This is a genomic window from Planctopirus sp. SH287 (assembly GCF_056500625.1).
In genome coordinates this window covers 2,529,379-2,644,721 of record NZ_CM151403.1, presented here as the reverse complement: position 1 = coordinate 2,644,721, position 115,343 = coordinate 2,529,379, and the positions used below count along the sequence as shown (strand labels likewise).

Genomic DNA, 115,343 nt, shown 5'->3' with positions numbered 1-115,343 from the left:
ACCGAACGGCCTCCGTTTCATTGAGTGGAAATATCGCCTGGGGCAGCGTCTGCAATTGAAAATTCCTGTGGAGAAATGGGAACAGCAGATTGTCCTGCCTGTTGATGCCATTGCACAAGAAGGGGCCGAAGCCTTTGTCTTTCAGCAGAATGGAAATCACTTTGACCGTGTTCCGGTTCATGTGATCTATCGTGACTCGGCCTATGCCGTGATTAAGAACGATGGTTCAATTTTTCCTGGTGATGTGGTCGCACGGCGTGGTGCGCATCAGTTGCAGATGGCCCTCAAGAATAAGTCCGGCGGCGGAGTTGATCCGCATGCCGGGCATAATCACTAAACAGGAGGGCCATCATGCTTAATGCGATTATTCGTTTTGCACTTCGCCAGCAGATGATCGTCATGGCTTTAGCCGTGTTCCTGATGGGATATGGGACATGGCAAGCCTTGCACGCGACGATTGACGTCTTTCCTGATCTCAATCGACCACGTGTGGTCATCATGACCGAAGCTCCGGGGCTGGCTCCTGAGGAAGTTGAAACGCTCGTCACATTTCCCATTGAAACCGCGATTAACGGGGCGAATGGAGTTCAAGCCGTTCGCAGCTCTTCAGGGATTGGAATCTCTGTCATTTACGTAGAGTTCGATTGGGGAACCGATATCTACACCGACCGTCAGATCGTGATGGAACGGCTGCAACTGGTTCAAGACCGGATGCCCGCTGGAGTGATGCCCACGCTGGCTCCCATCTCGTCTGTGATGGGTCAGATCCTCATGCTCGGAATGTGGAGCGATGATGGTTCCACAGATCCTGTCGAACTCCGCACGCTGGCCGACTGGGTCGTCCGCCAGCGTCTGCTGACAGTCCCCGGCGTCTCTCAAGTCTTCACCATGGGAGGAGGGCGCAAGCAGTTTCAGGTACTTGTCGATCCCGATTCCCTGTTGCGATATGGGGTCACCTTAAAACAGGTCAAACAGGCCGTCGTCAATAGCAATGAAAACGCCACGGGGGGATATCTCGATCAACAGGGGCCGAATGAGTTGCTGGTGCGTGCGTTAGGACGCATCCAGACGATTGAGGATTTGAAAAAAGTCGTGATCACGATTCGGAACGACCAGCCCATCGCGCTGGCTCAAGTGGCCAAAGTCATGGAAGGGCCGCAGGTCAAGCGGGGAGACAGCAGTGTCTTTGTTCGTCGCAAGGAACATCTCGCTTCCCGCGCACCAGGCCAGCCTCAGGCAAATGGAGAACCAAACGAATTTTCCGGCGGGCCAGCTGTTGTCCTCACCATCAACAAGCAGCCGGGAGCCGACACTCGACTCATCACCGAAAATATTATGAAGGCCATTGAAGAGCTTAAACCCGGGCTTCCATCGGATATTCGGATTCAACCGACATATTCACAGAAGGAATTCATTGACCGAGCCATCGAAAATGTGATTGAAGCTCTCCGTGACGGAGGGATTCTTGTCGTGATCGTCCTGTTTCTTTTCTTGATGAATATTCGCACGACGTTCATCACATTTACCGCCATCCCCCTTTCGCTGGCACTGACAGCGGTCGTCTTTTCGATCTTTGGATTATCCATCAACACAATGACGCTGGGAGGCTTGGCCATTGCCATTGGCGAACTGGTCGATGATGCCATTGTGGATGTCGAAAACATCTTCCGCCGGTTAAAAGAAAACAGGCACGCGGCTCATCCCAAACATCCGCTGCAAGTGGTGTATCAGGCAAGTACCGAAGTCAGGAACTCGGTGGTATTCGCCACGATTGTGGTTTGCCTGGTGTTTGTTCCGCTGTTCGCCTTGTCGGGGATGGAAGGAAAGCTGTTCACTCCTCTCGGGGTGGCCTACATCGTGTCGATCATGGCGTCGTTGCTTGTCTCACTGACAGTGACCCCGATCCTTTCCTACTGGCTTCTGGGAAATGCCCGCTTGATGGATCACGGGCAAGACGGCTTCGTTCTGCGAGGCCTCAAATGGATAGCCGACAAGGTGATTCGATTCAGTCTGACCTTTCCCTGGCTGAACCTCAGCGTGACCGTCGCCCTGGTGGCTATTGCCGGGTTGTTTGTGGTGAATCTGGAAAAGGATTTTCTCCCGCCATTCAACGAGGGGACGATCCAGTTGAACGTCGTTCTGCCACCGGGAACCTCGTTGGCCACTTCCAATGAGATCAATCGCAAAGTGGAACAGCGTTTACAGGCGGTTGAAGACATTGACTCATTTGTCCGCCGGACTGGTCGAGCGGAACTCGATGAACACGCGGAAGGGGTCAATATGAGTGAATACCTCATTGAACTCGACCCTCAATCGCCCCGCAGCCGCGAAGAGTTGCTCAACGAAATTCGTGAAGCCATGGCCGATATTCCCGGAATTGTCACAGCGGCTGAACAACCCATTGCCCATTTAATTTCCCACATGATTTCCGGTGTGAAAGCTCAAGTGGGGATCAAGATCTACGGCGATGATCTCGATGTCCTTCGTCGCAAGGCCGAAGAGATGCTGGGAGCGATGAAATCGATTCCCGGCGTGAAAGATCCTCTGGTGGAGCCACAGGTCATTATTCCTCAACTCCGGATCGAAGTGGATCGCGACAAATTGTTGCTCTATGGGCTGTCAGTCAGCGACATTAACGAATTCATCTCAACGGCCATGAATGGCGATGTTGTCTCAGAAATCCTGATTGGACAGCGCCAATTCGATTTGCTGGTGCGTCTGGATGAGAACACCCGCGAAGATTTGAACGCCCTGAAAAGATTGACAATCGACTTGCCGGAAGGGGGACAGATCCCTTTGGAATCGGTCGCCAAAATTTATCAATCGGGCGGCCCCAATGCCGTAAATCGTGAAAACGTCCGCCGTCGCGTTGTGTTGCAGTGCAATGTCTCCGATCGTGGAGTTGTGGATGTCGTCGAAGACATTCAGCAGAAAATCGCTCCCGTCATTGCCAGCCTTCCGGAAGGTTATTTTGTGGAATACAGCGGCCAGTTTGAAAGTCAGCAGTCGGCCAGCCGCTTAATTGCAGTCCTCTTTGCGATTTCGCTCATGGGTGTTTTTCTGGCTCTGTATTCCATGTTCCAGTCCGTCAATTTATCTCTTCAGGTCATGACGGCTCTGCCCATGGCGTTCATCGGTTCTGTGGTCGCGCTGGTAATCACCGGACAGACACTCACGATTGCCGCCATGGTGGGTTTCATTTCGCTCACGGGGATTGCTTCACGCAACGGAATTCTTCTTCTCAACCATTACCTCCATCTGGTGAGGTATGAAGGGGAAGATTGGACAAAAGACATGATTGTCCGTGCCGGCCTGGAACGGTTGGCTCCCGTCCTGATGACGGCTCTCACTGCTGGAATTGGCCTTGTTCCTTTAGTGCTGGCGGCAGATGAACCAGGTAAAGAAATTCTCTACCCCGTCGCGACGGTCATTCTGGGAGGCATTATCAGTTCAACACTGCTGGACTTCTTTGTTCATCCGGCCCTGTTCTGGTTATTCGGCTTGAAATCAGCCGCCCGTGTGGTGGGCGCATCCCACAAGGAAATCCCGCTGATTGAACACGATCCTGATGATGAAACATGACGAAACGCCCCCATCACAATCTCCCTGACCGGCACGATCTCTCGAAAGCGATCTGTCATGTGGTTCCAGTTCTTCAACTCGATAAGGAATATCGAATGCTTGTTCGTTCTCGCACTTTTCAACGATCCTCTGTTAAAACTCTCCCCGCGATCTGTCTTGTCGCACTCATGATGTCAGGCTGTGGAACGGCTCCCGACTCCGGCAAAGCGTCTCCGTCATCTTCCTCCAACGCTGAAGTTCACGACGACCACAGTCATGCCCACCCGGAGGAAGGGCCGCACCATGGCCACCTCGTGGAATTGGGCAACGAGGAATACCATGCAGAGGTGGTTCATGATGAACAGTCAGGAACTGTGACGATTTATCTTCTGGACGGAAGTGCCAAAAACGCAGTCCCTGTTGAAGCGACGGACGTGACCATCAATTTGTTTCATGAAGGAAAGGCCGAGCAGTTCAAACTCTCTTCTTCTCCTGATGCCAGTGACCCACAGGGAAAATCATCACGGTTTGTTTCGCAGGAGAAGCCCCTTGCCAAGGGACTGGATGCGAAAGGAAGTGCCGCCAGACTGGTGGTGATGGTCAACGGCAAACAATACACAGGGAAGATCGACCACGATCATGACCACAAGCATTAGCAGCCATTTCATTGATTCCATCATCTCGTTGGAGTCAATGGTGTTACCGTCGTTTGCCCAAGCTTGCAGTTTCAGTCAGGCTTGGGCAAACATTTCAATATATCTCGATACAAAATTCATCCTGTAACACCCCGCAAACAACTCGGAAGCACAGATCTTTCGCTGACAGGAGGACTCAAAGTTTTTTTTTTGATCGGCATAGATCGCTTTGACCTCACACTCCTGGTCAAGGGTTGAGAAAAGCTGGGTGGCCTGGCAGTTTTCAAAACACTTCTTGGAGAGGATGAGAAATCGTCCCATCGCATGCTGGACAACCTTGCAAAAATTCCAGAGAATAAATAATATACAACCAGATTGGCGATAATTGTTTTGGAGATAAACACACATGCTGAAAGATGATGCAGCGGAAGTCATTTTGGGATCGTTGAATGCCAACAGCACTGTGTCAGCGAACCACACAGGAAATATAAGTTTGCCGGGATCGGGAATACTGGCAAAAAAACGCTTTTCCTCTTTGAACGAGAGCATGCTATTTGAAGGATGTGTCGGCTCCAGCCCCGTCATGCGAGCGGTCTTTGATCATGTCCGCAGAATCGCCAATAGCTCAGCGACGGTGCTGGTCTTTGGGGAAACGGGTGTGGGAAAGGAACTCATCACCAAAGCCATTCATCGTCTAAGCCGCTGTTCTACCGGCCCATTTGTGAGAGTCAACTGCGGGGCATTGAGTGAAAGTCTTCTGGAAAGCGAACTTTTTGGCCATGTCAAAGGGGCATTCACCGATGCGGTTGAAAACCGTGTCGGCCGATTTGAAGCCGCACACGGAGGAACGATCTTTCTGGATGAGATTAACTCCATCAGTCTTACATTACAGATTAAGCTGTTGAGAGTACTACAGGAACAGCAGTTTGAACGTGTTGGTGATACGCGCACAATGAGCGTCGATTGCCGGATCGTTGCTGCCACCAACAGAGATCTCGAAGAAATGGTTGACGAGGGGACATTTCGCGAAGACCTTTACTACCGCCTAAATGTGCTTCCCATCCATGTCCCTGCTCTTCGTGAAAGGCCAGAGGATATTCCAGAATTATCACGCTATTTCATACAGCGGTACGCTGTGCAGAATGAAAAATCAGTGCGGAAGATTTCCGCAGAAGCTCAAGCCTTTCTCAACACTTATTCCTGGCCCGGCAACGTTCGTGAGCTGGGAAATTATCTGGAAAGGGCGGTCGTGTTGACAGACGGGCCCGAGATCACAGCGGATCTGCTTCCTCCTCATGTGAGGGGGGAAACTCCCATGCGATTTGGACGAGCCAGGAAAAATTCGCTGCAAGCCTTGTGCGCGGAATTGATTGAACGCGGCATTAATGAAGTGGGTGAAGGTCCCCACTGCCATGAGCGTCTGATGGCATTCGTCGACCGGGAATTGATTTCTCAAATCCTGCGAACCAGCCGATCTCAATCAAAAGCCGCCATCAGGCTGGGTATCAACCGGGGTACCCTCAAGAAGAAGATTGAAGAATTCGACCTGGAAAGCGAATTTGCCTGAGAATGTGAGGAGACCTCATCAGGCAGGTTGGCATGATCACGATTCAGAACTCTCCATGCCTGTTCATCGCTTTGGGGCTGACTTTTATACATAACTTTTTCCAGCTGGGTAGCACAGGTTGCCCGTCGCGGGCTACCTGTGTGCTGGAAGCACCGGAGGTTGATTTCAGATAAAAACGAGGCATGTTGGCTGGCTGGGTGCCCAGACGTGGCTTTGCACGCTTGGGTGACGCAGTCACAAGAAACGCGGTATGGCACAGGTAGCCCGAAGACGAGCAACCTGTGCGCCCCAGGGAGAAAAGTTACGGCACTGGACAGCGAGCCCCTTAAATAAGGCTGGATCAGAACCGCCGTCGACCGGAGAAGAAACCTTTTATGGCTTCACCACCCGGTAGAAATCAGAATTTCACGGGGGCCAACCTGCGAGAGCCGAGTGAAGTCATGAATAAGGAATTACGAAAGTATCTATCGAGATCTGTAGCAATTACTGTGTTGCGCGGGCGAGAGTTCTGGCAAGCACAAAATTGGAAACGTCAGTCAATAAAAAAAGAGGGAGCGAGCTGAAAACTCTCACTCCCTCTTTTCGTGATTTCTGCATGATCGTCAGAGTGACCTGACAATCGGGTTTCGCCTGATTCTCAGGGGAAACTCCTCATGAGAAACTGCTACCTGTTCAACTCCAAGATAACGCCGTGACACGGCACTACTGAGCCTTTTCTTCTTTATCAGCGGACTGTTCTGGCAGCTTGCCAAAGATCTTTTCCAGTTCGACTTCCAGAGCCTTGCCACGTGCGTTGATGGAAATAACTTTACCATCAGCACCGATCAGGATGCAGCAGGGGATGGAATACACGCCATAGTGAGAAGAAATGGGATTCTCCCAGCCAGCGCTGGTCTTGGCTTCTTCTTCAGAGGGGAAGAGGTTAATCCAGGGAAGTTCCTTCTTTTCAATGTAAGCCTTCAATGGCTCGATGGTGCGGTCGAGGCTAATGCCCACGACCTCAAATCCCTGGTCATGATAGCCTTTATAAAGAGACTTCACGCGTGGGAATTCCGCTACGCAAGGTCCGCACCAGGTCGCCCAGAAGTCGACGAGCACAACTTTGCCCTTGAGCGAAGCCAGGTCAAACTTCTCGCCGGAAATCGTGGTGCCAATAATTGGCATTTCGTTGCCAACCAGGCCTAAACGGCGAGCCTGACCGCGGTAACGTGCGGATAAGGTTTCGGCTCTCTCTCCGTCAATCTTTTCGACAGCTTCGGCCAGCTTGGTGAAGAAGGCCGCCGCCTTGCCTGCGCCATTGGCGGAATGTTCAAGAGCCTTGCCAGCGGCACTGACCTGCTGCAGCGAAACAGGGGAGAACCCGGATGAGCGGACGTTTTCAATGACTTCAGCCAGCAAAGCTTCGGTTGCTTCTGGTGACAACTGAGGCAGTGAATTCAATTTAAACGTGAACAGTGCGTCAGCAGCTGGTTTGGAAACGGCTGCCCGCTCGTCCTTACCGAGCTTCGTAATCAGAGCCATGGAAGATTCTGAAAACGTGTCGCTATCAATACGCATCAGTATCAACTGAGAAGTCACCAGCAGGGTGGCTGCAGTGGTCAGTTGCTGCTCAGTGGCGTCTTTGTCAGCCAGCACCTTACTGGTGGCTTCAGCGATCGTCTTGGCAGCCTTCATTTGCAACGCAGTCATTTCTGCGGTAGAGGACGCTTTCTGCTTGGCAAGCACGATGGGTGATCTCAAGCGGCGAGCCACTGCGATCAGTTCATCATTACCGCCGGCTGGAATTTCAAAAATGTCTTCGGGGAGCTTGAGGTCTAATTCCTTGACAGTCAGCCCGCGACTGGCTGCTTCGCGAGCTTTTTCCAGAGCAGCGTTCTTGTCTTTATCTGACTGCTTGGCTGCAGGTTCCGCCTGAGCCACAACAACTGCAGGCTGATCATCTGCATGAACAGTGGCCATCATTCCCAAAGGGGCGAATGCTGCGCTGCAAGTCAATGCACACATCCAAAGTGGAGCCGTCCAACGAGACTTTGCAAAAACAGATGCAATTCGCATTCAAGAAATTCCTTGCCCAACCAGAAAACGTTGTTTTGTACACGCACCAGGCCAGCGAGTCAGTGGCCACGCATCAGTAAACACCGGGAAACCTGAAACGGAACTGATGTTTTTTATCAATCCTGATTTCAAATTGCACGGAGAAAATTCACAAAAATGCTGAGTGGCATACTTGAGGTTTACAACGCCCCGTCCCATGCTCACAATTTTGGTCTGTCTTTGTGTGCACAACTTGTCCGCCTTCTGAACTTCACCACGAAAGGGCGACGGCCCAATCGACGAATTGTGAGCTGTCATCTCAGCTGGGTAGCACAGGTTGCCCGTTGCGGGCTACCTGTGTGCTGGAAGCACCGGAGGTTGATTGCCGGTAAAAACGAGGCATGTTGCTGCCAATGAGTGCCCTTGCCCAGACCGTGAGCCAAGGCTGAAAAAGGCTTCTGCTAGCCCATTCTCAAATAAGCTGACCTCTTGTGGCTTTGCCACCCAGGTAGACTGAGTACAGTCAACCTGGGCCACCCCGCGAAGACACAGTCGTGACATCGCTGGGCCACATTTTCAAGTGGCCTCAGGCCTCAAACTGAATTCCCATATCAGAGGGGGCATCGTTCATTCTCTGCCGACACAACATCATTTGTGGTAGGTCTATTTGGGTTCAGCTTCCTGGCTCATCGAAGCAGGGCTGTGTTGATCGACCGAGGACACAAAATTGTTCACCGGATTTGATGACTGAAAAAGAGGCTCAGAACGTGTCGCGCTTCCAAGGTCTTCAACAGAGGGCTGCTCGAACCCGAGATGCTGATCTTTTAAGCAGGTCAGTAGCCGTTGCAGATTGGGTTCTGCAACGCGATAGAACGTGTAACGCCCTTCTTTGTCGCTTCCCAACAGGCCGCAGTGCTGCATGAGGCGGAGGTGTTCTGAGGCCATGTGGCTGGGAATTGAACAGGACTCAGCCAATTCACCTACGGAATACTTACCCGCCAGCAACATCTCCACCATCCGTAAGCGATGGGGGTGGGCAAGAATGCGAAGCCGCTCGGCAATCCGGTCAAAAACTTCCGGATTGGTCCAACAGGGAGAAGAGGTTCCCTCATTGGGCAAAGAGTACGACATGCTGGGGCCTTTCCTGATCCATCACGGATGTGGTCAACTCTGATCCTGGCCCTAGGATCCCTGGCTGCATCATATCAAATCTGATGTCTGTTAAAACGATTAACCTTGCGAATCATGCCCCGTTTTGAAGAACGTCCTCGAAGCTTCCCTACGACCTGCAAAAAAAAGAGATGAGCAGCCAATTTTCCTATTACAAAAGATTGACAAATGTCCGAACCAGTCAGCACAGAAATCCCATGAGCTTTCAATGGCTATTTCCTCTGAATTTGAACAATCGGGGGGAGTCATTTTTCTTCGGTCGTTTTGGTAACGATCACGCTGGTTGCCAAAAGTCCCCAACCGAGCAGGAATGCCACACCGCCGAGTGGTGTGATGGCTCCCAGCATGCGCACTCCTGTCATGGTCAGTGCATACAGGCTGCCCGAGAATAAGATCACCCCGATGAGGAAAAAACCTCCCGCAAGATGTAATAACCGCTGCTTCCTCTCTCCTGCCTGCCATTGAAGCTGGCCATAAATCCCGACAGCAATCAGGGCCAGGCCATGAGACATCTGATAAGTGGCCCCTGTCGTGAAGTCTTGAAGATACTTCCTCCCCAGAGGAATCACTTCACCGGCCACCTCCCTCGTCTGACCGGCGTACATCTGACCGAAAAGATCCGTCAAAGAATGGGCCGCAAATGCCCCCGTCACAACACTCAACCCAGCCACAACGGCTCCAATTGCAATCCACCATTTCATGATGACGGAGACCTTCTCGAGTGACATAATTTTCAGATATTGTTTTTGCACGACAGTAATATCAGCCACATGAGAAACTGTTTGACACAACCCAAACGGTTTCTCCCGCGATGACAACATTACGAAGCCGCGTGGATGATCTGGATTCCCAGCAGATCGGCAAACTCCCGCATCAGATTCGCATGAGCCGGCCAGGCGGGGGCTGTCACCAGATTTCCCTCCACATAGGCTTCGTCAACTGGCGTGGCCACATATTGCCCACGAGCCAACGTGATCTCTGGCCCACAAGCGGGATAAGCCGTGCAGCGACGTCCTTCCACAACACCAGCGGCCGTCAGCAATTGAATGCCATGACAAATGGCGGCCACAGGCTTGGCCGCATGAAAGAAGGCACGGACAGCTTCCAGCACCCGTTGATCCAGCCGCAAGTATTCAGGAGCACGACCACCAGGGACATAAAGCCCGTCGTACTCGCTCAGCTTTGCCAGCACCTCATCAAAATCAGCATTAATGGTGAAGCGGTGGCCGGGTTTTTCCGTGTATGTCTGGTCGCCTTCAAAGTCATGAATCGCGGTCTTAATAAAATCACCCACACGACGACCGGGACACACGACATCGACATCACAGCCCAGCAACTGGAGCATCTGGAAGGGCACCATCAATTCGTAGTCTTCAACAAAGTCACCCGCCAGAATGAGAATTTTGGCCATGTTCAGGTTCCGATATTTCTACAGAGAAGGTCAAAGAAGTCTCGCAGGATGCAGATCACGGAGAGAAATCAAAAAGCCTGCCACCTATGAGTCTCTCTAAGATGGCGGATCAGGCCTCAACAGGATGACAAAAAGGGATGAGCACGCGCGAGCGAACCACATCCTCCAATTGGCGAATCACGTCTTCAAAGGGTAAGGCCGTGGTGTCGACAATCGTCGCATCATCGGCCGGCTTGAGCGGCGCGATCGCTCGGTTTCGATCTCGTTCATCGCGAAGCTGTTGTTGTTGAAGTATTTCTTCAAATGGAACCGTTTGCCCTGTGCCGCGAAGTTGGGCCTCTCTTCGTTTCGCTCGCTCAAAAGCAGAAGCTGTCAAAAAGAATTTGCAGGGAGAATCAGGAAAAACGATCGTTCCTTGATCGCGTCCTTCGGTCACCATGTTGCGACCTTCAGCGGCCTGCCGCTGCAATGCGACCATCTGGTCACGAACCGCTTCAACAGAAGCCACTTGAGAAGCGGCTAACGTGACTTCTGGCAGGCGAATCGCTTGTGTGACATCCAGCCCATCCAGAAAAATGGTTCCCTGATCCAGCACGAGACGCGCCTGCCGTGTGAACTCGGCAACCTGTTCCTGGTGAGTCAGGATGATTCCCCGACTCAGGCATCCCCAGGCAATCGCACGATACATTGCACCGGTATCGAGAAAAGAAAATCCCAGCCGTTCAGCCAGGCGGCGGGCAGCAGTGCTCTTACCTGTTCCCGCTGGCCCGTCGATCGTGATCACAATGCCTGGGGAGGCTGTCATGTCAGGGCTTTCCTGATGTGTCGATAAGGGCCACGCCGTTCATGAATCGCTTCAGAGCCAAGATTTCGTACACTCTTAACTGCTGATCGCTTCATATCTTAGCGATTGTTGACGCATCAAGAAAGGCACGAACTGCCCGGATCATCCGCCACGAACTGGCATAAGTCATTTGAGCCAGGGGCGTGAAAAGGATTGCGAGCCGCGAGCTTTCTTCGAAATGGACTTCAGGCGGCCTTCTTTGATCGTTCCGCCAGCAAGCGGTATTTGAGAAATGCCCCACTGGCAATATGACGGGCCAGAAAGAATCCGGTGGATCCATCCATGAATCCTCCGCGTAGCAAATAAGCTTTGACGAAATTTCCGGCACAATGGGCATAGGCATCGAACGCCGTCGCAGATTGTCCACGTTCGTGCAATTGATCGACCATCTGATGGATATAGCGTGTGTTTCTGTGAATGTACTCTTCCCGGTTATGGTAACTGTAGTGGAGCATTCGCTCACGGAGATGGCTCGTGGCTCCCTGAAGTTGAACGCTGGCGTGGGGGTTGACACCTCCCCACTGAGCTTGTGACTTCCGGAATAATCTCAGCAGATAATCGGGACTCCAGGTTCCCCAGCGAACTTCGGTCTCGCCAATAAATGAACGCCGGCCAATCCAGTAACCTGACCGATCGAACGCTAACGTACGAATTTCAGCGATCAGGGGATCGGTCAGATGTTCGTCAGCATCAAGGGAAACGACCCAGTCGTGGCGACACTGCGCCAGGGCATAATTCTTCTGACTGATAAAGCCGTCAAAAGGACGCTGAAAAACACGGACATTAGGGAACCCGGCAGCGATTTCCAGAGTGGCATCCGTTGAACCAGAGTCAACAAGGACAACGTCATCGCACCATGTCAACGAAGACAGGCACTGGCCAATATACTCTTCTTCATTGAAGCTGATGATTGATGCCGAGAACGCGGGAAGTGGTTTCATGCTCATGAATCCCCAATTGATACTGAACCTGCCTGACCCAAAACGCTGATGTGAGAAAATCGCGAATGAGGATTTCCAAGCCCACCATCCCACGGGCCAGTCCTGTGGGAGAACCAAACTGAAGGAGCGAAGATCACATAGCGATAGGTCGGCGTTTCCATGTGACGTGAGCGAAAATGCCGTACCCTGATGCTGTGTAACCCCCTCATATAGTTGGCTTTGAGAAAACAGGTCAAGTTCAAAAGCGGGGGAGAGAGAAAAGGGGAGGGCAAATGAGAACGATCCGCAGTCCCTGGATATCCAGAAACTGCGGATCGTTGAAGCAAAAAAGATGCCGGAGGTGGGACTCGAACCCACACTAGGGGTGAACCTAACCGGATTTTGAATCCGGCGCGTCTGCCATTCCGCCACTCCGGCTGGAGTGTTCACTGCCGAGATTCCACAGGCTTTTAGGGGTGATCAATCAGGATTCACCATGCAATTCCCAATAACCAAAGCACTATTTCATACGCAGCGAGACAGATAATCGATCAGATGCGTCCACTTTGCAAGTCTAAGCGGCAGAACTCCGGAGCGTCGCCATAAAATCGTCCAGAATTCCCTGCACATCAGGATCTCGCAGCACTTCGACATTCGGCCGCCAGACGGGTGGGACGCGACGATCGAACACTGTCATTCCTCGCGTCAAATGAGCGTCCACTTCAATATCGACGGCCTGTGTGCTGTGCTGAAAAAGTTCTGGGCGCACGACGCCAGCCAGGGCTGCCAACTCAGGCAACCGCCAGCTTTCGGTACCTTGAAACTGATGCTGTCTCCGGAGCGCAAAAGGAACAATGGATTGCAGCCACTCGCCAATTTTTCCCAGCCTCGAAAAGTTCAAACGATCCAGTTGGCCAAACGTGATCGACAACTTGTGAGACGCATCGTAAGGAATCAGTGTCTTCGTGCAGGGCGACTTGAGAATCATGCGAGCTGCAAGCGGATCATGATACATGTTGAAATCAGCCACTGGCGTCACATTCCCCGGGCCATCAAATGTTCCTCCAGAGATGACCAACCCTTTGAGTCGCATCAGAAGTTCAGGATCTTTTTCCGCTGCCAGGCTGATGTTGGTCAAGGGGCCGAGCGCCAGAACGATCAGTTCCTGAGGGTAAGCGCGGGACAGTTCAATGATCAGTTTAGCCGCCTCTTTGGGGTGTGCGGGATCGACACCTCGGCAAGGCCAGTCACCCATGCCCGTTTCCCCATTGAGTTGACGATAATGCGCGAGATGGCCCGATGGGATGCTGGCCACAGGCTCAGTCTCATCGGTGAGTTGCGTCCCTAAGCGGGGCCAACGTGCGGGGTCAACGATGGTGACCAGTTCCTGGAGGTTGATCGCCGCCTGTTTGGATGAAATGAAACTGCTGACGGCCGTCAGACCCACAACATCAAGGCGAGGATCCTTCATGGCAATAGCAATCGCAAGTGCGTCGCCCAGCCCGGGGTCGGCGTCAATCAGAAGTCGTTTGGGAGTCATGATCGTCTCCTGAATTGTGTATCAACCCCGACTCCAGTCCACTGATCACAGCACGCAACGTGCCATTCAAAACAGGTGCCAGTGACTTGAGAGCAGGCTAAAACCGACTGAAAGATCGTCCAATACAATTTTTTTTGTGAGACACTCACTCTCCAGTATAGTGAGTTCTTGTTCTGGATGACCGCAGAGAATTGTTGAACATTGGCTCACGGTCTTCCCTCGCCGTCAATCGGGCGTACAATTCTCGGAAAGGCATTCGTCTGATGTCTGGAGGATTCTGTTGATCGCACGGTTTAGTCTGTTGTTGCTGATTTTTCCGTTAGTCGAACTCTATCTCTTGATCCGACTGGGGCAAGTGATTGGAGCTTTCTGGACGGTTTCGCTGGTGGTGGCCTCAGCACTGGCAGGTGTCTGGTTAATGAGATTTGAACTGTATCGGATCTCAATTCAACTTCAGCAGGCAGCCCAGCAAAGGCGTCCTCCCGCAGGGCAGGTCACGGATGCAGCAGCAATCTTCATGGCTGCGGTCTTATTGATCGTTCCAGGCTTGATCACTGATGTGCTGGCGTTGGCTCTGCTGTTTCCCTTAACCCGGCGCCCGTTAATGAACTGGCTCAATCGCTATTTCTGGCCTTCGGGAGCATCGGCTTTTCAGATGCGAACGGGGACGTTCTCTGGTGGCCAGTTTACCTCCCGGCAATTCTCTTCCAGTGAGACAGGAACCGGCCCCGTCGGTTATGTCTGGACTCAATCATGGGATTCAACAGGGGCAACAACTCCGGGGACAATTGACCCTTCCCGGCCTCTGGAAAATCTGGAAGATTCCGATTCACCGCCTCAGTCACAAGTGCTGGAGGTTGAGTCGATCCGTAAGCCGGTGAATGACTGAAGCTTTTACTGCTTTTTCTTTGAAGAAACGTTCTTTTGACCATCCTGCTTTGGCGCAGTGGCCAAAGCAGGATGAGGTACTGGATCTGCTGGTTGAGGCGCCTCAACAGGTCGAACTGACGCTTGTCGAACTGACGCTTGAGGAGGGAAGGTCAGTGCGCAACAGCCAAGATCGAGTCGGCCCAGACTAAAGACGTCGGGTTGAATGGAATAATAGACAAATCGCCCCTCTTTCTGGCGATTAACAAAATTGCTGCCAAGAAGAATCTTCAAATGATGCGAGACCAGCATCAGAGGAATTTCAAGCAGTTCGGCCAGGTCACCCACAGCCATCGGGCCGGCTTGCAACGCTTCAAGAATGCGCAGACGAATCGGCTCACTGAGAACTTTCAATTTCTCAGCACATTCGTTGGGGCGAACATCGGGAGGGTCATTGCACGACATGCCAGCAGAGTACCTCTCCCAAGTCAAACTGTCACGGCCAGCTTTTTATGAATCAACGGGCATCCATGGACTTCTCAGGAATACGATTTTATTGATTTGCGGTAGGGATCGGGAGTTGTCCTGCTTCCCAGGCTTTCGCTTTATCGCTATCAGAAATGGCAGATTCAATCGTGAAGCGAATTGACGAAGAAGGGCCGTTGCGGGTTCCAGGGATCGACTGGGCAGGCACGCGTCTCGCTAAAGGGGCTGACTTATACATCTGTAAGTTAGAGATCAGCCACTGGGTGTATTGACCACCATCGGTTGTTAAAGTGACTAAAAATGTCATTGGGCGAATTGTCGAGAGATTCTTAATCTGGCCCTCGACTTGCAATCTTCCTGACTGCCCACTGTTGATTGCTCTGATTTCTACAGAAGCTAAATGAGAATCACCAGTAATATAGCCAGGGCGAACCTGATCGCGATCGACAACCTTTTGTCTCTTTAATGCCGCATCCAAAGCCGCGGGCAACTCCTTTTGGAGTTCGTTAATAGTGCTTCCAAAGATCGCTTCAAACTCTTTTCGTCGAACTTCGGCGGACTCAATACCTAGCACAGGCTTCTGACCAAGAGTTTTGACATATTGAGCATATTGAGTTTTATAGCGAGTCATGAGAAGCCAGTGCATCGCCCACGCATTGGCATAAGCTTCACCTGCCAACAGGTCGCCACGAAAGGCCCGGTCATTACTGACAATCTCATTCCAATCAACATTGCGGGCTGCTAAAGCCGTTCGGGCATAGCGGAGATTGATTTTCCCCGGCCCGCCAGTGACTTTCTCGCCATTCGCTTCAAACCCGGTAGCAATCCCTTCATTGAACCAGACGGGGATCGGCGCGATACGCTGAAACAGGCCCCTGTTATAGACTTGCTGATGAATGGCTTCATGGAGTGGAACTTCAAAGCTATCGCACTCTGCCATCTTTAGCACAAGACGATTGGAAGTTGCTGTATAAAACCCCAGGACGTTCGTTCCTGAAAGTCCCGTACCATCCGTTTCTTTTTGGTAATACTCCAGAAACTGGTCGTTAGTCTCAAAGATCAACACCACGAGGGGATGGGTGGGAGGCTCCAGAGACAGGTTGAGATCCTGAGCGTATTTTTCAAAGACATTTTCGATTGTTTTGAAAAAACGCGTCGCCTTTCGGCAAAAAACTGTGGCGCGAGATTCATAAGCTTTAGGTAAAGGTGAAGCCAGAATCAGCGCCACGACATAAGGTGCATCAATCGATGTGACACAGACTTCTTTGCCAAACTCCTCATCCAGTTCCTGAGCCATCGCAACAGGAGTCAGTGGTGGTGGGGCGTCTCCGTGTCGACGAGACTTCAAGGCGACACTGGCCAGTGTCTCATAACTGCCATCGGCCTTTTCAATCGCGATGGCTCCCTGTCCCTCGCCAGCCAATCTCCCTGTGACCGTGCGAACCTGGCGGCGCTCGTTAAAGAGTTCAAATTCGTCGGCACACACGAAAGACGAACCGAGGCAGACCAGTGTCAGAGCACTGAGGCAGAACGCCATATGGTGTCTCGCCAAAGGCCGCATTCCCATCCCTTTGAAAAAATCTGATGACAGATCCGCTCAGAATACAACAGCCGATGACTTTGCGATCTCTCCAGCGATTTTCTTCGTCAATGCCTGATGCACAATACGTTGGTTGCCTGAAAATTGACGAATCCCTCAAAGTTTTACAATAAAGCACACTTCAGCAGATACGGAAAAATCCTCCGCTTCAAACTGATAAAATCCACAAACGGAAGATTGATCAACGGTATTGCTCCGCGTCACTCAGGATTCTCCTTTTGGAACGCTGGTTGCATCATAATCTCTTTCCAAGACGTTGGCTGCCAGAATGGCAGTTAATCTTCTCATCATCTTACTGCCCCAAACTGCCAAAATTATCAAGAGTCAACATTTCTGGAGGCCAAGCATGACGACCGGCGCTCGTGAAGAGTTCACGTTTCAGACTGAAATCAAGCAACTGCTGAAGATTCTTTCGCACTCACTTTATCAGAACAGTGAAATCGCTGTTCGCGAGCTGGTCTCAAATGCTTCTGACTCGTTGAACAAATTACGACACATTCAGCTTTCGCAGGCCGAGTACCGCGATGACGCCCCCCTGAAGGTGACATTAACACCCGACGCGGCAGCTAAAACCCTGACCATTGCCGATAATGGTATTGGGCTGACTCATGAGGAACTGATTGAGAATCTGGGAACCATCGCTCACAGCGGTTCTCTGGAATTTATGAAAAAAGCCGCGGAAGCGAAGGCTCAAGCCCCCAGCGGAGAAGGAGCAGGCGGTTCATCGGATCTCTCGCTGATCGGACAGTTTGGCGTTGGTTTTTACGCCGCATTCATGTTGGCCGACACCGTCGATGTCATCACTCGCAGTTATCGTGATGAAACCGGCTGGAAGTGGTCATCAGATGGTACCGGGCAGTACACCATTGAACCTGTGGAAGATGCTCCGCGCGGTGCACTGATTGTTCTGCACCTCAAAGAAGATGCCGTGGAGGAATTTACCCAGGCATACCGACTGGAATCGATTGTCCGCCGCTATTCCACCTTCGTCCCGCACCCCGTTTATGTCGGCGACAAGCACGTCAACGATCAATTGCCCATCTGGGTTGAACCGAAGTCGCAAGTGACTGCCGAGCAGTACAAGAGCTTCTATCAGTGGTTGACCAGACACACCAACGAAGAACCGCTCTGGCATTTGCACCTGTCAGCCGACTCTCCGTTGCAGTTCCAGGCGATTCTCTATTGCCCGCCTGCCAATCTGGAATTGCAGGGATTCGGCCGTCTTGAACATGGTTTGACGCTCTGCGCGAAGCGAATTCTGGTGCAGGACGACAACAAGGATCTCCTGCCCGATTACCTCCACTTCATGTATGGCTTGGTCGATTCCGCCGATCTGCCGCTGAATGTTTCCCGGGAGACGCTTCAGGACAACCGGCTGATTCCTAAGCTGCGCCGAGTGCTGACAAAGAAAGTGCTTGACCACCTGGCCGATCTGGCTGAAGAACAACCTGCCACCTATGCCAAATTCTATGAACAGTTTGGCATGGTTTTACGCGGCGGTGTGGGCGTGGATTACGAAAACCGCGAGAAGGTCGCCAAACTTTTAAGGCTCTCTTCTTCGCATGATGTCACCCCTGGTGCCACAACCTCGCTAAGCGATTACGTCAAGCGGATGCGTGAAGATCAGACACAAATCTATTATCTCGGCGGCCCGGATCTGGCGAGCTTGTTGCGTAACCCGCATTATGAAACGTTCCGGGAAAAGAATCTGGAAGTTCTCTTCCTGACCGATCCGGTGGACGAATTCGCTTTATCTCACTTGCAGGAGTTTGAAGAGAAGTCTCTCGTTTCGATTGATTCCGCAGATATCCAGCTTCCGGCATCGACTGAAGCGCCAAAACCTGATGGCGCTGAGGGCGAAGGAAGCGGTTCTTCTGTGATCGCACCGGCTGGCTTTGATCGTGTCCTGGAAATTTTCCGCACAGCTTTAGGCGAGCGTGTGCAGGATGTTCGCAAAGCCACCCGATTGGCCAGCAGTCCCGTCTGCCTGGTGAACCCACAAGGTTTCATGAGCAGCCAGTTGCAAAAAGTCCTGAGCCAGACGGTGAAAGACTACAACTTGAGCCGCCGGATTTTTGAAGTCAATCCGCAAGCCCCGCTGATCACGCGATTGGCCGCGTTGTCAGCTTCAGGAACCAATGACAGCTTCATCGCGGATTGCGGGTTGCAACTTTACGCCAGCGCGATGTTGCTGGATGGACTGGTAGTTGAACCTGATACCACAGCCGACCGGATGCGAAAGCTGATGGAAGAAGCCGCCGATTCCCGTTCAGTCATCATCACCTGATCGGCGCAGATTTTCCCAGCAGTAGGGCAGGCCCCCGCCTGCCTTTTCTGAATTGTTTCCGGCATCTGGAGCGGCAGGCAGGGGCCTGCCCTACAGGCGGTTTCGGGGAATCGTTGTGCGTATTCTTGCGCTTTTTTCAAAAGAGGCGGTCGATTCGGGGGGGGAGTGGGGTTAAGATCTCATGAGGCACGGAGTGTGCCGACACGAAACACTTACTGAATTTCCGAAAGCGACCGTGCATGGCTGACAGCGGTGCCGCCCTGGATTTAGCGATTGATAAGCTGACAAACGCTCATCGATCGATTCGCGAACAGATGTCGCAAGTGATCGTCGGTCAGGACGAGGTTGTCGACCAACTGCTCATTGCCATGTTTTCCAAAGGACACGTACTCCTGGAAGGAGTCCCCGGTCTGGCGAAAACATTGATGATCAGCACGTTGGCGCGATGCCTCTCGATGACTTTCGCCCGCATCCAGTTTACCCCCGACCTGATGCCTGCTGACATCACGGGAACGGATGTACTGCAAGAGAATAAGGAGACGGGGAAGCGGGAATTCCGCTTTATCAGCGGCCCCCTCTTTCACAATGTGGTGCTGGCTGACGAAATCAACCGGACACCCCCCAAGACTCAGGCGGCGCTTCTGGAAGCCATGCAGGAGCGGCAAGTGACTGTCGGGCAATCCCGGCACGTGCTTTCTGACCCGTTTTTTGTTCTGGCCACACAGAACCCGATTGAACAGGAAGGGACGTATACCCTGCCGGAAGCCCAGCAGGATCGCTTCATGTTCAAGGTCTATGTGAAGTATCCCACATTCCTGGAAGAACGGGAAATCGCCCGCAGGACAACGTCCGTTCAGGCGGATAATCTCCAGCATGTGCTGAGTGGCGCTGATATTCTGGAAATCCAGAATCTCGTCCGGCAGGTTCCTGCCAGCGAGCATGTCATTGACTATGCCCTGGCCATTGTTCGGCAGACCCGTGTGCGCGAGCCGGGTGTGCCCGACTTCGTCAATGAATGGCTTTCCTGGGGGGCCGGCCCCCGCGCTGTGCAGTTCCTGTTGTTGGGTGCCAAAGCCCGCGCACTGCTCAATGGCCGCACTTATGTTTCGACCGATGACATTGCGGCACTGGCAGCCCCTGTCTTGCGGCATCGCATTGTGACAAACTTTGCCGCCGAGAGTGAAGGCATCAATACCGACAAGGTGGTGGATGAGCTGCTCAAGGTAACCCCCAGCAAGGAAGGCGAGCTGACACGTGACCCAAGACTCCAGAAGATTTTTGCCGCCTGAAGCAGTGGCTCGGGTCGCTCGTCTGGAAGTGCTCGCACGTAATGTGGTTGAAGGCTTTCTGAACGGGATGCACCGAAGCCCCTACTTCGGCCAGTCGGTCGAATTTGCACAGCACCGGGAATACGTTTCCGGCGACGACCTGCGTCGTATTGACTGGAAGGCGTGGTCAAAGACCGATAAGTATTACATCAAGCAGTACGAAGAAGAGACGAATCTGCGAACCACGCTGGTCGTCGATCTCTCTGAGTCGATGCTGTTTGGAACTCAGGGAAAAACGAAGCACGAATTCGCAACTCAAATTGCGGCCGTCCTTTCGTTATTACTGCTCAAGCAGCACGATGCTGTCAGTCTGGTCACGTTTGATGATCAGGTGCGGGCACGCATCCCCATGAGCAGTAAAAAAACGCAATTGCACGACATCCTGCATGGGTTGGCCAGCGATCAGCCAGCCAGGAAAACCAACCTGGGGGGAATTCTTGCCCAGGTCGCCGATCAGGAATCCCGCAAAGGCCTGATAATTCTCGTATCAGATTTGTTGGCTGATCGGGAAGGATTGCTCAAAGGACTGCGCCTCTTGCGGTTCCGTGGTCATGACGTGATGCTGTTTCATGTGCTGGATGATGCAGAACTTAACTTTGATTTTAATGGCCCGACCAAATTTGAAGGGTTAGAAAGCTCCGGGGAATTAGTCTGTGATCCTCGCGCACTTCGGGAGGGATATCTGCAAGCCATGCAGGCATTTCTCGATGAAGTTCGCAAGCACTGTGCAAAATTTGTGATCGACTATCAGATTGTCAGACCCAGTGAAAATCTGGATGCCGTCCTGCTTCACTACATGAACCATCGCATGGGAATGCATCAGAGCCAACGATCGTGACGGATTGCTGATTTTAACGTCTCTCGAATGACGCGAATGGATTTTCGCGGATTGTAAGCTCAATGCGGATGCACGATGACCTGGCTCTCCTCCTTTTTCTTTAATCCGTCGATCGCACTGGTGGGCGCTGGTCTCATCGCTGTGCCAATCATTATTCACCTGATCAATCGGGTGCGGTATCGACGCGTCCAGTTTGCGGCCATGGAGTTCCTGCTCCAGGCCCAACAACGCAATCGCCAGCGGTTGCTGATCGAACAACTGTTGCTCCTGCTATTGAGAACGCTGATTGTTCTCGCGCTGCTGTTATTGATTGCCCGGTTGGTACTGGATCCTTCTCAATTTGCTCTCTTTCGTGATTCCCGCACTCATCATGTGGTGCTGCTCGACGATAGTTCGTCGACTCGCGAAAGACGGGGAGAAACGACCGCCTGGGCAGAGGGCCTGGCGGTGGTTCGCAAGCTGGCAGCGGAAGGGTCACGTCGTCCTCAGTCACAACGTTTAACAGTGCTGCTGGCGTCACGCCCGGATCAGCCTTTCGTCACTGACCGGGATGTCAATCAGGCACTCGTGGAAGAGTTCGCCTCACGGCTTGATCCCGGCACGTTCATGCCAACTCATCAACGGGTTGATTTTCTTGCTGGCCTGAAATCAGCCCAAAAGCTGCTCATCTCTGATAAAGCGGGTGTTCGTGAACTCCACGTGATTTCAGACTTTCGTGCTCAGGATTGGAACGACCAGAAGTCATTATCGACTGAAATCGAAGCTCTCACAGAAAGCAATATCACCGTTCATCTGGTTCGTTCGACACCGGTGGCTGGCCCCAATCTGGGCGTCACGCGACTGGATGGCGCGGTCGCCACAGCAGCCGCAGGAGTGCCGCTGCGACTGACAGCCGGAATCACGAACTATGGAACAGAGGTCGCGACCAATGTGCGAGCCTCCGTCTTTGACAATGGCGTGAAAACTCCCGCAACAATCATTTTTGACCGGATCGAACCGGGCGTTGAAGTTCTGCATGATGTCGACCTGCAATTTCCGTCACCCGGTCGACGCCGCGTGGAAATTCGGCTCGATAGTGACAATTATCCGGTCGACAATGTCCGCTATCTCAGTGTTGACGTCTCTCCCAGCATTCCCCTTTTGATCGTGGATGGCGACCCGACTGGCGATTCCGCGTCTTATGTTGCTGATGCTCTCGCGGCTGACCCCGCCGCTACCGGGCTACAGGCTGTCATTGAAAACGCCGATATTCTCCGGCGGCGTCCGCTCGACAATTATCGCTGCATCTATCTTCTCAACGTGGGGGAACTCCCTCCCGATTCGCTCGATTATCTTGAGAAATATGTGCAACGAGGTGGTTCCCTGATCATGGCGATGGGCAACTCCGTTCGCGGCGATGCCTTTAATCGCACGTTCTATCGCGAGGGGGAAGGTCTGGCGCCCCTTCCATTGGGAAGTTCTCCTTTGGAGTTCCCGCCCGACATCACTTCGACCGAACCCGATCTCAGTGCCGGAAACCATCCCGCGTTTACCGTCCTGAGCGGAGCCGAAAACCCGTTTCTTGATGCCGTCCATATTCATAAACTGTTTCCAGCCGCTGAAAACTGGGTCAACGACGATGCTGCTCGTGGTGATCGCACCACCACAATTGCTCGTCACAAGAGTGGCCGCCCTCTGATGGTGGAAAAGCCATTCGGTCAAGGCTTGGTTTCCATGCTTCTGACTACCGCCCAGCCCGAATGGAACGACTGGGCTTTGAACCCTTCGTATGTGGTCTTTCAGCTGGATCTCGTCAAATCACTGATGTCACAGGGAACCAATCAGTCGCAGCGGATTGTGGGTGAACCGATTCACATTTCTCTCGATCCGGCTCTCTATACGGACATGGTGGAGTTGATCGTTCCGGAAGCCGATGGACAACGGACATTGCGTCTGCAAGCCGCTCCAGAAGCAGCAACTTCTTCGACAACAGACGGAAACACAACAGGCGATCAAACAGCGGATGGTCCTGCCCAGCCTGCGGGAGGAGTTGCTGCTGGCGATATTCGATTGATTGTCGAGCAGAAAGAGACCGACACGCCAGGGATTTACACCGCTCGACTGATGCCGCAAAACCAAATCCCGGAAGAACGTTTATATGCTTACAACGTTCCCCTGGAAGAAAGTCGTCTGGCTGTTTCTACGACAGACACCCTTCGCAAAGGGTTGGGCAACAATGAACGAGTCCAGATTCATGAAGCCGGAGAACTTTCCTGGATTGAAGGAGATGAGGCCGGTTCCGAGGTTCGTACTCTTTTGATTGTGGCGTTGATCCTGCTCTTGCTGGCAGAACAATGGCTTGGTTACCGGCTGAGCTATCATCCGGGGAAAGGTCAGGCCGCACGATGAACATTTGGCAAACCCTGCGACCTGTCGACATGCTCATGCAGACTCCCACTTCAGTTCTCACTCCCGCTGATGCAACATCTGCTGCGGGAGTCTCTGGTGGAGCAGAGGGTGGAGTCGCCCAAACCATTGCCAGTCTCCCCGCCCCCATCAATGGGAAACCTCAGTCCACGGTCACCATGACCGAATGGGCCTGGCCGGAAGACCCTTCGTCATGGATATTTCTGGCCCTGGCGATCATGGGCATCGCCGCCTATGTGGTCTGGTGCTACCGAAAAGACACCAAGGAACTGGGGCCTCTTGCGCGAGGATGGCTCACCACATTGCGACTGGCGCTTTTCGCTGGTCTGCTCCTGATCTGGTTTAATCCGCAGGAACGAACACAGGAATCAATGACACGTCCCTCGCGTGTGGCGATCGTGATTGATAATTCCCTGTCGATGCGACACCCGGCAGTTGACTCTGTCGCGGCCTCACCTGTGGGGACTCCTGCCCCAGCGACGCCTGACGCCGGGAAAGAGTCTTCGATGGCTCATCTCTCACGAGCCGAACTGATCAATCGCCTGCTCGCGGATTCCTCTTTGATTCAGCGATTACGGCAAACCCATGAAGTCTCTGTTTTCAGTTTTAATTCGGCATTAAACGGGCCACTGGCCAGCCTTCCCTTGAATGCCCATAAGGCGACCGCAAATAAAGCGACTGAACCTTCAACGACACCAGACAATCGCACTACAGGTTCTCCTGATACCAAGGTGAACTGGCAGGAAATCACCAGCCCGGCCGGTCTTGAAACCCGCATGGGGGAAGCATTAAGTGATGCGATTCGCCAATTGGCAGGAAGAACACTCGCCGGAGTTCTGGTGATTGGTGATGGGGGGATCAATGCCGGTATTGATCTGGAGACCGCTCGCGATCGCGCGATGGCTCAGAAAGTCAAAATGGTGACCATCGGAGTGGGTGGCACTCAACCGCCTCGCAATGTTCAATTGGCAGATTTACAGGCTCCCACCGATGTTCAGGTGGGAGATCCGTTCGACATCACCGGCTTTGTGACAGCTCAAGGTCTGGAAGGGCAGAAAGCCACCATTGAACTTGTCGCACAAACAACCGAAGACGCCACAGAAACGGTTGTTGAAAGTCGTGAAGTGACGGTTCTAGCCGACAATGTCCCCATTGAGGCCAGGTTCCCATTGAAGGCTGATAAGACGGGAACGACCCGCTACACGCTGCGAACGCGACCCACCCAGGCTGTTCAGGAAGTGAACCTGGATGACAACCAGCAGACATTGACAATTACGGCTCTTGATAAACCGACCCGTGTTCTTTTGGTCGCGGGTGGCCCGATGCGTGATTATCAGTTCGTCAGAAATTTGCTGTATCGTCACAAGGGGATCGATGTTGATGTGCTCCTTCAAACGGGCGCCGCTGGAACCAGCCAGGAGTCTGACAACCTGCTGGCGGCATTTCCTTCCACGCGTGAAGAACTCTTCAGCTATGATGTGGTGATTGCTTTTGATCCCGACTGGCGATTGATCTCTCCCGAATCCATTGACCTGCTCTATGACTGGGTCTTTCAGGAAGCGGGCGGGCTGATCCTGATCGCAGGTGATGTCAACACCCTCCAGGTAGCTGCTGTCTCCGCCAGTTCGCCCGAACAGAAGACACTGGTCAAGCAATTGGGCCAACTCCAGGAACTTTATCCTGTCGTGCTGAATTCCTATCTTTCCGACCTGAGATTTGATCAGGAACATTCACAGCCCTGGCCGCTGGCTTTTTCTCCGGAAGGAGAGGCCGCGAGTTTCCTTCAACTGACAGATGAAGCCACTTCATCACTGGCTCGCTGGAAAGAGTTTTCGGGATTTTACAAATGTTATCCCACCAGCGGCCCTAAAGCGGGCGCGACGGTTTACAGCCGTTTTTCTGATCCGCGGGCTGAATCAGCCATTGTGATGGCTTCGCAGTTCTTCGGTCAGGGCCGCACGTTTTACCTTGGCAGTGGAGAAATGTGGCGGCTGCGTTCCGTCGATGAAGAAGACTACGACCGCTTCTGGATTAAGGCCATTCGCGAATTTTCACAGGGAAGGCTCAAACGCGGCAATCGCCGCGGGTTGTTAATGCCGGAAACCCGACGGATTGCGTTGGGCCAGACACTGCGGGTGCGTGCCCGTTTACTTGATGCCCAGTTTCAGCCCTTGTCAGCCCCTTCGGTTCCTCTGGAACTCTTTGATCCGAACGGACGCCCCGTGATTCCGCCCCGCGTCCTGACAGCTGATCCGAATCGTCCCGGTGAATTCGTGGGCGATTTCCGGGCCGCTCTGCCGGGAGTTTATAAGCTGGCTGTCGAGATTCCTCAGTCATCTGAGACGTTGAAAGAAGAAGTGATTGTCGCCTTGCCCAAGCTGGAAGATGAAAACATCCGACAAAACGTGTCGGCTCTCAAAGGGTTGGCAGAAGGGACCGGCGGTGCCTATTTTGATTTGGGAACTTTCGACTTGGGAGCTAAAGAAAATTCAGCACCTCAAGCGGGGGCCTCGCAAATTGGTGCCTCAAGTGATGTTGAAGCGAAAACGATTGATGCCATTGTGACGCTCTTTCCGAATCGATCGGAACAAATTCTCATTGACCAGCGTCTCAAAACATTATGGGATCGCGATTGGGTGCTCTTTTTATTGGTCGGAATCATCTCGGTTGAATGGCTCACCAGAAAACTGCTGAAATTGGCCTGACCTCCTGTCAGAATCAGAGGATCATCGCGATGTTCACCATCACAATGCCCGAAAAGTCTCTTCCTATTTTATGCCACATTTTTTGAGAGAGAAGGCCAACGGATTCCGACCTTTCTCTGACCACTTTCATTGCTGACCTGAGCCGATATGTCACAGACCATTGCCAGCGCACCACCGATTTCCGTTCGCCCTGCGGGACGATCGACAATTGGTCGGATCTTATCGCGGTTGCGCTCATCCATTCGCCGCTATTTGCTCTGGCAAGCGGTGCTGACAGTCTGTGTCGTCACCGCCCTCGTGTTCTGGGCAAGCTTTCTATTTGATGAAGCCGTCTTTGCGACCAGTCGCTATGAACTCCCGGTCTGGTTCAGAACCCTGGTTCTGGTCTTGGGACTCACGGTAATCGCAGGGTTTGGTGTCTGGCTGATCACACTCGCTCTCGCCCGCAGGATGCGTGAACAATCTCTGGCTTTGGTACTGGAAAAAAGGTTTCCTCAACTCGACAGCCGATTGATTCTGGCTGTGGAAGCGGGTGAGGGACAAGTTCGTTCCGTCTCTCCCATGCACGACGCCATGGTTGCCCGCACATTGCAGCAAGCCGACCATGACATTGGGCAGCTTGAACTCTCTCAGGTTTTCAATCAGGCTCCGCTCCGAAAATCGGGACTCCTGGCGGCTCTCTTGTGGCTTTCCATCGGGTTGTTATTGATCTTCAATTTCAGGGGAGTGATGGCCTGGGGGCAGGGATATCTCAGGTTGGCAGAAACATACCGGATTCGCCTGACAGAACTGCAGGCCCAGGTTCTGGTGCAACCCGGTGATCGATTGGCCTCTTTTCGCAATGGCCACTATCGCCATCCCAAAGGGGCTGATCTGACGTTACTGATTGAGACCGTTGACGGAAAGCAGGCACCGGATCGTGTCCGTCTGGATTATCGTCTGGGGAATGGGCGAGGCAGCGGACGAACCTATCTGGATGTGAACGAAAAGGGGGCTTCAACCCACACGTTTGCCGCCCTGGTTGATGACACGCGCTTCTGGTTGACCGGCGGTGATTACACCACGCTGTCGCCTTTGACGATTGAAGTCGTTGATCCTCCCACGGTTTCGGCACTGACGATAGAGGCTCGCTATCCCGATTACATGGGATTAAATCAAGGTCAGGAGGCCACGACCGTGCCTGTCATCGGCACGGAATTCAGCCTGCCATTGGAAACACGTTTTCAATTGGTGATCACTGCGACCCAAAAGCTCAGTACGGTTCGTTGTGAGCTTCAGGTGGGGCCGTTGCGTTACGAAGTTGTTGGCTCTCAATTGACCACTTCTCCCCAACTGGCAGTCTGGCCGACGGCTGTCGAAAATCATCCTCGTGTTCCCACCGCTTTGCCGGAGCATGTGGCGCAGGCCGCCATTTCTAAAGATGGCAAGACGCTCTCGATCCCCTTTCAATTGCACCATCGCGCCATCAACCTGCTGGAAGATCAGGCGAAAGGTCAGCCACTGGAATTACTGGCTGATGCCATTCCCTTACCTCCTGACACGCAGTTTCGCATCTGGTTGACAGATGCCGAAGAAATCTCAGCGACCGAACCCGCCCGCCTGCTTCTGCGAGGCATTCCCGATGAACCTCCTCAAGTCGAAACTCTCCTGCGCGGCATCGGGACTTCAATCACCCGGCTGGCCCGCATCCCTGTGACGGGAACCGTGCTGGATGACTATGGCGTGGATCGAATCTGGTTTGAATACACCCTGGATGCGGACACGACGTTAAAAGAGCAACCGCTGGGAACATTCACTTCTAACCGTCCGAAAGAATTGCCGCTGGCCCGCTCTGAATCCGAACCTTACCTGCGTTTTGATGTTCTGCCTTTGGATCTCGCCATTAAGCAGAAACTGACCGTTTCTGCCGTTGCTGCGGATGGAAACGATATTTCCGGCGTCGGACCGAATGTGGGACGGGGGCAACGATTTGTCTTTACGATTGTGTCGCCAGAAGAACTGCTGTCGATTGTTTATGCACGAGAATTGAACGAACGCAAACGGTTTGAGCAATTGATCAGTGAAGTTCAAGGTCTGCGTGATGACCTGGTTCGTCATCGGGAAATGATCATCCCTTCGAGGGAAAAGCCTCAGACTGCCCAGCAAACGGAACTGTTGCAAGCCATTGCGGGATGTGGAGAACGCTCGCTTTATGTGATTCGTCAATCGGCTCAGTCGACCGATTCTGTATTGCAGTCTTTCCGGGAAATCCGTGAAGAACTGGTCAATAACAGTGTTGATACCCCGCAAATGCTCGACCGCATTGACCGTAAAGTTGTCGGCCCACTCTCCCGCTTGATGGAGTCCGGCTTTCCCCAAACTGACGAAACACTCGGGCGATTCCGGTTGGCCAACGAGCAAAATGCCGATCCCACAGAACCTGTCGATGAGGCAATTTTACAGATTCAGGGCTTGCTAGAAACCATGGATCAGGTTTTGCTGGAGATGAGGAAACTCGAAACGTTTCATGAAGCTCTCGAACTTCTCAAAGCGTTGATTGGTGACCAGGATGAACTGACCGAAAAAACCAAACAACGAAGAAAAGCACAGGCACTCAAAGCGCTAGAAGATTAATTCCGCTTTGGCTCTTCGACGAGAGAGTGATGTGTTTTAGTGTTCAGTGGTGGTGCAGTTTCGCTCATTTGATTGTTACAATTTATTGCACGCCGAAAGACCGATCTTCTATGGCAGAAATAAGTTAATGACGAGTTGCAGTCATCGGCAGGTTTGATTCAGAGTCTGGGAGCTTGTCGGAAGCAGGCGTCCTGCGCTGATTGGAAAATAGAGGGATCCTGAAATGTTTCACCGCGCTTTGGCTCCCACTCGTTCGCAGGTTCGCAATTTTTGCGTCCGCCAGTTCTCTGTTTGCTGGAAATGGTGCCTGTTCGTCGTGCTGGCACTTCTCGTGGTTCCTGTTGTTCAGGCACAGGAGACTCCCGCTTCAGCAACGGAACAAGAGTTGGCCATGAAGCAGGAAGCTCTGGCCGCGCGGTATCAACGTTTTGAAAATACACTGCAACAGTTGGCTGAGTACCTGCGTAAGACCGACCCGGCTCGTGCTGACCTGATCGTCCGAGTCATTGGAAAAAGCAAGGAAACTCGCGTTCCTGACCAGATGCAAGCCTTGATTGAACTGCTCAAACAAGAGCGGTTAGGGGATGCGATTTCTCATCAGGAAGACCTTGCCGTCCAGATGGCGGCACTCCTTGATCTTCTGCAAAGTGAAGACCGGCGTGATGAAATTGAGCGGGAAAAAGCCCGGGTGCAGGATCTCATCAAGGACGTCAATCGTCTGATCGGCCAGCAGCAGGACACACGCTCAGCGACTGAACGGGGAGGTGCCTCAGGCGATTTGGAGAAACGTCAGGCTAGGATTGCCGAAGATGCCCGCAAACTGGCGGACAAAATCGACCGCCAGGACGCAGAAAAAAATGAGTCCAAGTCGAGCGGGAAAAACGCCTCAGAAAAGAACGGCTCCTCTTCTGATCAAGAGTCCGATAGCCCCCCTGCTGATGATTCCTCCAAGCCGGGTGATTCCAAGTCTTCTCCCGAGGAATCGGGCAAGGGAACAGGTAAAGAAGATCCCTCTGAGGACATGCCAGATTCTAAAGAGGGCAATCCTTCTGAGGACTCTGAAAACGAAAAGGCCGCTGGGAAAGAAGGAAAGGGAAACTCGTCCAAATCGGGCAAGCCAGGTTCATCTTCAAAGCCGGGAGATTCCAAATCGTCTGACGATCCCTCCAAGTCTGGTGAACCCAAGGAAGGTGAGTCTAAGCCCTCATCATCAGAAAACGAAAAATCCGGCAAACCTTCTTCCGGAAAGCCGTCCTCAGGAAAACCATCTCAAGGTAAGCCGTCATCGGGAAAGCCCTCACCCGGCCAACCTTCACAAGGCAGCCCGTCTCAGGATTCCCCACAGAATCGCTCGCAGCCACCTCAATCAGGGGGAGAGCAGCAGCCTTCAGAAGAGAAGACTGCCGGGAGAGAGGAAATCGAACAATCGATTCGTTCGATGGATCGGGCGATTGAAGAACTCAAGAAGAAAAATGCAGGCGGCGCTTCGGATGAGCAGGACAAAGCACTGGCTGAACTGATGAAAGCCCGTGAAAAGCTGGAGGAAATTCTTCGGCAATTGCGAGAAGAAGAACGGGAACTCATGCTGGCGGCACTGGAAGCCAGATTCCGTGACATGCTGGCCAGAGAAATCGCCATTTACAACAGCACCATGGGGATTGCCTCAGTCACAGAAAAGCAGCGGACTGATCGTCATCGCACGCGCTCGCTGGAACTTTCCCGACAGCAGGATGAACTCGTGATGGAGGCTTCAAAAGCGTTGACACTCCTCCGGGAAGAAGGCTCCTCGATCGCGTTTCCCGAAGCCATTGAGCAGATTCGATCCGACATGCAAATGATTGCCCGGCGACTGGATCGAACAGATGTCGGACAATTGACTCAGCAAATAGAAAAAGATGTGATCGAAGCGCTGGAGGAAATGGTCGAAGCGCTTCGTCAGGAAATGGAAAAACTCAAAGATGAGAAGCAGCAGAAACAACAACAGCAGCAGCAACAACAGCAACAGAAGGCTCTAGTGAATCAGTTGGCGGAATTGAAACTCCTTCGATCGTTGCAGTTTCGTGTCAACCGCCGGACACGACTCATCGGCCGCATGGTCGAGGGCGAACAGGCCAATGATCAAGATCTCGTGACTCAGTTACGGGAACTCGGACTTCGCCAGGAACAGGTTCGCAAGGCAACATATGATCTGTCCATCGGGAGGAACGAGTAATGCGTGCTGACTCGCCTGCAAGACAACAATTAACACATCTGCCGCGTTCCCTGACGGTGGCGTGGATGACTGCGATTGCCATGCTTGGGTTCCTCTCAGAAGGGAATTTCCGGCTGGTCTATGGGCAGGAATCTTCTGTGGAAATCTTCTCGCCGAAACCTGCCTCAGTGATTATCGAGCAGACAACTGCTGGTCTGAAGAGCTTGAAAACTCCTCCTGCGAATTCCGAGGAGCTTATTCGTCTGTTGGGCAACGACACGCTGGATGCCGATGCCCGGCATGCCCAGTGGATTCATGTGCTGACTCAGGCAGATCCTGAAATTGCGAAGTTGATCGCTCGCTTGAATCAGCCGGCCAGTGTCATCTCGAATGAGGAATGGTCGGTGCTGCTCAATCGTCCTGATCTTTCCCCGTTTTTTCGGGCCAATCTGGGATTGCTCTATGGTCGCTCGCTCGTTGAACGGCAAATGTTTGATGAAGCCCGGGTTGAACTTCAGGCGGTGGATGCCCGCGAGGTCATCTGTCCGGCAACCCTGTTCTTCTTTCGAGCCGTTGTGGCTCACTCGCTACTCGATATTCCCTCCGCTAAAGAATCGCTCAGTCAACTGCTCGAGAAAACTCAAGACCCTCCTTTGCGTTATCGCTCAACCGGGGAGTTACTTTTGGCGGATCTGGATTCCTTTGAAGAAAAATCGTTGGGGGAAGTCGCCCGTTTGATGGCTGATTCCCGTCGTCGTCTGGATTTGGGGCGTGCTGGTGAACAGGTTCAGGGGGTTCAGGAGCGGATTGTTTCTCATCTCGATGAGCTGATCAAAAAGCTTGAGCAGCAAATGGGCGGCGGTGGTGGGGGAGGCGGTGGAGAAGGAGGCAACTCCAATGAAAGTGGCGGAGCCGCTCAAGACAGCTCTGTCAAAGGGGCCACAGCACCTGGTGAAACTGACAAGAAGAAATTTGCCCAGGAGGGAGCCTGGGGGAACTTGCCCGAAAAACAGCAGGCAGAAGCCAGAAACCTGATCAACCGTAGCTTTCCTCCTAACTATGGAAGAGCCATCGATGCTTATTCCAAAAAACTCGCCAATCGACCTGCCAAACCGGCTCCGTGATAGATCGGCTTGTCTCCTGATCATCAGGAGTTGACCTCACTTAGCCTGCCCCTTCTAATTTTTCTTATTCATGTGATTGAATTGTCCGACAGCCCGCTCTTGTTTGATAAAACGGAACGCCTTTCGGAATAAAGATTCATCAGACGGACTTGTGACAGACGGAGAGCAAAAACCGATGAACTGGGCCGCTTTAAGCTTATCTGTCGCGATGCTTGCCACGGACGTCACGGTGGAACCTCTCACCGGGCCTCCCGCCACAGGGAAGATCGTCAGCATGACCGACGATCGCGTACGTCTGACCGCCAAAGAGGAGGACATTGACGTTCCCATTTCACAAATCCTGACGATCCGCAATGTCGGCACGAATCAAGGAGCGACTACGTCTTCGTCACCGGCTGCCAATTCCTCGGCCGTGTTAGTCGAAACTCTCGATGGAAGTCGCCTGTCGCTGACCTCTTTGACAGTCAAAGACGGCCTGCTTAAAGCCGAGCACTCGGCGATGGGAGAACTGCAATTTCCTCAGCAAGACATTCGTTCCCTCCGCTTGGGAGCGACAGATAACAAGGTCGAAGCGGCTTGGCGAGAACTCTCACAACGCAAAACCACGAGCGATATGGTTGTGATTCGCAAGGGGGATGTCCTCGACCATCTTGAAGGTGTCGTCAGTGGTGTCTCAGAAAAAGGCTTGCAGCTTCTCCTGGATGGCGATGAAGTCCCCGTAAAAAGAGAACGTGTTTTTGGTGTTGTGTTCGCTTCGAGAGAGGCCGCGACGCCACCCATGGTGCGGTGTGACTTGGGAAACGGCCAAATCTTGCTGGTGGATCAGGTCAAATTTGAGAAAGGGAGCTGGGAGTTATTCCGCGGAGGAGAAGTCTTGAAACTTCCTGAAAACTCCAGCCCTCAACTCATCGACTACAGTGCCGGCAAGCTGATGTTTCTATCCGAGGTGGAACCCAGAAATGTCAAATACACGCCTTTTTTCGGTTACACCTGGGAATACCGGAAAGACCGCAGCTATGAAGGTCGCCCTTTGGCTGTCGGTACAAAAACCTTTCGCCGGGGACTCGCCGTTCATTCCAAATCGGAACTGACATGGCGACTGGGAGGAGACTTCCGCCGCTTTCAAACCGTGATTGGCTACGATCCTGAGATTACAACCTCCAGCACCGCTCTAGTGAGTGTTCTGGGAGATGGGAAAGAACTATTTCGTATTGACCTGGCGCGAGGTAATCCTCCCCATGCCATTGATCTGGATATGACCGACATTATCGAACTGACAATCGTGGTCGACTACGGCTCAGATGAAGTTGATATAGGTGATCGAATCCACTTTGGCGATGCAAAGGTGGTTAAATAATGGCGACATTCTCGCTCATGGGCCGACACCGTTTATCATGGATCACTTTGTCCTGGATCATTGCCACTTTGACAAAACGACCCAATCGATGGGTCTTTGCCGGCAATGGCAACCAGTCGTTCCACAAAAAAACGGTGGCTGCCTGTCTGGCATTGATTTTCTGGCAAATGGCCATATTCCCGATTGGTTTTCATCTGGCTGTGGCAGAGGATGCCGAGCGAAAAGAGGTCATCTCGCCCGAAGTTCTCGCAGCCGAGCAGCAGCGGATTGCCATGATCAAAGAGGTCTCACCCAGTGTGGTGGCCATTTTCTCCAGCAGCGGGGATGGCGGTGGCTCGGGCGTTCTGATCTCTCCCGATGGTTATGCCCTCTCTAATTTTCACGTGACAAGTGGCGCCGGCAATTTCATGAAGTGTGGCCTCAATGACGGCCGTCTTTACGATGCCGTGATCGTGGGAATTGATCCGACAGGTGACGTGGCGCTGATTCAGCTCCAAGGCCGAAACGACTTCCCTTTTGCCCGGATGGGTAACAGTGACTTGCTGAAGATTGGTGAACCTGTCTTTGCCATGGGGAATCCGTTTCTGCTGGCCACCGATTTTACACCGACAATCACCTCCGGGATCGTCAGTGGCTTGCACCGCTATCAATATCCTGCTGGCACGTTTCTGGAGTATGCCGACTGCATTCAGACGGATGCGTCGATTAACCCGGGGAATTCAGGCGGGCCGTTATTCAATCTTCAGGGAGAACTGATCGGCATCAATGGTCGCGGTTCATTCGAGAAACGCGGGCGTGTGAATTCGGGAGCCGGCTATGCCATTTCGATTAACCAGATTCGTTATTTCATGGGACATTTAAAGTCAGGACGAATTGTTGATCATGCCACATTAGGGGCCACTGTTCGTTCTGGAACATCACGGGAAGTCCTGGTTGATCAAGTGCTCGAAGGCTCCAGTGCCTGGAATGCTGGTCTGCGTGAAGACGATGAAATTGTGAATTTCGCCGGTCGTCCCATTGGTAGTGTTAATCAATTCAAAAACGTATTGGGGATCTTTCCGAAAGGCTGGTCGCTACCTCTGGTTTACCGCCGCGATGGAGTGAAGCAGGAGATCACGGTCGAGTTGGCTGCGCTGCATAGTGATTCGGAACTGGTGCAGTTTGCCAGCAGCAATGCGGCTCCCGGCGGCCCCAAGCCTCAGCCTGGTGGAAAAAAGCCAGTCCCTCAAAAACCAGAGCGTGGTCAGCCAACTCCTGATCAGCCAGACGCCCCCAAAACTCCCGAGACACCTGATAAACCGGCAAAGCTCTCAAAAGAGCTTGAAGCACTCTTTCATTCCAAAACGGGCTACGCAAACTATCAGTTTAATCAGCGGGAACAAAAGCGGTTGCTGGCGCATCTGGAGCGATTAACTTCATGGAAAGGGCAAACTGGCCGCTGGAAGTTTGCTGGTGTTGATGAAAAAGATCGTCCGGTTTCTTTCGTGATTTCCCCCGACGGAGCCGGCATGCAGCAGGCAGACCGCCCATTCGTTCAACCTCTTGAGGGATCTCTCTGGATCGATGAACCACCATCAAGCGGAGGGCTTCTGGCGGCCCTGGTTCATTGGAAGTGGCTGTTAACAGAAGGGCCAGAATCGTTCTCGGAAATTTCCTATCTGGGAACTCAACCGATTGATGGCCAGTTTGGTGACCCGCTGGCGACATCACTTTACGATGCTCTGGTGCTGACACGCACGGGGGCGGTCATGACGGTGTTCTTCCGGGAGGATGGGGAGATCGCTGGCTTTGATTTCAAAGCCTCCCGCGAGCAACCCACTTGCAATATCCGCTTCAACTCCTGGGGTCAGTTCAACTCACGGCCTTTCCCTCAGGATTTCAAGGTGCTCTCTTCGGGTCGATTCTTTGATCGATATCGTCTTCAGAGCTTTGACTCCAGAGAAAATGTAATAACTCCAGGAGAGCAGCCATGAACCAGGCCATCGGGAGCTTTTCTGGTATGACGATCTTTGAAAAGACAGCCAGTCACCACTTCTTCCAGATTCTGAAGTCTGAAGACGCTGTGCTCGGCCATCGGAGATCCTGCCTGTTCCTGACCATCTGTGTCATGGGTTTGATCTCGCTCTCAGGTGGCCGTACTCAGGCTGCTGACGCCGAGATGATCGACGAGATTCAACCACGATTGGTGAAGATCTTTGGCGCCGGGGGGTTACGAAACCTTTATTCTTATAATACAGGGTTTCTGACATCCCCTGAGGGGCATATTGCCACGGTCTGGAATCATGTTCTTGACCAGAATACCGTGACCGTCGTGCTGCATGACGGCCGCAAGTACGAAGGGAAAGTCGTTGGGGCAGAGCCGGGACTTGATCTGGCGATGATTAAGATTGAAGAAACGAATCTCCCTTATTTTGATGTCAAAAACCTTCCGGATGTCAGTGCGGGAACCCGCGTGGTGGCTTTCAGCAATATGTTTAAAGTCGCGACAGGAGATGAACCGGTTTCGGTCATTCAGGGAGTCGTTGCCGCCCGCACGCGACTGCCAATTCGCCGTGGAGCCTATGAGACGTCCTTTCCCGGCGACGTCTACGTCATTGACGCGATCACCAATAACCCTGGGGCAGGGGGTGGTGTCATCACCACGGTCGATGGCCGCCTGCTGGGGATGATTGGGAAGGAAGTGAAGAACTCTGAACTCAATACCTGGGTGAATTACGCGATCCCGATCAGTCGACTGGAAACCGCGATTGATGAATTGATGACCGGGAACTTTCGCAAGTCGAGTGATTTCGACAAACCTGCCGCCATGGCCAGCCTGCCGCTGTTCACACCGGCCGATTTTGGAATTGTCATGCTGCCCAATATTGTCGCACGCACTCCGGCCTATATCGATCGCGTTCTGGAAAAATCCTCAGCAGAAGCGGCAGGCATGCAGCCCAATGATCTCATTGTGTTTGTGGGCGACGAACTCATTCAATCGTGTCAGGAATTTTTGTCAGTCATCGATCGTCTGGAGAGTGGTGGCCGTCTAAAATTGATTGTACGCCGGGAAAATCAGTTGCTGTCCATGGAGTTACCAGTCCCTCGTAAAACCCGTCCCACAGCACCGCCCCGACGATGATGCGCCGGTTTCACCTGATTGGCAGGGGCCACCTCTCATTCATCTGTCTTTCGTTGATGATCCCCTGTCTCCTCAATAAAGATCGCGTTGAGAATGATCGCCATGCCTTCTGAGACAGTCATTGATCCGTCGATTCATGGACTCGACTTCCCATCGAGACACAGAACTTTTCTCGGGACTTCTCGCATGGTGAAATTTTGTCTGGAAATGCGCCACGTGTTTGGCACAAGGACGCTTTCCCTGTTGGCGTCATGTCTTGCAGGTTGGCTGGTTTGTCAGCCACTCATGGGACAAGCGGCACAGCCACGTTTACTGCCGGGATTGATCCCTGCTGCCCAGACAGAAGCGACTGTCATTCAGCAAAGTCGTCAGCTGGAGCTGGCCGAAGAGCGGGCCTTTCGCAGTGCAGTCGTCTTGATTGCACCATCGATTGTCCGAATTGAAACTGTCGGAGGGCTGGATGAAGTCGATGGAATTCTGGCTGTCAACGGGGCTACCAGCGGAGTGATTGTGGCCCCTGAGGGTTGGATCATCACCAGTGCTTTTAATTTCGTTACCAAGCCGACATCCATTCTGGTGACTTTGGCTGACGGCCGAAAATTTCCCGCTCAATTGATCGCCACCGACACCTTACGAATGACGGCTCTGCTGAAAATTGATGCTGACAATTTGCCTGTCCCTGAAATTGCTCCGTCGGAAGAAGTCCAGGTGGGTGCCTGGTCGCTGGCATTAGGGCGGTCGTTGTCTCCCACTGAGCCGAGCCTCTCGATTGGTGTGATCAGCGCGAAAAATCGCGTCTGGGGAAAAGCCATTCAGACTGACGCCAAGGTTTCACCCGTGAATTATGGCGGGCCTTTGATCGATCTTCGTGGCAGAATGACAGGCTTGCTGGTTCCTCTTTCTCCGCAATCTCAATCGGTCACCAGTGGTTTTGAGTGGTATGACTCAGGCATTGGTTTTGCCATTCCTGCTGCTGACCTCGTGGATTCTCTCGCACGTCTTAAGAACGGAGAAAATCTCAAGCCGGGCTTGATGGGAGTCTCTTTTAAGGAAAATGGCCTCTCGGGAGAACAGCCTGTCGTTGAACGAGTTCGATTTCAATCACCTGCTTCAGCGGCGGGAATTCGTCCCGGTGATACGATTGTGGCTGCGGATGAAAAGCCGATTGATCGCTTAGGCAACCTCAAGCATGTTCTGGGCCGGAAATATGCCGGGGATTCGTTAAAGCTCAAATTACAACGTCAAGGAAAAGAAGAATCCTACGAATCCACCATCAATCTGGTGGCGGAAATTCCCCCCTGGGATGAAGCCACGGCGGGCTTTCTTCTCAATCGCTCACCATTGACACATTCTCAACAGGGTAGCATGGAGACCGAGCGCGCGACTTCGGAGTCAATGAAGATCCGAGCAGTCTTTCCGGACAGCCCTGCCGCTATTGCCAATCTCCGCCGCAATGATGTCATTACGCATGCGGGTGGTCAGGCTGTTAAAAGTCCAGAGGAACTGCGACTGATCTTTGATCGTCTCAAGCCGGGCGACAAACTGAAGCTGACCATTCAGCGTTCCGAGGCTGGAGAAACTGGCCAATCATTGGACGTTGAAATCACCTTGGCAGGGCAACCCTTTGCAGTACCGAAGGATCTTCCCGCCATGGCGATTGAGCCATCTGAGCCAGCAAAGGCTGGCGATCCCAAAGCAAAAGGGCGGTTCCAATCGAAGCTGGCGGTTAACGGCCGGGAATACTGGGGATATGCTCCTCCCAGCACATTGGGAAAAACGCCGCATGGGCTGATTCTTTGGATTCACCCGAACGGTAACTCAATGGAAGCCGCTGTTCTTAAATCATTGAAGGCACAGTGCGATCGACGGCAACTCATGCTGATCGGCCCGAAAGCCGAGGGGCAGGGGTGGACACCTGAAGACGTTGATTTTTTGAAGGCTTTGGTCGAGCACGTTCAGACTGAGTTCCCCATTGACCGATCGCGAATTGTGCTTATGGGCCACACCGATTCCACGAAACTGGCGTCTTTTCTCGCATTCAAAGATCCTTCTCTATATCGAGGCCTCCTCTTGATCGGAGGCCCGACCGCAGGCCTGCCACCAGAACGCGATCCAGCGGCCCGGTTGCATTTGAATATCGCAATTCCCGAAGGAAGCCGTGCTGCTGGGGCATTGAAAAAACTCGTCGAGGCACTTCAAGAGAAAAAATTCTCCGTATCGACTCAATCACTTTCGGGGGACGGAAGCGATTTTCCCCAAGATGAGTGGGCCGAACGAGCAGGCCTCTGGCTGGATCAACTGGATCGCTTTTAATCCCATTAAGTGGATTTTGTGGATTTCTCCGTGACTTTGCGAAGTCACATAAAGTGAGAAACACCGTTTGTTCTGCCTGGTCATACAAAAAAATCAAAAATGTGGGGGATGATTGTTCTGAGGTAGGAAACTCTGGAGGGACGTGCGAGAATGAAGCATCGTCCTTTGATGAGTCATTCCATGTCTGAACAACGTCCATCAAATTCACCACAAATCGCTCCCGGCGTGGTCAGCGCTGATGGTCAGGTTCTGGCCACAGGGGCAGATCTCAGTTCGTCCCAATCATCAGTCACGACCATCTCTCCAACTCGCTCAATCCCGACAGGGCCATTAAAAATCTCTAACAAAACCTCTGATGCCACTGGATCGGAAGAAGCATTTAGCATTTCCCAGCAAGCACAACCGGTTTTGTTAGGGCCATTAAGTCAGCGGGCATTGAGCCGTCGTCAGTTTCTGGGGCGCAGTGCTCATCAAGCGGCCAACATGGCGGCCACAGCCACGGGAATTGCTGTCGCTGCCGGGCTTTCGGCTCACAGCCTCGCCAGTGACGTATTGGCGGCTGATTGTTCCATCAGCCAACCTGATGAGTCTCGTCCAGTTCGTCTGGGGTTTGTCGGTCTTCGCCAGCAGGGACAGACGCTCCTCCGCGAGTTCCATTCATCAACAGGAGTGGAAATTGCGGCATTATGTGATGTTGATACCAAGCAGCGGAAGCTGGCTCAAAATCTTCTGGCTCGCCAGGGGCGGCCACCCGCCAGTGAGTGCTCCGACTGGCAGCAATTAGCCCAGGACTCTTCTCTTGATGCTCTGGTGATTGCCACTCCTGACCACTGGCATTTCGAGATGGCTCAGACCGCTTTGACGTGCGGCCGAGACCTTTATCTTGAAACGCCGCTCACGCTCAAACCCGGTGATGCTCAAACTCTGGAACAATTGGCGCATGAACGCGGGCGTATTGTGCAGACAGGATTGGTTCATCGCAGCAGCCAGATGTACCGAGACGCCATCCAGTTGATTCAAACGGGGACACTGGGGAAGATTCCGCTGGTTCGCTCCTGGGTGACTCACCAGCGACCATCGATTGGACAAAGAGGGCCGATTCCGGTGCCAGACGGCGTGGATTATCGAACATGGCTGGGGCCAGCCCCCGTGCGAGCGTTCAGTCCCAATCGGTTCCACCAGAACTGGCAATGGTTCTGGGATTATGGCAATGGCGAACTGGGCACCTGGGGTGTTCCTCTGCTGGATATCGCACTCTGGGGGATGAATCTTCAACTCCCCTTACGGGTCACAGCCAGCGGCGGACGGTTTGTTTCCCATGATGATGGGGAAACGCCCGACACACTGATGGTTGAATATGAATATCCCCAAACCCGTGTGCTTTGGGAGCAACGCAACTGGTCAGCCCACGGGTTGGAAGGCCGCAGTGCCGCGACCGCGTTTTATGGTGAAAAAGGAACGTTGATCATCGATCGCGGGGGGTGGAAGGTCTACGGCACCTCTTCTTCGCTTGTCGGAGAACCACAGCCTCTCTGGTCGCCTCATTTGGAGAGCTTTCTCCATGGAGTCCGTACACGCCAGCAGCCGACGGCGAACCTCCCCTCAGCCACGCAAAGCACGATTGTTGCGCTGCTGGGCAATGTGGCGTATCGTATGGGAAAACCGATCGAGTTGCCGGAACAGACATTGGGCCAGCCTTCCCTCGCCAACAGTCACCACGACTTATGGACGCAACAGGGCATGAGTCAGGTTGATGGTTGAAGTTTTGGATATCGACGCCAGTGTCACCCCAGGCGTCGATGTTGAATATCAAACGATCAAAGTCATGCCTCGAGGCTTGGCCTCATGGTCTCGTATGGGCTTGTATGGGCTTGGTTGATGCTGGGGAAATTTTGCGGACGAACGTCAGTGATCCTGGGGCGTTTTGAGTTTCTGAAACGCCAGCGGTTGGCCGAATACCAGGCAAAGAACGACCTGGAATGTCGCGAACAACAGCAGTGCCCAGTGGTTCAACCACAAAGCCCATGTGTGAACAGAGATGGGGCTTTCGGCCGAGAGTGTGGGCAGCGTCCATTCACACCACAGCAGACCCATCAAAGAAACCAGAAGCATCACAATGGCCAGAACGTACATCGACACACGGCAAGTATGCCATAACGCGCTATGACCATTTTCGGAATGGACTTCGCGTCCCAATAGCAGCAGGGTTCCCAGAACCGCAAGAAATGCCATCAAAGAAAGCCCGTGCGAAACGAGCCAGTCAATGAAATTCATGGGTGGACTCCCTGCTTATTGGAACCTGTGTGACTCCGATCATTCAGAATGACGAGTAATCATTGATGGTCTTAACGGAAAAGGATCGCCGCCGGATCACAGGATCGCTGCTTTGAGACAACCAATTTTTTTCAATCTCTCTACGGCATTCTGCAAAGAATTGAGCGTGAATTGACCAGAGTCATTTGCCGGAAATGTCGGCTGCGATATCAGCGGGGGAGTGAGCCGCCGGGAGAGAAGCAGCCGCTGTGACCTGAGCTGGAGCGTCAGGCTTCTTCTTGGGATGAGGGTGAGGTGTAAAGTAAGCGACAATCACAATGCAAAGTGCCATTCCGAGAATACCGACATAGAGCATGGGATGAACGGTCACGTCCTTCACTGTTAATGTTGCGACAATCGCGCTCACTGAAACCGCTGTCCCGAAGACAATCGGCATAATGACCTGTGGCATCGCCCCGCCTCCAGAAAACATGGCGACCGTCAGTGCCAATGCTCCGAAGGCACCCAATGTGCCGCCGATAAATCCCCACATGGCTTGTCCAGGGGTGTAGGTAAAGCTGGCCCCTGTGGCCTTCATGGCAATGACCCCACCAATCACACCCCATACCAGATATGCCAATCCAATCATGACGTATGGCTTGAACGGGTTCAGATCGCCGGGCAATGCTTTGCGAGCTTCAGCGACAGCAGGGCCGTAAGTCCCCCAGAATAAACCTGTTAACAACGCAAACAGAATGGGCCAGAGCTTCATGAAAAATTGTCCCAGAGCAAGGGGTGCCATCAGACATCTCAAGGAATGATGTCTGTTCTTTACCGAAGTGAGAGCCATTCAACAGTGGCCCGCATCACATCCGGCAACCCATCTTGAGGCCAACAATCATTTGCGGCAAGTGAAAGCCATGTGGTGCAACCACTCTGTCATGACCGGTTACCGAATTTGCCCGCAGGCTTGTTGGCCTGCTCACAGGCCTTGCTCAGCCTGATGAATCAGAAGGGGCGCTTCATGAACCCCTCTTCGCTGGGATCACGTTCGAGCCTGCTTTCTGCAACGTTACATCAGGCGGCATTCCGCCGTTCGTTTTCGTGGGCCGGATTCCACTGAGATGCCATCTCCAGTGGGAACTGTTGATTTGATGCGTCTGAAAGTTGACAGCAATCCGCTTTTCCTGTTTGTAGTCCCTTCGTGACATACTGCTGCCATAATTCAGGAGTGTGCGGTGCCATGGGGATCTGAAGAACCATGTGGGTCGAATCCGAACAAGAGCTGTCGGAAGCACGGAACCCTGCTGCAATCAATGCGGAATTCCAGAAAGACGACTGATCAATCACAGTGCGAACTTCTCCGGGGAAGCAGGCCAGGTGTCGGAAGTAGCAATCGGGCGAATGCTCGTCACTCGCATTGAAAAGGATGCGTGGCACCACGAGGTAGCCGCCGGGATTGAGCAGCGAAAGCCAATAGGCCGTTTGCAGTCGTCTGGTTTGTGAAAGCAGGCTGACAGACCCGGTATATGGCTCCATCACAATCAGATCAAATTTGCCAGTCAGCTCAGCCTCAGATGTCATCTGAGGAGGAATTTTGTCATCAGATGGCGAACCATCAGGGAATCGCGAAAATGGCGTTTTTCTGACGACAGAGGGTTGAGAACCATCTTTCCAGGAATTGCGAAAGCCTTCCCGTAACGACGCAATGACGGGCCAGTCGGGAGCCAGGCATGTTGTTTCCCACCCCAGATGGTGAAGACACATGGCCCACGAAGGCTCATCACAGGGAGCAAATAAGGCTTTCATCCCCATGCGGATACCAGTCCGGGTCAGCACATGCTGCAACCATGCTCGACCGTCGGCAGGAAGCCTTCGGGAATCAGGCAGCAAAAATGACCACGAGACTGACATTTTGCCTCCACCGATCCGCAGTTGGCAAACTCAGGTGCAACCTGAATCGAGCCAAAACCAGTTTGTTCAGGCAATACAATCCGGGTTTTGACTGATGAGAGAAAGACGGTCAAGATGAGATTTTTACAACGTTCATTGCGAGAAGATAAAACCTGCGCTGGCAATCTGTTACAATCAGAACTCACAAAATTGACGGCCATGATTTCAAAAGATTGACCACAGTTTATTCATCTTTGACAAGAAGTGAGTCGTTGGTGAATTAGAACTCAAAAACTACTGCGGCCTTTGTTTCAGAAGATCTTGTCTCTTATTGATAGCGTGGTGTTTTCAGCGATCGTGAACCACTAACTACTCATGATGCAGACAACCATCATGCCTGTCCCCAAATCTGTGACAAAGAGAACGCCATCATCCGACACCAGTTTTTCTGGTATGGGCCACTCGTGGCACGCGCTTTCAAAGATTTCATCGCCAGTTCAGTTGCGCACAAGGTATCCGTGGTTACATCAATTGGTTGTCTGGGTGGTAGTGGTTTCCATCCTTGGCCGATGCCTGTTTGCAGCTCCAGGTGAGTTCCGCTGGATCTTTCCCGTGGGATTTGCTGCCATCGCATATTATGCCAGCGCCGCCTGGCCCTGGATCTTTGCCTTCCTTGGTGCAGGCTATATGGCGGCTCAATCGGTCTGGCGTCCGGGTGTTTCACCGGCCAGCACTGTCTCGTTGCTGGCCGTCTGCCTGCTCAGTGCCTGGTGGGGCCAGCACCTCAGACGGCAATTGATCTCAGAGCAGGTTCGATCACGTCGTGATGCGATCACGGGATTACTGAACGCGCGTGGCTTCGAAGAAAAATTGGCTATCGAGATCACTCGGACAGAACTTGAGTTCCGGTCATTCGCGCTGATTTACCTGGACTGCGATCGCTTCAAGGAAGTGAACGATATCCAGGGTCATCAAGTAGGTGACCAACTGCTAAGCAAGGTGGGGGAGGTTCTCGAAAAGAATGTCCGTACTTTTGACGCAGCGGCCCGAGTTGGCGGAGACGAGTTCGCGGTTCTCATTGTTGACGTGGATGAAAAAGCCACAGCGACAGTGGTCGAACGGTTACTGGCAAACCTGCACGCCGAAGTGCTGCCGATCAACACGCTGACGACCTTTAGCGTTGGCGTTGTCATCTTTCATACACCGCCACCTGACATCGAAACATGCCTTGCGGCTGCAGATAAAGCGATGTACCACGTTAAGCGGCATGGCCGAGATGGAATTCATGTCGAACATTACGGCACCTCTTCCTGTCTGGCGACGGTGGGGTAGCCGTTTCAGAGTATCTCGCTGCCAAGTGGCATTTCTGCAATGCGCACGTGTTTTCAGGCCAGCGACCGGAAGATTTCTGACCGTTGGTCAATTTCTTGAATCCTTCAGGGCGATCGTCACGAGCAGATTGCATGGCCGGAATAAGGCTTACGATTGATGTTTCGGTTTTCTTTGTAAATATCCACACGACCGGAACTTGATCGACTTTCCTCCAGAACTTCTGGCTGAGTAGAAATGGCGGGAAAACATCAGCGGCGAATTTCGCCGATGTTTTCCACTGAACGATGCGTCTCAAACGTTCGCGAAATTCCGTGAGATTTCAGAGGCTGGCTGTCCGCATGGGATGAAACATCGGGTGGCTGTCTGAAGTCATCGTTCATTCCACGAGTTCTGATCCATGCGATTAATATCTGCCATGATTCGTCGCCTTATCGATGGATTACGACAAAGCGCTTTGATTTTTTTTCTGGTCAGCGTGACCTATACCAGCGCGATCGCCAGCGAGCCACCCACGGCTTCATTGCCACAAGCTGAAGAAGCTCGCGTTCCTCAAAAAACGACAATGACGGCGCCCTTTGGCCATGCCAATCCCGAACGGCACTCACTCCTTGAGACGCCGTTAAAAACGACTGAGTCACAGTCTTTTTCTCCTGAATCACCGTCTCAGGTGGGTGAAGATAAAAAACAGACTGAGCCAGCCCATTCTTCCATCGTTCCAACGCATTCGGCAGTGGAAATGCCTCAGAAGAGTGCAAAATTGCAGGACATGCTGAAGTCTCGGTCCATGATCTCTCGCCTTTTTCCCGGAGCACGGGTCGTTGAAACCTACTCTTTCGGAGATGACGAAGACCTGGATCAAGATGACCAGCCCGATGGCTGGTTTCGTCGCAAAGGGACAGCTTTTCCTCAGTATGTGAATGCCGATATCGATCGGTCACCCCCTGGTCTGGATCATCATGCTCTCCGGTTTCATGTGAATGGCGGAGCGGCGATTTATTACAGTCCCCCGATACGAATTGACCCTCACTTTAATCTGGTCATTACCGGAAAGATTCAGACGGCAGGCTTAAAAGAGTCAGCGGGAGCGATTTCTGTTTCGATCCTTGATGCGCGACGCGAACGAGTGGCCCGCTGGTTGTCAGAACCCGTGTCAGGGGCGACGAACTGGCAAGAAGTGATCATTGGCCCGCAATCACTCCCGCCTGATGCTGCCTTTCTGGTGCTGGGTTGCCATGTGATCGATGGATCGCAAACTGATGTCCGTGGTCAAGTCTGGTTTACCGATCTCCAGATTGTGCGGCTACCCAACCTCGATTGGGGCAATAATGCGTTGAACTGCTTTCAGGCCGATGGCCAGCCTTTTCAGGTCGACATGCAGTTTTCCGGCTTGGAACCATCGTTGGGCTATGATCTGGAATTGATGGTTCGCGATATTGACGGCCACACAATCGACCGCACGTCCCGGAGGCTGGACCCTCTTGAAATTCCCTCTCATCCGGTGGAATCAACCCCTCCGCTGGTGCTGCCGACACGCAACGCATCCGTCTCATGGAGCCTTGGCCCCTGTGACGATGGCCACTATCGGGTGGATGCGGTTCTCAAGCACAATCAAGTGGTCGTTCTGTCAGAAACCCGTAATGTGGTTCGCTTCCAATCTCAAAACCGGTCATCTATTCAGGGGGAATTCGGTTGGTCGATCCCCTCGCCCGTCTCTCGGCCAGTGCTTAATCTCCTTTCTGCCATGGTGGCACAGACCCAGACTCATTGGGTGAAGTATCCGGTGTGGGAAACGATCACTGACGCTGATGCGCGGGATGACACGGCTAACTTCTTTGAGCAACTGGCCATCCAGAACGTGAACATTGTTGGTGAATTTGGCCAGCCTCCTCGAGAACTGCGGGCGTTGTTTGCCGACGACTGGCGCGGAGCCGCTGATGTTTTTACGCTGCCGAAAGAATCATGGGAGGGATCCCTTCAACCGGCTTTGGCACGTTATGGCTCGCATGTTCGTCGCTGGCAACTGGGAGGGGATCATGACGTCAGTTTTGTCGACAGGCTCACGCCAGTGCTGGGATTTCGCATTGGCCGTAGCCAGATTCATGCGATTGGCCGAGGTTCCCAAGTGGGTGCCGCCTGGAATCCTGATCCTCAGCATCTGGCGAATGGCCTGGATTTTTTAGTCAGCCCCAGTCGTGCCAACTTGCCACGTCGCCAGTCAGCAGAAGATCCTGAACAATGGGTGGTGATCAGTGCTCACGACATTACGGGGTCAACGCCAACCCAGCGTGCCAGTCGGTTAGCGCTTCTCATGGTGCAGGCGAGAAAACAGCAAGTCCAGACCGTGCTGCATGGGGCACCACTGCATGCAACGGTTGGTTTATTCCGCGAAGATGGTTCGGCGGGGGACTTGTTTCTTCCCTGGCGAACGATGACCACCTCTCTTTCAGGAGCCAATTACGGTGGAGAATTCACTTTACCAAACCGCAGTAAAAATGCTGTTTTTCTGACCGAGAACGAAGCCTGCATGGTGCTCTGGAATCAGGTCACAACGACCGAGCGCGCCTATCTCGGAAAAGACGTCCGCATTGTCGACCTTTGGGGCCGAGAAACAATTCCCCGCACCGATTCAAAAACTGGCCAGCAGATCTTTCAGGCAAGTGAAGTCCCGGTTGTTTTAAGAGGTTGCTCCGCTCCGCTGGCAAAGTGGCGGGTTGAGACTCACTTTGAACAAGGCCGCTGCCGTAGTGAATACGGGATGCATGATGACGCGATTGTGGGAGTCAATTCGTTTCCTCAGGGGGTCTCGGGAACGGTCGAACTTATTCTCCCCCCGGAATGGAATGTCGAACCGCGTGTCAGTTCATTTCAATTGAAAGCGGGTGAGCCATGGCGGATTCCTTTCCGCTTTCTGTTACCCGCAACAGCCAGTCTGGGAGATCTTGAGGCCGATCTTGTTTTTAAAATTGACGCAGACCATTCGTATCAGTTCCGCATGCCGCTGATTTATCGTGTAGGTCTGGACGACATTACTGTTGAAGTCATCGATCGTCTTCTCCCTGATGGTCGTCTGGAGATTGAACAACGCGTTATTAACCAGACAGTACCGGAAGAGATCGCCGATTTCCGTTGCAGCTTGTTTGTTCCCGGAGAACGTCGCCAACGCCTGATGACCCCACGTCTGGGAAATGGCCAGGACAAAAAGCTCTATTATCTGCCCGACGGTGCCCGCTATTCCGGGCAAACTTTGTGGATCAGGCTGGAGCAGGAAAATGGTCGCCGCATCCTCAACTATCGATGGAAAGTGCAGGCCGGGGAATCATCGCACCCAAAAAACGAGTCCGGGCAAAGTCCTTGAAAAGAGAGACAATCCGCACATCAGTGGTGAAACAACGGGTTTGATTAATGCCGTGCTGTGAATCGCAAAGCACCGCATCGCATGGGGTGAGCATTCCTCCAGACGCCTTGTTTGCAACTTAAGGCAAGCATGCTCATGTCTCATGCTGAAACATACTGTTTGTGACGTGTTGACCGAAGTTTAAGTGCCCCGTCGATTTTCCGCACAATCAGGGATTTGGCACAGATCCTCTCGTCGATAGCTTTCAAGGTGGGTACACTTTTAGCAGGCCGAGTTTAATAAACGGCTTTTAAGTGTCGGAAAACGGGGCTTCCCAAGGAACCGTGCGATGAACGATGTGACAACCCGTCTGTTGGAAGGTGTCCGCTGGCGAATGGCTGTCTCACGTTGGGCTGAACTTTGCCTTCTCAATTTGATGGTGCTGGTGGCCGCCGTCGCAGTACTCAGCGTGATCAATCGTCTGACGGGGATTGTGGCGGATACAGGAATTTGGCCTGTCTGGATCGCGATTTTTCCCGCAGCAGGACTGCTGGCATGGATTTTCTTCAAGCGCCCCACACTTTCAGAAGCGGCTCAGAAGCTGGATCAGGAACTCCACCAGAAAGATCTTTTCCTGACGGTTTCACGGTTGTCATCGTCGATGGGGGCCTATCAGCCAGTCGTGCTGGCTGTCGCCCATCAGCAGGCAAAAGAAGCGGCTCCCGCCAAAGTCGCCCCCTGGAAACTGTCGAAGAAAATTCGTCCTCTTCTGGGGTTAATTGCGATTGCAGGCGTGCTGCACTTTTTGACGCCGACGCTGGACTTGTTCGGCAATCGGGTACAGGCCGCCGTCATTCAGCAGAGGACGTCTCAACTGGCTGCTTCCCGTCAGCAGACCGAGCAGCGCAAGGTCGAATTGAAACGTGCCGAAGAGACCCGTATTGCGGCTGGGCCAGATGCTCTGGCTCAGGAACTCAAAGCGACGTTCGAGAAAATGAACCCCGCTCAGAAAGAGCAGAACAAAAAAGAACTTGTTCGCGAACAGAAGCAGTTAAGCGAACAATGGCGGCAAAAATCTGCGGATAAGGCCACAACGGCAGCGGCTCGATCTTCTTCCGAAGGGAGCCAGCAGATGGGCAATGAAGGCATGGAAATACTGCGAAAAATGGCCAAAGAGGCCGCTCGCACTGGGAACACGGAACAGCTCAAAAAGAAAATCGATGAAATCAAGGATCAGTTGGAAAAGCTCTCTAAGACCAGTGATCCCGTCGAAAAAGCCGAGCAGCTGCAAGAACTCAAGAAGCGGCTTGAAAGCATGGAAAAGCTGGCTCGCGAGGAATTAGGTTCTGAAGCGATGGCCAAAGCTCTGGAGCGTGCTCGTCAGCAAAGTCAGTTGGCACAGCAGGCAGGAGCCAGTGCGGCTGAAGCACTTAAGGCTGCCATGGAATCGTTGGAACTTTCCGAAATGGAAATGGCCGAAGCCATGGACAAAATGCAAGACGTCAAAGATCTGGAAAAGGCACTCAAAGCTCTCCAGGCCGCTAAAAAGCTTAATGACTCCCAGCCTCTGGACGGTGGCCAGTGCCAGGGCTGTAAGTCTTTGGACGATTACGAAAAGCTCTATAAAGAGATGCTGGCCAAAAGCGGTGGTCAAAGTGGTCAAGGCAAAGGGAAAGGAACCGGCCGTGGAGAAGGCGCCGACAAAGGCGAAGAATCTGGAAAGGGATCTGGCAGCGGGATTGGTGATCAAACCATCGGCCAGAATGGTGTTCCTCAGGAGGATGATGGTGTTCAAAGTGAATTCACCGACAAAAAATCGGAGTCACAAATCAACGCCGGCAAAATGCTGATGTCGATCAAATCACAGGGAAAAGCCGAGACAGGCCAGGCGCAGGAAAGTTATCGGCAAGCCGCCGCAGCGGTCAAACAAGGTGTCGCCGAGGCCATCCAGCAAGAACAGATCCCCCCCGGCTACCACGAGTCGATCAAGTCTTATTTTGATCAGGTGGCCCCGGTCAAATAGCCTTTGACACTCAATAGAGAAAGCAAAGGCCCGCAGGATGAACACCACCGGATGAATCATCACCTTGTTGCCGCTTGAGAGAATGGGTCAATAATGCAGTGCAACATCGATCAACGGGGAAGACGATTGCGGATGACCAGCGGAGTCATTTGCTCCGTGGCAGGTGTTGCCTGTCTGGCGGTTGCCCTGTCAGGAAATGCCGTCATTCCCTTCGTTTGTGCAGGCGTGGCTTTGTTGCTGGCCGGAGGGTTCCAGATCTTTGAAGCCCGAAAAGGCTGGTGCGCCTTGCGAGCGATGGGAATCAAGACACCCCTTTAATACACATTCCAATTTGAAATAGCGCTCTGTGTGCCATGTTTGCAGCTTTGGGCAAGCATGTTGATGCGATCGTCAACACGCTATGTCAAGTTGCGATTCGACTTAAATCCTGAACGTAAGTCACCAAAGATGATCTTCGGCAGCTCAGAAACCTTCGGATCGGCGGTGGATTTCTCGATTTCCCAGTGATTTAATCCGGGTGTCTTCCCGCTCGCGTTTCAGTTCCTGGAAACTAAACCAGGAGCCAATTGCGATGCAGGCAATCACCGTCATTATCAGAACTCCTCCCCCGACAATCGCGATTGTTTTCTTGGTGAATCGCCAGCCAAAGACCTCTTCGCCCAGTAGCGCATCGATTTCAGAATCGCTGAGCTGTTTGTTTTTCTGCGTGTTGGCCTGAGCGTTGCGAGCCGTACTCGCCTGCCCAGACTTGGGGCGCTTCAGCTTGGGGGCAGTGGCTAAAGGAGCGGCTGCTTCAAAAAATTCCTCTTCGGGTTCTGGTCGAGGGGCGGGAGCAATCCATTTCAATGAAGCGATGTCCGGCCCGATCAACAACAAAGAAAGGCACTTGGCACACCGCGCTTTTTTTCCAGCAAATTGCGGCTTCAGCGGCAGGACTTTGCCACATTCAGGGCAAGGCACACTGCCACGAACCCCACGTGAAATTTTTGAAAATCGCTGAGACGAACCGCTGGCTCCACTCAATGAAGAGGACGGAGGAACCGCTGCCACCATCGAAGCGGTGGGCAGAGTCGCCGTGCGGCCTGATCGGCCTGCCGCCGCGTTCACCGCGTTAAGAACAGATTCAGCAAATTGAACACAGTTTTCGTACCGGCGTGCCTGATTTTTGGACAACCCTCTCAGCACTGCATCAGAAAGGAGATCAGGCAGATCGGCCTGATACTTACTCAGTGGCGGGACTTTCATTCCCGTCTGGTTAACCATTGTGGCTGAGGCGGTCGGCCCTTCAACGGGCACACAACCAGCCAGACACTCGTAAACCGTCATGGCAAGCGAATACTGATCCACTCGGCCATCGTGTGAATGCCCCATGATCAATTCGGGAGCGACATAATTCGGCGTCCCAACCAGAAAGCCAGCCGCCGTCAGTGATGCGTCTCGCTTGGCTGGCTCAGCATCCGCTGCAGATAATGCTTTCGCCAATCCAAAATCGCTGAGATAAGCGTTTCCAAATTGATCGAAGAGAATGTTTGCCGGTTTGACATCTCGATGAATAAAGCTCTGTTGATGAATGAAGTCGAGAGCCCTGGCCACATTCATCAGCCAGTTTTGTAACGATGAGGGAGGTTGGCGAACCTGTTGCGAACCTTCATAGATTCGATCGCGCAGGCTCCCCCCGGAAAGGAACTGCATCACGACATAGGGGAGGCCATCATGCTCGCCGACATCATGAATCGTGACGATATGAGGGTGCTTCAACTGCACGAGCGACCGGATTTCCCGCTGAAATCTTTCGGCAAACTCGGGGTCGCTTAACGTTGCCGCTGTAGGAACTTTAAGTACAACTTCAGTCTGCAGTCGGGAATCAAATGCCCGATAGACCAACCCCATGCTCCCTTCGCCCAGCTTGGAAAGCACCTGGTACCGGGTTCCATCCAGCACCATCCCGGCGATGTCAGTCCTAACAGACATGGAGAGGGGCTCGGTAAGTGAATTAGCAGGCATGCGGAGACGTCAGGTGGGATACCAATTGGTCAGCAACTTGGGTTTGCGACATTCCATGGGCGTTTTGATTGTTCCTTCTACACCTTACGTTTAATTCATTGGAAACTGCAAGGAGCAAGAGCGTGAGTAATTCTTCATAATTCAGTGCCTGTCAGAGAACTCTCAATTCCTTTTCCCTCATTGGAGAGAGAACACAGCGGAGAAGAGGTGATGGCCCGCAGGCACACTTTTTTGGGGGGGCCTTATCTCTGTCGCATACTGGCGGCTTAAAAAACTTCTTCCCGGGCTAAATGACGGACATAAGCCGCCACACCGCCCCGGAAACGGGTCTAGGGAGCGGCAGGAGGCTGAGAGACATTCTGGTCAGCTTTCTCAATCTTTCCCCACATGTGCCCGCCGACAGCGTCATGCTGCCATGTTCCCGCATACCGGTCTTTGTAGATCATGACTCGGGCCGTGAATGTCCCCATTAAAGGAATCGTGGTCTCGGTTAATTGGATCATCGGGGTATCACCTGCCCAGCGGACTTCCACCGGGACGGGAATTTTGATGTCCTTCTCGCCGTATTTCACGCGTGCGGTGATCAGCCAGAGATGGTTTTCCGGCTTGCCTGGAGCCACTTTCTTTGCTTCAAAGATTTCGTACCGTTCGGTTTTCGGAGCGGATTTTTTGCCGTCAACAGTGAACGCGCCGGCAAGAATGGCGCCCGTCATGATCTCCTGGAATTCTTTTTCAGCAGGAGTCAGTTCCGCCCGTGGAGCAGCAGCAGCGGGAGTGGGAATTGTTGAAGGCGGCTCCTGGGCCTGGAGCTGTCGCACGGAGATCGCATTGCCAACCCAAAAGTTGGCGAAGGCGAGGATCGCAGGAAAGATCCCCCGTGTGACACTCTTGAATAGAGTCATGTGCCAATCTTTCATTTCATCAGAGAATGAGTGAGACGTTGATCATGCCCGTCGATCACAGGTCGATGTGGAATCTTTTCGCTATGATGGGGCACAAAAATCATTGATGCAATCACAAGTTTGCAGTTTGTCCCAGGAGGGCCAAACGCGATGGTTACAAACTTTGGAAGAAATGGCCTTGTCGTTTTATGACTCAATCGAACCAATCGCCTCATCAAACGCTTTCGCCAGCTAAGACCGTCATGGGACGCAACCTGCCACTCTCGCTGAAGTCTGGTGAAGCTCCTCCGGCGAGCGATCTTCTTCCCGATGTTGAAAAACTGGTGGCCGTGATTGCCCGGCTCCGTTCCTCTGAGGGTTGCCCCTGGGATCGTGAACAAACGCTGGAATCTATCAAAAAGTATACGCTGGAAGAGACATATGAACTCCTCGAGGCCATCGACTCGCAAGACGACACCGCCATCGTTGAGGAGTTGGGCGATGTCCTGCTGCAGGTCGTGCTGGATGCCCAGATTGGTCGTGACGAACAGCGGTTTGATTTGATCGATGTGGTTCGCGTGCTCACTCAAAAAATGATCCATCGTCATCCGCATGTCTTTGGCGATGCCAGCGCAGCAACGGCTGGCGATGTGAAGGCTCATTGGGAAAAGGCCAAGCAAGCCGAAAAGCAACGTGAATCATTGCTCGACGGGTTGCCTAAAGATCTTCCCGCATTGGCCAGAGCCGCCCGCTTATCGGATAAGGCCGCCCGGGCAGGCTACGATTTCCCACAACGGGAGATGCTGTTCGATAAGCTCCGGGAAGAAGTGGGTGAACTTCAGGCAGAACTCTATCCGGTAGATCTTTACCCGGAAGGGCTTCCCGAGTTTCTTGCCGCGGGCGTCGACGCCCCAGTGGTTCCCGATTCCCCGATTGAAGACGTGGCCCGGCGGGAACGTGTTCAAAGTGAATTGGGAGACGTGCTGTTTGTGATCGCCAACATTGCTCGCCGCTGGCAGATCAATCCGGAAGAAGCCTTGCGGAGCAGTAACCAGAAGTTTGAACGTCGATTCCGCGCGATTGAAGCGGGCGTGAAATCCCGTGGAAAATCGATGGAAGACACCACACTCCACGAGATGGAAGAAATCTATCAGCAAGTGAAGCAACAAGAAAAAGCCACCAAAACCCATCCCCCCGCTTCAGAATAAGTGACCAAATAAAAAAAGGCGGGGGCTTGTTACTGGCAAGCCCCCGCCTTTGCGTTTTCTCAGAAGTTTATGGTGTCAATGTTCCCCAGCCGAATGGCAACTCGCCGAAGAGTACCCCCAAAGGAACCTGATCAGCAAAGGTATCTGTGTTGGCGAAACCATTCGTGTTTGAGCCATTCACGCCACTTGTCACACGGAATGTTTCGTCCCCCATACCAGGGTATAGGTAGTTCGCCGAGTTGCCTTGGCTGGCTCCTGCCGAGTTCTGGTAGTTGTTCCCACCCGTTGGGATAAGTCCGCCACGGTCAGCCAGTCGCTGGGCATTTCGACGGCGTGTCGGGCTGGTGAAGGGGCCATCATCTGCGATGGGATTGTTGTTCTGACCTCTTGACTTAAACGTGGGATCAGCATTGTCATAGAAGGCACCGGAACGTGTCACAGACGCCGCAAGCCCCAAGTTTCCATCGAAATGGAGGTCAAGCCGAGCCAACGGATCCGTCTGGTATCCGGTCGGGTTGAACACGGTCACGATATTGGGGGCAGTTCCAGAACTGACCCAGTTCGCTGGAGGTAGAACAGTAGGATCAACCGTGGAGACGTAGGACTGAATCGTCACGTCGCGTCCAGCGTTACCACCACCCAAGCCGTTATCAAATCTATTATCCGTGATTCGGGCAGCCATCCCCCCGCGAATCACATCGCTCACATTATCCACATTCGCCAGGAAGCCTGCGGTCGTGGATTGAGCGGTCGCAAAGTCACCGTCATCAGTGTAGTCCGTCGAGCCATCGCTGGTACCGACGCGAATGACCAGACCTGTGCCGCGGTTGCTGGAGTTGTCCAGATTGTCAGGTGACAGGTAGCTGTCGACACCGTTTTCCTGAATATCAGTGTTATTGATGGCCAAGAACATGCGGGGATCGCTGAGGACGCCACCTCCATCAGACACGTTACGTGAGGTGCTGTCTTGAATCTGGGCATTGTCTGCCGTATTGACAACATAAACACCTTCACGGCGGTTGCGGCGGACATCGGCATTGTCGATGTTGATCGACGATCTGGCTCCATCTCCACGGTTGAGGATGTCGATCCCGCGACCGACGTTGTCCGCAATCAGATTGCGTGTCCCATCGACGGCATTCTCGACGTTAACCGTGAGAGCCTGCCCCGCACTTGAGCGAAGTTCGAGACCATCCGCCCCGTTAAAGCGGATCGTGTTCCCCGTGACATCCACCTGCGCCCCGATGAGTCCGGCACCTTCGATCTGGATACCGTCCTGGGAGTTGTTATTGATGATATTGCGATCGATGACACTCGCCAGATAGCCAGGTGAGGAGATTCGAATTCCGTTGCCGTTCTCATTGGCGACAGTCGCCAACCGTCCGTTCCTCAGGATGGTGTTTCCTTGGATAGACGAGGTTCCTGCCCCAGTGATCAGAATCCCGTTTAGACCGTTATCGTTGATCGTGTTTGGGTTCAGCAGTGTGCCAATTATCAGTCCATTCGGGTAAATCGGGTCATCGCCATGCGCCGCGGAAACCGAGATCCCGTTTCCATCATTGCCTGTGATGGTATTGTCGATCCACTCACCACTGATGTCGCGAAGATCGCTGATATCGAAGACGAGTTCCGTAGCGAGAATCCCGTTGCCGCCGTTGTTGGTAATCTCGTTACGGCGAATATCAGCTGTCATTTGAGCATCAAATTCAGCCGCCAGATGGATCCCGTTGCCGTTGTTATTATCGAAGACGTTATCTTCGATCGTGTAATCGTCTCGGGTGTTACCGCTACGTGCCGTGAGGCTCACACCGTCGGAGTTATCCGTGAAGGAACTGTTGGTGATTGATCCCGATTGGAGGCTGGCGTTGCCTTCACGCAGGATGTTGATTCCGTCACCGGTGTTGCCATCGAAGCTGGCGAGATCCACCGTGAAGTTGTTCACCGCCGAGGAGTTGGTGGCGAAGATTCCGATGCCGTGGCTGGCGTTGTCGTTGAAGTTCAGGTTCGTCGCAGATCCTGGTGGCCCGGATCCGATGATCTGTGCCCCATTCATCGCAATGCTGTTCAACACGGCATTGTCGTTGAGGATGACTCCAAAGCCTTCGCCATTGAACACGTTCCCGGCACCGTTGGTGGTACCTGAAATTGTGGCGTTTCCGAGTTCGACGTTGGCCCGGGCGTTGTCGCGGAGAATCAGGCCGATCCCTGCATCGGTGTTCTGATTGAAGACGTTGGCCACTGAGCCTGTCCCGCCGACGGTCAGATTCACCGTGGGTTGAGCGACCAACAGACCGTTTTCTGCATCGATCAACAGGCCGGCACCACCGTTGTTGGAGATCGTGCTGCCCGCTGTTCCAGTGGCAGGATTGAACGGTGCGGTGTCGCTGGACAGCACAGCCACCGAACTGGTGACATCGCCATCAAGATCAACATTCACACCACCACGTTCGTTAGAAGAGATGTTCGAGTTGATGATGTTGAGATCAACATTCTGTCCTGCCACCGACTGAACCAGATTGATCCCCAGGCCATTGTTGTTGAGGAGAGTCGACTGATTGCCCGTGATGGCACTACCAGTGACATTAACTTCGAGCGAACCTGTGGACGAATCGGGATTAACAATGTTCAACCCGTTGCCGTTAACGGCATTGGTCAGGTTGGATTCGATCACATTCAAACCAGTCGTGATTTCGCTGCCAGCCAGAAGCAGGTTGACACCATGGCTCTGGTTGGTGCTCATCGTGCTGCTTTGAACGTTCAGCGAATCGATGACCGAGCCGTTAGTCACGTTGAAGGTGACACCCGTGCCTCCGACTGCGTTGTTGTTTGAGGCGGTGACCGTATCGAGCGTCACTGGCCCCACAACCGAATTGTTGAGGTTGAACAGGATCCCGCTGCCAGCGACGGTTCCATTGGCTGCCACATCGGTCAGGGTGATGCCGCTGGTTCCTGAAGCATTCAATAGATCCGTGCCGTTGATCACGATGCCTGCACCGTTGGTACTGGAGACCACAGCGCCACTGGTCTGCATCTCGGAAATGGCCACGCCATCTGCTGTCGGTACAGCGACCAGATCTTCGAGTGCCAGATCAACGGGAACCGGCAGCACATCGGCGATGACGCTGTTGTCATCAACGGTGAGAACCGAGTAGACGCCAGTCGTGAGGGTCGGGTCAAGTACTCCCAGTCCAACGCGGGTCATGTCCAGTTGAATGGAGTTGTCGCCGTTGGTCTCCATCGTGGTTGGGCCGGTCAGCTCCACGGAAGCGGTGGCAATATCGGTCAGATTGATATTGATGCCATCGAGCGTGTTGTCACTGATCTCGGAATATCCAGAGACGCTGACACCACCATTCAGCAGATTGTTCATGGTGATGCTGATGCCGTTACCACCATTTCCGTTGATCGTCTGGCCTGTGGCCCCTGCAACGGAGATGATCGACGATTCGACCCCGGTGCCTGTCACTGTGACCGAGACGCCATCGCCGACAGCACCGTTGAAGCTGCCACTGATCTGGGCGACCGAGGTGGTGATGTTAGTGAAATCGACATCGACCTGTGTCCCACTGTTCCCGCTGACAGTGTTGGTGCCTTCCATCAGCAACAGGCCCGTGGTTCCCGCACCGGTTCCAGTGAAGTGGATGCCATCACCGCCAATATTGTTGGTGATCGTTGCGGAGTCGACACGTGCCGTCATCGTGGCACCGTTAGAAACCGCCAGATCCAGGCCACCGCCCGTCGCACCATCAATTGTGGTGTCGGCGAACAGCAGTCTAGCAATCGTATCTACGTCGGTTGCCGTAATGTTGATGGCGTCGGAATTGACCGTTTGACCCGCATCATTGAATTCGCTGCCGTTCAAAGTTCGGAAGTTCAGTTCGACTCCACCAGCAAGAGCAGCGAGAACCGCTTCTGATCCACTGGAGTTGACTGTTGTATTATCCAGACCAATGGTCGCAACCGAACCGGCTCCCGTGATGCCCAGATTCATACCGACGAGACCTGCGTTGTTCAGGTTCGAGTCAGTCAGACCCAGATTCAGGGTCGATGCACCGGAGATATTGGTAAGAACTCCGTTTCCGGCACTGGCTCCACTGACATCAAGGTTTGTCCCAAGCACAGTCAATGTCGAAGCACCCGAAGCCGTCAGATCCAGACCATTACCGCCGGTGGCGCCACTGAAGTTGCCGTTAGTCACGGTGAAGGTGTGGCTGGCCTGGTCGGTGCTGGTCAGAGCGATGGCGTCGGCCCCGCTGCCGGTGCTGGTAACATCCGTCAAAGTGACGGTGGCAATCGAACCGGCACCATCGACATCACCGATGATCGCTCCGTTGGCTGCACTACTGTAATCGCCACGCAGATTGGTCAGGTCAAGCGTACTGCCGCCTGCCACATCGTAGACAATCCCGCGTTGCAGTGAAGCCGAATCCGCCAGCACATCCGTCAGTCCGACGGTCATGCTTGAGCCATTGACCGAAGACAGGTTCACAGCGTCAACTGTCGCACCGGTGATATCGAAATTCGTGATATTCACCGTCATCGTGCTGTCATCAGCACTGGCCAGCAGACCGCTCAGCCCGACACCGTTGATGTCGAGATCGGTTCCTGTGAAGTTCAGCGTCGATGTACCGGAAGCGGTCAGATCAACACCGTTCCCCGCAGCACCTCCAAAGTTACCGTTAGTCACGGTGAAGGTGTGGCTGGCCTGGTCGGTGCTGGTCAGAGCGATGGCGTCGGCCCCGCTGCCGGTGCTGGTAACATCCGTCAAAGTGACGGTGGCAATCGAACCGGCACCATCGACATCACCGATGATCGCTCCATTAGCTGCACTGCTGTAGTTACCACGCAGATTGGTCAGGTCAAGCGTACTGCCGCCTGCCACATCGTAGATAATCCCCCGTTGTAGTGAAGCCGAATCCGCCAGCACATCCGTCAGTCCGACGGTCATGGTAGAGCCATTGACCGAAGACAGGTTCACAGCGTCAACTGTCGCACCGGTGATATCGAAATTCGTGATATTCACCGTCATCGTGCTGTCATCAGCACTGGCTAACAGACCGCTCAATCCGACACCGTTGATGTCGAGGTCGGTTCCTGTGAAGTTCAACGTCGATGTACCGGAAGCGGTCAGATCGACACCATTCCCGGCAGCCCCTCCAAAGTTACCATTAGTCACATTGAAGGTATGGCTGGCCTGGTCGGTGCTGGTCAGAGCGATGGCGTCGGCCCCGCTGCCAGTGCTCGTGACATCTGTCAAAGTGACTGTGGCAATCGAACCGGCACCATCAACATCACCGATGATCGCACCATTAGCTGCACTGCTGTAATCGCCACGCAGATTGGTCAGGTCAAGCGTACTGCCGCCTGCCACATCGTAGACAATCCCGCGTTGAAGCGTCGCAGAATCAGCCAGCACATCCGTCAGATCCACGGTCAGTCCAGAACCATTGGTCGAGACCAGGTTGATGGCATCCGCTGAACCATTGATGAGGTTCAAATCCGTGGCGGTAACGTTGAGGAACGAGGCATCAGCAAGAGCGGTCAGGCCATTACCAGTGTTGTCGCTGAAATCACCGTTGGTGATCACAGCGTTAATTGGTGAAGCCAGCGTGCCCGAGCCATTGAAGTCGAGGAGCAATCCACCGCCAGCCGTACTTCCACTGGAGCCGGAATTCACAAGTTCAATTGCGGCGACTGGTGACGAATTCGTGACGTTGGTGCCCGAGATCACAATGCCTGCACCGTTGGCACTGGAGATCAGCGAACCGGTTCCCTGGAAGCCATCAATCAGGATGCCATTGCCAGCCGGGACGTTGACCAGATCCGAGAGAGGCAGGATAACCGGGGCAGGAAGCCGCGGATCAAGAGCGGTGTCGTTGGGATCCTGTGGACTCACACTGGTATCATCTTGCCGGGCCAGTACTGAGAACGCGGTTCCCGGCGTTGAACCATCCAGCGGGCCGAGGCCGACGTTGTTCAGAGCGATATCAATCGCGTTGTCACCGTTGCCATCCAGCAGTGTGGAGCCGGAGATTGTGTTGGAGAGTTCGATGGCTGCGGTGGTGATGTTGGTCAGTTCAATATGGACGCCGTCGCCACCATTGTTGCTGATGGCATCATAACCACGGACGGCAACCCCACCGGCCTGAAGATCCGACATGACCACATTGATACCATGGCCAGCGTTACCGCTGATCGTATCGCCTGCGGCACCTTCGATGAGCACTACGCCGACACCGGTCGCATTACCAACCATGTTAATGTTCACGCCATCGCCAGCACCTCCATTGAAGGAGCCAGAGAGAGTGACGATGGAGGACGCAACGTCAGTAAAGCCTGCATCGACCGAACCCAGGGTGTTCCCGGTGAAGCTGGAGCCACCTTCGAGGAACAGGGCGGCGGTCGTCCCCGCTCCGGTGCCTGCCATTTGCAGACCGTATTCTCCGTTGTTGTTGCCAACGGAATTGTCAATCCGGGTGGTCATGTAGGCACCGTTGGTCGCTTCAAAGTTGAAGCCGTTACCAGTGTTGCCATTGGCCTGCGAATCGGCGAAGAGTGTTCGGGCAATGCTGTCCGTACCATCGGCAGAGACATTCACGCCGTCGAAGACGCCTGAGAGGCCGTTCCCATCGAACTGACTATTGGCACTCGCACGGAAGTTGAATTCACCGGCGTTAGTGACATTGGCCACCAACCCTTCCTGGCCGTTGTCATTGAACTGCGAATTGATTGCCCCAAACGTGGCAACCGAGTCCGTTCCATCAACACCGACATTCAAGCCCGCCCCTGTTTCGGAGCCAGTCAGGAACGAATCCTGAATCACACCGTTGAAAGTGCCGCCGCTAGTGGCAGAAACCAGCATTGCGTTATTGTTGGAACCATCGACGGATGTGTCTTCGAGAACCAGATACAGGGAAGAAGCAGCCCCCGTTGTGCTGGCATTGACGCCGTTACCACCTGCGTTATTGAACGTTCCCGACAGAATTTCTACGTTCTGCGCGCCACCCGCGGTGGATGTGAGAACAACCGCATCGGCGATGGCATCGTTGCCGAACACGGTATCTAGAGAAACATTCGCAACCGAACCAGCCCCCGTCGCAGTACCCGAGATGGCACTAACGAGTTGGTCATTAAACGATGTTCGCAATCCTTGCAGATTGAGCGTACTGCCGGAAGCGACATTGTAGACCAGGCCATTGGCCTGATTGTTGGAACCGCCATCGCCAATGACATCCGTCAAATCGATATCGAGAACAGAACCGTTGGTCAGTGCCAGGTTGACGGCGTTCTGACCGTTGTTGGCGAGGTTCACGTTCGTCAGGAGCACGGTGCCGGTGGCATCATCCAGTACGGCATTCAAACCATTGGCATTGGCCCCGCCGAACTGTGAGTTGGTGAGTACAGCACTAACGTTGGCGCCATCCGTGGAATTGATGTTGATGCCGCCCCCCGTCCCATTCACGGTGGTGCCAGTCGCAGCAACATTAGAACCGGTTCCTGTGGCCACCAGGCTCAGAGCATCGCGGCCATTTCCTGAAAGATCAGCGTTGCTCAACAAAATTGGTGTGACACTGGTGCCCAGAATGCCGCCATTGCTGGCTTCAAGCCGCAAACCATCCAGAAAGTTGCCCGACGCAAGCAGTGGCGTGGTGGAAGTCAACGTGCCAGTCGCATTGTTGACTGACATAACCAGGCCAGAACCTTCTGTGCTTCCGGTGAAGGCGTTGGCACCTGTGGTATTCGTCAGAGCGACATTGAGATCTGCCCCCGAAGCCCCGCTGATATTCAAGTTATCAAGCTGGTTACCGGTGCTGCGTAGCCCGTCGATGGGGAGAATGAGATCTGCATCAGCAGCAATACGCACGCCATACCCACCGTTGCCGGTCGAAGTGATATTGCGCAATAGGCCCGTGCCATCGACGTTCGACAGGTAGATGCCGCCAGCCGTGGCCGAGTCTGCCGTGTTGTTGTTGGTGAGATTCAGGTTTTGCAGCAGGAAGTTTGTGGAACCGCCAGGTGTATTGGTGATGCCACTGCCCAAGGCGTTCTGAATGTTGAAGGCTGAAACTTCGTTGTTGTTGGCCAGCGTGACCACACTGCCGCCCGAACTGGTAAGTGTGGGGTATCGGCTGGGGTCATTGAAATCAAATTCGGGCAGGGTAAACGTCTGCGTGGGAATCGTCTGTCCCGCGTAATTCGCGTAGCCTTCAATTTGATGGATCTGACCTTCGCCCAACAATCGCTGGAAGTCGGTGAGTGTGATGGAATTATTGTAAGGCGTGGTGACGCTGTTTCCCTGACGAACAAGAATCAGGTCGGCTTGCGGAGAGTTGGCCGGCAACTGGGTGAATGGATCTTCGTAAGTTCCAGTACCTGCTCCACCGTTGGGATTGGAGCTATCCACCCAGGTGATGAAATAGGCATCGTCATCACGAGGATTGATGACGGGAACGCCGACCCGTTGATTGTAGGTCGTTGTCGAAACACGCCAATTTCTCTGGACAGAAGTCAGCATGCGGTCTTGCGTATTCATCTGGGGGAACCAGACGCTCGGCACAAAACCCGAGAACCGCCATTCGACATAGGCATTCACGTTAGTTTTGAATGTGGTGTCGTGGGTCGCAATGACACCAGCGGTCAAGTCGCTGGCGATTTGTGCGTCCAGGCGCCCGCGAACACCGGAGATGTTTCCGTCTTTCCCGTCATAGAAGTAGGCACCACCGTAAGCCCTCAGCCAGGATGTCGAACTGAGAACAGGGACACCCAGTTCAAAATCAGCTCCACGGAGTGACTGCTCAGTCAGCAGTAATCCTGTAAAATTCAGCTGATTGGCAGAATAAAAGAGGTCACTGGTAATCCCGCTGGGGCCGACGACGGACTCGCTTTGTCCCGTGGGAATATAGGCGTTTGCTCGAATATCGAGATTGGTTCCCAATGATTCAAAACCAAAACCCAACTGATTGTAGGTGTTGTCAAATGAGGATCGGTCGAAGTCGTAATAGACGTTCGCACCCCAGATGCGGTCGCGGCCTGCGTCATACACACGGCCGACCAAACCGAGGTTCAGGCCGATTTTGCTGGTGTCGGTGATGATCAAGCGGGCCTGGGGAGCGAGCAGGAATTGCCCGTCATTCACCAGCGGCGTGAATGCACCCAACTGGGTGTATCCATGTTTGTATCCCACACCGCTGTTCGATTGGTTGCGAACATCGAAGTAGGTTCCGTTGAGCATGCCGCCGCCACTGAAATCCTGCATGGTGGCAACGCCGAGTTCATCATCGACGGATTGCGCCACAGCGGGAACGGCCATCGCCAACAGAACTGCTGATGCCAGGCTGGGTTTTGTGAGAGGCATTGAACGATCTCTCCAGTTTCTTGATGCGCGGAATCTGCCAATCAAGCAGTCCGTGGCTCTCATGCTGCGGAATTCAACATTGACCAGTGGTCTGTGCATCTGCCCAAAATTATGAGCAGGCCAAGGCCTCGCCCACACGCTCCGCACAGACACACCGTCGTGTTATCACGATTTTTCGGCCTGTAACGATTCTGATCTTGAATGACGTCGTACCTTCTGTACGGATTTTTCCGCTTCTGACGATTCATCCAGAGAGAGCATTGGCAAAGATGACAGGTCGAAATGCGGCGCGAGCGGCAATTTCAGCCACTCAGGCGATGCCGCTGGTTGAAAGCTGCTTGAAAACAGTCGCCAGTCTTTAATTAGAAAGTGGGATGTTTAGTGATCAAATCGCTGAGCGGCAAATTCCTGATGAATGGGCCAGGACTCGGCATAGTGAGTTGTCCCATAGAAACCTGCCAGAAGTTCTGTCAGAAGCGGGTGCCAGGCAAAAAGTGTTTGAGGCGACTGGAAAAAGAGTTCGCTGGTAACTGCCAGGAATTCCGCGATATTGGTGGCCCCGTAGGGATTGATCACATCGCTTTGGCCTCGCTGAAGACGCTGAACAAAACGATCGTATTCGCGGGGAAACTCGCTGAGCCATTTTTTTGCGAAATCTGTCGATTCCAGCACGGGAATTCCGTCAGCGTCGCCATTGGCCATATCAAGGACGTGTGTAAATTCATGCACCACCACGTTTTGCCCTGGGGTTTCTCCGGAGAGCTGCCTCTGGATCTCTTCCCAAGCCAGAATGATAGGCCCTCGCTTCCAGGCTTCTCCCAGCCTTACGGAAGGTTCTTCAACGATAATACTGCCATAAGTTGATTTGGCCTGGGCAATGTAAGCCGTGGGATAGACCAGAATCGACTGGACAGCATCAAAAGGCGAAGAGGGGAATCCCAGGCCAAGGCGGCAAGCTTCAATGGCGATGACCCACTGAATTTCTTCCGTGATTGTTAAGCCCGAAATCCCTTCCCAGCTTTTTTCATGAACAAAATTCAAGGCGTCATGGGCCAATCGTTCACGAGCGTGAGGTTGCAACCAACTACTCAGTTCCGGGCGGGTCATCAGTGAGTGAGCGATTGCCGGGAGCGGTTGACTTGCGCGTTTCTTGCGTTGCCGATTTCGCCACCAGTTCCACATGTTGCTATTCGCCGCTTAAGAGATCCGCGCACTGCTTAATATGTCGTGGGAGTGTTTGTTTCCCTCGACAACGAGCGAGTACAACGTCCCGCCGAGACTATGACAAGCAAACCCTGAAGCCTCTTGTGAATTTGCGAGATTGTGCGTTTTGGACTCACTGAGTTGGTGAGATCACTCACTTCCCAGGTTCCAGCGATAAAGGCGAACGGGAGAAATCGTTTTCACCCACAACTCCACTTATCCCTATTGGCTAATCGAGTCTTAATTGCTGTCTGCACGCAAAAGCAACGCGAAGTCCTACGTGTGAAAAAACATGACGGGATTGGCAAATGCCATAAAAAAACGGGAATGTCGTCCAAGGGATCTTGAGTCACCTCGTTTTTCGGGGAGCGGTAGGGCCATTGGGAGCTTTTTTATGCGATCTGCCAGGTTCATGTGTCGTAACATGCTTAACAGTATGGTGATAATGCGTTTCTTGCTGCTCTGCAAAAATCGCAAATAAGAAAAATGGTTCGCAGATCAATTTTTTTGGTGATGTTTTTCGGCAGAATTTGGAATTGCCACTTTTTTTTACGAAACCTCGTGGGAGCTTCTGCCAAGAACTAACGCACTGGTGTATGTTGATGGAAGAGAACGTGTGTGACAGTTGGTGATCATTTCATTCGAGTCATTGGATTTCATTGACGAGTGGCATGAGATCGTGACCTGTCATCTGTGTTTGACTTCCGACCTGCCCAAATAACACACCCCGCCCTCCGCACTCCCCCTACCGATTGGAGACGTATCATGGCGAAGAATTCATCTAACTGCTCACCGGCTCATTTTCAGAGTCTCAGCCGCCGTGGTTTCCTTTCCGTTGGGATGCTGGCTGGTACATCTCTCACGCTGCCAGGCCTTCTGCAGCAACAGGCAATGGCTGATCTCAAGGATTACAAAACCTTCCAGGGAACGGCGAAGTCGATCATTCACATTTTCCTTCCTGGTGGGATTGCCCAGCAGGAATCATTCGATCCCAAGCCGCACGCGCCCATCGAATATCGCGGCGAAATGAAACAGGTTCAGACAAAGATTCCGGGTGTTCTTTTCGGCGAAACATTAACGAAGACGGCTGAAGTCGCTGACAAACTTTGTGTTATCCGCAGCATGACGCACGGCGAAGCGGCGCATGAGCGCGGTACTCACAATATGTTTACCGGGTATCGCCCCAGCCCCGCTTTGCAGTTTCCGTCCATTGGCTCGGTGATCAGCCATGAGTTTGGGCCACGCAACAACCTGCCACCTTATGTTTGCGTGCCGAATGTCCCGAATGAATTTGCAGGAAGTGGCTACCTGAGCAGCGCCTTTGCCCCTTTTGCGCTGGGTTCCGATCCCGCAAGCAATGGCTTCAAGGTGCGTGATTTGAACTTGCCTGGCGGTGTGGATGAATCTCGCTTTGCTTCAAGACGCCGGATGCTCGATTCGGTTAATCATCACTTTGCCCAGCGGGAAAAGTCCGATGAACTGACGGCGATGAACACGTTCTATGATCGAGCTTACAGCCTGATCAGTTCTTCGCAGGCCCGCGAGGCGTTTGATATTGAGAAAGAAACACCAGAACTGCGTGATCAGTACGGCCGAAACACCGCTGGTGCCCGCATGCTGCTGGCCCGACGACTGGTGGAATCAGGCGTTCGGCTGGTCAATTTGAGTTACGGCGGCTGGGATCATCACAGCAATATCATTCAGGGCTTCAAAGGTCAGATGCCTCAGTTTGATCAGGCCTTTTCCATGCTGATCAAAGATCTGGATCAGCGTGGTATGCTGGCTGAAACGCTTGTGATGGTCTCTTCTGAGTTTGGTCGCACTCCCAAAATCAATGGAACTGCAGGCCGGGATCACTATCCAAAGGTCTTCAGCATGGTGCTGGCCGGCGGAGGGATCAAGCAGGGTCATGTTTATGGTTCCTCGAATGCGATTGCTTCGGAACCTGAAGACAATCCCTTGGGAATCGAAGACCTCTTTACAACGGTTTATAATTGCCTTGGTGTGGTCGCAGATAAAGAACTGATGGCTCCTGGTGATCGGCCCATCGAGATCGTTGATGGCGGTCAAATCGTGAAAGAGTTGCTGGCGTAGTCGCTGGCACGTTGTTCGTGTTGCTTGCTGATTATTGTCTGCGAATTCAGAAACAGATCATTGGGATTGACAGTATTCCGATATGAGGCTGATGAGTTTTCAGGCAATGATAAAGATGGTTTTGTTAGCAAGCGGCGTTTTAATAATGCTAAAAGGCTTTGCTGGAGAGTCTTACAAGGTCAGAGCGAAGCCTTTTGAAGGTCGATGGTCGAGGCGGAGTACTCGATGAGAAACGCGACATAACAGCCGCAAGAAGGGACTCTGCGGTTGGGTGCCAATTAACGATGACCTTTGCAAAGTGAATTTTCCGAGTTCAAAGCCCGCGACCGATCCAGGCTCTTGTTGTCTCGGCGCGACATCACGATCAGAAGCCTCGATGGGGTGGTTCACTCTGCAATTGGCAATTGGAATCGGCTCCGAATAACCGGCTAGAAATAATTTTGGCAGTGGCCTCATGAGATCTCTGCCAAACTAGAAAAGCACTCCCCACATTACTCCCGCCAGCTTTCGTCGAAAGCCAGTCCCAGGATGGCTTCAAGGACACCCACTGATGCAACGCACCTGGCTACTTGCCTACCGTTTTTGTTGGACGTTGTTAATTGTCGTTGACTTATCCGCTCTGGCGGAAGCCGCTGACCCACAAATCCGTAACGTCTTGCCTCGTGGAGGCCAGCGCGGAGCGGAAGTCGAACTCTCATTCAACGGAGACCGACTGGGCGATGCTGTTGAGGTGATTTTCTATGAGCCAGGGCTGGAAGTCATCGATTTTAAAGTTGAAAACGACAAGCTTGTCAAAGCAAAAATCAAGCTTGCTTCAGATCAGACACCGGGGATCAGGCATCTCCGTTTACGCACGAAAACCGGCTTAACTTCCGTTGAGAATTTTGCGGTTTCAGCGCTGCCGATCGTCAATGAGGTCGAGCCTAATAACGAATTCATCAAGCCTCAGGTCATTTCTAATAATGTGACCATTAATGGTGTGGTAACGAATGAGGATGTCGACTATTTCGTCGTTGAAGCCAAAGCGGGCGAACGTCTCACAGCGGAGGTTCTCGGGATTCGGCTGGGCGACTCGATGTTCGATCCTTATGTGGCGATTTTGAATGCGAACCGTTTTGAATTAGCAGGAAGCGATGACACCGCTTTCGCTTCACAAGATGGTGTGGCATCGATCATTGCCCCCACTGATGGCAAGTACATCATCATGATTCGCGAGTCGAGCTACGGTGGTAGTGGCGAGAGTTTTTATCAATTGCACATCGGCAGCTACCCCCGGCCTGTCGCGATCGTGCCGGCTGGTGGAAAGCCAGGGAGCCAGGTGACGGTCACTTATCATGGTGACATCAAAGGCCCGATCACACGAGATGTGACATTGCCCACGCTGGACGCTCTTCCGTCCTCGTCACCGCTCAATTTTACGTTGGCTGCGATTGATGACATGGGCGTCTCTCCGACCGGGAACCCTTTCCGATTGAGTGATCTGGAAAATGTCATCGAAAATGAACCAAACGACTCGATGGAGCAGGCTCCGCTTGTCATATTACCAGCTGCTCTCAATGGATTGTTGGGAACAGAGCGGGATCTGGATCTCTTCGCTTTTGAAGCGAAAAAAGGAGAAAGCTATGACTTTGTGGTTCATGGTCGACGCCTGAGATCCGAGATTGATTCAGTGCTACAGATCTGGAATGCCAAGGGGGGCGTGGTCGTCAATGGGGACGACTCACCGGGAACACCTGACAGTCAGGTTCGCTTCAATTGTCCTGATGATGGCAAATACTTTGTCATGATTCGGGATCACCTCTATCGTGGTGGCCCCGGTTTTCACTACCGCATCGAAGCCACTCGTGTTGCCCCGCAGTTGACATTCACGATCAACGAGTTTGTCCAGTTCCGTGAGGATGTGCTTGAACTGTCAGCGGGGGGGCGCTTGCCTTTCCTGGTAACAACTACACGTCGCGATATCGGCGGGATTGTGGAATTTCTGGGGGAAAACCTCCCCACGGGAGTCACCATTGAAGCCCCGCCGCTGGATCCCGGACAAGGCGTGGCGCAGGTCGTGCTTGTGGCCGCTCCTGATGCTCCACTGGGGACTCGCATGTCCCAGATCGTTGGAAAAATCGTTGACCCAAAACAGCCTCAGCTCGATGTGTCTCAACGCGTCCGACAGGATGCCATTATGGTTCGCGGGCAGAACAATCGCCCGTTTTATGATGAACCGTTGCCCGCATTGGGCATAACGGTGGTGGAACCTGTCCCTTGTTCTATCGAGATTGTGCAGCCCAAGGTGCCACTCATTAAAAATGGCCCGATGAAGCTCAAGGTGGTTGCCAAGCGGGAAGGGGATTTCAAAGGCCCGATCAAGATTGAATTGCTCCAGAATCCGCCGGGTGTCAACTCCAGTCGAAATTCGGTGATTGCGGAAGGTCAGAACGAAGGTTTCATCGATATCAATGCGGCTGGCAATGCGCCAGTTGGTGAATGGAAGATTTGTGCGCGATCATCAGTCGATGTCGGCGGGAGTCGGCTTTCGGGATCGCCCTTCATCACGCTGAAGGTGGTGGAACCTTACGTGAAGCTGGAGTTCGCCAAGTCCGCTGTTGATCAGGGGGCTGAGGTAGATTACCCCGTCAAGATTGAGCAACTGACACCGTTTGAGGGAACCGCCAAGGTGACCTTGATGGGTCTTCCTCACCAGACAACGGCTGAGCCTCTGGAACTGACCAAAGAGACTCAGGAACTGGTGTTCAAGATTAAGGCTGGTGCAGAATCACCGGTGAGTAAAAACAAAAATATCTTCTGTAACATCATCATCATGCAGGATGGTGAGGAAGTGGTGCATAATCTGGGTGGGGGTGAATTGCGGATTGATAAGCCATTGCCTCCCAAAACGACACCGGCCCCTGATGCGGCCAAGCCTGCCGTGGCAGAAGCGAGCAAGCCACCAACGACGAAACCACTGAGTCGGCTGGAACAACTCCGGCTCGAACAGCAGCAAAAACTTGAAGCCTCCAAAGGCAATCCTTAATCCAACAGGTCGACGAGTTCCGGGGCGAACCCTGTGAACGTCTCAATTGGTTACCTATCAGCGCTGATCAATTTTGAAAATGTCAGAGCTGCTTTCTCCCGATCAGGTGGTCGACATGTCTTCTCTCAACTGTTTTTTCACCAGCACAGCCGCACCGATCAAATCTGATCGAAAAGTTGTTTTTTACCGCCTCAATCTGGTGGTGGGATTTTTGAGTTTGAGCTTGTTTTCAACGGCTTCTGAGGCTTTAGCAGAAGCCAAAATCAAACAACTGAGGGTCTATCCAGAGAATGTCAAACTGGAAACTGCGGCGGATCGCCAGCTGATTGTTGTGCAGATCGTACGCGACGATGGCGTGACACAGGATGTGGGTTCCCAGGCCCAACTCAGCATGGTGAACTCCTCTCTGGCAAAAATCAGTGGAACCACGCTGACTCCATTGGCCGATGGCAAGTCAGAATTGAAAATTGAGTTTGGTGGCCAGACAAAGTTGATTCCTGTTGAAGTGACTCAGGCCACTACCTCCCGTGCGATCAGCTTCAAGCTCGACGTGATGCCGGTGTTTATGAAGGCTGGTTGCAACAGCGGAAGCTGTCATGGAGCGGCTCGCGGCAAAGATGGTTTCCGCCTGTCTCTCTTCGGCTACGATCCCAACGGTGACTATCATCGTGTTGTGCGTGAGCTTCCCGGTCGCCGAGTCGATATGGCCGTTCCTGAAGCCAGTCTCCTGGTGGAGAAATCGATTGGAGCCGTTCCTCATAGTGGTGGAAAGCGGTTTGAACTGAATTCCGAGCTGAATCAATCACTGGTTCAGTGGGTCGCGGCGAATTGCCCTCAGGATCCAGAGAATATTCCCACATGCACAGGACTCAGTCTTTATCCTCCCGATGGTGTTCTGGATGGTGAAGGGGCTACGCAACAAGTCACTGTGCGAGCAACTTACAGCGATGGCAGCGACCGTGATGTCACTCCGTTGACGCTCTTCATGTCAAATAACGACAACTCTGCGTCGATCAGCCAGGAAGGTCTGATTAAAGCCGGCGCTCGCGGCGAAGCCTTCGTCATGGCCCGGTTTGCTACGTTCACCGTTGGTTCCCACTTCGTTGTCCTTCCCAAGTGGAATCAATACGAAGCGAAGCCAATGCCAACTGTTAATTATGTGGATGAACTGGTTAACCAAAAGCTGATGAAGTTGCGAATCGAGCCTAGCGGCCGGGCGGATGATGAAGCCTTCTTGCGACGTGTCTACCTTGATCTGGTGGGGATCCTGCCAACTGAGGAAGAGTACGCCGCGTTTATGAGCAACTCATCACCTGATAAGCGTAATCAACTCATCGATGAATTGATTGAACGCAAAGAGTTCACAGAAGTCTGGGTCTCAAAATGGGCCGAGTGGCTCATGATGCGATCATCGAATCAGACCAGCTACAAATCGATTGTTCTTTACTACAACTGGCTGTCGGATCAGATTTCTCAGAACGTACCGCTCAATGTGATGGTTCGGGAAATCCTCTCAGCCAATGGAGGGACATTCAAAAACGCTCCGACGAACTTCTATCAGATTGAGCGAGACACGTTAAAAGTGTCTGAGAATGTCGCCCAGATCTTTATGGGAATGCGGACACAATGCGCTCAATGTCACAACCATCCGTTTGATCGTTGGACACAGGATGACTACTACTCGTTTGCGTCATTCTTCTCGCAGATTGGTCGAAAAGAAGCCGAGGATTACCGCGAAACCATTGTTTTCAACAGTGGTGGTGGAGAAGTGCGGCACCCCGTGACCAACAAGGTCATGGAACCGGTCTTCCTGGGCGGCCCCAAAGCGGAAACCAAGGGCAAGGATCGGCGGGAAGTTCTCGCCAATTGGCTGGCTTCGCCAGAGAATCCTTACTTCGCCGAGAATCTGGTGAATCGTGTCTGGCATCACTTTTATGGGATCGGAATTGTCGATCCGATTGACGATGTCCGAATCTCTAATCCTCCTTCCAATGAACCGTTGCTCAAAGAGCTTGCCAAGCGATTCACGGACTCGAATTACAACTTCAAGCAACTGGTTAAGGACATCGTCAAATCAGAGGCCTATCAGCGATCCACACAGCGCAATGAATCCAACGCGACGGATGAAAAGAATTTTGCCCATCAATCGCTGCGTCGCATCAAGGCTGAGTCGATGCTGGATGTGATCACTCAGGTGACGAATGGCCGTGAGAAATTCCGCGGACTGCCATTGGGCGCACGTGCTGTCCAGATCGCTGATGGACAGACTTCAAACTACTTCTTGACGACCTTTGGACGGGCCACGCGAGAAACGGCCTGTAGCTGTGAAGTCAAGATGGAACCGACATTGTCCCAAGCTCTGCACTTGCTCAATGGAGATACCTCCAATCAGAAGATGGCTCAGGGGAATCTGATCGGCAAACTTCTTCAGGAAAAAGTTCCTCCTGAAGAGATCGCCAATCGGCTTTACATTCGCTGCCTGTCGCGTCAACCAACTGCTCAGGAATGGGAAGTAATCAAGCCCGTTCTGGCAGAATCGACAGATAAAAAGCGAGATCTGGATGACATTTTCTGGGCACTGCTCAATAGCCGAGAATTCATTTTCAATCATTGATACCAGCGTCAGCCGCTCGTGAATGCGAAGGACATGGCCGTCAAGCCTGCTTTTATGGCTTGAGGTCATGCCCTGCATGAAAATGAATTTCAACAGCCAACATCCCGCCTTCCTCATGACCTGCCTGAAGAGTGAACCCCATCACCATGTCAACCAGCCTGTTCCGCAGATCGACGGCTTTCCAGCCCAGCAAGACTCCCTGGTTTGTCCGAACATTGGCATCTTCAGTGGTGCTGGTTGCTCTCTTCGCATATGCAAGTCTGGTAACTGCTCAAGAGAAGGATGCCGCAGGTAAACCGGCGGAGAAGAAGATCACTTACGAGGAGCACATCCTTCCTCTCTTTCGTGAAAAATGCGGGTCATGCCACAACGCCAATGACAAGAAAGGTGATCTGGTTCTGGACAACTACTCGGCAGCTATGCAGGGCGGTGCCTCGGGGGAAGTGATCAGTGCCAATGGAGAACCTTCTAATAGCCAGCTTTATCTGGTGATGACCCATGAATCTGAACCGGTCATGCCTCCTGGACAACCAAAACTGGCAGATGCACAACTGGAGCTTGTTCGCAAATGGATTGAACAAGGGGCACTGCAAAATGCGGGCAGTAAGGCCAAGATTAAAAAGAAGATCGTCGTCACCGCCTCAGCGGGTTCATCCATGAAGCGTCCTGAAGGCCCGGCTCCCATGCCTCAAGCCGCTTTACCATTGGAACCCGTGGTTGTCACATCGCGAGCCAATGCGGTGACGGCTCTTGCTGCAAACCCCTGGGCGCCGCTGCTCGCGGTCTCCAGCCACAAACAGATCCTTCTCTATCAGGCCCAAACACTTGATCTCCTCGGCGTCCTTCCGTTCCCTGAAGGCCAGGCTCAGATTCTGAAATTCAGCCGCAACGGATCTGTTCTGTTAGCGGGTGGCGGACGAGCGGGGCAGAACGGACATGTTGTCCTCTTCGATGTGAAGACGGGACGGCGCATTGCTCAAATTGGTGGTGAATATGACTCGGTACTCGCCGCTGATATCAGCCCGGATCTTTCATTAGTCGCTCTGGGCGGGCCTAAAAAAATGTTGCGAGTTTACGAGGTCGCCAGCGGTGATCTGGTCTATGAATCCAAAAAGCATACCGACTGGATCACTGCCATCGAGTTCAGTCCTGATGGTGTTTTGTTGGCCAGTGGTGATCGCAGTAATGGTCTCGTGGTCTGGGAAGCCTATACCGGCCGAGAATTCTATTTTCTGACAGGTCATACGGGAGCGATCAATGATGTCTCCTGGGCACCGGACAGTAATTTGCTCGCAAGCGGCAGCGAAGATGGCACCATCCGTCTCTGGGAAATGCAGAACGGAACACAAGTGAAAAATTTCAATGCCCATGGTGGCGGCGTCCAGGCACTCGATTTCACGCTGGATGTCAGGATTGTTTCGACAGGCCGAGACCGTGTCACCAAACTGTTCGATGCCAACGGCAACAAGCAGCGCGATTTTCCAGCAACCCCCGATGTGGGAATGGAAGTTTGTTTTTCCAGTGAAACAGACCGTGTGTATGCCGGCGATTTGTCCGGGCGATTGATGGCCTGGAACGCGAAGGATGGGTCTCCTGCTGGAGAGGTTCTCACCAATCCGGGTTCTGTCGCGGCTCAGTTGGCGAGTGCTCAGGCAGCAACTGAAAAAGCGAGACAGCAACTGGCCAGCGCGAAAAATGCCATTGATGGTTTGAAAAAGCAGTTGGCCGATCGTCAAACAGCGGCTGACAATGCCGGCAAAATGGTGGCAACAAAGGAATCGGAACTCAAAGACAAAGTGGCTGCAAAACAAACCAAAGAGCGTGAACTGACTCAGGCAGAATCACAGCTGGGTGGAATGAAACAGCAGGTGGCCAGCACGCAGCAGGAACTTGGTCGGCTGTCCAAGGAGTTGCAGGAGAGCCAAGCCCGCGCTGGCAATTTGAAAAAGGAATTATCCCGGCTGGAAGCCGCGATTGCCCCCGCTGAGGCTCGTTGGAATGAGGCCAAGCAAGCATTGGCTGACGATGGAGAAAACGAAGACAAAAAGAAAGCCATGGCTGATCGTGAAGCCGATGTCAAACAGGCACAGTCGGCTGTTGATACCGCAAAAAAAACTTTGCAGCCCGAGCTTGATAAGGTTTCTGTTCTTGAAAAGCAGTCGGCACAGGCCAGTGCACTTCTGGCAGATCAGCAAAAAGGATTTGAGCAGGCGACTGGGGTGTTCAATTCCTTGCGCCAACAGGTGAAGGAGACTGAAGCGACTCGTGCGAATGCCGAACAGTCTTTGAAAGCGGCTCGTGGTGAATCTGAGCGACTTGCCAAGCTGGCTCCTATTCAGCCTGATGAACAAAAGCAACTCAGCGAGAAAGAAGCAGCCTCCAATGCGGCTCAGGAATTAGTCACGCGCTGGCAAGCCCGTGTGGGGGCCATTCAGGCAGCAGCGGCACTCCCTCCACTTCCTGTGACAATCACCGAAGCGGAATAGTTGGCCAATCTCAACTCAGCGCATTGTCAAAGTATAAAACTCGGGTCTCTTCTGTTGTTAAGTCCGACAGCGGAGGACGTTGCGGCGACATCAACCCGAAGACAAAGCCGTGACACGGCACTCAGGAAAGCCGCGACGAGAAAAGTGCCTTGAGGGGCAGAGATAGGACAAGGTGACTTTATCGCAGTTGGCATGATGTCTTTTTGCAGGAATCTTCGTGCCGGGATCTTCATACCGGGGTTGGGTGACAAGCTGCCTGACAAGTGATTACGCTAACTGATATGTTACGCGTCGCGTCAATGACGGCGCAGTCAAAGATCGCGAATTGCCGGGCTGAGAAACCTCAATGTCACTGGATCCTTCGTCTCTCGAGACAACGAACAGTTTGCCACGTGATGAACGGCAGCAGTTTCTGGCGAGGAATAAAGTGGCCTGGGATCAACTGGCCAAAAATGGCAGCCCGTTTGCCCATGTTGCTAGCGATGAAGAGTGCAAAAAACCGCTGGCGACTCTCGACTCACGAGGTTGGCTCCCTCCTGATGTCCGTGGGATGAAAGTGCTTTGTCTGGCAGCGGGGGGAGGGTGGCAGTCCATTCTTTATGCCAGTGCTGGTGCCGAGGTGACGGTCGTTGATCTCAGCCCTGAAATGCTGGCTCTCGATGAACGCGAAGCCCGAAAGCGTGGCCTCACTGTCCGTACCATTGCGACATCGATGGATGATCTTTCGATGCTGGCTGATGCCACGTTTGATATTTCTCATCAGCCTGTCAGCACCTGCTACCTCCCTTCACTCAAGGAGATGTATCGCGAGTTGGCGCGGGTGACGAAACCGGGCGGACTCTATATCAGTCAGCACAAGCAGCCAGTGAGTTTGCAGATTTCCCATCGCGACCACCGCGATCGATATGTGCTGGGTGTGGAATATTATGATAAAGCTCCCCTCCCGATGATGGCAGATACTCTCTACCGTGAAAGTGGTGCTCAGGAATACATCCACCGTTGGGATGAACTGGTTGGCCTTTTGTGCCGTAGCGGCTTTGCCCTGGAAGACCTTGTTGAACCCCGCCGCGCTGATCCGCTGGCACCGCCCGGTTCAGCGGGGCATAGGGGACGGTATGTCGCCCCCTATGTTCGATTGAAGGCCCGCCGATTGGGCGAAACCATCGCGCCGCGTCACCTGATTCTTGGGTGATACCCATCCCACCTGATGCACATTCTCTGAATATGTCGCGTTTGTCGGCATAAAAACTCAGACTTTTTAAGTCAAATGGCGGACTTACACCCTCACTGACCCGGAAACGAGCATAAACCACAAGTATGGCACTTTGATTGCCGTGTGGGAATGTTTGTACCGTTACAGTGTCATGGCCAGCGAGTTTTTAAGAGTACATTTGCTCATATTCGCAAGCAATAAGCTCGTTTGAATAATGTAAGTTGTTTAGTTTTTTTGGTGTTTTCACCAATGGTCACTACCCAACACAGGCTGCTCTCCGAACAATAAAGGGATCGGTACGTCTCGATTGGAGTTTTCACTCCTAAGGCTCTTTATTGAGGCTGAGTGGATCCAACGCTATTTCTGGATGGGGAATCACCTTATGATCAAGTTTACACGTCCCTTGCGTTTTCTCCCTATCGCAGTGGTGGGATTGGGAGTGCTAATTTCTGGTTGTGGCGGGGGAGCAGAAGTTCCCAAAGATCGCTTAAAAACCTTTCCCGTGACCGGCAATGTGAAGCTGGATGGAGCGCCTCTGGCAGATGCCACGGTGACATTCCATGCTCCGGTCGTTCAGGGAGGGGGCAAACCTATTCCCAGTGCTATTGGAAAGACCGATAGTTCCGGCAACTATAAACTTAGTACCTATGAAGCCAATGACGGCGCTGTTCCGGGAAATTTCACTGTGAGTGTGATCAAACGGGAAATTCTGCCTCCCGCAGCGACTGAGACTAAAGGGGAATATGTCCCGCCAGATCCTAAAGCCAAGCCCGTGATTCCCAAGGCCCTTGTGCCTGAAAAGTACCTGGACGCCAAAAAGTCCGGTCTCACGGCCGCAGTGGAAGAAAAAGGGAAGCAGGAGTTCAATTTTGACCTGACAAGCAAGTAGTCAGGCGTTTTGAAATCACATTGCTGATGCCAGGGCATGATGCCAGGGCAGAGAGACATTTTCTCTGCCTTGACTGGTTAACTGAGTGGCCTTTCTCTGCGGATTTTGTCTGGTGAATCATCGCTCCGAAGTTGTTGGCGATCGAAGCCGCCTGCTCGAGTTTGTTTGCGATATTCACCGGGAGGAAGCCCATACATCTTGCGGAATGAGGTCGCGAGATAGTGCTTGTTGGTGAACGAGGTTTTCATCGCAATTTCATCCAGGCTCATGTCCGTTTCTTTCAGCAATTCAGCGGCCTGTTGAAGTTTGACTCGGTGGATCTCCCGGTTTGGAGAACATCCAAGAACTTCCCGGAATCCCCGTTCCAAAGTGCTGCGAGACAAGGGGATTTCCTTTAAGAGATCTGCCACCCTTAGCCCATCACAAGCTCTCTCATGGACTGCTCGCAGGGCTTTTCCCAAGAGAGGGTCTGCCACCGCAATCGTGTCGCTAGACCGACGGGTTACGATCCCTAATGGTGGAAATAACATGGGGGGCATTGACTGAATCGATTGTTCGGAAAATTCTCCTGACATCCAGCGATCAAGCATTGCGCAAGCTTCATAAGCGACACGTTCTCCCCCCAGGCGAACACTGGAAAGAGGAGGAGAACTGATGCCACACAGCGTTTCATCGTTCTCGACTCCCAGCACAGCCACATCATTCGGCACGGCCAATCCCGCGCGCTGACAGGCATCCAGTAACCAGAAGCCCAACTGATCCGTGCAGGCCATGATGCCGACTGGCTTGGGAAGTTCTTTCAGCCATGCGACAAGCTGTGCTTGCTGTCGTTCCCATTCTTTGGGCTTTTCCAGATTTGATGACTGCCGAAATCGGTGGCAAGATCGTCCCTCCTGCTCAAGATCATTAATGAAGCTCTGACTTCGCTGCTCGAAAAATGATTCTGTCGCCAAGTCATAGACGGCGTAATGTTGATAACCCCGTTCACGGAGATGCTGGGCACAAATCTGACCAACAGCCGAGTTATCAATCCCGACAAATGGGAATAGGTAGGGGCGTTTGGAGGCTCTTAATTCAATGGTGGGAACCTTGACGGCCTCAACCGCACGTTGAATGGCAGGCGTGGCTGTTCGCGTCAGAATTCCGTCGCCATCCCATTTTCTCAGCCACGCGGGGGGCTTGGATTCAAGATCACGAATCTCGGCAAAAATCGACCACGGCCCGTGTTGCGACACATATTGGCGTACTCCCTGAAGAAGTTCACGGCCATAAGCGCGCGATGTTTCGATGATGAGCGCGACACGTTTCATTTCACTCACCCTCCTTTGTGACAAAACAATATAACATCATTACGCAAAAACGCAACGACACTGTTGATGGATGGTGTAGTCTGTTAGTCTCAATACTTCAGCAGATCATTCTTCTTGAGGACTCACGAGACCATGTCGAATACGCTCTCACGCCGATCATGGCTTTCGTCGGCAGCGGCTGTGCCATTGGTTCCCTATCTGGTGGGAACCACACAAGCGGCTGATTCCCCAACTGAAAAGCCTCAACCGCCAGCCGCACGATTAGGAGTCGGAGCGATTGGATTGAGATATCAAGGTAGCGTGATTGCTCATAAGGCGCAGCTCTATGGCAATATCGTCGCGGTGTGTGATGTTGATCGGAATCTGAGAGATCAAGCGAAGGCTGCTTTTGGAAGCACTCCTTTTGCGTGTGAAGACTACCGGGATCTGCTGGCCCGCAAAGATGTGAATGTGGTGACGATTGGCACGCCAGACCATTGGCATACCAAAATGGTGATCGATGCCTGCCGGGCCGGGAAAGACGTCTATTGCGAAAAGCCTCTGACGCTCACGATTGATGAAGGAAAGCAGTTAACCCGCGTTGTGAAAGAAACGGGTCGGGTGGTGCAGGTTGGCTCATGGCAGAGGAGTGACGACCGCTTCCGCCTGGCGGTGGAACTCGTTCGCGCCGGCCGAATCGGTAAGCTTCAGAAGGTGGAAGTTGTTCTGGGTAAGAATGTGACCGGTGGGCCATTTGCCGTGCGTCCTGTGCCGGGAAATCTCAACTGGAACCTCTGGCAGGGTCAAACACCCGACGTCCCTTATATCGAAGAGCGCTCTCATTACACTTTTCGTTGGTGGTATGAGTATTCCGGCGGGCAGATGACCGACTGGGGCGCACACCATATCGACATTGCACAATGGGCGATTGATGCCAATCCCGTCGAAATTCATGGTACAGGAACGATGCCACACGTCCAGAATGGCTATAACGTCCCCATCGATTTCCATGTGACCTATAAATATAGCAACGGCGTCGTCATGACCGTCAGTGATCATGGCGATAACGGAATTCTCTTCACTGGTGATGAGGGCCGATTGTTCGTCAATCGAGGCAAGATTACCGGGGCACCTGTCGAGGCCCTCAAATCCAGACCGTTGAACCGGGAAGACTGGAAAGTCTATGCCCACGACAATCTGAGCCGCCCCCCACGCGCCGGTAAACTTGACGCCATCATTAACCACATGGGGAATTTTTTCGATTGTGTCGAATCGCGGCAAACGCCGATCTCGGATGTCGTCAGCCAGCACCGGAGTGTCTCGACCTGTCACCTGGGGAATATTTCCCTGCGATTGGGGCGTCCGCTTCAATGGAATCCGGATACAGAACAATTCGTGGGTGATCCGGAAGCTGACACGTGGTTAAAGCGAGAGCAAAGAAAAGGGTTTGAGACGGTCTAAGTCGTCTGTGTTATCTCTGGTTGAATCGTTCTTATTGAAATTCCCCCTGAAATTGCCTCTGGAGTTGTTATGTCGTTATCCCGTCGTCAATTTCTTGAAGCGACAACTGCGGGAGCCACTCTTGTGGGGATGTCAGTGGCCGGGATGTCCAGCCTGCCGCTGATTTCTTCGACGATGGCTGATTCGTCCAAGTCATTTCGTTTGAAGTATCTGTTGGGATCGAGCCTCTTTGGCTATAGCTCTTTGGCTGATATTCTGCCAGAAGTTGCGAAATCGGGTTCAGCAGCAATCGATATCTGGCCAAAGGTTCATGGTAATCAGCGCGAGCAGATTGACGAAATGGGGCTGGAAAAAGCCATGGAGTTGCTTCAATCTCATCAGGTCAAAGTGGGGTGTATCACTCAGTACAAGCTGGGGCCATTTGGTCTGAAAGAGGAGATGCGAGTCGCTCAGAAGTTTGGCTGCCAAACCATCGTCACAGGGGGATCAGGGCCTAAAGGTCTGGCGGGTTCAGAACTCAAGAATGCGGTCATCAGCTTCATTGAAAAACTGAAACCACATCTGGAAGTTGCCGAAGAAACCGGTGTGACGATTTCGATTGAGAACCATGTCAATAATCTGATTGAGTCACCTGACTCGTTACGCTACCTGGCGGAACTCCGGCCATCAAAATCACTGTCAATCGCATTTGCCCCTTATCACCTGCCTCAGGAAGAGAAGCTGATCAGTGGGTTGATCCAGGAGTTAGGCGACGCCATCACCGTCTTCTACGCCTGGCAGCATGGAAAAGGCTCGGGGAAAGGACTCACCAAAGAAGAAGAGTTGTTACAACTCCCTGGCCGCGGGCCACTGAACTTTGAGCCGCTGATTGCGGCGTTGCGTCAGATCAACTATCAAGGTTGGACAGAAATTTTCATGCACCCCTTCCCACGAGGGGTGTCGATGCTGGAAACTCCTGCTCAGGTGGCTGAGGAACTCAATCGTTCCCGTCATTATCTGGAATCGTTTATCACGAAGTCATAAAGTTGTGGCAAATCGGTCATCATGAGAGCCTGGTCAAAACAGGCGTTATCGTTCACGTTAGAGGAATCAAATGTCCCGGCCGAAAGTCCTTGTCATTATCGGCGATGCCACTGAGACAGTGGACACTCTCTACCCTTACTATCGCCTGATTGAAGGTGGGTTTCAACCGGTGGTGGCGGCACCTGAGAAACGCCGTTACCAGATGGTTCTTCACGAGGTGAAACCAGGCTGGACAATCACCAAAGAATGGGAAGGCTACTCGATCGAAGCCGAGGTTGCGTTCCATGAAATTCGTCCTGAAGATTATGCGGGGATCTTTTTTAGCGGCGGCCGTGCTCCCGAGTACATTCGCGAAGACGAAGATTTGCTACACATGACCCGCTGGTTCTGGGAGCATGGCAAACCCATGGCCAGTGTCTGTCACGGGGTAGAAATCCCGGCGCGTGCAGGCATTGTCAAAGGTCTGCGGATGGCAACGGTTGCAAAATGTCGCTTTGATCTCGAAGTGTGCGGCGGCATCTATGTCAACGAGCCTTGCGTGATTGATCGTCATATGGTCAGCGGACGGACTTACCACGACAGCGGCCACTTCGTCGGCCCCTGGATCAAAATGCTGGAAGCCCAAAGCCGGTAGTGCCGTGTCATAGCTTTGTCTTCGGGTTGATATCGCCGCAACGTCCTCCGTTGTCGGACTTAACAACAGAAGAGACCCGAATTTTATGCTTTGACAATGCAGTAGGGTTCCATCGGCCTGTTTGTAGACATTCAATGCGCCAATACTCTTAAAACTCTAACAAAAACTCTGATGCCACAGGATCTGAAGAAGCATTTCGCATTTCCAAACAAGCACAACCGGTTTTGTTAGGGCTTTATAGGGACTCTCTGGCAGAAGGATTCAGCGTGTGAATACCAATTCGATGTGACTTTTGACTCCCCGTCACTTCCCAATTGCGATAGAATGTTGATGTGTTGATTTGATGGCAGTGCCAGCCATTAAATCCGCTTGGCAGAAGAAGTATAAATCCGCCTGACTGATCGAGTTGGTGCGTCACTGAATCTTGCCATGAAAATCAATGCGTGAATTTCGGGATTGTGAGTGGAGAGGGCCAGACAAGATGCTGCGCGGGCTGATAGTGGCGGCAATTCTGGCGTTTTGGCACTCGCAGGGACTGGCGGATGCGTTGCCGGGCTTGATCAAATCAAATTGCGTGGCTTGTCATGATGCCGACTCCAAGTCTGGAAATCTGGATCTGACCTCCCTTTCAATGAACCTGACTGATCCGCGAAATGCTGAGATCTGGGTGCGAATTCATGACCGGGTGGCTGCTGGAGAAATGCCGCCCAAGGATGGTGATCCGATATCGCGGCCCAATCGCGATCAGATGCTGTCTTTGATCAGTAAGGCGATTATTGCAGCTGAAGTCACACGGACTTCGGTGGAAGGTCGAGCGACACGGCGGCGACTCAATCGGTTGGAATATGAGCAGACTGTTCGAGATCTGCTCGATGCCCAATGGCTTCCGCTCCGAACGATTCTGCCCGACGATGCCGTCTCTTATGGCTATAACAAAATTGGCGATGCGCTGGACGTTTCACACGTGCAGATGGCCCGCTACATGGAGGCTGCAGAATTTGCACTGAATGGCGTTATTGCGACGCAAACAAAAAAAACAGAACCAACAATCCGTAAATACTATGCCCGCGAGCAGCCGTCATTTACTCGAAAGATGACCTACAGCCAGTTCAATACAGCTCCCGAACGCGCCACGTTTCCCGCATTGGGGACTCAAGGGCAGCCTCTGGTTCGCAAAGGCGAGGCTCCGATGACCGTGGGAGAAGCTGATCCGAAAACCAGAGAGTTAGAAGGTGTGGGTCTGGTTCAGGGGGCTTATGAACCCGTGGAACCCAAGTTTGATCAATTCCGGGCACAAGTTTCCGGTCGATACAAACTCCGATTCATGGCTCAATCGGCCTGGGTTGGGCCGAATGGTTCCAATTACAATTTGAAAAATCCCGAGGCCCGTTCCCCGAAATGGTTCATCCCCAATCTGGATGATATCCGTAAGGGGAAACGCTCGGAACCGGTCACGATCTATGCCGAAAGACCACCCCGTCAATTGCGACGGATCGGTTCTTTTGATGTCCATCCTGATGCCAGTGTTCATGAGATGGAAGTTGACTTGTTGGCAGGTGAAACCATTCGCCCGGATGCCTCGCGGCTGTTCCGATCCCGACCAGGTGAAACTCGCTGGCAGAATCCGCTGGCTCAGCAGGATGGCCAGCCTGGGGTTGTTTATCGTTGGCTGGAAGTGGAAGGCCCGATCTACGATGTCTGGCCACCGCGCGGCCATGAGTTACTCTTCAGTGATCTCCCCATGAAATTGAATGGGAAGACCGTTGAGATTATTTCAAAAGATCCACCAGCAGACGCAAAACGCCTGCTGGATCGCTTTGTGCAGCAGGCCTATCGTCGACCGGTGAGTGAGTCAGAGCGTTTGCGGTTTCTGCCTGTGATCAGCCAGCAATTGGCCAGTGGTGCGTCATTCAAGAACGCCATGTTAGCTGGGTATACCGCAGTGCTGTGCTCGCCAGAATTTACGACCTGTCATTCGGAGCCGGGGACACTGGATGATTACACACTGGCTTCTCGGCTTTCCTATTTCCTCTGGAATTCTCCTCCTGATAGAGAACTGAGAGAAGCCGCTTCGCGAGGTGAGTTACGTCATCCGAGGTCACTCCGCCAGCAGACTCAACGATTGCTCAGTGATCCTCGCAGTGATCGCTTTGTTGAGGCCTATCTCGATTATTGGCTGGATCTGCGAAAGATCCTCGATAACTCGCCGGATAGCAGTCTCTATGGAGATTACTATCTGGACGATTGGTTAACCGATTCGGCGATTGAAGAGACTCGTCTTTACTTTAAGGAAATGATCAAGCAGAACCTTCCTGTAAAAAATGTGGTGGCATCGGACTTTACATTCGCCAATGAGCGGTTGGCCATTCATTATGGCTTGCCCGCCATGGAAGGTGACACGCTGCGTAAAGTGAAGCTGCCTGCAAACAGTGTCCGTGGAGGTTTTTTGACACAAGCCAGTGTTCTGACCGTCACGGCCAATGGAACCACAACGTCTCCTGTGGTTCGTGGGGCCTGGGTGATGGATCGAATTCTGGGGAAGACACCACTGCCTCCGCCCCCGGTTCCAGCGGTTGAACCTGATTTACGAGGTGCTACAACCATTCGTGAGCAATTGGCCAAACACCGCAATCAGGCCTCTTGCGCCAGTTGCCATATCAACATCGATCCTCCTGGTTTTGCTTTAGAGTGCTTCGATGTTGCGGGGGGCTTCCGTTCCAAATATCGCGCGCTGGCCGATAAAGGAAAACGGGTCAACGGGTTTGCAAAGAGCGGGCAGCCATTCCAGTTTGCAGAGAGTTTGCCAGTGGATACGACGGGGAATCTCGCCACGGGTGAAGCCTTCAAAGACATTAAAGAATTCAAACGTCTGCTTGTAAAAAATGAGCGTCAACTGGCCCGCAATCTTGTGGGGCAGTTGGCAACCTATGCCACCGGGGCGCCTGTTCGATTCAGTGATCGCCAGGAGATTGAACAAATTCTGGATCGCACTCAAGCCACGGGTTATCGGACAGCCGATCTCATCCATGGATTGGTGCAAAGCCGCCTTTTCTGCGACAAGTAAACTTTTTCCGTAGTGCCGTGTCACGGCTTGGTCTTGGGGTTCAACACGCTAAAACGTCCACCCCTGTCGGACATTACAACTTGTTTAACCCCACTTTCAGGTTTGACAGACCAGTAGGAACAGATGATGAACATAGTCACTCGTATGGCGTTGCCGCGGCGGCAGTTTCTTAAAGCAGCCGGTGTTGGCCTGGCTCTCCCGTTGCTGGAGTCGATGACTCCGGCATTTGCTAAAGCTCGCGAAGAAGCGAATGTCCCTCGCCGCTTCATGGGGATCTGTAACAACCTGGGAGTGTTGCCTGATCATTTCTTTCCCAAGGGAGCAGGTCGAGATTATGAAGCGTCCACCTATTTGAAACATCTGGAAAAGTACCGCAACGACTTCACGGTTTTTAGTGGTGTTTCTCATCCTGACGTCGATGGCGGGCACCCCGCAGATATCTGTTTTTTGACAGCGGCGCCCCATCCTTCCAGTGGCGGATTTCGTAACACGATTTCGCTGGATCAGTACATTGCCGAACAGATCGGCGTGAAGACCCGGTTTCCTTCGCTCACGCTGGGTGTGAACACGGCTCGGGGACAGCGCAGCCTTTCCTGGACAGGTTCAGGCGTCTTGATCCCTTGCGAAGAAAAGGCCTCGTCTGTTTTTCGCTCAATGTTTACTCAAGGCTCTCCCGCCGAAGTGAACGCCCAGATTAAAAAACTGGAGCAGGGACGCAGCATTCTGGATGCGGTTGCCGGTCAGGCCAAGGATCTGCAAAAGAAGCTCCCATCGCGCGATCAGGATCGATTGAATCAATACTTCGAGAGCGTCCGTGATCTCGAGCAGCGATTGACCGTCAGTAAAGAGTGGGAACTCAAGCCGAAGCCCAAGGCACCTGTGCCAGTTCCAGCTGATGTCACGACACCAGCCGAGTACATGGCCAAAACCCGGCTGATGTATGACATGGCCCGCCTGGCTTTTGAAAGTGACTCCACCCGCTGTGTGACTTTGATGCTGGATAGCGTCAACTCACCAGTCCTCGATCTGGAAGATTTTGATATCAAGGAGGGGTATCACAATCTCTCCCACCACGGCAAATCCCCAGATAAACTGGCACAACTCAAGGCCATCGACGAATGGCATATGAAGTTGCTGGGTGAGATGATGGGATCTTTGAAGACTGCCAAAGAAGGAGGGCAGCCGTTGCTGGATCGAACAATGATTCTGTACGGTTCCAACCTGGGAAATGCCGCGACACACGTGACGACGAACCTGCCTGTGCTATTGGCCGGTGGTGGCTTTGAGCATGGGCAGCATTTGGCATTTGACCGTGAAAGAAACTACCCGCTACCAAACCTGTTTGTGAGCATGCTTCAGAGAATGGGGTTAGAAGCGGATCGATTCGCCAGCTCAACAGGCACTATGCGCGGTCTCCGAATGGCCTAATGCTGTGTTTGGCTTATCAAGTTTGGCAGGTAACAAGAAGCATCCGAGATATTGGCCGTGTTTGCCTATCGCGGATGCCTGACGGCTCAACCCATGGGCTTGGCTCTGGAGAGTTTTATCCCGCTCCAAGCCCATGTCGCTCTGAGTCGTCACCAAGATTCCGTTGAGTCAGGCGACCAGGGATTACTTGGATTGGGAGTCTGGCAAAGGAGCGGCCGGAAGCTTGGCGAGAATCGCTTTGGCATTGGCAGATACACTCCGAGGTTCTGCCAGCAGTTTCTCCACAAGGGGCTTGAGCGTTGTCAGGTCGACGCCTTCGGTTCCCTCGAGTTTGTCAGCCATAGCCGTGAGTTCGCCGGATCCACTATCGAGTTGGCCAGACTGGGCCAGACCTGTGATGTTGGCCCGGAAGATCTCCAGCGGAGCAGGTTGTGTCAAAACCTGTTTGTCATACTTTTGCTGACGATCACCACAGCCAACAAGGCCAACGGTCGAGGCGATACCGACAAAACAAAGTGTCTTCATAACACTTGAAGCCAAACGCATGAGAGGCACTTTCCTGGTTTTGAGGGGAGTCGAAGATTCCATTGATACGGAAAACGCTCTTTTCAACAAATCAAAGCTTGTCGAAAAGAGCGTTTGAATTGTGGAAGGTGGAATTAGAATTCACCCAGAACATTGCCGTCATCACGTCCGCCGGCGCGCTGCCAAGTCAGCAGGTCGATGTTTTCGCCCACAAATCGTACCGAACCATCACCCATCAAAGCGTGAGCACCACCAGTATGGCGGCTGCGGGCTGGATAAACCCCGCTGCGATCGGCACATTCACTGAAGTTACCACCGAAGGCACAAGTGCGGCTTTTCCAATTAGGAGGAGCTGCGGTATTGAACTGGGCATGCGCCGCATGTGGCGACGACCAATCCCGGCCACACCGGCTTTGCGAATCCTGGGAGGTCGAGGGTGTGCTACAGGCTGTGGTAATCGCTGCTAAATCAGCAACAGTGGGAAAAGCATTATTGGAAAGCGTACCCAGAGGAGATGTCAGAGCCTGGACGATATCACTATCAGAATCGGTTCCCGTATTGGAATCGCCTTTGAGCATCTCTCCGGCCAGCACGGTGTTAGACGTTCCGTCTGTCGCATCACGAATGCCGGTGGCCTTCAATCGCTGGATCAACCCGTTAGAAGCCCCTGTGTTTGAATAGAAATCAAGGTTTGAACCCGCTGATCCTGAATAGTTCAAGCCGTTTTCTGCACCACCCCACGCCCGATCAGAAGGACAGAGCAGACCAGGGATTTTGGCGTTAATGACCGCTGTCGTCTGGCTGCGAAAGTGCTCGTTAAAATTGTACAGATTGTACAGTGGCCCTTGATCGATAAACGGGAGAATCGCCACCCACAGGCCACGGCCTTTCCAGCCTTCGTTGGCAGCAATGCGGCTCGCAATTTGCGCCTGCCCGGGGGGGAACATCTGAAAATTGTCGTGGTAATTGTGCAGAGCCAACCCCAGTTGCTTGAGGTTATTGCGGCATTGAGTGCGGCGCGCCGCTTCGCGCGCCTGCTGGACAGCGGGCAGCAGCAGAGCGATCAAAATCGCGATAATCGCGATCACGACCAGCAGTTCAATCAAAGTGAAACCAGAGCGACGAGCCTTCATGAAAGATTCCTCAGAGTAAAAAAAACAAAAGTATGGAGTGTTTTTCACTATGGTGATAAACACATCCCCGTTCAATTATATGTGAATACACCATAATTTCAACCTTTGTTAATAATCATGTGGCTAAATTGACATGAAGTTGAATTTCGTGTGAATAGTTGCTTCTCGCAAGTAATGGCTTAAAAAAATATCAGCCCTGCAAGCGGGAAGTGCCTGCAGGGCTGATCAGTCATCTTTTTGGCAGTCAGAAAGTGAAGGCCATCAGAGAATTGGCCAATGGCAAGAGGAATAAAAAGTTACTTGGAAGTTGGCAGTGACTTCTCGGGAATGGGCTTTAAGCCAGGAAGTTCAATGGGGGCGATTCCACTTCCTTCAAAGCCGGGAGCTGGCTGGCCGTTTTCCTGAAGTTTCCCCACCGTCCAAAGGGTGCCGCGTGTCACCACACCCAGCCACTCTTCTGTCAGCATGGTTTCATTGTGGTGCCCCAGAGTGGTGCCAAAGACCTTGGTCTTGCCCAGTGTGTTCACCCAGATCACCGGGTGCTCAGCCATGGTTTCTGGCCCGAATGCCGTTGCCAAAGGCGTGCAATTTGGCCAGATTTTTTCAATCACATAGAGTTCACCGTTCGGCGTTGTCCACTTGGCAGGAAACCCTTGCATCACAGGATGCCTGGGGGCAACGTTGATCACATTTTCAGGGCGGCCTTTCTCGTGACGCTTGGAAGTCACGCCAATCAACTCCCGCCAACCTTCGGCAATTGCGCCGGCGCTACGATAACTGTGCATCGAACAATGAATGAAGATCGCGGGCTTGCCTTCTAAATGAGCTTTAAGAATACGCTTGATGAATGCCTCATCCTTCACGTCACCAAAGCATTCGTTGTGAATGATCACGTCGTAATTGTCCGCCCAGTTTTCCTCGTTGTACTTGGAAATCATGTGGTCTTTACGGCCGTCTCCCTCTTCGACAACGTCCACGTGGATTTTGGCACGCTGAGCAAGCCCTTGGGAAATGATGATTTGCTGGCGTGGATAATCATGACAGCACCCGCCAGAAATCAGCAGAGCTTTGATGGCTGCCGCTGCTTTGCCCTGAGTCACTGGAGTTCCATCCTGAGCATTGGCAGGTGTTCCCCAAGCCACGCACCAGATCGCCACGACAATAAATGCCAGCTCCCTTCGGTGAGAGATTTTTAACAGGGCCATTACTCCGGAACCAACAAAAGGCTGCCTGGCTGTCATTGAAATCATTGAACGGCCCTGGTCAAAGAAGAGGGGATGGGGTGCTCATCAACAGAGGCAAACATCGTATCAACACTTTGTGATGAAAGGTACCTTGTGACAGTTCGCAACAAGAACTTGTTGTGGCATCTTTACACGCCGCAATTTCTGCGTGATACTGGAGTTTGAAATGCCGCACAGCGTCCTCCTGTCCCTGTCCGTTGCTTTCCGGCAATAGACAGCGGGCGCCCGTGCATCGGCCATACGCTTCTATGAGTCTGTCTTATCAGCGGTGGCAAAGTGCGGGCCCATCAGAGATGCCAATCAGGCTTGGGGGGAATCATGCCTTTGATGAAATTAACTGCCAAAGATCACGGCCTTCATCGTTCACTTCGCCGTGTGGGTCAATACGGTGTTAATCAATACTGTGCGGATCAATGGGGACGATTTTGTATTCGCCTATTGGCGGTGATGATCGTTGTGCAGGCGATGTGCGAATTTGACGTTGTCTGCCTGGCACAAGGGTCTGGATCACCACACTCCTCTGGCTATCGTCCGGGGCGCCCTTATGCTTACGGCCCTGGTGGCTACTCTGGATCAAGGTCGTATGCTGGTTGGGGAGTCAATGTCCAAGGGGCGGGCTGGGTGGGAAATACGTTCACCTCGGGGGGCATGATCACCTATACGGCTCCCTTCCCTGCGTATTATGGCGGCTGGGGAAATTATGGGGCCATTCCCTATTCCACCGGCTGGGGAGCTTACGGCCCAGGCATGACTGGCCCGATTGGTGGGTACTCCTGGGGAGTGGAGCAGACCGGCCCAGGGTGGAGGCCATCTCGTGGCGCTAATGTCTACACGCCGGCATGGGGGCCAAATGGTTTTCAAAACCAATATGTCGGAACCTATGGCGGACTTGGCCCGCTGGGGGGAAGTCCGCTGACTCCCGCACCTTCAAATCCTGCATGGAACCCGAATGCTGCTCCACTGGGTGCAGGCGGGTTCGGCCCACAAGGAGATTTGAATGTTGGCCCCATTCCCGATCAGTTCGGGATCGATGCTGCCATCGTAGAACCGGCTCAACGACCGGTTGCCTCTTCTACGCCTGATGCGAAAATCAAAAGTCTGGAAGCTCAAAGTCTGGGTGATCATTGGTTGCGTCAACAGCAGTGGGCGAAGGCTTTTCTGGAATATCGCCGGGCTGTTTCATTGGCAGATGACCGGGCTGAGGCCCATTTCCGCACAGGTGTTTGTCTGGCGGCAATGGGGCGTCATTCGTCAGCAGTGGCCTATTTCAAGCGAGCGCTCCATCTGCAACCCTTGCTGGCACGTGAGGGCGAATCACTGACAGTGATCATGGGGCCGGAAAATCAACTGGCTCGAATGAATACCATTCACAGGGCCAGTGATTGGGTCAGAGAAGACATCCGTGATACCGATCGACTTTTCCTGCTCGGGCTACTTTTGCACTTTGATCGCGATCCCCGATCCATTGAGATTCTTCAAGCCGGCTTACAAATGGCAGGAAGAGGGCCTCATTTTGAAGTGCTGCTTAAGAGCCAATTGGCTGCTTCCAACGAACCGGAACAAAAAAATCTCCCACTGCCGGGAAATTCGGGAGGGTTGATCGATCCCCTCGGGCGATCCCATTCCCCAGGGCAAGTTGGCGGGACAGCGCGCCCGTTGCCGGGCATGGCCCAGCCCTCAGCACCAAACTTGCGACCATCACCTGTTAACCCACCGACCTCCAGCTACACCGTGATTCAACCACGGGGAACCAACCCTCGTGGCCAGAGTGCATTACCGGGATCAAGACCTCAAGTTCCGGCTTTTACGCCTCCTGATGTCGCAGCGCCATCCATCGATTTACCACCTCTGCCATCGCGGGAACTGTCACCCATCGACATGCAACCTCCTGCACCACGATTGGATGAATTGCCGAAAGGCGGGAACAATGAGGTAACGGCCCCTCTCCCACCACCACCCGTTGCTCCGATTCCAGACGAACCTCCTGTTGCGCCAATGGCAAACACAATTCCTGTTGCACCAATGACAAAGCCGAAGGCTCCGGGGGGACTAAGTACCGGGACAACATCACAGGGAAATTCAACGGGAACATCACAGGGGAGTGGCCCCATCCTTCCGCTTCCGGCTCCTTGATTCATTGAGCAATTTCGGAAAGCGACCTGAATTGCCGGCATTCACTGAACCTTGATAAAAATTCATGTGCCCGGTTCCTGCGAGACTTACAACGACGAATTGATCCCTCACAATGACTGATGTTTCTGGCACGCGAACTGTAATCACTCTTTGTACTTACAATGAACGAGAAAATATCCGTCTGCTGATCCCCGAGATTCGCGCGCAATTGCCAGCCGCGACAATTCTGGTGATCGACGACAGCTCCCCCGATGGGACTGCGGACGTCGTCAGAGAGTTCGCAGCCGTTGACGATCACGTCACATTAATGCTGCGGAAAAGCAAAGAAGGGCTGGGAGCGGCGCTTCTGGCAGCACTTCGCTGGGCTTGCGATTCTGATTTTGATGAACTCATCAACATGGATGCCGACTTTAGCCATCATCCCCGCTATCTCCCCGCGTTAGTGGCAGGGATGGCGCAGGCCGATGTGGTCATCGGCTCACGATACGTGAAGGGCGGGGGCGTCGTGGGTTGGCCCGCCACTCGCCGCTGGATGAGCTTTCTGGTCAATGGCTATGCCCGCCTGCTTCTGGGAATCAAAGCCAGAGATACCAGCGGCTCATTTCGCTGCTATCGACTTAGCATCCTTCGTCAACTTGACCTCGATCTCGTGCGTTCGCGAGGCTATGCCTTCATGGAAGAAATCCTTTATCGGGTACAAGCAGTGGGTGCAAAAATCATTGAGACACCCATTACCTTTGAAGACCGCCAGATTGGCCAGTCAAAAATCAACTGGAAAGTGGCGTTCGTCGCACTGTGGGATATTTTCTGTGTGAGATGCGAGCGTCTGCGGGGTCGGAAAGTCACCAGGTAAATCCCTCCGATGTTTCACTATCCCACGGATCTCACCAGAAACTTGGAACCGAGTCGCTTGAATCGACTGCTGTCAGGTCGTAGGCCCCAGTTGCACTACAGTTGCAATGAACGGTTCGCGACTTTTCTCATGGCATCGGTTTGATTACGCTGCCAAAAAATTCCCGCGTACTGATTGATGAACCACGCTTGAGGATTGGGTGAATGACAACGCCATTGCCTGCCGGATTCCAGACTGCTGCTGTGGAAGCAGGTGTGAAGCCGGGGACGAGCCGACTTGACCTGGCACTCTTTATTTCTGAGGCACCCTGTGCGGCTGCCGGCGTTTTTACGACGAACCTCGTGTGTGGGGCACCCGTGAAGGTTTCCCGCGAGCGATTGCCCCGAGCCACAGCGCGGGGAGTGGTGATCAACGCAGGGAATGCGAACGCCTGCACCGGAGATCAGGGGATTCGCGACGCTCAGGCCATGGCGAGTGCCGTCGGAGCAGCGATTGGCTGTGAAGGGGACGACATTCTCGTCTGTTCGACGGGAGTGATTGGTCGGCTGTTGCCCATCGAAAAAATCGTAACGGCCATTGGTGTGGCGGGCCAGCAACTTTCACCAGGCACCGATTCATTCGATCAAGCCGCCCGTTCGATCATGACGACGGACACGTTCCCTAAGCAGGTGACTCGCGAGTTGCATCTTGCCGGTGGGAATGTGCGCATCACGGGGGTTTGCAAAGGAGCCGCGATGATCGCTCCCAATATGGCCACGATGCTGTGCGTGATCATGACCGATGCGAAGTCAACACCAGAGGTACTGCAAGAAGCGTTGTCGGCAGCCGTGAGTGACAGTTTCAACTGCATCAGCGTTGATGGACATGAAAGCACGAGCGACTCGGTCATCCTTCTCGCGAATGGTCTTTCTGAGGTGGAATGCACCAGTGGTGAAGCGAAAACATTGTTTTCCAAATGTGTCGCCGATGTGGCGATGGAGTTGGCACAGTTAATCATCAAGGATGCCGAGGGGGCCTCACACTTTGTCACGATTGATGTCTCTGGCTGTCGGTCACGTGATGAAGCGTTTCAAATTGCCAAGACCGTTGCTGACAGTGCGCTGGTGAAGACGGCGATTTGCGGGGCCGATCCGAACTGGGGGCGGATTGTCTCAGCCGCAGGTTACGCCGGTGTACCACTTCAAGAAGAAGACGTATCCCTGTGGGTCAATGGTATCGCTCTTTATGAATCAGGCGTGCCACTGGCTTTTGATGCCGCCGCCGCTTCGATATCGATGCGAGAAAACCGCGACATCCACATCGATCTCAAACTGACTCACGGCAACTCGAGCATCCGCTTCTGGACAAGCGACCTCACCAAAGAATACGTCGCCCTCAACGCCGACTACACCACCTAACCCCTTGCGGGGTTTGTGGCGGCGTATGAGGGTCCGTTGTTCATCCACGTTTGGGTCTTACGCCGCCAGGGTGCTTTCTGTTTGTTGTCCGTACCCCACGGGTGCTTTGGGCCTTCGGCGTTCAAAGGTTCTCGTTCTTGTTGGGCATCTGGTGTATTCCAAAAGGGCTTCGGGCCTCTCGGTCAGGTTTGTTCAACAGGCAGTGAGTTAATTCGCTCAGCAAGCTCATCAGCTACCAGCATTTGCCGCGCAGCTTCTTGAGTGTCTCTTCCAGGAGGCGAAGATCTTGACGGTCGTTGTAGAGGTGGCAGGAAATACGCAAATGGCGGATGCCGTTCCAGAACATGACGGGAGCTTCAATGCGTGCCTCTTCCCAGAGACCGACCTGAATGGGGTCGGAATCAGCTTTGGGAAGGGGAATGTCAGTGGCAGGTAAGGGGACTGCGACCATTGTGCCGCTCCATGCCATGTCGGCTGGAGCTGTTGCCTTTGTTCCAAAGAGGTCTTCAAGGAGCGCGCGAGCCTCGTACGCTAAAGCAAACCCACGCTGGCGGAAATAATCCAGGCCGAACGATTCCATGAACTCGATGGCTGCGGGAACAGCCAGATAATGATCGGGGTCGCGTGTCCCCTGCCAGCGAAGTTCATCCTGCCAGGTTGCCTTACGTCCCGAAATCGGGCGGCCCCAGCTGAGCATCGGAGCGCGAACTTTTGTTTGCCATTCGGGTGCGACGTAAAGAAATCCCGTTCCCAATGGAGCACAGAGCCACTTGTGAAGGCTCGCGCAGTAGAAGGCGGCTCCCAGTTCACCAAGTGAGAAATCCTGCATGGCAATCGCATGCGGGCCATCGACGACAACGGGAATCTCTCGTTCTGAAAAGGCGGCGATCAGCGATTTCATCGGAAAGACAGTGGCTGTGGCCGACGTGACATGACTGAGAATAACCAGCCGTGTTCGAGGGGTGACCGCACTCAACAGCGGCTCGACGACATCGGCGGGATCATGAAAAGGACGCAAAGTCGCCGTCACCAGTTTTGCGCCCGCGGCTAAGCAGGCACGTTCCCAAATACGGCGGACAGCACCGTATTCGTGATCGTTAAAGAGAACTTCGTCTCCCGGCATCAGGTCAAAGGACGCAGCGACGACATTCATTGCTGTCGTGGCGTTCTCGATGAAGAGCAGGTCGTTGGGGGAACAGTTCAGAAAGGTGCCCAGTACCGATTTGGCTTTTTCTAATTCGGCATCCAGTTCACGAACGAAGCCGTTCATGGGATTGGAGGCAAGCCGTTGCGACCAGTGGTAACGAGCTTCCTGTACAAGACGAGGGGTGGGGCCAAAAGAGCCATGATTGAGATAAGTGACCCCTTCGGCAATATCCCAGAAACGTTTTTTGATGTCGCTGGCGTCATTGAGTTGCAGGGGATCGGTCATGGGTGATCGGCAATAATTTCGGGACAGTAGGGAGCAATGGGAATGGCACTGGCCGAATTGTAATCAACGTTTCGTGAAGAAGCTGGCTTCCCCCTTTGCAAAACGTCTTGTTCCCAGCCACAATGCGACGAATTCGCATGCGTTGATCCTCTGCGGTTGACGAATGAGTTTTTTCAAACAGCTTTGAGTCTGGCGTAAGTTGAGAAACGGGAGAATTCCAGTGGCAAGTGTAAAGACGTTGGCCAGTGCCGCGTTGACCGAAGGTCGTGGTGTATTCCGATTGTCCCCAACGTGGGTTCCTCGTTCGTTCCTGCAACCGGGTCGCCGGCTCAAGCTCCATCCTGCTGATTACTATGCCTTGGGCACACATCGCGGTGGCATCGATGAACGCTGGTTCGGTTCAACCACTGAAGCCGCCAATGAAGGACGTTCCCACGATGAAGGTTTGAGCTACTGTGTCGCAGGGGGAGAGAAGTTCCTGCTGCGTGATGCCGTGGAAGAACTGGGAGCCGAAATCGTCGGTGAGCATATCTGGTCGAAATATAAGAAGTGGCCGGTCTACTCGAAGTTCTTCGACAACATGGGGCCGATCCCTCATCACATGCACCAGAACGCCGAGCAGGCCAAACTGGTCGGGCAGGAAGGGAAGCCTGAGAGTTACTATTTCCCGCCGCAGCTCAATAACGTCGGGAACAATTTTCCTTATACGTTCATGGGTTTTGAGCCAGGAACCACGAAAGAACAAGTCGTCGCCTGCCTTGATCGCTGGAATGATGGCGACAACGGCATTCTCGATCTGTCGAAAGCTTACCGGCTGAAGGTCGGCACTGGCTGGCTGATTCCTCCGTGCATTCTGCATGCCCCTGGTTCGCTGCTCACCTATGAACCACAGTGGGGCAGTGATGTCTTCGGGATGTACCAGTCGATGGTCGAAGGCCGGGCAGTGCCTCGTTCACTGCTGACCAAGGACTTCCCTGAAGACAAGCATGGTGACAACACATACCTTGTCGATGCTCTCGACTGGGAAGGGAACGTCAATCCTGACTTCAAAGACAGCCATTATCTTGAGCCTATTGTGGCCTCCGGTAGTGAGAAAGAAGGCTTTTTCGATCGCTGGATCGTTTACGGCCGCATCAAGGGAGCGCAGGACTTCACCGCCAAGGAACTGACCATTCAGCCAGGCACTAAAGTCACCATCAAGGATGGCGGGGCTTACGGTTGGATCACAGTGCAGGGCGAAGGCTCGGTCAATGGCCTGAAGCTGCAAACGCCCTCCATGATCCGCTTTGGACAGATGACGATGGACGAAGTCTTCGTCACAGCCAAGGCTGCTGCAGAAGGGATCACCTTCGAGAATACCGGAACTGATCCGCTGGTTGGTCTGAGATACTTCGGGCCGGAAGCACAGCCGGAAGCCCCGGCCATCGGTGCCTGGAAGAAGTAACAGAAGAAGTAACTAAGGGATTGAAGCCAGTGAGGCTCCTGGAGGGGGATTGACAACAATCCCCCTCATTTTTTGATACAATTGTGGAGCTTCCATTCAGATTTGACAGGTTAAGCAAAGAGTGGTGAGCAGGCCAACGAGCCTGCGGACAAGTTCAGCAACCAGTCAGGACAGAGTGGTCGTACCACTTTGCCAACAGCGGTAAAGGCTTCCCCAGCAATATCCATGAACGATGTCGCACGTGCGTTTGCGACGATTTTCAGGAGTTTCGCCATGTCGATTGCTCCCATGCCACCAGTCACTCTGGAGGAATTCCTGCGGCGCGAAGCCGAAGCGGGAGAGGGTGTGCGTCTGGAATTAATTCACGGCGAAATACGGGAAACAGAGATGACCACCCGCAATGCCTGGCATTCATTCGTGCTGTTTCGATTGTCCTACATCATTGAGAACTGGTTGATGAAGCAACCACAGATCATGGCCTTCACAGGTGTTGGCGAGGTTCGTTGCGAGATCACTCAGGATCCTCCACAGATTGTGGGGATTGACTTGGGAGTCTGGATGGGGCCGGAATATGCGAGTGTGCCCGAATCGTCGTCACATCCTCGCACGCCGCCTGTTCTGGCGGTGGAAGTCCTATCGCCCATTGATACGCACGGGGATATTAGTGAGAAGCGTAAGCTCTATCTTGATTGCGGTGTTGAAGAGGTCTGGTATGTCGATCCCGAATTACGTGCGATGACAATTCACCGGAACGGCCAGGAACCGGAATTGCTCTCGATTTCCCAACGTTATATCGGATGTGGAATTTTCAGCGGCCTGGAGTTTGATACCCGCTTACTCTTTGAACGCGGGCCAATTGTTTGAGTGTCGCAGTCTCAAGTAGTGATTGTCTGGAACGGTTGAGGAGATATCCTATGGCCACAGTGACGGCACCATCCATCACGCTGGAAGAGTTTCTGAAGCTCGAAGCGGAAGCTCCCGATGACGTGACGTTGGAACTGATCGAAGGCAAATTAGTGGAGAGACCGTCGGTGACGACACGAGGAAGACTTCACGCATTCGTTCTGTCACAGCTAGTCTTTGAACTTGTGAACTGGCACCGACAAAATCATGGAAGTCCTTTTGAAGTAGGATCAGGTGAGGCAAGGTGCCGCCTTTCAGAAGACTCCGAGTCCCTTGTTGGTATCGACGCAGGAGTTTGGTCAGGGATCGAATACAGTTTTCTAAGTGATGAACCACTGCTCTACGAAGGCCCACCAGTCGTTGCGGCGGAAATTCTTTCTCCCAGCGATACCGTACAGGGTGTCACCGCCAAGACCGAACTGTATTTGAAATCCGGGGTTGGGCAGGTGTGGATTCTGGATCCTGTCTGGAAGACCGTAACGGTGTTTCGCAAAGGACAGAAACCCATCCTGCTAGGCGATCATGATCTGCTCAGCGGAGAGAGCGAACTCCCCGGATTTTCCGTTCCTGTTTCCCGTTTTTTCGGCCCCTCAAAGAATGTTGCCAGTAGTTCATTGGCCCGTTAAACCATTCCTGCCGATCGCGGATTATTTTCGTTCCTGATGCACACCTTTTGTGGAATCAATCGCAATGACACACGCCTTTCCGAAGCTTCACAATGCCATGTGGCCAGGTCTTGTTGGTAAAGAACCGGGGACTGACCATCCGCCGATCAGCCTCGAAAAGATGCTTGAATTGACGGGCAAGGCCCATGTGAATGGCGTCACTTATGACGGGATTGATCTCTTTCTGTTCCATCCTCATACCGATCCCGATGCCAGCGAGACGGCCATTCGCAACATGGCTGATCTGATTGCTGCTCATGGACTTAAAGTCGGGTCACTGGTGGCGCCTGTTTGGCCGGGGACGGTGGGTGACTCGGCCATGGGTGATGAAGCAGCCCGGAAGAAATTCGTGCTGGCTGTCGAGAAAGCCTGTCGTATTGGCAAGATTCTTCGTGAGCACGGCGTTCGCGAATATGGCGTCATCCGCATCGATTCAGCCACCGGAACCTCGGCCTGGCATGATGATCCCAAGGGGAATACGGCCAAAATCGCCAAGACCTTCCAGGAAGCCGCCAGCGTGGCAGCCAGCTTTAACGAGCGGTTGGCAGCAGAAGGAGAAATCTGCTGGGCTGGCATGCACTCATGGAAAGATATGGTCGATTTGTTAGAAGCGGTTGATCGTCCGAAAACCGTCGGTTTCCAGGCTGATCTGGCTCATACCTATCTCTATTTGATGGGCTACAATGCAGAAGAACATGCGCTATTGAAAACTGGATATACTGAAGAAGAGTTCTGGGCCGCTTACAAAGTCATGACCGACGCCTTGCGTCCATGGACGATTGACTTCCATGTGGCGCAGAACGATGGCTCTGTCCATGGGACAGGCAGCCATGATAAAACAGGTCGACATTGTCCGGCTGATGATCCCAACGGGAAGATCGACATTGTGAAATGTGCCAGTTACTGGCTGCAGGGTGCCAAGGAACGGGGAATTGAGCACATCTGCTGGGATGGTTGTATGTTCCCGAACGCCACGCTGGAGAATCAGGAGACCTGGAATACGATCTTGAAGACCATGATTGATGTCCGCGAGGCCGCCGGTTGGGACAAGTAGTGCCGTGTCACGGCTTTGTCTTCGGGTTGATGTCGCCGCAACGTCCTCCGTTGTCGGACGTAACAACAGAAGAGACCCGAATTTTATACTTTGACAATGCAGTAGTCTCTGTCGTGGCCTTGCTATCGTCACTCCTGTTAAACGTCAAAGGGCGGTGCTTTCTTGTGAAGCACCGCCCTTTGTCTTCAGAACGAATGATTAAAGCCATCGCTTTGGAATGTCGCTATCGATGATTTGCTATCGATGACCGATCTCTACTGACTTCTATTGACAATTGCCGACCACTGAAGGGGCTGGCTGTTCGGGAAATGGGGGGAGAGGAGGCAGCGGAGCGATATCGGCGGTTGGTGTTGATGTCGTATTGACCGGATCAGTCATCAAAAGCGGTTCCACAGGAGGGGCAGGCTCGGAAGGAACGGGGGCGACTGGCAGGTCGTTGATATCAAAGACCTGGACTTTCACTTCCATGTGATTGAAAGCATCGGAAGATCCTGACCAGTAGCCTGCCAGAGGCGAGGCCTTATCCTGTTCGCGAGCAACCCCCACGGAGACATGCTCGGCCCCTGCGAGCTTATTGTTAGTCGGATCAAAGCCACGCCATCCAGCACCTGGAAGATAGATTTCCGTCCAGGCATGTGTTGAGCCATGCTGATCAGCGCCCATCTGGATATAGCCGGTGACAAAGCGGGCCGCCAACCCCCAATGCCGGGCCGCTTCCATCATCAAAACAGCATAGTCACGGCAGGAACCCGTCCCCAGGCGAATTGTCTCGCAAGGAAGTTGAACGCCAGGTTCTTCGCGGTGCATGTACTGGAATGACTCGAAAATTCGCGTATTCAATGTCGTCAGGAGATCCGCAGTATTTAACAGCTGACCCGGTTGATAGAGCGATGAGAGCCATTCATGAATCACGGCCCCATCGGCGGGATAGCTGGGCAATCGGAAAGCAAACAGTTCGACCTGTTCGTCAGCGCTATACTGAAAGGGATAGGACTGACCAATGGGGTCAATGGAGCATCCCAGCCCATAATCATCATAGAGGTCGACATCAACTTCACTATAGAAACGTAACTTATTAGCTGGCTCGAGGAAATTGATGATCGCAATGCTGTTGCCGTAGATATCGCGAAGCCAGCGGACTTCGGCGGCTGGTTCAATTTCCAACTTGGAAGCAATAATGTGCAGGTCATGGCCTTCACGAGGTCTGATCATGGCACGATGCGGGCCGAAAGTCACCGGCTCATTATAGTGATACTCAGTATTATGAATAATGCGGATATGCTTCATGTTGCCCTTCGTTTGCTATATCAGGACTGGGTTGTCGCAGGATCCACGGTATTCCCTGGAAATGAAAGTCGTGGGATGCGATTTACATCCCACGACCTGGTTTCCAGCATAACAATAGGCCAAAACCTGCCTTAGTTCGTTCCGGCAGGAGAGGGGTGATCATCCTTGTGAATTCCGTAAAGGATCGCATAGATCACGGGCATCACCAGCATGGTCAGTACACAGGCAAAAGAGAGTCCAAACATGATGCAGGCTGCCATAGCCGCAAAGAAGGGATCCTTGGAAAGCGGGATCATTCCGAGCACCGTTGTGATGGCCACCATGAGCACTGGGCGAAGTTTGCTGACTCCGGCATCGAGAATAGCCGCATACGGAGTCTTACCTTCTTCTCTCGCCGTTTGAATACGACTGAGCACCACAATCGAGTTTTTGATCTGCTCACCACCCAGACTGAGCACACCCAGTAGAGCCATGAACCCAAAGGGCTGGCCCGTAATCAGTAAGCCTGCCGTGACCCCAATGAGTGCCAGCGGCACGATCATCCATACAAGGAGTGTCTGACGGATTGAATTGAACAGGCAGACCACAATGAAAACCATGATGACCAGTGCCATCGGCAAAGGCTGAACCAACGCGGCACGCGCGTTACTGGAATCTTCGTACTCTCCACCCCAGGTCATCGTGTAACCCGGCGGTAGAGGAATGGATTCAATTTGATTCCGAACTCTCTCAAAGAGTTGGCTCGGTAGGCCGGTTCGGGGATCGGCATGAACCGTCACCGTTTCGCGCCGGTTTCTCCGATGAATGATCGGGTCTTCCCATTCCAGAGCCGTTCCTGAAACCACCTGACTCAAAGGAATCATCCGACCTGCCAAAGGACTCCAGATCTGCATGCTTTGAATGGCATCAACATCGCTGCGCTCATTCAATGGAGGACGCGCAATAATCGGCAACAGACGTGTTTCCTGCGGGAAGATCCCTCGACCACTCCCTCCCGGCTCTCGATAGAAGCCGACAACACGTCCTTCAAATCCTGATTGCAATGCTTCGGCCACTTCGACACGAGTAATCCCATTGCGTCGTGCCTGCTGTTCAAAAATGGCAGGGCGGAGCACCAGTTCCCGTTCACGCCAGTTTGTCCTTACGCACAGTGTATTGGAGTCATCCCGCAGGATTTTCACGGCCTGATCAGAAAGTTCACGGAGTTTGGCAGCATCCGGCCCATCAAATCGAGCCTGAATACGCCCGCCCGCCCCTGGACCTAACAAGAACTTTTTCGCAATCGTGTTGGCATTGGGGTAATTCTGGTCGAGATGATTCTGAATCGTGGTAATCAATCCCGCGATCTGTGTGGCATCGTCAACATCCACCAGGAACTGGACAAAGGCACGATTTTCCCGTTCAGGGCTATAGACCAGAAGAAATCGCAATCCACCGCCGCCGATGAATGACGTCACATGCTTCACCGAAGGAAGTTTTTGGACATAATTTTCGACTTCCTCGGCAAATGCCTCAGACTCAAGAATGTGTGTCCCTGAGGGGAGGAAGCAATCCACCATGAACTGCGGTCGGGTGGCAGGGGGGAAGAAGCTCTGGTCAACATGCCGGAAGGCATAGAGCGAAATGATGAATCCGAGAATGGAGGCAACGACAACTCCCCATCGAAACCGCAGGCAAAACTCCAGTAGTCGCCGGTATGACTGAAAGAACACGCCGCCATAAGGATCGGCTGCTTTTTCAGTGCCGTTAGCCTGAGTCGTTTTGGGCAAAGGTGAAAACGACAAATAGCTGAGCAGAGGAGTAATCGTAATCGACGACACCCAACTGAGGCTGAGCGAAATCAGAATCACCCAGAACAGTGAATTGCAGTATTCGCCTGTGGAATCTTCTGAAAGACCAATCGCGGCAAAGGCAATCACACCAATGGCCGTGGCACCAAACAGCGGCCACTGATTTTGGGAAACAACCTCACGCACCGCCTTGAGCTTGTCGTCGCCCCCTTCAATGCGAACCTTGATCCCTTCGATCACAATAATCGCGTTATCTGTCAGCATGCAGAGCGCAATAATCAACGCTCCCAGCGAAATACGCTCCATCAGCAACCCGCCGACCAGGTACATCACCAGGAAAGTGGCCATGATGGTGAGAAACAGAACCGCGCCAATGATCAGGCCGGTCTTGCGTCCCATAGCAAAGAGCAGCACCACAAAAACAATTGCGACGGCTTTGCCCAGGTTAAAGATGAAATCATTCGTGGCAATCGTGACAGCCTCGGGCTGGAAATTGATATCATCAATTTCCATACCGAGCGGTTGATCACTTTTGAGAGTGGCTAGCTTAGCGCGAACTCCATCACCCATGGTCACGACGTTTCCGCCTTGAACGGTGGAAATGCCAATCCCCACAGCCGGTTGGCCATCGTAGCGCAGTAATCTTCGGGGAGGATCTTCGTATCCTCGTTGAATGGTTGCGACATCTCGCAGACGAAGCTGGCGACCAGAACTGTCTGAACTGATGACAATGTCGAGCATCTCTTCGGCAGAATTCAGTGCCCCTTCGGGGTCGATCGCCAAGTGCTCTTCGCCCACACGAATCCGCCCGCCATCAGCTGCGATATTCTTCGACTGCAACAGGCGGTAGATTTCCTGCTCATTGATCCCGAGTTGAGAAAGCCGCTGACGGGAAATTTCTAGAAAGACCACTTCCTGCTGAGGGCTGAAGAGATCCACTTTCTTGACGCCAGAGACTGTCAGCAATTCGCGGCGTAAGAACTCGGCATACCGACGGAGTTCTGGCTGGGTAAAACCTTCTCCAGAAATCGCCATAAAGATGCCATAAACGTCGCCAAAGTCGTCCACGACGAGTGTTCGCCCACGAACCGATGGTGGAAGCTGTCCCTGGACATCGTTGATCTTTCGGCGCAGTTCGTCCCAGACCTGGGGGATCGAGAAGCGGTCATAACGATCCTGAATCACCGCCGTAACAACCGAGCGGCCACGTACGGACTCTGACTCGACACGAAGTAACTGCCCCAGTTGCTGGCAAGCTGCTTCAATGGGGTTTGTGACTTCTTTCGCCACTTCCTCGGCACTGGCACCGGGGTAGGGAGTGATAATCAACGCTTCTTTTATTGTGAATTCAGGATCTTCAAGTCTTCCAAGCCGCTCATAGGCCAAAATGCCTCCGAGAAGAATGAAAAACATCGAAACAAACAGCACACGATTATTACGAACAGAGAATTCACCGATGTTCATCGTGTGCTCCCTTCGCTCGGCAATGCTGCTGAACTCAGCCCATCGGCTAAATCGCGAACCGCCATGCCTTCACGCAGAAAGGTGACGCCAGCGACTGCGATTCGGTCACCGGGGGATAATCCTTCGGCCACTTCCACCTCATTGCCGATGGCAGAACCCAGTTTGATTTCTTTCGGTTGGGCTTTCGAGTTTTCATCGATAACCCACACGATCTGTCGTCCATCTTCAGATTTGCTGATCGCTGTTACGGGAACAAGCAAGGGGCTTTTGCCCAGGATTTCAGCACGGCGATATGTCGCGAGTACAGTGGCTGTCATACCGGGAAGAACCTGCAATCCTTCAGGGGACTGCATCCCCACACGGACATTGAATGTTTGTGTCGTTGGGTCAGCAACCTGTGCGATTTCTCGAATCCTCACGGGAAAAGCGACTCCAGGGGCACCACTGATGTTGGCCGTCAAAGAAACAATGTCGGCCCGTGTGATATCGGCCACCATCACTGTTTCCGGTACATCGACCAGAATCTCAATTTCTTCAACATCCTGAAAGCGGACAATTGGCTCTTTCGCACGAACATTCTGACCTTGTTCCACAAAACGCTGGGCAATCACGCCGTCATAAGGAGCTTTCAGCGTGCTGTCTTGAAGGTTCAGATTGGCTTCGACAAGCTGGGCCTCCAAGCCGCGAATTTGAGCTTCCTGAGATTGAATATCTTCTTCGCGACCAATGGTTCCCAGCGCGACAAGCTGTTGGGCGGCCTGAAGTTCTTCCTGAGCGACACGGTAGGCCGCTTCAGAGACTTCGTACTGGGCGCGTGTAACAACATTGGTAGTGACAAGCCGTGAATTTCGGTCGTGTTCGGTACGGGTTTTGGACAGCCTTGCTTCAGCCGCCCGCACCTGGGCTTCCCGGCGGAGGCGTTCTTCTGCCCGTTCGCCCTGCATGAGAGCTGTCAGGCCAACGCGTGCCTGATCCAACTGACTTTGCAGAGTGGCGACTCGTGCTTTGAATTCGTCCTGGCGAACCTGGCCAATCAGATCACCTTTGGCAACCCGCTGGCCTTCTTTGACCGGAAAGTCGACGAGCAATCCAGAAACCTGAAACGCTAATTCCACACGCCGTGACGCTTCCACTTTGCCAGGGAACGTTCTGGTTCTTACGTCGGCACCAGCACTAATGATCAGCGTTTTGACAGGGCGGATCAGGGGAGCCGTCTCTTGAGGCTTCTGTGAGCATCCCTGCAGACATACTAAACTGGCCAGAACAACGAAAAGACCCGAGAACCGGCGGAAGTGCCAATCAACTGTTCTGGAAATCGGCAAAAAGCAGTCCTGTGGCAACATTGCGTCAACATCCTTAGTGACAAATTCGACCATCAACGGGGCTAAACCGTTTGAAACCAGACCACTGAGCCTATGGGAGAATTTCCCTCAACTATGGTGAATACCGGACAGCCTACGTGAATCAGGCTGAGGAAGGGAAGCCATCAGATTACAAAAATTAAAACGAGCACGCGGACTGAGTGAGGTCAAACGAATGGCCAAAGCTCTCCAGGTGAAATTTTCGTGAGACCGGAAAGCGTCATGTGACGCATGGTCATACCCACCTCACTCTCGCAGCACAAATAGGGGCTGGTTCCTATCTGATAGAAGAACGTCTGCCATTAACGAAAAGAGGGGGATCTGTTGTTAGCAGATCCCCCTCTTGTGCTATAGCGATTTAGAGAATGGCATTTGTATTATGCCGTTTGATTTCTAAACACCGTCCTGTGCTGTCCAGCCAATGGCTGGGCCGATGTTATTGCCTGGTGCCAGTTGCAGATCCAGCGGATTAGCAACTGCTCCATCACCTCGAATAATGACAACCTGGGCATCGGTCGTTCCGCTGACTGGGATGTTGTCGGGAATCTTGAATTGAATCCCGAGATCATACCACCCGTAAATTTCGGGGTCATATTCTTTGCCATTGACGGTAATCACGACACGTCCTGGTTCTGGCCCCAAACCTTCGCCCGCCAGAGAGATCATGGTTCCCGGGCCAGCGACTGAGGTATCCAGTGAAAATGCTGCGGGGTCTACGGGGAGAATTTCTCCACGATCAACGACCGCCACATTATTTTCGGGGTTAGTGTCATTAAGAACCCGTTCGGAATCAGCAATCAGGTGGAGTTTAACAAAAGGTTCCTTGCGCCCTTCGTTGTTCACAAAGAGCTGATTGGCTTCGATGGGCAAGCGGAGATCAACTGAAGTGATCTGGCCAGGTTCCATCGACCCCACCACCACACCAGCCTGCGGCAATGATGCGTTGGGCTGATCATCGTTACCTGCCAGCATGACCAGATTGAAGGTCTGAGTGACAGGGGCTTGCGAGTTATTCTTTAACCAGACACGATAGCGAGGGCCCATCTGCTGTTCGGTATGACCCGAATCCACAAATCGTACCGCAATCAACTGGATATCGACTCCTTCTGTTACTGCGGCCGTCTGAGGCAGATCCACCCATGTCCCCGATGAGACGACAGGAAGCTGCTGATACTGAGGATATTGCCAGACATTTGTCCAGACAGGAGCTGGTTCATAGTAAATCGGGCGGACGAACACAGGGCGTGGGTCATAGACAATGGGCACTGTATTCCACCACGACCAGCGAACCCAGGGACTCCAGAAGGGGAACCATGTGTAACGAGGATAGAATCTTGGGCCTGCATACCAGCCACTAAAGCTGACTCGTGAATAGAGGGGAGAAATTGGCCCGTAATATCGATTTCTCCAGCCGCCGCGATCCATTAGAAGGCTGGAAAATCTCAACTGACGAGCCACATCACCTCGGCGATAGAGATCGAACTGACGTCCGACGTTGTGACGGTCATAGAATCCGAAGGTTCGGAAGTTATTATCGAAGCGATTGTTATCCAGGCGATCCTGAAAACGGCCGCTGACACGATCAATTCGGAAGGACTGAAAATCCCGGGCGTCATTACGGCCAAAAAATCGGGCCAGGTCGGCTGAGTTGTTCAGATCACGCAATTGTTCGCGAGTTTGGATACGACTCCAGTCAACCCGGTCGTTTCCACGTCCCAAGGCCCCGTTGGCCCCGATTCGCACGGGAACCACCTGACCACGACCAATCGCTCGTTCGATTTCGTTCTGATCACGAGAAACTCGTTGAACATCACGATTGAGATCACGAAGCTGACGTTCCACGTCTTCCGTACGGGCTTTCAAAGGGTTGCGAGGATTGTTCCCCAGTTCCATGAACCGGTTTCCGTCTCGTCCATTGTTGCCACGATCGCTTCTTTGGTCGTTGTCGCGGTTCTCAGGGCCACGGTTGTTACCATCACGCCCTGGGCCACGATCACCGTTATTGCGATCAGGGGTCATGTCACGTCCCGGACGGTTTCCGTCTTCGGGGCGATTATCACGGCCGGGACGATCATCTCGACCGGCACCCTCTTCACGACCAGGGCGGTTTTCATTCGGAGGATTACTGTCACGGCCAGGGCGGTTTCCGTCAGCAGGGTTAGTTTCTCTGCCGGGGCGGTCTCCCATACCGGGACGATCTCCGTCATTGCCAGGACGATCTCCGTCACGGCCGGGGCGTGGGCCCCGGTCGCCGGGCAGATCGACACGAGGTCGCCCATCGCGATCAGGAGTGCCGACGCCTTCCGAACGATCGGGACGCATTGCGGGATCGCGTGGTGGACGATTGTCGCTACTTCCCTCTTTGTTTTCAGGTGTGATGCGTGGTGCGCCATCACGACCTGGCTGATTGGCTTCGGGGCGTCGATCTAACCCAGGACGAGGGCGCACTCGTGGGCCACCATCATTGTCAGGAGTTTGACCACCAATTCCCGGTGTTAAAGGGCGACCACCGTTGTTGGCCCCCGGACGATCAGTATTTGGGCGATTTCCGTCAGGGCGGGCTCCCTCGGGGCGATTTCCTCGTCCGGTATCAATCCCCGGACGATTTGTGTCTGGAGGAGTCATGCCGGGCCGGTTGCCATCACGGGCCGGATTGCCATCACGTACAGGATTCCCGTCGCGCCCGGGAAGATTGACACGTGGGCCTTCCGCTGGTGTGTTGTTATCTCGGGGAGTATTACCCCGTTCAGGGCGGTTGGCATCAGGCTGGCCAGGAAGCCGGCCTCCCAGATTGGGGGGATTGCCGGGTGTACCGGGTATGGCAGGGTTACCTGTTGTTGGCCCACGGAGTGTGGGTGCTGGCGTTCTTCCGGTTGCGGGAGGAGTTGTTGTTGGGCCTCTAAGCGTTGGCGAGTTCCCCCCCGGCGCGGGATTGTTTCGAGGCAGATTGGGCCGGGGGTTAGCAGGCGTTGCTCCATCACGACGAGGTGGAACCTGTGGGGCCGTGGGTGCCTGCATCCGGTTGCTGATTGATCCTCGATCAGCATCATTGGAACGAGGTGCGAGCGAGGGCCTCATATCTGGTGGAGCCTGTCGACTTGGAGGCGCGGCGCGTGAGGCTTCTGGCCGTGAAGGAGTCTGAGGGCGTGCTGCAGGTGCCTGAGGGCGCATTGCAGGAGCTGAAGGCCTTTGGGCAGGAGCCGAAGGCCTTGGAGCCGGTGCTGATTGTCGAGGCTGTGGCGCTGATGGTCGAGGTGCTGATGGGCGCGGCGCAGAGGCTCGCGGTGCTGATGGTCGCGACGAAGGGGCAGAGGGACGATTCCCCCCCTTATCACTGCGTTCGCCCCTTTGAGCGACCGCGAGGTTTGTTGAAAACGCTAGTCCCAGACAGGCCAGTCCCGTGACCCATAGGGAGCGACTGTTCCACCCATAGAACTTCTTCATCACTTTTGCTCCCGGCAGTAAAACTCTGATCCGCAGGTGGGTCTTCTCCACCCGGAAAAAATCACTGCAACCGCCTGCCTAATCGGCAGAAACGGCCGCTGCTTAAGCGTTATCTAGGGAATATGATGCCAACCTTAAAAGAATGGTAGGACAGTTGTCATCGCATTTAGTCACAATCCCTTAAATTAAAGTCACTTACGACAATACTCCCGAGCTTCCATATTTCTGGTCTCTCGTATTTTCGCTGAGATATTTGTTCGTTGTGGCGTCAATGTGACGACATGGTTTACTCAATGTGAGCCAGGGAGACGTCATTCCTGGTCGCTCAGAAGCCACTGCGACCGATCAGGTTCCGCTTCATTTTGCTTGAGTGCCGTGTCACGGCTTTATCTTGGGGTTCCATGCGTAGTAACGTCCTCCGATGTCGGACTTTACAACCTGTTCAACCCTGATTTTAAGCTTTGGCAATGCATTGAGTGACTTTTCCGATTGTACCAGTTGTTGCGGTTGCCATTGATCTTCCGGAGAAATGGGCTGTACCGAGTCGAAGTTTGAATTCACAGGATTGCTCGTGGAGCTTCCATTCTGATTTGACAGGTTCAGAAAAGAGTGGTGAGCAGGCCAACCAGCCTGCGGACAAACTCAACAACCTGTCAGGACAGAGTGGTCGGACCACTCTCGTTGTGCTGTCGAATTTCAGAGAGACACTCACGTGTTGTGCCTGCCGCCCATCATTGCCACTCGTTTGCTTCGAGTCCTGGCGCCAACCATGCCGGCGGTCGTGGCGTGTCTGCTTCTCAGTCAGTCTGGTTGCTCGATCTATAAGCATCATTCCATTCATAGCGGAACATTCGACTGGAATTCGTACCGTCAGATGGCCTTATGGTGCGAGCAGCGCGATCACCTCCCTCTGTCGACAACGCGGGTTGCAATGACGCAATGGGCTTACAATCCCGGCGGACGCCTGCCAGTGGGTTGGGAAGCCGCTCGAGATTCTGATCTGAGTCGTGTCCGCCATCATGAGCGAAGCCGCGCTCATCATCGAGGAGGAGGTTGCCCGCCGGGTGGCCCTTGTCCTGAGGCGATGATGTACGACGGTGTGATGACGGAATCGACTCTTACACCGATTCCCATGCCCTATGTTCCCGGCCAGTTACCGCTTCCTCTGATGGCCTCGCCTCAGGCTGCACCGCCTCAAGGAATGCCGCCTGGAACCAGTCCTGAGGCGTTATCACAACCGCAGCAACAACCGAATTCATCACCCTCACCTTCAGCTCATGGAGGCTCTTCGGAGCTTCCTGCTCCCTCTGGTTGGGGAAGTCCTCCCCTGCAACGTGCGCCTGCGACTCCCAATGCTCACCCGCAAGGGCGAGATCTTCTGGAAGGATCTGCACCGCCCAATCTGCCGTTCAATCAAGGGAACTACGATTCAGTTCCCCTGGCACCAACTGGCCCATCGGCCTATGTGATGCCAGGCATGGTTCAGCCGGCAGGATATACGATGGCTGCCCCCCAGCGGCGACCGGTTGCCCCCCCGCGCCCGCCCAATCGCAGTTGGCTCTTTACGCAATAGTCATGAGATATTCATGGCCCTGGGATTCATTTCCGAGGGCTAATGCCGGGATTTGGAAGCGTAAAAGTGTGGAAGGGGTTTGTTGCTATTAATCCTGTAGCCCCTGAGCAAACGCTTCAGGTGGTAATTCCTGGCCGGTGATGGAACGGAAGAAGTTTGTCGCGTAGTCAGCAAAAACCTCTGTTGGCTCGACGATCTTGGCGCCGCGCGAGCGAGCTTCATCGATCAGTGGAGAATCTGCGGGCATGCTGCTCAAATCCAGAATCGTCATTCCAGGCCGAATGATGGTGGGGCTGATCACCGTCTTGCGGCTTCCCTGATCCAGATTTTCCGAAGTGACCACCAACACATCAGCGAGAGTGTCGTATAGCTTCCCCAGTGGGACAAAGCGGGCATCGGCTGCTGTGGCAATTTGCTGGCCTTCGTTGTCGTCGGCTGAACAGATACTGACAAGGCCATTCCTCTTCTTGATACCAACTGCGAGCGAGGCCGCCAGTCCTCCTTTGCCCACGACCAGCACGTTCTTACGATCCAGCGGTCGATCCTCGGGGCTGGTTTTCCCCATGGTTTCTTCGAGCAGTCGCAGTGCTGTCTTCCAGATCAGGCTATGACTTCCCCAGCCTTCGGGGCGTTTAATGTAGAGATCAGCGGCTTTCGCGACGGACGAAATCTCATCGTGGGAATTGGCGATGGGGAAAACCCGGCGGCTCGCATAGTTCGTCGCGATGACTCCAGGGATTTTGAGAATGTCAAGCATTTTAGGAAGCGGTTCGGCCGACTTGAATTCGATGGGAAGGCACCGGGTATTCAGTTCCAAACTGTCAAAACCCGCGTTAAGAATTTTGCACAGGATGGTTTCACTCAAGGCGAAACCGACGACTCCAATGAAACGGGTCTTGGGGCCGATCTGCCGCCAGCGGTAAACGTCATCGAGTTCACTCACAGTGGGCTGGCCGGGAAAGGCTTCCATCCCTTTTTCCAAAGCGGCATAGATCCATGGCGAACCATACTTTCGGCCCAGCAGAGAAAACGTCAGACCCGATTTTCCCAACCCCAGTCCGACCACGGGAAGGGCACGTCGCTGACTGACAGCCGAGAGTAAAGGCCAGGCCGCTTCCAGTAAGTCTGTTGGCCAGGTGAATTTGATCACGTCGGCCTGCAACAGGCTCGCATGATCAAAAGCCTCTTCCAGATCGTGGAGCGGGCGGTTCATGCTGGAGTAACTGATGACTCGCTGCACTTTGCCAAACCGGGGAATCTTTTTGGCCGTCTCTTCGTCCAGTTCGACATATGCTGGCCCTGCCAGAATGGCCTGCCTCAGTAATTGGATGCGTTCGTCCTCAGTTCCCTTCCAGCTCCCTCCGTCTTCCACCCGCCGGCAGGAAACCAGAATCGGTTTTTTGGAAGAATCGATCAGTTCTTTAACGTCGGGTTCTTTCAGCAATCGATCCAGGCAAAGTTCCACGAGATCAGACTGGCGGGCCGCATTGAGAATATCAACCTTGGCCAACTGGCGTGATTCGGGAGTGACGGAAATACAAATCATAGGGAATCCATGACTTTCCGGTTTTACCGCTGTGAATTATCACAAACAGCGGCGGAGTGACGAGTGAGAAATGATATAATGAACGGAAGTTTTCAGACGATACCCGAGACCGTGAGGAACGTCGAGAGGCTCTCTGAAACGGGATGCATTTCTGGCGGTTCTGTTTTGCAGCTCACGGCATTGCGACTCACTGTCTTGCGCCTCACTGTGGAAATCTGTCTGTCGATATCTGAATCTGAGCACCGCGTTAAATCTACCGCGTTAAATCTATGGTAATGTCGTTATTTGCGAGTCCATTAAGAATCTGACATGGCGCGATTCCAGAAATTCCAACATCTCCGAAAATCCACAGAGTTTGAGTCCGTTTATCGACTCAAACAGAAAGCCGCCGACGGCGAATTGCTTGTTTTTGCCAAACGGCAGGCACAGTCGACACAGCCTGATGGTCTTTTGTTGGAAGGTTCAGGCAAAGCGGCAACCACGGGAGAAGGTGCGACCCGAATTGGCCTGAGTGTCTCCCGCAAACGAGGGCCTGCCGTTATTCGCAATCGAGAAAAGCGACTCTTGCGAGAAGCATTCCGGCATTGTGCCCACGAATTGCCATCGGGGCTTGATCTCATCATTGTGCCGATTTCAAAAGCAGAATTGACTCTCAAGGCTGCGATACAATCTTTGAAACGATTGGCTGTCAAACTTGATCGCCGTCTTCCTGTTGGCGCGCCTTTCACTCGGGCTTCTGAGCAGCAAGCCAACATAACTGCTCGGAAGGAGAAAAGCCTTGAGTGAGGAGTTGCCGCCAGAGCCAGGCCAGGCCAGGCCCAGCAATGCCATACCAGGCCAAGCCGGCAGGAATGTTCCCGCGAAGTCACCGCAAGGTCTTGGGCTTGTGCTTCATTTATTGCGAAAAGGAAGCTCGTTCCTGTTGGGTAGTGTGCTGGTCATTGCCGTCTGGATCTATCAATGGACGCTCAGCCCACTGATTGGCCCGGTGTGCCGCTTTCATCCGTCATGCAGCAACTATTTTATTCTTGCCGTTCGTAAGTATGGCCCGCTGGTTGGTACTTTGAAGGGGCTTCATCGAATCACGCGATGTCATCCCTGGAATCCTGGTGGATACGACCCACCGTGATGTGACCAACCGGAGATGACTCATCGCCAGCAGCTTCCGCCATTCAGAAAAAGTCAAATGGCAGGCTGAGCAAATTTGAGATAAGGTGGTTTTCTTACTCGGCACCTCACCAGGAACTTCGCGATGAACACGTTTCAATCCTCAGGCGGTACTGTCATTGAGCGTTATTTTGCAATGATCGCGTTGTTCTTGCTGTTTTTCAGCATGCCAGCCATGACCTGCTGGTCACAAGAAACGCCTGCGCCATCAACCAGCGATGCCACGAATCCCCCGGCAGTGACCGACGAAAAAACGCCGCCTGTCCCTAACGAGTCTGCCCCTAACGAAGAGACTCTCAAGCAAAAAGCCGGGACGTTGTTAGAGCAGGGCGAAACAAAAATTGATGAACTCAGCAAAACGGTTGATGCCAGCCCCGAAGCAAAACAAATGACTCAGGGTATCCTGAATCCCATCTATGAGCTGGCAGAACTCATTGCTCATCCGGCCCTGCACTGGGTGGCTTTTGCACTCATGATAACCGGAGTGGTAAGCTTTGGTCTGCAACTGGTGATTGGCAAACTCGTGGTACTAACACGGCTGCATATCAGCCTGACCGAGATTTTCAGCGATGCTCTTGGTCTGGCCATCAGCCTCATCGGGCTGGTTTTTACAACTCAGGCTGCCACTGAGAACTCAACATTCCCACATAGCCCGGCTGCTGTGCTTTCTGCCACCGGACTGGGCATCCTGCTGGGGATTCTGTTTTATCTTTGGGGACAGCGGCAGGAACTGCGCGCTGCTCATGCGGCTAAACTCGGGAAGTAAGTTTCAGCTCGAGTTATCTTTTTTTGAACCGCATCAGCCACCAGCCAATCGTGCCGACGATGGCCAATGTGATGCCATACTCCAGTGGTGTCAAATGTCGCCAACGGTCATGCGCGTACGATTGATAGAAGTAGAAGTGATCCCAAATCGTTTCCCACATGATTCAATGTCCTCAGGGGTTTGAACGCCCACTCTTCAAGGCTGCCAGCGATGTTCTGTTGACCTTACGGACACAAAAATCGATCAGTGCGATCCCAATGTACATTTGAGGAATTGAATGATTTCCTGCAATTGCTGTTGAGAACACCCGTTCTTGCGGCATGGACTTATTTTTCAACACCTGGCTGGTGGAACAAACGATTCCAGAGAACGATGTTTGTTTCCACCGCCAGAGGGTGTTGAAACCGATGCAAAACATGATCACCGCCTTCGCTGAAAAGCGAGCGATCGATGCAACCCTAGGTTACCTTCAACACTCGGCAATCAATTTCTGAAAAAATGATGCGACAATAGCGGCGTTAGCGGTAAATACCTCGCAATAGATCCATGAGTGTGATCGTTAGAACCGGAAGATTTAGACTTGAGGGCCAGAATTCCCTTGAGGAATCGCCGTCACGACCAGATTATCGCGGTGGATCACTTCATCGTAAGGGATTTCGCCGAGGATCTTGGCCATCTCCTCCCGCTTTTTCCCCGCAACAGCCCGAGCCGCATGGGCATCATAATTGACAAGGCCGCGGGCAAATTCTTCGCCATCAGCATCCAATAATGAGACAACTTCTCCTTTCTGGAAGTCTCCCACGACATCGACCACACCAATCGCCAGAAGCGACCGGCCGAGATGTTCGACAGCATTCCGTGCCCCGGCGTCCAGACGCAGTTGACCTTTGGGTAGCATTGTGAAGCCTATCCAGCGTTTCCAGGCGGGAACAGCCTGCTGTTCAGCCACGAAGAATGTCCCGAGATCCTCGCCAGCAATAATGGAGTCGATGACACCATCCTGCTTGCCGTGGGCAATCACCACATGTGTTCCGACGGCGGTGGCTGTACGTACCGATTCCAGTTTACTTCTCATTCCGCCAGTGCCTCGCGAGCTTTTGCTGGCTCCTACGAGAGACAGCAACTCTTCATCAAACCGAGGCACAATCGGAATTCGCTGGCTTTCACTCAACGAGGGGTCACCAGTGAGCAAGCCGTCCACCACGGAGAGCACGATCAGCAGATCCGCTGGAATCAGATTTGCGACCATGGCAGCCAGGCGGTCATTGTCTCCCAGCTTAATTTCCTGCGTACTGACGGTGTCATTTTCGTTGACGATCGGAATCGTCCGGTACTCTGCCAAGGTGAGCAGCGTGTTCCGAACATTCAGATATCGCGACCGGTTTTTGAAATCATTCGCTGTGAGCAGCAATTGAGCGGCATGAAAACCAAATCGCCGGAAATGCCGGTCATATGTTTCAATCAGGTGCGCCTGACCAGTGGCCGCTGCCGCCTGGAGATGTGGCAAATCCTTGGGGCGGGTTTTTAAGCCAAGAAGTCCCATCCCAGCGCCAATCGCCCCACTGGAAACCAACACAACCTTTCGGCCTGAAGCGACTAACCCGTGCAATTGATTGGCCAGTTTGGCGATCCGTTCGTCGTCCAATTGGTCATTTGCGTCCGACAGGACATTTGTTCCCACTTTGACAACGACAGTCCGAACGTTTTTCAACCAGGCCTGCCGCTGCGGGGAGATTGGCCGGGTGGCTGCAGTTTCGTTGGTGGTGTCTCTCGATCCCGCGACTGTCGAATTTTCCACGATGGCCTCAAATCCTGTCCCGCCAAGACTCATTCTGGATGGAGTGAATCCGTTCCTCCATCAATGCGATCTCAGGGAGTCTAATCGATGACGATGCCAGTGAGAATGTGGACTGTAAAAAGGCAGGAATTAGAGGCTGGCCAATCGCGAATTGTTGCCTGCTGAGAAGCAGGGCATTTTTGGTTCATTCGAGCGCTTCAGCTTTTTCTGCGATTGTGTTTTCTTCTGCCATCAAGATCGTGGCGGCTCGAACAATGTAAATCCAACCCGAATAGACTGTGACAACAACCATCCCCCACAGGAGAACATCTCGGGTGAACAGAAGGCCGCTGATGGCTCGAAGATGGTCGTCCATCAGCAACAAAGCGACTGTCGCAGCAGCACATTGCAGAAACATTTTGAACTTGCCCCAGCCACTGGCTGAGAAATCATGCCCTTTTTGCTCGAGAAATCCGCGCAGGCTGGTGACCAACATTTCTCTGGCCAGAACGGCGATCACCATCCAGGGGGTCACGCCCGACATTTCGCTCATTGGCAACAGGAAAATAAAGACTCCCCCCGTGATGAACTTATCGACAAACGGGTCAACGATCCGACCAAACGTTGTCACGATGTGGTATTTTCTCGCGATGTAACCATCCAGCACATCGGTTGCCACCGCCACAACAAACAGGACGGCTATGGCAATCCACCAGGAACTCATGCTCATCATGGCAAACACGACGAGCGCCAGAAAAAAA

At 53.1% G+C, this 115,343-nt stretch carries 76 protein-coding genes and 1 tRNA gene (2 of these 77 only partly in view); 46 read left to right on the top strand and 31 right to left on the bottom strand.

From position 1 onward, the window contains the following. The 4 genes from SH287x_RS09850 to SH287x_RS09835 all read left to right on the top strand — a co-directional run. On the top strand, positions 1–337 hold the 3' portion of the coding sequence (locus SH287x_RS09850) for an efflux RND transporter periplasmic adaptor subunit (RefSeq protein WP_479518542.1). 1,190 nt of this gene lie to the left of the window's left edge; 337 of the gene's 1,527 nt are visible here — the last part of the coding sequence; its start codon lies off the left edge, out of view; the stop codon is at positions 335–337. Positions 338–351: 14 nt separating this feature from the next. After that, the gene (locus tag SH287x_RS09845) at positions 352–3,582 is read left to right on the top strand and encodes an efflux RND transporter permease subunit (protein ID WP_479518541.1); all 3,231 of its coding nucleotides are present in this window, start codon (positions 352–354) and stop codon (positions 3,580–3,582) included. Beyond that, complete coding sequence (locus SH287x_RS09840) at positions 3,579–4,217, top strand: hypothetical protein (protein ID WP_479518540.1); 639 nt, start codon at positions 3,579–3,581, stop codon at positions 4,215–4,217. The genes SH287x_RS09845 and SH287x_RS09840 overlap by 4 nt, the downstream gene beginning before the upstream one ends. Positions 4,218–4,602: 385 nt before the next feature. Beyond that, positions 4,603–5,763: a sigma-54 interaction domain-containing protein gene (locus SH287x_RS09835; RefSeq protein WP_479518539.1), complete on the top strand. Its 1,161-nt coding sequence runs from the start codon at positions 4,603–4,605 to the stop codon at positions 5,761–5,763. A 702-nt stretch (positions 5,764–6,465) separates the two neighbouring features. Here SH287x_RS09835 and SH287x_RS09830 read toward each other — a convergent pair. The 8 genes from SH287x_RS09830 to SH287x_RS09795 all read right to left on the bottom strand — a co-directional run bounded on the left by SH287x_RS09830 (position 6,466) and on the right by SH287x_RS09795 (position 13,682). Further along, complete coding sequence (locus SH287x_RS09830; RefSeq protein WP_479518538.1) at positions 6,466–7,818, bottom strand: TlpA family protein disulfide reductase; 1,353 nt, start codon at positions 7,816–7,818, stop codon at positions 6,466–6,468. 642 nt (positions 7,819–8,460) lie between these two features. Continuing rightward, positions 8,461–8,928, bottom strand: coding sequence for an ArsR/SmtB family transcription factor (locus tag SH287x_RS09825; RefSeq protein ID WP_479518537.1), 468 nt, complete (start codon positions 8,926–8,928; stop codon positions 8,461–8,463). A 284-nt stretch (positions 8,929–9,212) separates the two neighbouring features. Continuing rightward, on the bottom strand, positions 9,213–9,668 hold the full coding sequence (locus tag SH287x_RS09820; RefSeq protein ID WP_479518536.1) for a DUF423 domain-containing protein: 456 nt from the start codon (positions 9,666–9,668) through the stop codon (positions 9,213–9,215). A 119-nt stretch (positions 9,669–9,787) separates the two neighbouring features. Then, on the bottom strand, positions 9,788–10,378 hold the full coding sequence (locus tag SH287x_RS09815) for a DJ-1/PfpI family protein (protein ID WP_479518535.1): 591 nt from the start codon (positions 10,376–10,378) through the stop codon (positions 9,788–9,790). 109 nt (positions 10,379–10,487) lie between these two features. Beyond that, on the bottom strand, positions 10,488–11,183 hold the full coding sequence (cmk, locus tag SH287x_RS09810) for a (d)CMP kinase (RefSeq protein WP_479518534.1): 696 nt from the start codon (positions 11,181–11,183) through the stop codon (positions 10,488–10,490). Positions 11,184–11,407: 224 nt separating this feature from the next. Further along, the gene (locus SH287x_RS09805; protein WP_479518533.1) at positions 11,408–12,163 is read right to left on the bottom strand and encodes a glycosyltransferase family 2 protein; all 756 of its coding nucleotides are present in this window, start codon (positions 12,161–12,163) and stop codon (positions 11,408–11,410) included. 332 nt (positions 12,164–12,495) lie between these two features. Continuing rightward, positions 12,496–12,580: transfer RNA gene (locus tag SH287x_RS09800), tRNA-Leu, on the bottom strand. Positions 12,581–12,716: 136 nt separating this feature from the next. Continuing rightward, positions 12,717–13,682, bottom strand: a complete 966-nt coding sequence (locus SH287x_RS09795; protein WP_479518532.1) for a nucleoside hydrolase — start codon at positions 13,680–13,682, stop codon at positions 12,717–12,719. Between the two features lie 280 nt (positions 13,683–13,962). Between SH287x_RS09795 and SH287x_RS09790 the strand changes: the two genes are divergently transcribed. Then, entirely contained in the window at positions 13,963–14,571 is a 609-nt protein-coding gene (locus SH287x_RS09790; protein WP_479518531.1) for an FxsA family protein, read from the top strand. A 5-nt stretch (positions 14,572–14,576) separates the two neighbouring features. Here SH287x_RS09790 and SH287x_RS09785 read toward each other — a convergent pair whose 3' ends face one another. Further along, positions 14,577–15,014 (bottom strand): ArsR/SmtB family transcription factor, encoded by a 438-nt coding sequence (locus tag SH287x_RS09785; RefSeq protein WP_479518530.1) that lies wholly within the window; start codon positions 15,012–15,014, stop codon positions 14,577–14,579. A gap of 88 nt (positions 15,015–15,102) precedes the next feature. Then, positions 15,103–16,596: a DUF1570 domain-containing protein gene (locus SH287x_RS09780; RefSeq protein ID WP_479518529.1), complete on the bottom strand. Its 1,494-nt coding sequence runs from the start codon at positions 16,594–16,596 to the stop codon at positions 15,103–15,105. 385 nt (positions 16,597–16,981) lie between these two features. On the opposite strand from SH287x_RS09780, the gene htpG reads away from it, so the two are divergent. The 13 genes from htpG (at position 16,982) to SH287x_RS09715 (ending at position 40,679) form a co-directional block, all read left to right on the top strand. Further along, positions 16,982–18,922, top strand: coding sequence for a molecular chaperone HtpG (gene htpG / locus SH287x_RS09775; RefSeq protein ID WP_479518528.1), 1,941 nt, complete (start codon positions 16,982–16,984; stop codon positions 18,920–18,922). A gap of 239 nt (positions 18,923–19,161) precedes the next feature. After that, a complete protein-coding gene (locus SH287x_RS09770; protein ID WP_479518527.1) occupies positions 19,162–20,211 on the top strand; it encodes an AAA family ATPase in 1,050 nt (349 codons plus the stop codon). Beyond that, positions 20,201–21,088 carry a DUF58 domain-containing protein gene (locus SH287x_RS09765; RefSeq protein ID WP_479518526.1) on the top strand — a complete coding sequence of 296 codons (888 nt, stop codon included), beginning with the start codon at positions 20,201–20,203 and terminating at the stop codon, positions 21,086–21,088. The genes SH287x_RS09770 and SH287x_RS09765 overlap by 11 nt, the downstream gene beginning before the upstream one ends. A gap of 75 nt (positions 21,089–21,163) precedes the next feature. After that, entirely contained in the window at positions 21,164–23,476 is a 2,313-nt protein-coding gene (locus SH287x_RS09760) for a BatA domain-containing protein (protein ID WP_479518525.1), read from the top strand. Then, positions 23,473–26,199, top strand: coding sequence for a hypothetical protein (locus tag SH287x_RS09755; protein ID WP_479518524.1), 2,727 nt, complete (start codon positions 23,473–23,475; stop codon positions 26,197–26,199). Before SH287x_RS09760 ends, SH287x_RS09755 begins: the two co-directional genes overlap by 4 nt. Before the next feature lie 147 nt (positions 26,200–26,346). After that, positions 26,347–28,812 (top strand): ABC transporter permease, encoded by a 2,466-nt coding sequence (locus tag SH287x_RS09750; protein ID WP_479518523.1) that lies wholly within the window; start codon positions 26,347–26,349, stop codon positions 28,810–28,812. A gap of 223 nt (positions 28,813–29,035) precedes the next feature. Continuing rightward, positions 29,036–31,024, top strand: coding sequence for a coiled-coil domain-containing protein (locus SH287x_RS09745; RefSeq protein WP_479518522.1), 1,989 nt, complete (start codon positions 29,036–29,038; stop codon positions 31,022–31,024). Continuing rightward, positions 31,024–32,127, top strand: a complete 1,104-nt coding sequence (locus SH287x_RS09740; protein ID WP_479518521.1) for a hypothetical protein — start codon at positions 31,024–31,026, stop codon at positions 32,125–32,127. Before SH287x_RS09745 ends, SH287x_RS09740 begins: the two co-directional genes overlap by 1 nt. Positions 32,128–32,302: 175 nt before the next feature. After that, positions 32,303–33,484 (top strand): NPCBM/NEW2 domain-containing protein, encoded by a 1,182-nt coding sequence (locus SH287x_RS09735; protein ID WP_479518520.1) that lies wholly within the window; start codon positions 32,303–32,305, stop codon positions 33,482–33,484. After that, the gene (locus SH287x_RS09730) at positions 33,484–35,457 is read left to right on the top strand and encodes a S1C family serine protease (protein ID WP_479518519.1); all 1,974 of its coding nucleotides are present in this window, start codon (positions 33,484–33,486) and stop codon (positions 35,455–35,457) included. The genes SH287x_RS09735 and SH287x_RS09730 overlap by 1 nt, the downstream gene beginning before the upstream one ends. Next, the gene (locus SH287x_RS09725; RefSeq protein ID WP_479518518.1) at positions 35,454–36,605 is read left to right on the top strand and encodes a S1C family serine protease; all 1,152 of its coding nucleotides are present in this window, start codon (positions 35,454–35,456) and stop codon (positions 36,603–36,605) included. The genes SH287x_RS09730 and SH287x_RS09725 overlap by 4 nt, the downstream gene beginning before the upstream one ends. Before the next feature lie 186 nt (positions 36,606–36,791). Next, on the top strand, positions 36,792–38,918 hold the full coding sequence (locus tag SH287x_RS09720; RefSeq protein ID WP_479518517.1) for a PDZ domain-containing protein: 2,127 nt from the start codon (positions 36,792–36,794) through the stop codon (positions 38,916–38,918). A 180-nt stretch (positions 38,919–39,098) separates the two neighbouring features. Beyond that, positions 39,099–40,679, top strand: coding sequence for a Gfo/Idh/MocA family protein (locus SH287x_RS09715; RefSeq protein WP_479518516.1), 1,581 nt, complete (start codon positions 39,099–39,101; stop codon positions 40,677–40,679). A gap of 144 nt (positions 40,680–40,823) precedes the next feature. On the opposite strand, the gene SH287x_RS09710 is transcribed toward SH287x_RS09715, so the two are convergent. From SH287x_RS09710 to SH287x_RS09700, 3 genes are all read right to left on the bottom strand, one after another. Beyond that, a complete protein-coding gene (locus tag SH287x_RS09710) occupies positions 40,824–41,192 on the bottom strand; it encodes a hypothetical protein (RefSeq protein WP_479518515.1) in 369 nt (122 codons plus the stop codon). A gap of 181 nt (positions 41,193–41,373) precedes the next feature. Further along, entirely contained in the window at positions 41,374–41,973 is a 600-nt protein-coding gene (locus SH287x_RS09705) for a hypothetical protein (protein WP_479518514.1), read from the bottom strand. Positions 41,974–42,248: 275 nt separating this feature from the next. Next, positions 42,249–43,085, bottom strand: a complete 837-nt coding sequence (locus SH287x_RS09700; protein WP_479518513.1) for a hypothetical protein — start codon at positions 43,083–43,085, stop codon at positions 42,249–42,251. A gap of 528 nt (positions 43,086–43,613) precedes the next feature. On the opposite strand from SH287x_RS09700, the gene SH287x_RS09695 reads away from it, so the two are divergent. From SH287x_RS09695 to SH287x_RS09680, 4 genes are all read left to right on the top strand, one after another. Beyond that, on the top strand, positions 43,614–44,396 hold the full coding sequence (locus tag SH287x_RS09695; RefSeq protein ID WP_479518512.1) for a GGDEF domain-containing protein: 783 nt from the start codon (positions 43,614–43,616) through the stop codon (positions 44,394–44,396). Between the two features lie 397 nt (positions 44,397–44,793). Next, entirely contained in the window at positions 44,794–47,751 is a 2,958-nt protein-coding gene (locus SH287x_RS09690) for a hypothetical protein (RefSeq protein WP_479518511.1), read from the top strand. Between the two features lie 328 nt (positions 47,752–48,079). Then, entirely contained in the window at positions 48,080–49,753 is a 1,674-nt protein-coding gene (locus SH287x_RS09685; RefSeq protein ID WP_479518509.1) for a hypothetical protein, read from the top strand. Positions 49,754–49,846: 93 nt separating this feature from the next. After that, complete coding sequence (locus tag SH287x_RS09680; RefSeq protein WP_479518508.1) at positions 49,847–50,071, top strand: hypothetical protein; 225 nt, start codon at positions 49,847–49,849, stop codon at positions 50,069–50,071. Between the two features lie 144 nt (positions 50,072–50,215). Here SH287x_RS09680 and SH287x_RS09675 read toward each other — a convergent pair whose 3' ends face one another. Next, positions 50,216–51,724, bottom strand: coding sequence for a serine/threonine protein kinase (locus tag SH287x_RS09675; protein ID WP_479518507.1), 1,509 nt, complete (start codon positions 51,722–51,724; stop codon positions 50,216–50,218). A 362-nt stretch (positions 51,725–52,086) separates the two neighbouring features. Next, positions 52,087–52,659, bottom strand: coding sequence for a hypothetical protein (locus SH287x_RS09670; RefSeq protein WP_479518506.1), 573 nt, complete (start codon positions 52,657–52,659; stop codon positions 52,087–52,089). A gap of 188 nt (positions 52,660–52,847) precedes the next feature. Here SH287x_RS09670 and mazG point away from each other — a divergent pair, with 188 nt between their 5' ends. Further along, positions 52,848–53,846 (top strand): nucleoside triphosphate pyrophosphohydrolase, encoded by a 999-nt coding sequence (gene mazG, locus SH287x_RS09665; protein ID WP_479518504.1) that lies wholly within the window; start codon positions 52,848–52,850, stop codon positions 53,844–53,846. A 67-nt stretch (positions 53,847–53,913) separates the two neighbouring features. On the opposite strand, the gene SH287x_RS09660 is transcribed toward mazG, so the two are convergent. Beyond that, entirely contained in the window at positions 53,914–63,201 is a 9,288-nt protein-coding gene (locus SH287x_RS09660) for a beta strand repeat-containing protein (RefSeq protein WP_479518503.1), read from the bottom strand. A 378-nt stretch (positions 63,202–63,579) separates the two neighbouring features. After that, positions 63,580–64,383 carry a M90 family metallopeptidase gene (locus SH287x_RS09655; RefSeq protein WP_479518501.1) on the bottom strand — a complete coding sequence of 268 codons (804 nt, stop codon included), beginning with the start codon at positions 64,381–64,383 and terminating at the stop codon, positions 63,580–63,582. A 786-nt stretch (positions 64,384–65,169) separates the two neighbouring features. Between SH287x_RS09655 and SH287x_RS09650 the strand changes: the two genes are divergently transcribed. The 6 genes from SH287x_RS09650 (at position 65,170) to SH287x_RS09625 (ending at position 76,725) form a co-directional block, all read left to right on the top strand. Next, entirely contained in the window at positions 65,170–66,498 is a 1,329-nt protein-coding gene (locus tag SH287x_RS09650) for a DUF1501 domain-containing protein (RefSeq protein ID WP_479518500.1), read from the top strand. Between the two features lie 550 nt (positions 66,499–67,048). Continuing rightward, complete coding sequence (locus tag SH287x_RS09645; protein ID WP_479518499.1) at positions 67,049–69,523, top strand: PPC domain-containing protein; 2,475 nt, start codon at positions 67,049–67,051, stop codon at positions 69,521–69,523. Between the two features lie 79 nt (positions 69,524–69,602). After that, complete coding sequence (locus SH287x_RS09640; protein ID WP_479518498.1) at positions 69,603–72,137, top strand: DUF1549 domain-containing protein; 2,535 nt, start codon at positions 69,603–69,605, stop codon at positions 72,135–72,137. A 146-nt stretch (positions 72,138–72,283) separates the two neighbouring features. Then, entirely contained in the window at positions 72,284–74,623 is a 2,340-nt protein-coding gene (locus SH287x_RS09635; RefSeq protein ID WP_479518497.1) for a WD40 domain-containing protein, read from the top strand. A gap of 346 nt (positions 74,624–74,969) precedes the next feature. Beyond that, a complete protein-coding gene (locus SH287x_RS09630; protein WP_479518496.1) occupies positions 74,970–75,815 on the top strand; it encodes a class I SAM-dependent methyltransferase in 846 nt (281 codons plus the stop codon). 403 nt (positions 75,816–76,218) lie between these two features. Then, complete coding sequence (locus SH287x_RS09625; RefSeq protein ID WP_479518495.1) at positions 76,219–76,725, top strand: hypothetical protein; 507 nt, start codon at positions 76,219–76,221, stop codon at positions 76,723–76,725. Positions 76,726–76,802: 77 nt separating this feature from the next. Here the strand turns inward: SH287x_RS09625 and SH287x_RS09620 are convergent, their stop codons facing one another. Continuing rightward, positions 76,803–78,035, bottom strand: coding sequence for a DNA-binding transcriptional regulator (locus SH287x_RS09620; RefSeq protein ID WP_479518494.1), 1,233 nt, complete (start codon positions 78,033–78,035; stop codon positions 76,803–76,805). Positions 78,036–78,167: 132 nt separating this feature from the next. Here SH287x_RS09620 and SH287x_RS09615 point away from each other — a divergent pair, with 132 nt between their 5' ends. From SH287x_RS09615 to SH287x_RS09595, 5 genes are all read left to right on the top strand, one after another. Continuing rightward, a complete protein-coding gene (locus tag SH287x_RS09615) occupies positions 78,168–79,475 on the top strand; it encodes a Gfo/Idh/MocA family protein (protein ID WP_479518493.1) in 1,308 nt (435 codons plus the stop codon). A 69-nt stretch (positions 79,476–79,544) separates the two neighbouring features. Further along, positions 79,545–80,498, top strand: a complete 954-nt coding sequence (locus SH287x_RS09610) for a sugar phosphate isomerase/epimerase family protein (protein ID WP_479518492.1) — start codon at positions 79,545–79,547, stop codon at positions 80,496–80,498. Between the two features lie 70 nt (positions 80,499–80,568). After that, positions 80,569–81,132: a DJ-1/PfpI family protein gene (locus tag SH287x_RS09605; protein WP_479518491.1), complete on the top strand. Its 564-nt coding sequence runs from the start codon at positions 80,569–80,571 to the stop codon at positions 81,130–81,132. A 439-nt stretch (positions 81,133–81,571) separates the two neighbouring features. Further along, positions 81,572–84,196 carry a DUF1592 domain-containing protein gene (locus SH287x_RS09600; RefSeq protein WP_479518490.1) on the top strand — a complete coding sequence of 875 codons (2,625 nt, stop codon included), beginning with the start codon at positions 81,572–81,574 and terminating at the stop codon, positions 84,194–84,196. Between the two features lie 126 nt (positions 84,197–84,322). Further along, positions 84,323–85,624 (top strand): DUF1552 domain-containing protein, encoded by a 1,302-nt coding sequence (locus SH287x_RS09595; protein WP_479518691.1) that lies wholly within the window; start codon positions 84,323–84,325, stop codon positions 85,622–85,624. A gap of 183 nt (positions 85,625–85,807) precedes the next feature. Here the strand turns inward: SH287x_RS09595 and SH287x_RS09590 are convergent, their stop codons facing one another. From SH287x_RS09590 to SH287x_RS09580, 3 genes are all read right to left on the bottom strand, one after another. Continuing rightward, on the bottom strand, positions 85,808–86,170 hold the full coding sequence (locus SH287x_RS09590) for a hypothetical protein (RefSeq protein WP_479518489.1): 363 nt from the start codon (positions 86,168–86,170) through the stop codon (positions 85,808–85,810). Between the two features lie 113 nt (positions 86,171–86,283). Beyond that, positions 86,284–87,282 carry a DUF1559 domain-containing protein gene (locus SH287x_RS09585; protein ID WP_479518488.1) on the bottom strand — a complete coding sequence of 333 codons (999 nt, stop codon included), beginning with the start codon at positions 87,280–87,282 and terminating at the stop codon, positions 86,284–86,286. A 296-nt stretch (positions 87,283–87,578) separates the two neighbouring features. Continuing rightward, positions 87,579–88,532, bottom strand: a complete 954-nt coding sequence (locus tag SH287x_RS09580; RefSeq protein WP_479518487.1) for a ThuA domain-containing protein — start codon at positions 88,530–88,532, stop codon at positions 87,579–87,581. Positions 88,533–88,853: 321 nt separating this feature from the next. On the opposite strand from SH287x_RS09580, the gene SH287x_RS09575 reads away from it, so the two are divergent. The 3 genes from SH287x_RS09575 (at position 88,854) to argJ (ending at position 92,909) form a co-directional block, all read left to right on the top strand. Further along, positions 88,854–90,659 carry a tetratricopeptide repeat protein gene (locus SH287x_RS09575; protein WP_479518486.1) on the top strand — a complete coding sequence of 602 codons (1,806 nt, stop codon included), beginning with the start codon at positions 88,854–88,856 and terminating at the stop codon, positions 90,657–90,659. A gap of 112 nt (positions 90,660–90,771) precedes the next feature. Beyond that, positions 90,772–91,512, top strand: a complete 741-nt coding sequence (locus tag SH287x_RS09570) for a polyprenol monophosphomannose synthase (RefSeq protein ID WP_479518485.1) — start codon at positions 90,772–90,774, stop codon at positions 91,510–91,512. 203 nt (positions 91,513–91,715) lie between these two features. Continuing rightward, entirely contained in the window at positions 91,716–92,909 is a 1,194-nt protein-coding gene (gene argJ / locus SH287x_RS09565; protein WP_479518484.1) for a bifunctional glutamate N-acetyltransferase/amino-acid acetyltransferase ArgJ, read from the top strand. 232 nt (positions 92,910–93,141) lie between these two features. Here argJ and SH287x_RS09560 read toward each other — a convergent pair whose 3' ends face one another. Beyond that, a complete protein-coding gene (locus SH287x_RS09560; RefSeq protein WP_479518483.1) occupies positions 93,142–94,341 on the bottom strand; it encodes an aminotransferase class V-fold PLP-dependent enzyme in 1,200 nt (399 codons plus the stop codon). A gap of 220 nt (positions 94,342–94,561) precedes the next feature. On the opposite strand from SH287x_RS09560, the gene SH287x_RS09555 reads away from it, so the two are divergent. Next, a complete protein-coding gene (locus SH287x_RS09555; protein WP_479518482.1) occupies positions 94,562–95,785 on the top strand; it encodes a hypothetical protein in 1,224 nt (407 codons plus the stop codon). Between the two features lie 110 nt (positions 95,786–95,895). Here SH287x_RS09555 and SH287x_RS09550 read toward each other — a convergent pair whose 3' ends face one another. Next, on the bottom strand, positions 95,896–96,060 hold the full coding sequence (locus SH287x_RS09550) for a hypothetical protein (protein ID WP_479518481.1): 165 nt from the start codon (positions 96,058–96,060) through the stop codon (positions 95,896–95,898). Here SH287x_RS09550 and SH287x_RS09545 point away from each other — a divergent pair. From SH287x_RS09545 to SH287x_RS09535, 3 genes are all read left to right on the top strand, one after another. Continuing rightward, entirely contained in the window at positions 96,059–96,649 is a 591-nt protein-coding gene (locus tag SH287x_RS09545) for a Uma2 family endonuclease (RefSeq protein WP_479518480.1), read from the top strand. The genes SH287x_RS09550 and SH287x_RS09545 overlap by 2 nt on opposite strands. 50 nt (positions 96,650–96,699) lie before the next feature. Further along, entirely contained in the window at positions 96,700–97,314 is a 615-nt protein-coding gene (locus tag SH287x_RS09540) for a Uma2 family endonuclease (protein WP_479518479.1), read from the top strand. Between the two features lie 64 nt (positions 97,315–97,378). Next, entirely contained in the window at positions 97,379–98,407 is a 1,029-nt protein-coding gene (locus SH287x_RS09535) for a sugar phosphate isomerase/epimerase family protein (protein ID WP_479518478.1), read from the top strand. A 264-nt stretch (positions 98,408–98,671) separates the two neighbouring features. Here SH287x_RS09535 and SH287x_RS09530 read toward each other — a convergent pair whose 3' ends face one another. From SH287x_RS09530 to SH287x_RS09515, 4 genes are all read right to left on the bottom strand, one after another. After that, positions 98,672–99,694 carry a transglutaminase family protein gene (locus SH287x_RS09530; protein WP_479518477.1) on the bottom strand — a complete coding sequence of 341 codons (1,023 nt, stop codon included), beginning with the start codon at positions 99,692–99,694 and terminating at the stop codon, positions 98,672–98,674. A 131-nt stretch (positions 99,695–99,825) separates the two neighbouring features. Further along, positions 99,826–102,948, bottom strand: coding sequence for an efflux RND transporter permease subunit (locus tag SH287x_RS09525; protein WP_479518476.1), 3,123 nt, complete (start codon positions 102,946–102,948; stop codon positions 99,826–99,828). Next, a complete protein-coding gene (locus SH287x_RS09520; RefSeq protein WP_479518475.1) occupies positions 102,945–104,291 on the bottom strand; it encodes an efflux RND transporter periplasmic adaptor subunit in 1,347 nt (448 codons plus the stop codon). The genes SH287x_RS09525 and SH287x_RS09520 overlap by 4 nt, the downstream gene beginning before the upstream one ends. Before the next feature lie 411 nt (positions 104,292–104,702). Next, the gene (locus tag SH287x_RS09515; RefSeq protein WP_479518474.1) at positions 104,703–107,387 is read right to left on the bottom strand and encodes a hypothetical protein; all 2,685 of its coding nucleotides are present in this window, start codon (positions 107,385–107,387) and stop codon (positions 104,703–104,705) included. Between the two features lie 68 nt (positions 107,388–107,455). Between SH287x_RS09515 and SH287x_RS09510 the strand changes: the two genes are divergently transcribed. Then, positions 107,456–107,713, top strand: a complete 258-nt coding sequence (locus tag SH287x_RS09510; RefSeq protein WP_479518473.1) for a hypothetical protein — start codon at positions 107,456–107,458, stop codon at positions 107,711–107,713. A gap of 752 nt (positions 107,714–108,465) precedes the next feature. After that, on the top strand, positions 108,466–109,326 hold the full coding sequence (locus tag SH287x_RS09505; RefSeq protein ID WP_479518472.1) for a hypothetical protein: 861 nt from the start codon (positions 108,466–108,468) through the stop codon (positions 109,324–109,326). Positions 109,327–109,414: 88 nt separating this feature from the next. Here SH287x_RS09505 and SH287x_RS09500 read toward each other — a convergent pair whose 3' ends face one another. Continuing rightward, on the bottom strand, positions 109,415–110,872 hold the full coding sequence (locus SH287x_RS09500) for a type I 3-dehydroquinate dehydratase (RefSeq protein WP_479518471.1): 1,458 nt from the start codon (positions 110,870–110,872) through the stop codon (positions 109,415–109,417). A 309-nt stretch (positions 110,873–111,181) separates the two neighbouring features. Between SH287x_RS09500 and rnpA the strand changes: the two genes are divergently transcribed. The 3 genes from rnpA (at position 111,182) to SH287x_RS09485 (ending at position 112,805) form a co-directional block, all read left to right on the top strand. Further along, the gene (gene rnpA / locus SH287x_RS09495) at positions 111,182–111,658 is read left to right on the top strand and encodes a ribonuclease P protein component (RefSeq protein WP_479518470.1); all 477 of its coding nucleotides are present in this window, start codon (positions 111,182–111,184) and stop codon (positions 111,656–111,658) included. Then, on the top strand, positions 111,651–112,001 hold the full coding sequence (gene yidD / locus SH287x_RS09490) for a membrane protein insertion efficiency factor YidD (protein ID WP_479518469.1): 351 nt from the start codon (positions 111,651–111,653) through the stop codon (positions 111,999–112,001). Before rnpA ends, yidD begins: the two co-directional genes overlap by 8 nt. A 123-nt stretch (positions 112,002–112,124) precedes the next feature. Beyond that, positions 112,125–112,805: a hypothetical protein gene (locus SH287x_RS09485; protein WP_479518468.1), complete on the top strand. Its 681-nt coding sequence runs from the start codon at positions 112,125–112,127 to the stop codon at positions 112,803–112,805. A 13-nt stretch (positions 112,806–112,818) separates the two neighbouring features. Here SH287x_RS09485 and SH287x_RS09480 read toward each other — a convergent pair whose 3' ends face one another. The 3 genes from SH287x_RS09480 to pgsA form a co-directional block, all read right to left on the bottom strand. Further along, a complete protein-coding gene (locus SH287x_RS09480; protein WP_479518467.1) occupies positions 112,819–112,965 on the bottom strand; it encodes a hypothetical protein in 147 nt (48 codons plus the stop codon). 414 nt (positions 112,966–113,379) lie between these two features. Beyond that, positions 113,380–114,540, bottom strand: a complete 1,161-nt coding sequence (gene proB, locus SH287x_RS09475) for a glutamate 5-kinase (protein ID WP_479518690.1) — start codon at positions 114,538–114,540, stop codon at positions 113,380–113,382. Positions 114,541–114,787: 247 nt separating this feature from the next. Next, positions 114,788–115,343, bottom strand: the 3' portion of a protein-coding gene (gene pgsA / locus SH287x_RS09470) for a CDP-diacylglycerol--glycerol-3-phosphate 3-phosphatidyltransferase (RefSeq protein WP_479518465.1). Its footprint extends 50 nt past the window's final position; the window shows 556 of its 606 coding nt (coding positions 51–606); the start codon falls outside the window, past its right edge — the gene reads right to left on this strand; its stop codon occupies positions 114,788–114,790.

Excerpts from the sequence above, each read along its gene's own strand:
- SH287x_RS09845 (WP_479518541.1), top strand. The coding sequence starts at position 352 with ATGCTTAATGCGATTATTCGTTTTGCACTTCGCCAGCAGATGATCGTC.
- SH287x_RS09840 (WP_479518540.1), top strand. The coding sequence starts at position 3,579 with ATGACGAAACGCCCCCATCACAATCTCCCTGACCGGCACGATCTCTCG.
- SH287x_RS09835 (WP_479518539.1), top strand. The coding sequence starts at position 4,603 with ATGCTGAAAGATGATGCAGCGGAAGTCATTTTGGGATCGTTGAATGCC.
- SH287x_RS09830 (WP_479518538.1), bottom strand. The coding sequence starts at position 7,818 with ATGCGAATTGCATCTGTTTTTGCAAAGTCTCGTTGGACGGCTCCACTT.
- SH287x_RS09825 (WP_479518537.1), bottom strand. The coding sequence starts at position 8,928 with ATGTCGTACTCTTTGCCCAATGAGGGAACCTCTTCTCCCTGTTGGACC.
- SH287x_RS09820 (WP_479518536.1), bottom strand. The coding sequence starts at position 9,668 with ATGAAATGGTGGATTGCAATTGGAGCCGTTGTGGCTGGGTTGAGTGTT.
- SH287x_RS09815 (WP_479518535.1), bottom strand. The coding sequence starts at position 10,378 with ATGGCCAAAATTCTCATTCTGGCGGGTGACTTTGTTGAAGACTACGAA.
- cmk (WP_479518534.1), bottom strand. The coding sequence starts at position 11,183 with ATGACAGCCTCCCCAGGCATTGTGATCACGATCGACGGGCCAGCGGGA.
- SH287x_RS09805 (WP_479518533.1), bottom strand. The coding sequence starts at position 12,163 with ATGAAACCACTTCCCGCGTTCTCGGCATCAATCATCAGCTTCAATGAA.
- SH287x_RS09795 (WP_479518532.1), bottom strand. The coding sequence starts at position 13,682 with ATGACTCCCAAACGACTTCTGATTGACGCCGACCCCGGGCTGGGCGAC.
- SH287x_RS09785 (WP_479518530.1), bottom strand. The coding sequence starts at position 15,014 with ATGTCGTGCAATGACCCTCCCGATGTTCGCCCCAACGAATGTGCTGAG.
- SH287x_RS09780 (WP_479518529.1), bottom strand. The coding sequence starts at position 16,596 with ATGCGGCCTTTGGCGAGACACCATATGGCGTTCTGCCTCAGTGCTCTG.
- htpG (WP_479518528.1), top strand. The coding sequence starts at position 16,982 with ATGACGACCGGCGCTCGTGAAGAGTTCACGTTTCAGACTGAAATCAAG.
- SH287x_RS09770 (WP_479518527.1), top strand. The coding sequence starts at position 19,162 with ATGGCTGACAGCGGTGCCGCCCTGGATTTAGCGATTGATAAGCTGACA.
- SH287x_RS09760 (WP_479518525.1), top strand. The coding sequence starts at position 21,164 with ATGACCTGGCTCTCCTCCTTTTTCTTTAATCCGTCGATCGCACTGGTG.
- SH287x_RS09755 (WP_479518524.1), top strand. The coding sequence starts at position 23,473 with ATGAACATTTGGCAAACCCTGCGACCTGTCGACATGCTCATGCAGACT.
- SH287x_RS09750 (WP_479518523.1), top strand. The coding sequence starts at position 26,347 with ATGTCACAGACCATTGCCAGCGCACCACCGATTTCCGTTCGCCCTGCG.
- SH287x_RS09745 (WP_479518522.1), top strand. The coding sequence starts at position 29,036 with ATGTTTCACCGCGCTTTGGCTCCCACTCGTTCGCAGGTTCGCAATTTT.
- SH287x_RS09740 (WP_479518521.1), top strand. The coding sequence starts at position 31,024 with ATGCGTGCTGACTCGCCTGCAAGACAACAATTAACACATCTGCCGCGT.
- SH287x_RS09735 (WP_479518520.1), top strand. The coding sequence starts at position 32,303 with ATGAACTGGGCCGCTTTAAGCTTATCTGTCGCGATGCTTGCCACGGAC.
- SH287x_RS09730 (WP_479518519.1), top strand. The coding sequence starts at position 33,484 with ATGGCGACATTCTCGCTCATGGGCCGACACCGTTTATCATGGATCACT.
- SH287x_RS09725 (WP_479518518.1), top strand. The coding sequence starts at position 35,454 with ATGAACCAGGCCATCGGGAGCTTTTCTGGTATGACGATCTTTGAAAAG.
- SH287x_RS09720 (WP_479518517.1), top strand. The coding sequence starts at position 36,792 with ATGGTGAAATTTTGTCTGGAAATGCGCCACGTGTTTGGCACAAGGACG.
- SH287x_RS09715 (WP_479518516.1), top strand. The coding sequence starts at position 39,099 with ATGTCTGAACAACGTCCATCAAATTCACCACAAATCGCTCCCGGCGTG.
- SH287x_RS09710 (WP_479518515.1), bottom strand. The coding sequence starts at position 41,192 with ATGAATTTCATTGACTGGCTCGTTTCGCACGGGCTTTCTTTGATGGCA.
- SH287x_RS09705 (WP_479518514.1), bottom strand. The coding sequence starts at position 41,973 with ATGGCACCCCTTGCTCTGGGACAATTTTTCATGAAGCTCTGGCCCATT.
- SH287x_RS09700 (WP_479518513.1), bottom strand. The coding sequence starts at position 43,085 with ATGTCAGTCTCGTGGTCATTTTTGCTGCCTGATTCCCGAAGGCTTCCT.
- SH287x_RS09690 (WP_479518511.1), top strand. The coding sequence starts at position 44,794 with ATGCGATTAATATCTGCCATGATTCGTCGCCTTATCGATGGATTACGA.
- SH287x_RS09685 (WP_479518509.1), top strand. The coding sequence starts at position 48,080 with ATGAACGATGTGACAACCCGTCTGTTGGAAGGTGTCCGCTGGCGAATG.
- SH287x_RS09680 (WP_479518508.1), top strand. The coding sequence starts at position 49,847 with ATGCAGTGCAACATCGATCAACGGGGAAGACGATTGCGGATGACCAGC.
- SH287x_RS09675 (WP_479518507.1), bottom strand. The coding sequence starts at position 51,724 with ATGTCTGTTAGGACTGACATCGCCGGGATGGTGCTGGATGGAACCCGG.
- SH287x_RS09670 (WP_479518506.1), bottom strand. The coding sequence starts at position 52,659 with ATGACTCTATTCAAGAGTGTCACACGGGGGATCTTTCCTGCGATCCTC.
- mazG (WP_479518504.1), top strand. The coding sequence starts at position 52,848 with ATGACTCAATCGAACCAATCGCCTCATCAAACGCTTTCGCCAGCTAAG.
- SH287x_RS09660 (WP_479518503.1), bottom strand. The coding sequence starts at position 63,201 with ATGCCTCTCACAAAACCCAGCCTGGCATCAGCAGTTCTGTTGGCGATG.
- SH287x_RS09655 (WP_479518501.1), bottom strand. The coding sequence starts at position 64,383 with ATGTGGAACTGGTGGCGAAATCGGCAACGCAAGAAACGCGCAAGTCAA.
- SH287x_RS09650 (WP_479518500.1), top strand. The coding sequence starts at position 65,170 with ATGGCGAAGAATTCATCTAACTGCTCACCGGCTCATTTTCAGAGTCTC.
- SH287x_RS09645 (WP_479518499.1), top strand. The coding sequence starts at position 67,049 with ATGCAACGCACCTGGCTACTTGCCTACCGTTTTTGTTGGACGTTGTTA.
- SH287x_RS09640 (WP_479518498.1), top strand. The coding sequence starts at position 69,603 with ATGTCAGAGCTGCTTTCTCCCGATCAGGTGGTCGACATGTCTTCTCTC.
- SH287x_RS09635 (WP_479518497.1), top strand. The coding sequence starts at position 72,284 with ATGTCAACCAGCCTGTTCCGCAGATCGACGGCTTTCCAGCCCAGCAAG.
- SH287x_RS09630 (WP_479518496.1), top strand. The coding sequence starts at position 74,970 with ATGTCACTGGATCCTTCGTCTCTCGAGACAACGAACAGTTTGCCACGT.
- SH287x_RS09625 (WP_479518495.1), top strand. The coding sequence starts at position 76,219 with ATGATCAAGTTTACACGTCCCTTGCGTTTTCTCCCTATCGCAGTGGTG.
- SH287x_RS09620 (WP_479518494.1), bottom strand. The coding sequence starts at position 78,035 with ATGAAACGTGTCGCGCTCATCATCGAAACATCGCGCGCTTATGGCCGT.
- SH287x_RS09615 (WP_479518493.1), top strand. The coding sequence starts at position 78,168 with ATGTCGAATACGCTCTCACGCCGATCATGGCTTTCGTCGGCAGCGGCT.
- SH287x_RS09610 (WP_479518492.1), top strand. The coding sequence starts at position 79,545 with ATGTCGTTATCCCGTCGTCAATTTCTTGAAGCGACAACTGCGGGAGCC.
- SH287x_RS09605 (WP_479518491.1), top strand. The coding sequence starts at position 80,569 with ATGTCCCGGCCGAAAGTCCTTGTCATTATCGGCGATGCCACTGAGACA.
- SH287x_RS09600 (WP_479518490.1), top strand. The coding sequence starts at position 81,572 with ATGCGTGAATTTCGGGATTGTGAGTGGAGAGGGCCAGACAAGATGCTG.
- SH287x_RS09595 (WP_479518691.1), top strand. The coding sequence starts at position 84,323 with ATGAACATAGTCACTCGTATGGCGTTGCCGCGGCGGCAGTTTCTTAAA.
- SH287x_RS09590 (WP_479518489.1), bottom strand. The coding sequence starts at position 86,170 with ATGCGTTTGGCTTCAAGTGTTATGAAGACACTTTGTTTTGTCGGTATC.
- SH287x_RS09585 (WP_479518488.1), bottom strand. The coding sequence starts at position 87,282 with ATGAAGGCTCGTCGCTCTGGTTTCACTTTGATTGAACTGCTGGTCGTG.
- SH287x_RS09580 (WP_479518487.1), bottom strand. The coding sequence starts at position 88,532 with ATGATTTCAATGACAGCCAGGCAGCCTTTTGTTGGTTCCGGAGTAATG.
- SH287x_RS09575 (WP_479518486.1), top strand. The coding sequence starts at position 88,854 with ATGAAATTAACTGCCAAAGATCACGGCCTTCATCGTTCACTTCGCCGT.
- SH287x_RS09570 (WP_479518485.1), top strand. The coding sequence starts at position 90,772 with ATGACTGATGTTTCTGGCACGCGAACTGTAATCACTCTTTGTACTTAC.
- argJ (WP_479518484.1), top strand. The coding sequence starts at position 91,716 with ATGACAACGCCATTGCCTGCCGGATTCCAGACTGCTGCTGTGGAAGCA.
- SH287x_RS09560 (WP_479518483.1), bottom strand. The coding sequence starts at position 94,341 with ATGACCGATCCCCTGCAACTCAATGACGCCAGCGACATCAAAAAACGT.
- SH287x_RS09545 (WP_479518480.1), top strand. The coding sequence starts at position 96,059 with ATGTCGATTGCTCCCATGCCACCAGTCACTCTGGAGGAATTCCTGCGG.
- SH287x_RS09550 (WP_479518481.1), bottom strand. The coding sequence starts at position 96,060 with ATGGCGAAACTCCTGAAAATCGTCGCAAACGCACGTGCGACATCGTTC.
- SH287x_RS09540 (WP_479518479.1), top strand. The coding sequence starts at position 96,700 with ATGGCCACAGTGACGGCACCATCCATCACGCTGGAAGAGTTTCTGAAG.
- SH287x_RS09535 (WP_479518478.1), top strand. The coding sequence starts at position 97,379 with ATGACACACGCCTTTCCGAAGCTTCACAATGCCATGTGGCCAGGTCTT.
- SH287x_RS09530 (WP_479518477.1), bottom strand. The coding sequence starts at position 99,694 with ATGAAGCATATCCGCATTATTCATAATACTGAGTATCACTATAATGAG.
- SH287x_RS09525 (WP_479518476.1), bottom strand. The coding sequence starts at position 102,948 with ATGAACATCGGTGAATTCTCTGTTCGTAATAATCGTGTGCTGTTTGTT.
- SH287x_RS09520 (WP_479518475.1), bottom strand. The coding sequence starts at position 104,291 with ATGTTGCCACAGGACTGCTTTTTGCCGATTTCCAGAACAGTTGATTGG.
- SH287x_RS09515 (WP_479518474.1), bottom strand. The coding sequence starts at position 107,387 with ATGAGGCCCTCGCTCGCACCTCGTTCCAATGATGCTGATCGAGGATCA.
- SH287x_RS09500 (WP_479518471.1), bottom strand. The coding sequence starts at position 110,872 with ATGATTTGTATTTCCGTCACTCCCGAATCACGCCAGTTGGCCAAGGTT.
- rnpA (WP_479518470.1), top strand. The coding sequence starts at position 111,182 with ATGGCGCGATTCCAGAAATTCCAACATCTCCGAAAATCCACAGAGTTT.
- SH287x_RS09485 (WP_479518468.1), top strand. The coding sequence starts at position 112,125 with ATGAACACGTTTCAATCCTCAGGCGGTACTGTCATTGAGCGTTATTTT.
- SH287x_RS09480 (WP_479518467.1), bottom strand. The coding sequence starts at position 112,965 with ATGTGGGAAACGATTTGGGATCACTTCTACTTCTATCAATCGTACGCG.